Source organism: Haloferax marinisediminis, assembly GCF_009674585.1.
Classification (GTDB): Archaea; Halobacteriota; Halobacteria; order Halobacteriales; family Haloferacaceae; genus Haloferax; species Haloferax marinisediminis.
The window spans coordinates 670,046-782,236 of record NZ_WKJP01000001.1; the positions used below are offsets into that span (position 1 = coordinate 670,046).

Genomic DNA, 112,191 nt, shown 5'->3' on the forward strand with positions numbered 1-112,191 from the left:
CACGTCAGCGTTCGAACGAGGGACTCGCGCGCACCCGAAACGTCGCCAGACGCAGTCTGGCGGGCCGACGAACTCCGTTTGTCGACGCCACCGGACTGTGCCCGGCGCCCCGACGACTGTTGCTCGCCGACGTCGCGTGGCGTGTACTCGCGGGCGGCCTGCGCTTGTTCTTGGACAGCCTCTGTCTGGCCGTTGCCGGGTTGCGGTGTCGACGTGGCATCGGCGGAAGTCGTCGGTTCGGCGACGGTCTGCTGTTCGTTCGTTGCCTCAGCAGTCTCCGGTGCCGCCTCCGCTTCTGCGACCGCTTCGGCGGCGCTCTCGGCATCTTCGTCCGCGCTCGCGGCGGCCTGTCCCTGCGTCTGGCAGGTCGGACAGAACTCCTGTCCGTCGTAACGGAAGATGGGGTCGCCACACTGGTCGCAGTGCTTGTTCGTCATCGTCGCGCCCTTCAGGAGCAACTCGCTCATCCGCTGTGTCGAGCGACGTTTCTCTTCGTCTCGCTCGTACTTCTCCCGAAGTCGCTGACGTTCTGCCTCCTTGTCGAACTCGCTCATGTGGGTCTGGACGCCGCGAACCTCGAAAAACCCCACGGCGTGGGCCGAGCGTGTCGGTAAGTTCGACGACTGTCGAATTATGAATCGACAAACAGTGCCACGGTGCGCGTTCCGAAACGTTTACTCGGAATCCACAGCGTCGTTTATGTGGTATGACGAAAGTTAGCGTGATTGGCGCGGCCGGCACTGTCGGCGCTGCGGCTGGATACAACCTCGCGCTTCGTGACGTCTGCGACGAACTCGTGTTCGTAGACATCCCGAAGATGGAAGACAAGACGGTCGGACAGGCGGCCGACACGAACCACGGCATCGCGTACGACTCGAACACGGTCGTTACGCAGGGTGGCTACGAGGACACCGCCGGGTCCGACGTGGTCGTCATCACGGCGGGCATCCCACGCCAGCCAGGTCAGACTCGTATCGACCTCGCGGGCGACAACGCCCCCATCATGGACGACATCGGCTCCTCGCTCGCAGAGTACAACGACGACTTCGTCTCCATCACGACGTCGAACCCCGTCGACCTGCTCAACCGTCACCTGTACGAGACGGGCGACCGAGACCGCCACAAAGTCATCGGCTTCGGTGGCCGTCTCGACTCCGCACGCTTCCGCTACGTCCTGAGCCAGCGCTTCGACGCGCCGGTCAAGAACGTCGACGCGACCATCCTCGGCGAACACGGTGACGCGCAGGTCCCCGTCTTCTCGAAGGTCCGTGTCAACGGCAACGACCCTGCGTTCTCCGCCGACGAGAAGGACGAGATTCTCGGCGACCTCAAGGAGTCCGCCATGGACGTCATCGAGCGCAAGGGCGCGACCCAGTGGGGTCCGGCGACGGGCGTCGCTCACATGGTCGAAGCCGTTCTGCACGACACCGGCGAAGTGCTCCCCGGTTCGCTCGTCCTCGACGGCGAGTACGGCTACGAGGACACCGCCTTCGGCGTCCCCGTCAAACTCGGCTCCAACGGCATCGAAGAGGTCGTCGAGTGGGACCTCGACGACTACGAGGCCGAACTCATGGACGACGCCGCCGAGAAGCTCCGCGACCAGTACAACAAAATCGCGTAAGCCGGCCGGCTTTCGCTCCGACACGAGTTTTTTCGCGGTTGCTTCGTCTCGACGTCCGCCGACACACGTGTCTCTGTCGAGTCATTCGCGTTCCTCTCATCGAGTCACTCGTGTTCTGCTCATCGAGTACCGAGTCGCCCGTTTTTCCCACCGAGTTCCGGGCCAATCGTTTTCTCACCACCAGTCGATAATTCACGTATGGCTACCTTTGGAGACGCCCCGACGGGGTCGAACACCCGTACCGACTCGGTCGAGCATCGTCGCGTCTTCATCTTCCTCGTCGTCGCCTTCGGGCTCGCGGGGGCGACTGCGCTCGTCGTGTTCGCCACCGGCGGCTTGACCAACTCCCCGCAGCTCGCCTTTGGCTTGCCACTGTGGCTGGTCCTCGTCAGTACGTTCTACATGTTCTCGCCGGCCGTCGCCAACGTCGTCACCCGCCTCGTGACCGATGAGGGCTGGGACGACATGCGGATTCGGCCTGCGGTTCGGTCGAACGCCAGAACCTACCTCCTCGCGTGGCTTGTCCCGGGGCTGCTGACGGCGATTGGGACGGTGTTGTTCTTCGCCGCTTTCCCGGCATATTTCGACCCCAACGCGTCGGCGTTTCGTGACGTCTTGCCGGCCGGTGCACCACTCGGACTCGTCGTGGTCGTACAGCTCCTCCAGGGGCTCGTTCTCGGCGCGACGCTGAACACGGTCTTCGCCTTCGGAGAGGAGCTCGGCTGGCGGGCGTACCTCTTACAGAAACTCCTCCCACTGGGCCCTCGTCGCGCCGTCCTCGTGTTGGGCGTCATCTGGGGGGCGTGGCACTGGCCGCTCATCGCGCTCGGCTACAACTACGGATTCGACTACGTCGGTGCGCCGTGGACCGGGTTTCTGGCGATGGTCTGGATGACGACGGCGACAGGGACGTTCCTCGCGTGGGTCGCGCTCCGTGCCGACTCGGTGTGGCCTGCAGCCCTCGGTCACGGGATGATAAACGCCTTCGCGGGAATCGGCTTCATCTTCGCCACGTCCGGTGCGCCATCACTCCTTGGTCCGACCGTCGTTGGCGCTGTCGTCGCCATCCCGTGGGCAGTCGTCGCTGTGGCTCTCTTGATTCGGTCGCCAGTGTTCGCGACGTAACCGTCGGGGCGAGACGGTACGGCCGTCGTTTCAGCTCTTCGGCCTACAGCCGTCGTTTCAGCTCTTCGGCAGTCTTCTGGCCGACGCCCGGCACGTCCGTCAGGTCGTCCAGCGTCGCCTCGCGGACACCGTCGACGCTTCCGAACCGCGTCAGCAGTGCCCGCCGCGTCTTCGGCCCGACACCCGGAACGTCGTCGAGGACGGTCTTCACCTCGTCGCGGAGCGTCTGGTGGTACTGGACGGCGAACCGGTGTGCTTCGTCTCGAACTCGCTGGAGGACGTGGAGATGTGGCGCGTCGTCCGGCCAGTCGAAGGTTCGGTCAGGGGTGATGACGAGTTCGCGCTCTTTGGCGATGCCCACCGCTGGAACGCCCCACCCAGTCTCGTCGAGGGCATCGAGGGCGGCGTTCAACTGGCCTTTCCCGCCGTCGATGAGGAGTAAATCGGGGTCAGGGCGGTCATCGCGGCCTTCGAGGGCTCGAGTCGCTCGCCAATGAATCAGTTCGCGCATGTTCGCGAAGTCGTCGTTTCGCTCCGTGAGTCGCCGGCGGCGGTAGTCGGCCGTCTCGGCACTCCCATCGACGAAACACACGTCGCTCCCGACGACGGATTTGCCCTGCGCGTGGCTCACGTCGAAGCCTTCGATGCGGGAGACGCGGCGGACGTCGAGGTTCAGTTCGCGGGCGAGGGTCGCGAGGCCATCGTCGCGGCCGGCGCGCCTCCGGGCGTTCTTCAACGCGAGTTCGACGAGCTTCGCTTCGCGGCCGGCACCGGGAACGCGGACGCTCACACCCTCTGATTCGAGCCACGAGACGACGTCTTGGTCGTCCGGATGTTCGGACAAGACCACCGCGTCGGGGAGTTCGCGTTCGGCGTAGAACTGTGCGAGGAACGCCGAGAGGACGGCAGCAGTTCGGTCTTCGCCCTCCGGTGCGTCGAGGTGGTGGCGCGTTCTGTCGACTAACTGCCCGCGTTCGGCGTGGAGACGGGCGACGGTGGCCGAATCTCCGCGGAGTGAGACGCCGAGAACGTCTATCGCCCGCTCGTCGGAGTGCGACGAGACGGCCGCCTCACCAGCGCCGTGGAACGATTCGACTGCGTCGAGTCGGTCACGCAGGTTGGCGGCGCGTTCGAACTCTTCGTCCTGTGCGGCCGCCTCCATCTCGCGACGGAGTGGGTCGGCGAGCACACCCGTCTCGCCTTCGAAGAACCGGACTGCTGACTCGACGTCGTCGCGATAGGCGTCTTCGGCGATCTCGCCGGTACACGGTGCGGTACAGAGGCCCATCTCGAAGTCGAGGCACGGACGCGACCGATTCGCGTACTTGTGGTCCGAACACCCGCGAAGCCCGTACGTCTCGCGGATGGCCTTCACGACCGTCTCGACGCGCCCTTTGTCGGTGTATGGGCCGAACACGGTCGCGGAGTCTTCGGGGTCGCGCGTCACGTCGATTCGCGGGACGGGGTGGTTCGTCAGTTGGACGAGCGGGTAGGATTTGTCGTCCTTGAGGCGGACGTTGTACCGCGGCTGGTGGCGCTTGATGAGGTTCGCTTCGAGGAGGAGCGCTTGTGTTTCGGTGTCCGTGACGGCGAAGTCGATACTCTCCGACCGGGCGACCATCCGGGAGATGCGCTCGGACCGCGGGTCTGCATACGACCGGACGCGAGCGCGGATATCGACCGCTTTCCCGACGTAGAGAACCGTCTCACCGTCGACGAACTGGTACACGCCGGGGTCAGACGGTAGTTCGCTGGCCCGCTCTCTGACCGCACCTGCGTCCATCTGCCGGTGGTTACTTCGCGAACGGCTTGAGGCTGACGCGTCCCCGTTGCTGCGGTTCCGGCGACTTTCGTGTCACTGTATGCAATCTCGTGTGTGGTTCTCCACGATACTATTCGATAGACGACACTCCAGTACGCAGGTTATCTCACGTGATAATCGGCACGAAACTTACTCGTGCCGGGGTCGGAAACCTCGGTTCAAATGGTACTCGGAATCATCACTCGTCTCCGCTCGTGGGTCGGCAGTCAGACGGCGATTACTGACGGTGGAACCGCTGCAGTCGTCGACGCACCCGACCTGAACGTCGACGACGATGTTCTCCTCGACGGCGTCGGACTCCCGGCGTTCGTCCTCGACGAAGCGGGACGAGTTGCAGCGTGGAACTCGGGCGTCGAAGCGCTCACCGGAACCACCGCACATGCGGCACTCGGTCACCGAAACCTCGGCGAACTGATGTACAACGACCCGTCGTCGAAGGCGCTCGCACAGACCGTTCTCAAGCACCCGAAAGGGGCAGACGAAGTCGACGGCGTCGAGTTAGACGACCCAGACCGACTGCTGTACGCCAAAGAAGAGACGTTCGCCGACGCGCGCGGAGCAGACTGCCACGCGCGCCACACCGCGATGCCGCTCTACGAAGACGGTGAGTTAGTCGGTGTCCTCCAGACCGTCCGCAACCGAACCGAGGAAGTCGAGCGACACCGCGAAGTCACCAGCCTCGTCGACGAAGTCGAGACGACGCTGCGAGAGTTGAGTCGAGGTAATTTGGATGCTCGCGCCACCATCGACGAAAGCGGCGTCGTCGACGACCAGCTGCTCCTCGTCGTCGATTCGGTGAACGAGACGGCACGCAACCTCTCGCACCTGGCCGCGAACGTCGAAGACGAGACGGAGACGGCGACGGCTGCGGTCACTCGCGCCGCGTCTGCTGCCGACGCCATCGTCGAGAACGTCGAGCAGCAACGCACCTTGCTCGACGAAGGTGCGACCCAGATGCAGCAGTTCAGCGCCACGATGGAAGAGGTCGCTGCGACGGCCGACGAAGTCGACACTGCGGCGGGAGAGGCCCGTGAGGCGGCCGCAGAGGGCCGCGAAGCCAACACCGAAGCGCGCTCGGCAACCGAGAGCGTCGTCACCATGAGCGACGAACTCGTCGACCGAGTGACCGAACTCGGCGACCGAATGGACGACATCGAGGCCGTCGTCGAGGTCATCTCAGAAGTCGCCGAGCAGACGAACCTCCTCGCACTCAACGCGAACATCGAGGCTGCTCGCGCCGGCGAAGACGGCGACGGATTCGCCGTCGTCGCAGAGGAAGTCAAGTCGCTCGCCGACGAGACGCGACAGCACACAGAAGACATCACCGCACAAATCGAGAGCATTCAATCTCGCACCGACGAGGCCGTCAGTGCGGCGACCGAATCCAACGACCGAATCGAGCACGCAGACGAGAGCATCACCGAGATGCTCGAAGCGTTCGAAGAGATTGCGTCGTCCATCGACGTCGCCGCCGACGGCGTCGCCGAGGTGTCGCGAGCGACCGACGAACAGGCCGAAGCAGTCGAAGAACTGACGGTGACTATCGAAGACGTACACGACCGGACCATCGAGACCGAAGGTGCAGTCGATAGCATCGTCGTGGCCACGGAAGAGAGTACACAAGCGCTCTCGTCGCTTGCGATGGAAGTCGAAGAACTGACCGGCGGACAGGCCTAATTCGTCACACCTGACCCTCGCGGGCACCTATTTTTGACTCAGGCGAACCCGGCGAGGAAGCTTCCGACCGCGTAGGCTACGGCCGCCGCGGCCATGCCGACGACGAACATCTCGACACCGTTTGCGACCCACGACCGGTTGGTGACGAGACTTCGACTCGCGCCGACGAGGAAGAACGCGGCGCCCGTGACGAAGATGGAGATGGGAAACAGCGGTTCGATGCCGAAGACGTAGGGTAAAAGCGGTGTCCACCCGGCGACGATGAAGGCGGCGAACGTCATCGCGGCGGTCTGAACTGGTGTCTTCCCGTCTGTTCGGACGTGGCCGTCGCCCACTGCGTCGTGGTAATCTTCCTCCGAGCGTTCCGAGAGGTAGTTACTCATCCCCATCGAGAACCCGTCGGCGAAGAGGTTCGCGAACCCGAGGACGATGACGATGCCGGGGCTCAGTGCCGCGCCTGCGACGCCGGCGACGACAGCGAACGTCGTGACGATGCCGTCGTTCGCACCGTAGATTATCTCAGGGAGGTAGCGCCCTGACGACTGCACGTCGTCCCCGAGCAACGTCTCGAGCATATCAGAGACGTACGTTCGCCAGGGAAATAAACCGGCGGCCGGTCACGAATCGCCCGACCCCCAGCGGACACGAACCGATAGCCGGATACGCCACGTGTAAGAGTGCCCCGGTTGAATCACGGACAATGAGCGACGACACTGCGCAACTCTGGTTGGTGGAACGGTCGTACGACGACCGGGACCTCATCGTACTCATCTACGCGACGACCGACGGCGAGTACGAACTCCGTAAGGAACTCGCTGCGGCCGTGATGCACCAGCGACGGATGGCCACGACGGCCGCCATCGAAGCACCGACGGAGAACCTCGAACCCGTCACCGACGACGACCTGCGCGAGCGATACGCCGCCGAGGCGACGAAGATGTCGGAGTCGCACGAGCCCGGAGACGAAGTTTAGGCCGAGACGCACAGTTCAGCGTGGGTATTTGACGGACACTCGCCCGTGGTTCCACGTCTCGACGTTATCGGCCGTGATTCTCGCACCTAAAACCCTTTAACCCAGTGCGAGGTACGCCCGCCCATGGCCGCCATCGAACTGAACGGGGTGACGAAACGGTTCGAAGACGACGGAGGCGTACTCGATACGCTCGTCCCGTCGTCTGAGACCGACGTCGTGACCGCCGTCAACGACCTTTCGTTTTCCGTGGAATCGGGAGAGGTCTTCGGGTTTCTTGGTCCCAACGGCGCCGGAAAGTCGACAACTATCAACATGCTCTTGGACTTCGTCCGCCCGACGAGCGGGTCGGTCCGCGTGCTCGGACACGACGCACAGACCGAGAGTGTCGCTGTCCGTCGCCGAACCGGTGTCCTCCCAGAGGGATACGACGTGTACGACCGGCTCACAGGCCGTGAACACGTCGAATTCGCTATCGAATCGAAGGAAGCCGACGACGACCCTGACGAACTGCTCGCCCGCGTCGGTCTCGACCCAGAGGCCGCCGAGCGACGTGCCGGTGGATACTCGAAAGGGATGGCACAGCGCCTCGCGCTCGCGATGGCGCTCGCCGGCAGTCCAGACCTCCTCATCCTCGACGAACCGTCGTCGGGGCTCGACCCCGCCGGCGCACGCGAGATGCGCGAAATCGTCCGGGAAGAAGCCGACCGTGGGGCGACGGTGTTCTTCTCGAGTCACGTCCTCGGACAGGTCGAAGCCGTCTGTGACCGCGTCGGCATCATGCGCGAGGGCGAACTCATCGCCGAAGACAGCATCGAGAGCCTCCGAGACAGAATGGAGGCCGAAGCCATGCTCCGCCTCGACGTCGAAGGCGACGTCGACGTAGATGCCGTACTCGCCGTCGATGGCGTTTCGTCGGTCGAAACCGGTGACGGACGACTCGTCGTCGCGTGTACTGACAGTGCAAAGACGGGCGTCATCGACGCAGTCGAGTCCACCGGAGCGACGGTGGCCGACTTCGAGACCGATTCGGCGTCGCTGGAGGACATCTTCCTCGCGTACACCGAAGACGAAAAACAGGAGGTCACGGCATGACGCTCGAATCCGTCGCACGAAAGGACTTCCGCGACGCCCTCCGCTCGCGGTGGCTCTTGGGCCTCACGCTGTTCTTCAGCCTCATCATCGGCGGGTCGACGGCGCTGTTCTTCGGCGTCCTCCTGAAGGGCGCCGGTGCGAACTCGGAGTCACTGTTCGGACTCACGACTGCACCGGGTGGCCTGTTTAGCTTCTCGTACGCGGGCATGCTCGGGTTCATCCTCGCGCTCATCGCGCTCGTGACCGCGCACGGGTCGCTCATCGACGAGCGGGAGTCCGGGACGATGAAGCTCCTGCTCTCGCTGCCGAACTCCCGTCGCGACGTGGTGTTCGGGAAACTCGTCGGCCGGACGCTCGTCGTCATCATCTCGATGCTCGTCGGGTTCGTCATCGCCCTGTTCGCGATGCTCTTCACCGGTGGGCAGGTCATGTTCACGTCCTACGCCGGACAGGTTGCCCTCTCTGGACTGCTCGCGACGGCGTTCGTCTCCATCGGTATCTGGCTCTCTGCCACCGCCGAGTCACAGCGACAGGCACTCTTCAGCACGATTGGGCTGTACTTCATCTTCGCCGTCCTCTGGTCGACGGTTGCGACGGGCGTTCCGCGCCTCCTCAACTGGGCACTCGACAAGGTTCCGGGCGTCGAGCAGCTGGCTGCTGAACAGATTGTGCTCATGCGTCTGTTCATCAAGTATCTGAATCCGCTCCGGGCCTACGAGACACTCGTCGCACAGCTGTACGGGTCGGCCGTGGCGGCCCGCCTGTTCAAAGCTGGCCTCGGTGAGCAACTTCTCATCCAACCCGTGCTGAAAGAGTCGATTCCGTTCTACCTCTCCGGCCCGTTCATCCTCGCGGTACTCCTCGCGTGGATTGTCGTGCCGCCGCTCCTCGGCTACTGGACGTTCAAACGAGTCGACCTCTAAGGTCGGCTGTTGGGACGCTGTTCTTCGTTATTCTGGTGGATACGCGACGCCGTGGTCTGCGAGGAACGCCGCAAACTCCTCTTCGTCGAGCGTCGGCACTCCCTTCTCGTCGGCATCGTCGCGCTTGGACTGTCCGGGGTTCTCGCCGACGACGAGATAGTCGGTGTTGCCAGAGACCGACCCCGTGACGTTGCCGCCGTGGGCCTCGACGAGTTCTTTGACAGCGCTCCGACTCACCTGTAGCGTCCCGGTCACGACGACGGTGACGCCGGCGAGTTCGTCACCACCGGTTTCGACGGGTTCGGGTGCAACGCCGTGGTCGAGGAGTGACCGAATCACTGCGCGATTGTCCTCGTTCTCGAAGAAGTCTCGAACTCTGTGGGCCACCGTCTCGCCCACGTCGGGGACCGTCGTCAGTCGGTCTTCGAACGCGTCGAATCGGTCTTCAGGAACGTCCTCATCCAGTGGGAACTCGGCTATCGTCCCGAACTCGCGGGCGAGTGCGCGGGCGGTCGCTTCGCCGACTTCGGGAATGCTCAGTCCGACGAGGAACGAGTCGAGGGATGGCGACTTCGTCTCCTCGATGGCGTCGACGAGGTTCTGGGCGCTCGTCTCACCCCATCCTTCGAGTTCGACTAACTCCTCGACAGTGAGGTCGTAGAGGTCAGAGACGGTTTCGACGAGTCCCGCGTCCACGAGTTGGGCGACGCGCTCGCCACCCAGTCCGTCGATGTCCATTGCTCCTTTGACCGCGAAGTGTCCGATGGAGGCCTCGCGTTGGGCCGGACACGAGAGGCCGCCGGAACAGAACGCGAGCGGGCCGTCGCGGTCCACCGGACTCCCACAGACCGGGCATTCGTCGGGGAACTCGTAGGTTCCACCGCCATCCTCGACGACTTCGACCACCTGCGGGATGACGTCGCCGGCGCGTTTCACGCGAACCCGATCACCGATGGCGACGCCGAGTGACGCGATTTCGTCGGGGTTGTGGAGTGTCGCCCGCGAGACGGTCACGCCGCCAACGTCGACTGGGTCGAGGAGGGCGACGGGTGTGAGTCGTCCCGTTCGGCCGACTTGTACGACGATGTCACGAACTGTCGTCACCTCGTGGCGGGCGGGGAACTTGTAGGCGAACGCCCATCGGACCGACCGACTCTTCTCGCCTAACTGTTCGCGTGCGTCACGCGAGTCCACCTTGATGACGGTGCCATCGATTTCGTAGTCGAGGTCGTCGCGCACGTCCAGCATCCGGTCGCGGTAGTCGATTGCACCGTCGACGTCGTCGGCGAATTCGACGTAGTCGTCTGCGACGCGAAGTCCCCAGTCGTGGAAGCGGTCGAGTGCAGCACGCTGTGTCTCGGGCGTGACGCTCGAATCGAGGATGTCGTAGAAGAACACGGCGAGGGGTCGCTCGGCGACGACCGACGGGTCGAGGTTACGGAGCGTTCCAGCGGCGGCGTTTCGGGGGTTGGCGAAGGGGTCTTCGCCCGCTTCGACTCGTCGCCCATTCAAGTCGGCGAACGCCGGTTTCGGCATGTAAATCTCCCCTCTGACGGCCAGTCGTCCCGGCGGGTCGCCTCGAAGTGAGAGTGGGACCGTGGGAATCGTCTTCACTTGTGCGCTCACGTCGTCGCCGCGTTGGCCGTCACCGCGGGTCGCTGCCCGGACGAACTGGCCGTCTTCGTAGACGACTTCGACCGAGAGGCCGTCGAACTTGGGTTCACAGACGTAGGCCACGTCGCCGACTTCACGACGGACGCGCTCGTCGAACTCCCGGAGGTCGGCGGCTTCGGTGCTCTGGTCGATAGAGAGCATGGGAGCGGTGTGTCCGACCGTCTCCAGTTTTTCGAGCGGTTCGCCACCGACACGGTTCGTCGGACTGTTCGTCGTATCGAGGTCGAACGCACCTTCGAGCGCGACGAGACGAGAGAAGAGCGCGTCGTAGGCCGCATCTGAGATGAGTGGGTTGGCCTGCACGTAGTAGCGGTGGTCGTGTTCGCGGATGGCCTCGCGGAGGAGACTGGCCTGTCGCTCGGCGTCGTCACGGTCGAGCGACTCGGCGGGTTCGAACTCGGTCGGCGGGTCCCGAAGATACGGGTTCGACTCAGAATCGGCGTCGGCGTCACTCATTGGTCGATGTGTCGAACGGATTGCGGGTAAACGCTCCGGGCGCAGACTGTGTCCTCGAAGCCGCCGGCCCTGTTCAGGCGAAGAGATACGCCACACCGAGCGCGGTCATGAAGATGCCACCGAAGCGAGTGAGTGTCACGTTCCAGTCGGCGGGCTCGACCTCGTCCCACGACGTCTTGCTCCCGATAGCGTCGAGTTGTTCGAGAAAACGCGTGACTTGGTAGGGCTTGACGGCACCGGAGAGGCCGATGGCGAGAAAGCCGACACCGACCACGAACAGATGCTCGGTCATACATCGACTGTTCGACGAATCGACATGAGTGTTCGGGCCATCGGGCTCGATTCCCCTCTCTGTCGGGTGTTTTCGACGTGGCTCACAACTCGTGGGCAACGCTTGCCGTAACTGGCAGTTATTCCCTGCTACAGAATTATGCATCTCATACATGACCCGAGGTTTCCGCACTCGTGGCCTCCACGCCGGACAGGAACCGGACGCAGCCACAGGGGCCCGTGCCCCACCACTCTATCAGACCACGTCGTACGTCTTCGACGACGCTGACCACGCTGCAGACCTCTACGCACTCGAATCCGACGGTGACGTGTACTCGCGTATCTCGAACCCGACGACTCGCATCCTCGAACGCCGACTCGCCGCCCTCGAAGCAGGCGTCGACGCAGTGGTCACCTCCTCGGGAATGGCCGCTCTCGACGCTATCACCACTGTCCTCGCCTCCGCCGGCGACAACGTCGTCCTCGCCGAGGACATGTACGGCGGCACCTCGTCGTACTTCTCGAAGACCGCCACCCGACGAGGTATCGAACCACGAACCGTCGAGACGTTGGACACGGACGCCTACGCCGACGCCATCGACGAGAACACCGCGTTCGTCCACGTCGAGACGGTGGCGAACCCATCCCTGAAGACGCCCGATTTCGAGGCCATCGCCGACGTGGCTCACGACAATCGCGTCCCACTCGTCGTCGACAACACGTTCGCCACACCCGCGCTCTGTCGCCCCATCGAACACGGCGCCGACATCGTCTGGGAGTCCACGACGAAGTGGATTCACGGGTCGGGAACGACTGTCGGCGGCGTCGTCGTCGACGGCGGAACCTTCCCGTGGGACGCAGCGGACTACGACGAACTCTCGGGCGAGAACCCCGCCTTCGGCGTCGACTTCGTCGAACGGTTCGGTGAGCGAGCGTTCTCACAGGTCGTCCGTCACCGTGCCGTCAGGAGCACCGGCGGTTGCCAGTCTCCGTTCGACGCGTGGCAGACGATTCAGGGGCTCGAAACGCTGGCGCTCCGGATGCGCGCCCACTGCGAGAACGCCCGTATCGTCGCCGAGTTCCTCCGCGACCACGAGGCCGTCTCGTGGGTGTCGTACCCCGGATTCGAAGACCACGAGACCCACGACCTCGCGTCGAAATATCTCGAAGGCGGATACGCCGGCATGGTCACGTTCGGCCTCGAAGGTTCCGACGACCAGGCCTCCTACGAGGCCGCCAAGACTGTCTGCGAGTCGGTCGAACTCGTGAGTTTCCTCGCGAACATCGGCGACGCGAAGACGCTCTTGATTCACCCCGCATCGACGACGCACGCGCAACTCTCCCACGACGAACAACGCGCGGCGGGCGTCGCTCCCGACATGCTTCGCCTCTCGGTCGGCATCGAAGACGCCGCCGACATCGTCGCCGACCTCGACCAGGCAATCGAACAGGCACTGGCCGAACGAGCGGACGACGAGCGAACACCGATACTGACGGAGGAACCATGAGTCGCGGACGAGTCGCACCCGGCCGAAAAGTGGAGTCGGAGGTCGTCGACCTCGGCGAGTTCCGCTTCGAATCGGGTGAGGCGATTCCCAACCTGCAGGTGGCGTACGAAGCCTACGGGGAGTTCACCGGCGACAACGCCGTCGTCGTCTGTCACGCCCTCACCGGAAGCCAACACGTCGCTGGTCACGGGAGCGGGGCCAGTGTCTCGGGACAGGCCCGTGCGTGGTGGTCCGACATCGTCGGCCCAGGCAAGGCAATCGACACGAACGAGTACTACGTCGTCTGTGTGAACGTCCCCGGGTCTTGTTACGGGTCGAGCGGCCCCGCAAGCGACAGCCCAGACGGGGAACCGTGGGGAGTCGACTTCCCACCAGTCACCGTCACCGACTGGACACGCGCACAGCGCCTCCTCCTCGACCACCTCGGTATCGGCCGGCTCCACGCCGTCGTCGGCGGGTCCGTCGGTGGGATGAACGCCCTCGACTGGGCCGTTCAGTATCCCGACGACGTAGACCGTCTCGTCGTCGTCGCGGCGGCGGCGCGTCTCGACCCGCAGTGTCTCGGCCTCGACGCCGTCGCACGCCGGGCGATTACGACCGACCCGAACTGGAACGGCGGTGACTACTACGGCGACGACAGTCCCGACCCAGAGGGTGGACTCGGATTGGCACGCCAAATCGGCCACCTAATGTACCTCTCGAAGGACTCGATGGACCGCAAGTTCGGCCGACGGTCCGCTGGTCGTGGTGGCCGTGGGGATACGTACCCTGCGGACCCGGCGGCAGCGTTCTTCCCGTACCGCGAGGTGGAGTCGTACCTCGACTACCAAGCCGAGAAGTTCTCCGAACGGTTCGACGCGAACTCCTATCTGTACCTCACCCGCGCCATGGACGACTTCGACCTCTCGGAGGGGTACGAGTCCGATTCGGCCGCTCTCGCGGCGTTCGAGGGCGAAGCACTACTCGTCTCGTTCACCGGCGACTGGCACTTCACCACCGAGCAATCGGAGTCGCTGGCAGAGTCGTTCCGCCGAAACGACGCACCCGTCGCACACCACGTCATCGAGTCCGACCACGGCCACGACGCCTTCCTCGTCGAACCGGAGAAGGTCGGGCCACCACTCGACGACTTCCTCACTGCGGGAGTCGCTGGACGCGCTGTGACAGACACGCTCGCCGACAGCAGCGAACCCGAGTCGGAGAAGGACTTCGCACCGGTTCACTCGTCGCTGTTCAGTCGATAGCGTGTTGATTCCCTCGGGATTTTGCGGTGCTGAGCATCGCGTGCAACTTCGTCACAGACACCGGCGGGATTTGCGCTCGCCACCTTGCTTTAGCCCTGTCCTGCCGACTCTCTGTACATGAGTGACGACACGCCCGGGTTCCACACCCGGAGCCTTCACGCAGGACAGGACCCCGACCCAGAGACGGGTGCTCGCGCACCACCGCTGTATCAGACCACGTCGTACGTCTTCGACGACGCCGCCGATGCCGCGGCACAGTTCGCGCTGAAAAAGCCCGGCCACATCTACTCGCGCCTGATGAACCCGACCGTCGGCATGCTCCAAGAGCGTCTGGCATCGCTCGAAAGCGGTGTCGGTGCCGTCGCAACCTCGTCCGGGATGGCCGCGTTCGACCTCGTGAACTTCCTTCTCGCGTCGGTGGGCGACAACATCGTCTCCGCGTCGTCGCTGTACGGCGGAACCTACACGTACCTCACCCACTCGGTCGAACGCCGCGGCGTCACCACCCGCTTCGTCGACACCCTCGACGTAGACGCCTACGAGGAGGCAATCGACGAGGACACCGCGTTCGTCCACCTCGAAACCATCGGCAATCCGGCGCTCGTGACGCCCGACATCGAAGCCATCGCTGACGTCGCACACGACCACGGTGTGCCACTCGTCGTCGACAACACGTTCGCGACGCCGTACCTCTGCAACCCCATCGAACACGGTGCCGACATCGTCTGGCAGTCGACGACGAAGTGGATTCACGGCGCCGGCACGACCATCGGCGGCGTCCTCATCGACGGTGGCACCTTCCCGTGGGGCGAGTACGCCGACGACTACCCTGAGATTGCAAAGCCGAACCCGGCGTACCACGGCGTCAACTTCGACGAGACGTTCGGTCCCGCCGGATTCACCTACGCCGCCATCGCCCGCGGTCTCCGCGACCTCGGGAACTCCCAGTCGCCGTTCGACGCGTGGCAGACGCTCGAAAAACTCGAATCGCTCCCGCTTCGGATGCGTGCCCACTGTGAGAACGCACAGGCCGTCGCGGAGTTCTTAGACGACCACGAGAAGGTGTCGTGGGTGAACTACCCCGGTCTCGAATCCCACGAGACCCACGAGGAAGCCTCGAAGTACCTCTCGGGTGGCTACGGTGGCATGATTACGTTCGGACTGGCCGACGGCTACGAGGCCGCGAAAGGGACCGTCAACAACGTCGAACTCGCGTCACTCCTCGCCAACGTCGGCGACGCGAAGACGCTCGTCATCCACCCCGCGTCGACGACTCACCAGCAACTCACCGAAGACGAACAGGCCGCCGCTGGCGTCACGCCCGACATGGTCCGTCTCTCGGTCGGTATCGAAGACGTCGACGACATCATCGCCGACCTCGACCAGGCGATTCGCTCGGCGTCGAACTGAGGTCGCCGTCGGCGGTCACCGAACCGAGCGTTCGACCGCCGCCCCTTTTGCAGATGAGCGGGAATGAGAGTTCGTGGTAGAAGCACTCCTCTTCGTCGGACTCCTGGTGGCAGTGTTCGTCGGGTTCAACATCGGCGGGTCGTCGACCGGGGTCGCTTTCGGGCCGGCCGTCGGGAGCGACGTGCTCGGCAAACTCGCCGCCGCGGCGTTGATGACCGGGTTCGCGCTGCTGGGTGGCTGGACCATCGGGCGCGAAGTCGTCGCCAAGATGGGCGGGGAAATCGTCCCACAGAGCGAGTTTACCCTCGCGGCGAGCGTCGCCGTCCTCTTCTTCGTCGGGTTGGCGCTCTTGGTCTCCAACACGTTCGGCGTCCCCGCGTCCACGTCGATGACGGCAGTCGGTGCCATCGCTGGCCTCGGCCTCGCCCGTGGCTCTCTCAACTCCGACGTGATGCTCGAAATCATCTCGTGGTGGATCGTCGCGCCCGTCATCGCGTTCTGGATTTGCGCGGTCATCGGCCGCTACGTCTACCCGTATCTGGACGCGTGGCTCAAACTCGACCAGAGTCCGGGTGCGCTGGTCGTCCTCGACCGCGACGGGTCGATTCCGCGTCCACGACTCGGCCCGAACACGACCTATCGCGAGTTCGGGAGTACGATTCTCGTCGTCGTCGTCGCCTGTTACATGGCGTTCTCTGCAGGCGCCTCGAACGTCGCCAACGCCGTCGCGCCACTCGTCGGCAACGGCGCAGTCGACATGAACACGGGTATCCTCATCGCCGGTGGCGCGATTGGACTCGGTGCGTTCACGATCGCTCGTCGGACGCTCGACACCGTCGGAAACGACCTCACCGAACTCCCCATCCTCGCGGCGCTCATCGTCGAAGCGGTGAGTGCGTCGCTCATCTCGTTCCTCTCGGCAATCGGTATCCCTGCGAGTCTGGCGGTGAGCGCGACGATGTGTATCGTCGGCCTCGGGTGGGGTCGTGCGACCCGGACCGTCACGCTCGGTGATGCACTCAGTGGCGGCGAAGCACCGAAAGTGTCGGTCAACGCTCTCGCTGCGGAACGCGAAGACAAGGTCCCGAAAATCGGTGAAGAGGCACCCGACGAACTCTCTGCCCACGACTTGTTCGACCCCGGAACGACCGGGCGTGTCATCTTCTTCTGGTTGCTCACGCCCTCCCTGTCGGCAATCGCTTCCTACGCCCTGTTCTCTTCGAGCGTCTTCTGACGGGCGACTGCCCGAGGAAGTGACATTCGGATAACAGTCTACTGTGACTGAGTCGGTCACGCTGGCCAGTTTCGGCGTACGGAACAGCAAAGTCTAATGGTGTGGCCTCCGAACCGCTTGTTGATGCCCACGGTAACCTACCTCAACTACGAAACTCTCGACGACCAGGGCTGGGACCTCGACGACGAGGACCTCTTCGACAAGGCTGCTGACGCTGGCCTCGACGCAGAGGACTTCGGTGAACTCGAAGTCAACCAGGGCGAATACATCCTCGAAGCCGCGGAAGCACAGGGCTACGACTGGCCCTTCAGCTGCCGCGCAGGTGCCTGTGCGAACTGTGCTGCCATCGTCAAGGAAGGCGACATCGAGATGGACATGCAGCAGATCCTCTCCGACGAGGAAGTCAACGACAAGAACGTCCGTCTGACCTGCATCGGTTCGCCAACGGCTGACGAGGTCAAGATCGTCTACAACGCGAAGCACCTCGACTACCTGCAGAACCGCGTCATCTAAGACGCCAACTCAGAACTTTCTTTCGACGCCGACCGGTGAGCGGTAGCGCTGTCCTGAACGACAGTCTGTTCTCACAAGCCGACAGGAACTTGTCACGCTGAGTGGTCGGTCTGGACGTGTCACAGTCCCTCGAATCCCTCCCCGACGAATTCGACGTCTCCCTCCCCCACGAAGCACGCGAATTGGGGCGACTGAGCCTCTTTCTCGTCTGCATCACGCTCACCATCGGACTCGCGTACTGGCTCAACCTCAGACTCCGGGGCGTTCCGGTCGTCGGCCCGCTCTCGGCGTACGGAGTCGCCGGACTCGCCCTGCCGACGCTCACGTACGCGAAGTACCGTGGTCTCGACGTCTCGATTTCCCTGCCACGACCGACACAGGTCGGCAACGTCGCTGCCGTCGTCTTCACGCCACTGCTCGCCATTCTCGCGACGAGCGTCGCCACGATGGTGGCGTTCGACACGTCGTTTGCCGCGCTCGTCGGGTGGACGTACGCCCCACAGTCATCCCTCTTTGGCATCCTCCCGAGAGCCACCAAATTCTCGGTTCTCGGTCGCGGGTGGTACGGCCTCCTCGTCGTGGTACTCGTCGAACTCCTGCGAAGTCGAGTCGGGATGCGTTCGACGCACGCCGCCGCGTTCACGGCGGCAGCAGGACTGTACTTTCACTCGGTACTCAGAGACACTGGCCTCTCACTCGTCACCGCTGCCGCAACGTGGCGGTTCTACGCCTTCGCTGTCGTCCTCGTGGCTACCATCGCCGGCGGCATCACGCTCGGATTTATCTATCGAGGCGCAATCGAGCGTTCACTCCGCGTCGTCTACCGACCGCTCTACGTTCCGGTGTTCGCACTCGGACTCTTTCTCTTCGCTGCGTTCGTCACCATCTTGGCAGAGGTCCCGGGTGGATTCGAACACGCGCTGTGGGCACTCGCCTTCGGGTCCGCAGCACTCGGCTACGAGCGCACCGACTCGGTTTGGGTGCCGGTCGTGGTGATGTTCGTCTTCGACGTTGGGTTTCGTCTGGTCCACTTCTTCGAAGTCGCCGTGTTCTGACCCTGCTCAGTTTCAGGATTGATACCCTTCCCGAACACCTAACTCCCCTGCCCCCCGTCTGCCGGTATGTTCGGTATCGGTACGCTCCCCGACCTCTTGCGACTGGTCGTCGTCCCCGTCCTCGCGTGGACCGCGTGGCGCGACATTCGCACGCGGCGCGTCCCCAACGTCGTCTGGTACCCGCTGGCGGCGCTGGGGCTCGCCTTGCTCGCGTGGGAACTGTTCGGCCACCTCCCCGTCGAGACGGTGTTCGACCGACTCTATCTCATCCGCGTCGGCGTGAGCGTCTTCTTCGTCATCCCGCTTTCGTACCTGTTCTGGCGACTCGGTGGCTTCGGGGGTGCCGACGCCAAGGCACTCATGGTGTTCGCCATCCTGTTGCCGACGTTCCCGAGTTACACCGTCGGCGAACTGGTGTTCCCTCTCGAACGGACTGCCCTCGGCGTCTTCTCGATGACTATCCTCACGAACACTGTCATCGTCGGCCTCGCCTACCCGTTGCTCCTCGCCGCTCGCAACCTCGCGGCCGGTGAGTTCGAATTTCCGCTGTCGTTCGTCGGCCGGCGCGTCACCGTGCCGTCGCTCGCGACGACTCACGGGCGCCTGTTCGAGTCGGCCGACGGCATCACGCGAAACGGCCTCGACCTCGACGCGCTTCGGATGTATCTTCGCTGGCGTGGTCTGACGCTCTCGGACCTCTGCGAAAATCCACAGGCTCTCCGCGACCCGGAGACGATTGGTGAGACGTTCGAACCGACTGACGGTGCGGTCCACCGTGCAGTGAGTACGGATGGGGGACTCACCATCGACGACGACGGCACTGCAGACCCGGAACCCGTCGAAGAGACCGGTTCAGACACGGACTTCGACGACCCGTGGGGTGCGGCCGAATTCTTGGACAGCATCGACGGCTCTGCCTACGGAACGACCCCCGAGAAACTCCGAGGCGGTCTCGAACTCGTGACGACCCGCGACTCCGTCTGGATTTCGCCGGGCATCCCGTTCATCGTCCCGATGTTCGTCGGTCTCGTCGTCGCATTCCTCTACGGCGACATCCTCTTCGGCGTCCTCAGCGCGGTTGGAATCGCCTGACCGATGCTGTCTGCGGACAGGTCGCTGGCGTGTGACGACGCACAAGAGATAACCCCCGTCACCTCGTGGCCCGAATCATGACGGTCGATGTCGACTTCGGTGAGGACGGACTCGTCCCCGCCGTGGCACAGGATGCGGAGTCCGGGGAGGTTCTCATGCTGGCGTACGTCTCGCCGGAGGCCCTCGAACGGACGCTCGAAACGGGCCGGGCACACTACTACTCGCGGAGTCGCGACGAACTCTGGGAGAAGGGCGCATCGAGCGGCCACACACAGAACGTACAGGAAGTCCGCGTCGACTGTGACGCCGACACGCTGCTGTATCTCGTCGACCAGAACGTCGGCGCGTGCCACACTGGCCACCGGTCGTGTTTCTACCGGACCATCGACGGTGAGACCGTCGGTGAACGCGTCTTCGACCCCGACGCCGTCTACGACGGCGAGTAACCGAATGGCGCATCGACAGAAGAGATGGTAAACGCAGTCACCGTCGTGGCGTCCGTCGCCGGGCTCGGGTGCTTCGCACTCGGTGCCAGACACCTCAAGAGTGCTGCTGCCGCCCGACGCGTGACTCGGTCGGACGACCCCGAGTTCGTCCTCGACCCAACCCGTGAGGCCCCGCCGGACGACGAACTCGACGGCGACGACCTCGAACGCGGGTTCATGCTGCTCGTCTTCGGAGCGCTCGCGCTGGTCTTCGCGGCGATTAGTCTGTAGAAACGGACCAGTAAGAGAAACGCTGTTTCCCGGTTCTTACAGGTCTGCTATCGCAGCGCGGAGCGCGTCTTCGGCGTCTTCTGCCAGTTCGGTCGCCCGTTGTTCGCTCCGACCTTCGGCGTAGATTCTGACTTTGGGTTCGGTTCCCGACGGTCGCACGAGCACCCACGCGTCACCGTAGTCGAGGCGGTAGCCATCGGTCGTGTTCGGCGTCGCGTCGGCGGCCGCAGCGTACTCGTCGGCGGCGTTGAGCATCGCCGTCAGCTCCGCTTCAGTGTCGTACTCGATGTTGATGCGGACGTTGTAGTAGTCTTGATACGGTGCGACGACTTCGCTCGCCGGACGTTCGGCGACGAGTTCGAGGAACTTCGCCGCGATGTAGGCGCCGTCGCGGACGAGACGGTAGTTCGGGAAGAAGACGCCGCCGTTGCCCTCGCCGGCGACGGGGACGTTCGTCCCTGCGCGCCAGAGTTCGCGGATACGAGTGATGAGGTTCGTCGCGCCGATGGGTGTGAGTTCGAGGTCGGCACCGACCTCTTCGCAGACGTCGACGAGTCGTTGCGAGACGTTGACTGCAGAGACGGTGGCGTCGCCCGGTTCGAGGAAGGCCGCAGCGAGGGCGGCAAGCGAGGCCTCACCGGAGATTGACTCGCCGTGTTCGTCGACGAAGACGGCACGGTCGGCGTCACCGTCGTGTGCGATGCCGATATCGGCGTCCGTCGCGCGGACGAGTCGTTCGAGGTCACGGAGGTTCTCTGGGACCGGTTCGGACTCTCGGCCGGGGAAGTGACCGTCCGGTTGGGCGTTGACTGTGCGGACTTCACAGCCGAGTTCGCGGAGGAAGTCGGGCGTGACGAGCGACCCGGCGCCGTGGCCAGTGTCGAGTGCGACGGTGAGGTTCGCGTCGGCGATGGCCTCGCGGTCGACGCTGGCGAGGAGTTCCTCGCGGTAGTCGTCGTTCGCGGTGTCGACCGACCGGCAACTGCCGACTTCGTCCCACGCTGCAACGTCGAACTCTTCGGTGAGGATGTGGTCTTCGATGCGCTCTAACTCCTCGACAGAGAGTTCCACGCCGTCCTCACCGACGAGTTTGACACCGTTGAACTCGGGTGGGTTGTGTGACGCGGTGATGACGACGCCCGGAATCGACTGGTCTTCGCAGTACCGGACGGCGGCGGGCGTCGGCACCACGCCGAGGTCGTCAACGTCGACGCCGACGCTCGCGAGGCCGGCGCTGGCAGCGTTGACGAACATCTCTCCTGTGGTTCGAGTGTCGCGTGCGATGGCGACGCGGTCTGCTGTCCAGACCGTCCCGGCAGCCTTAGCGACGCGGAGGACGAATTCCGGTGTGAGGCTCTCACCCACCACACCGCGCGTCCCGCTGGAACCGAAGAGTTTCATTGAGTGTGTCTGGATTCCCCCACGACAAAGCCGTTCCGAACTGTTGCTTCACGACTTACAGAACGTTCTGTCCCCGATGTCACCGCATTCGTACAGAACGTTCTGTCCCCGATGTCACCGCATTCGGTGCGTTTAGGCACGTCGCACGCTCACGATGGCGTATGTTCCCGGAGTTCGAAGTTATCCCCGCTGTCGACATGCAAGGTGGCGAAGTCGTGCAACTCGTTCAGGGCGAACGCGGCACCGAAAAGACCTACGGCGAACCAGTCGAGGCCGCACGTCGGTGGGTCGACGCAGGTGCGAAGACGCTCCACCTCGTCGACCTCGACGGTGCCTTCGAGGGTGAACGAAAGAACGCACCGGCAGTCGACGCCATCCTCGACGCGGTGGACGTCCCCGTCCAACTCGGCGGTGGCATCCGCACCGCCGACGACGCTCGTGCGCTCTTCGAGCGAGGAGTCGACCGCGTGATTCTCGGAACCGCGGCCGTCGAAAACCCGGACATCGTCTCGGAACTCGCCGAGGACTACCCCGACGGCGTGATGGTCAGCCTCGACGCGAAAGATGGTGAAGTCCTCGTCTCCGGGTGGACCGAAGGGACCGGTCTCGACCCCGCCGAGGCCGCCGCTCGCTACGAGGAACTCGGTGCTGCAGCAATCTTGTTCACCGACGTAGACGTCGAGGGACAACTCGAAGGCGTCCACCTCGAAACGACGTCCCGCGTCGTCGACGCGGTCGACATTCCCGTCGTCGCCTCCGGCGGCGTCGCCTCTCTCGACGATATCGAAGCGCTCCGAGACGTCGACGCGGCGGCCACCGTCGTCGGCACTGCGCTCTACGAAGGCCGATTCACGCTCGAAGAAGCGATGGACGTCTAATCCGTCGGTTGCGACCGCATTACAGTTACAGGCGAATGTACTGCCCGACGAGTGCGGCAACGCTGTCGACGGCTCCGTAGACGCCGACGGCGACGAACAGCACGCCGATGAGTACAGTTTCCAATCGCGACGTGGCGAGGAAGGGGCCAGCGAGGACGAGCATACTGAGGGTCACCACGTCGCGTTTCGGGTTCAGCCCGTGTGTCGACGTCGCCTCGGGGACGGGTTCTGACGCAGTTTCACGCGCGCTTCGTGACCCACCGTCTGGTGCTTCCTCTGACGAACCTCCGTCCAACGAGTGTGACATCACGTCTCTCCTCCTCGTTAGCGGTTGTTCTGCGTGCCATCGCCGAGTACCGTCGCGCCTGCTGCCAGTGCGACGAGTACGAGGCCGAGCGCTACAACCATCTCTGATTGCGCAGTCAGCAGTAGTCCACCCACGCAGATGGTGTACCCAGCCACCAGCGCACCCTTTCGATGCATACACCAGTCTATCCGTCTGAAGATATGAACTTCAGGCAGACGGACGTCTGACGTTCGACAGGAAACTGGTGTTTCAGCGGCTCTTCGGTGGAATCAGTCGCTCGTCCACTGACTGGCCCCACCACAGCCGGGAACCTGCCGGCGATTCACGCTCGTTCGGACACCGCCGACGAGAATCCCTATATGCACGGCCTCCCTCGAACGCGACATGAGCGACGCCGACCGAACCGCGGCCGTCTCCCGTGAGACGTCCGAGACGACCATCGACGTGACACTCACCATCGATGGCGACGGCGACGCCGCCGTCGACACCGGCATCGGATTCTTCGACCACATGCTGGAAGCCTTCGCCAAACACGGGCTGTTCGACCTGACGGTCCAGTGTGACGGTGACCTCCACATCGACGATCACCACACCGTCGAGGACGTGGCGATCGTCCTCGGCGAGGCGTTCACGGAGGCACTGGGCGACAAGCGCGGTATCGTCCGCTACGCCGACCGAAAGGTCCCGCTCGACGAGGCCGTCGCATCCGTCGTCGTCGACGTGTCTGGCCGGCCGTTCTTCGAATTCTCCGGTGAGTTCTCACAACCGTACGTCGGCGAGTTCACGAGCGTCATGGCCGAACACTTCTGCATGTCGCTGGCGATGAACGCGGGACTCACACTCCACGCCGGCGTCGACGGCGAAAACGCCCACCACGAAGTCGAAGCGCTGTTCAAGTCGCTCGCGCGCTCACTCGACGATGCGACTCGCGTGGACCCGCGGCGCTCCGACACGCCGAGTACGAAAGGAAAACTCTAGGCCGCCTCAGGGTTTTCGAAGCGTTCCGTCGTCGTCGACGAGGAGCCCGCGCTCGACTGCGTAGTCGAAGATATCCGCGACTTCCTGGTCGTCGAGGTCGTATGCGTTCGACGCCAACGCTTCGACGTCTCCCCGCTCGACGGGGAACTCGCGGTTCTGGAGGATGCGGACGACTTTTCGGAACTGTGGTGGCTCTGCTGGCGTGTCGTCGTCAGCGACCGTCTCTTCAGGCTCTACGTCGTCGTCGTGAGCTTCGCCGTCGTCTGCCTGAACTGAGTCGACTTCGAGAGGGTCGGTGTCGTCTTCGGCTTCGTCTGGGGAGTCGTGGTCGGCCGGTTCGGGTGGCGTCGGTGTGGTGTCGACCGCTTCAGACTGTGCCTGATGGGCCGATGAACTCTGTTCGTCGACGCCATCGGACTGCGTCCGGTTGCCTGCCGAGGTTCCCTCGGCAACGTCGCCGGACTGTGCCCGGCGGGCCGACGAGCTTTGCTCGTCGACTTCGGTGTCGACACCCAGTCGCGTGAGAAGCGGTGCGATGACGTCGGTCAGCGTCTCTTCACAGTGTCCACAGAGGGCGACCCGTTGCTGGTCCGTTGCCGGCGTGAATTCCGGTGGCAGCACCTCGAAGACGCCGACGGCGTCAGCGCCACAGAAGTCGCACGTACGTAGTTCGCGCATGCACGAGGCGTCTTCGCCGCGACGGTTAAACCCTCTTGCCGAGGGGGTCGCTTCGGCTGTGTGAAAACGGGGTCACCGGTGTCCAGTCGTGCGTTCGACATACCACTTAATGTAGCTGGCCGTAAACCTGCGAAACGACGAATGTTCGACGAGATTATGGAGAAGTTCGAAGGCAGCCCGAGCCAACAGGCTGTCATTCGGCTCCTCTTGGAACGTGGCTTCTCCGTGAACGACCAGGGACGGGTCGTTTCGGGCGGCATCGAGATTCCGAACACCGGTATCGCCCGCGAGGCAGGCGTCGACCGACGCGTCGTCGATTCGACGACCGATGCAATTCTCGCAGACGAGGAACTCCGACGCATCTTCCAGAACATCTCGGCGATTCCGAGTCTGATGGACCTCGCGCCGGTCCTCGACCTGTCCGTACTCACCGTCGAGGTTGCGAACGCCGACGAACCGGGTATCGTCGCCACCGTCACCTCGAAACTCGCCGACGCTGGAATCTCTATCCGCCAGACGATTAGCGAAGACCCCGAATTCACCGACGACCCGAAACTCTACATTATCACGGACGAAGCCATCCCCGGCGAGCTTCTCAACGACCTGTCGAACCTCGATTTCGTCCGACGCATCACCATCGCCTGACGGGCCAACCGCCTGTTCGCCCGACACAAATTCTGTCAGTCTAGCAATAACACTCTTATAATAAATCGTGTTATCTAGCCGCATGGCTCAGGTCCGAAACTGCATGTGCTGTGGGACGCAGATATCGGAGACACGCAACCTCTGCGGCGTCTGCATCCAAAACGGGTGTACGCCGTACACGAACGCGTGTGGGCAGTGACCTGACGACTGGACGACCTCGGTCCGGTGGGAACCCTTTTCCATGCCGCGACGCCAACTCGCAGTCATGACTGACGCCTACCGTACCGTCGCGGACCGGGCCGAAGCGCGGTTCGAGGTCAGCGGTTCAGAGTTCATCGGCTACATCACACCCGCCGAGACGGTCGAAGACGCGGAGGCGTTCATCGACGAAATCGAGGAGCGACATCCAGACGCGACACACAACGTTCCTGCGTATCGCGTTCCTGCTGGCTCTGCGTCGTCGGCCGTTCCGGGCGGCGGGAACGTCATGCTCCGCGAGTACCAGAGCGACGATGGCGAACCAACCGGGTCGTCCGGCAAACCAGCACTCAACGTCCTCGTCCAGCAAGACGTGCGCAACGTCGCCGCCGTGGTGACACGGTACTACGGCGGGACGAACCTCGGCGTCGGCGGCCTCGCCCGCGCCTACTCTCGCGCCGTCAAAGAGGCGCTCGACGCCGCCGGCATCGTCGAAGAGATTCCACACGAACGGTTCACTGCGACGGTCGACTACGACGACTCCGGCGACGTTCGTGGCATCCTCGAATCGACGGGTGTCGAGTTCGAGGCCGACTACGACCAGCGCGTCTCCTTTTCGGTTCGTGTTCCTATCGACGACGCTGACGGACTACGTGACAGACTCCGGAGTGCGACGAGCGGTCGCGTCGAAATAGAATAAAAAGCGCCGACGTTAGTCGGACGGTTCGGGCGAGCCTGCTGGGGTCTCGCGCTTTCCTTGTTCTGCTTCACGGCGGTTCTTCAATGCGAGTGCACCGAAGAGGACGCCACCAGCGAAACGCATCGCCAGGTCGACGGTGACCGTGTTGGGGACGGTTCCGACGAGTCCGAGTGCGCCACCGAGGTCGAACACAGCGTTCAGGAGCAACATCGGTGCCATGAGCAGGAACGCGGCGATGGCGAACAGGCCGCGCTCGACACGACTGACGCGACTGTAGAAGTACCCGATAACCGTCGCCCCCAGCGCGATGACGCCGATGAAGACGCCAATGACGGGGATGAGAATCTCGGGGATGGAGTACGCGAAGTCGGTGAGGTCTGCAAACGTGACGGTCGTCGCTGCCTCACCACGGCCGCGGAGGAGCAAGATACCCGGTGTGAGTGCGAACGCGAACGGGACGACTGCCTTGTTGAGTGACAGCGAGAACGCTTGGACCCCGGTCTGGAACGGGTCAGACCGGGCGATACCAGACGCGGCATACGCTGCCACTGCGACCGGTGGTGTGATGTCTGCAATCACCCCGAAGTACAGGATGAACAGGTGTGCTGCGAGCAGTGGGATGTCCGACGACTGTGCAATCGCCGGGCCGAGGAGGGAGACGAGGATAATGTACGTCACCGTCGTCGGCATCCCCATTCCGAGGATGATAGAGGCGATTGCGGTGAACAGCAGAAGCAGGACGATAGAACCGCCTGCGACTGCCTTGATGAGGGCCGTCAGGTTCGGTCCGAGACCCGTCGCACTGACGACGCCGGGGATGATACCCGCGGCGGCGACAGCGACGACGACTTCGGTCGAGGTTCGCGCACCGGAGTCCATCGACTTGCCGATGAACGTCACGTAGCGGAACGCGTTGATGTCCGACAGCGACGGTCGAGAGATGGCGTTGGCGAGGTGGTCAGATGCTTCGTCGACGGCTTCGTCGAACTCGAGCAGTTCTGACTCGAGGGCCGGTCGGGCGAGCATCACCACGAGGCTGACGAAGATGGCGATGATACCGAGTTCGCCTGCGGCCGCGAGCACTGCGCCAGTGATGCTCAGCGCCGGACCGCTGCCGCCGGTGATGGCGTCGATGAGGCCGACGCCGGTGGCAGCGTACGCACCGATTTGTGCGACGAAGAGGGCCACGATGCCGCCGATGAGCGGGATACGGGTCCGCTCGTTGTACGCAGAGACGACGGCCAGCAGCGCCATGATGGCGATGAGCGTGAACCACGCGGACCGTGCGACGGTCAGACGCTCGATGAGGAGGTAGTACAGCAACAGTGCAATCGGGATGAGGTAGAACCACCCGCGAGAGAGGTGCGAACGGAGGTTGACGACCTCGGAACGGTCGAGACCACCGATGTTGGCACGGGTCGCTTCGAGGTGGACCATCACCCACACACCGAAGAAGAACACGACGGCGGGAATCGCCGCCGCGATGATAATCTCCGAGAACGGCACGCCGATGAACTCGATCATCAGGAAGGCGGCCGCACCCATGACCGGCGGGAGAATCTGCCCACCGGAGGACGCAGATGCCTCGACGGCACCGGCGAACTCAGACCGGTAGCCAGACCGCTTCATCAGCGGAATGGTGAACGCACCGGTGGTCACGGTGTTCGCAATCGAGGACCCGGAGATGGTCCCCATGAACCCGGACGCGAGGATAGACGCCTTCGCCGGGCCACCCTTGCGGGTCCCCGTCGCGGCGTACGCGAGGTCGATGAACCACTGACCGGCACCGGACATCTCCAAGAACGCCCCGAACAGGATGAAGATGTAGATGAACTGCACAGAGACGGTGACCGGGATACCGAACACACCGTTTTCAGTGTTGTACCAGAGGTTCTGGATGATGTTCGGCCACGTCCCTTCCGGGATGGAGAGGACGCCGATGAGCGGCATCGACGGCGAGATGAGGTAGCCGAATCTGGCGTAGACGATGAACGAGGCGACGATGAGCGTCAGGTAGAACCCGAGCGAGCGTCGGGTCGCTTCGAGCACCAAGAAGACGCCGACGATGCCGAGGAAGAACGGGTAGGAGACGTCGGCCAGTGGGATGCCGAGTGCGCTGATTGCCTCGGCGATAATTCCGAGCGGACCGAGGTACTCAGCGACCGACCGACCTGCTTCGAGACCGAAGATACGGAGTTGCTGAATCTCGGCCCACTCCATCACCATGTAGATGGCAGTCGCCGCCGCGAGGACGATGAAGAGAACGTCGAGAGGCGTGACACGTTCGCGTTCTGGGTCGACTGCGAGCCATCGAACGCCTCGTCGAACGGCGTCTGCGGCACGTGTCACGGGGTGGTCTTCGCCGAGACTCGATGCGAGCGATGGAACGACGCGCCCGAGTCGTGTGGCGAACGCGCCGTGGCCGGTCGTCGGCGGGAAGAGGATGAACGCCAAGATGAGCGCGAAGGCGACGTGAATCGAGTTCACCTGCAGGAGCTGCAGTGCGCCCAGCGACACTTCACCAACGAGGGGAAGGGTCACCGTGAAGTCGAAGCCACGTGCCGCCAGCCACATCTGGAACACCGAGAAGGAGATGGCGATGATTGAGGTGATGACAGCGGCCCACCCGGTTATCGTCCGTTTCCGGTCGATTCCCTCTAACATCTCCTGTGCCTGCTCTTCGGTTAGTTTGTCGCCTGTACTCTCTCCCGCACGGTCTTCCGGCGACTCGCCGCCGTCGGTTCGGACCGCTGGCGAGTCGTCGTGTACTCCCGTCTGGTCGGACCGTGGGGAATCACTGTGTTCGGTGGGGTCGTCGGTTCGACCCTCGTCGTGTGTTCTGTTCGTCATTGGTCAGTGGAGGGCGGCGTCGAGGACCGACTGGTTCGTGACACGAAGACGGACCGAGCGCGCATCGGAGAGCGCTACTAGGTCGTAGGTTTCGTCATCCACGTGGAGTTTGTGGCCGGCGATGTAGCCGGGTTTGACGTAAATCTCCTCCCAGCTTCCCTCTGGGTCGAAGACGTACGAGCCGTTTTCTTTGTGCACTTCAGCACGGGCGGGAAGGCCCCATCCGTACGACTCGAACTCCATTCTCGTCATCTCGAGTTCACCGTTTCGAACGGTGTACTCGTCGAGTACGCGCGTCTTTTCGACGCTGTGGTTGTACTCGATAGAGACGGTACTGTTCTCTTCGATGGCGACTGTCTTGAGACGCTCGCCAGTCTCTGCGTCCTCGACGACGAGTGCTTGTCCTGCTGGGACGGCGGCACTTCCCCCGACTGCGAGGGCTAACACCGCGACTGCGACGAGGATACGTGTGTAAATCGAATCAAGCATCGAAAGGATGGGGTAGTATAGTGCGGTTCGCTGGAAGACCCTGACGAATTAGCCGAAGTAGGCCTGTGCGCCGGGGTGCAGCTCGATGGACATCCCTTCTTGGGCGGTGTCCTTCGAGATGAAGTCCGTCTTGATGGTCAGGTCGTCGACGTTGTCGAAGATGGCGGCGGAGACGGCTTCGACGGTTGCGTCAGGCTGCTCGGCGTTGGTTGCAATCATCGCCTTGACGGCGATGGTCGGGACAGCGTTCTCGAGGCCGTAGGTGCCTGCCGGAATCTCGTCGTCCGCGTAGAACGGGGCGGCTTCCTCGGCGGCCGCACGGGCGTCACCATCGATGGGGACGATGCGCACGTCTTCGGTCGCAGCGAGCTCTTCGATGGCGCCAACTGGCCAGCCACCGACGACGAACGCAGCGTCGATGTCGCCGTTCTTGAGCTGGTCAGATGCCTGCGAGAAGCCAGTGTTCTGCTCGTTGTAGTCGGTGACACCGATCGCGTCGAGAATCTGGTTCGCGTTGACCTGCGTTCCGGAACCGAGGTCACCGGTGTTGATAGTCTTACCCGAGAGGTCCGACGGCGTCTCGACACCCGAGTCTGCGAGCGTGACGATATGAATCGTCTCAGGGTAGAGCGTGGCGACACCGCGGAGGTTCTCGACTGCGTTCCCCTGGAACGCTTCGATACCCGTTCCTTCACGGGCGAAGAACGCAACGTCGTTCTGAATCAGTGCGAAGTCGGCGTCGCCGCGAGCGAGACTGCCGACGTTCTCGACGGATGCACCGGTGGACTGAACCTGAACGGTGAGGTCGGTTGCGCCTTCGATGACGGACTTGAACTCGTTCGAGAGCGGGAAGTACGTCCCACCCGTTCCGCCTGCGTGCCACGAGATGCGGGACGAACCGCCGCCACCGTTGCCACCGTTGCTCTCGGTCGTGGTCTCCTCGCCACCAGTGTCTTCGGTCGTGGTCTCTTCGCCACCGTCGCCACCGTTGCCGCCGGTACAGCCGGCGAGGCCGGCGAGGCCGACTGCGCCTGTTGCAGCAATAAACTGTCTGCGGTCAAGTTTCCGAGTCATACAGTACCATTCGTATTAATCAATATATATTACTGTTCATGTCAGCACCAATAATGTGTATATTTTCACACTAACATTCATAAATTATTAGTTAAAAAATTGGGTTTAATCTGCGAGTTGTTAGCATAGTTCTATGTCAAAAATGTCACGTTAAAATGTCATCCGAACGTCTCCTATCGTGCGTGGAGGCGACTCTGTGAGAGGATGAATCTTCGTCGTCGGCCGATGTTCGACCCGAAATGAAGGGGTTCGGTGGGTTCGTGCCCGTCGTATCCTCTACTGTGACAATGTTTGTCACGGCATTCGACGGGGGTGTGGTTCGGGACGTTCGAGTCGAACGAAATTCGACTCCAGTCTGGTGGTTCTCGACCCGAAGAGAGGGGGTGTCGGCTCAGTCGACGATAATCTCCGAGTCGGACGACCCTGCGGACCCGTCCGACGCCTTCGGTGACATCTCGTCTTTGTATCGTGTTATCCAGTCGGCGAAGCAGTTCGGACAGAGTCGTTGGTCGTCGACCGTCGACCGGTCGACCTGCAGGCGCACGGCCCGAGCGAGTGCGTCTTCGACTGGTTGACCACAGCCGTCACACGGGTCACTCATCTTCGACTCCCTCCGCGAGTACGAGCGTCGTCCATGATTCGGAGTGCGCGGGTGGTAACTTAGTCGTTACCCGCGTTCGGTGCGACTGCGAACTTACGTGGTTCGGAATGCACGGTCACCGGCGTCGCCGAGGCCGGGGACGATGTACCCATCGTCGTCGAGGTAGTCGTCGATGGCGACCGTCAGGAGGTCGACTTCAGGGAACTGCTCGTGGACGCGAAGAAGTCCGTCGGGTGCCGAGACGGCCGAGAGGACGAACAGTTTCTCGGGGTCGACGCCCGCGTTTTCGAGGACGTGGTCGAGGACGGCACACATCGTCGACCCAGTCGCGAGCATCGGGTCGGCCACGATGACCGTGTCCTCTTTGGTAATCTCGGGAAGTTTCACGTAGTCGATGGTGATGGGGAAGCCCCCTTCCTCGTTCATGCCCGCATCTTCGTCGCGACCGGCGGAGATGACACCTTGCTTCGCACGTGGGAACGCTTTGAGCAGTCCCTCGACGAACGGCGTCGCAGCACGGAGAACGTTGATGATGACCACGTTGTCGAGGCCTTTCACGCGCTCGCCAGTCGTCTCCTGAAGCGGCGTCTGGATGGTCACGTACTCGGTCTCCATCGCCCCGTCGATAATCTCGTAGCCACAGATGCGGCCGAGTTTGACGAGGCCTTTGCGGAACGCGACCTGCGTCGTCTGGACGTCTCGGAGGCGCGAGAGTGTGTCCTTCGCCAGCGCGTGCGTGATGAGGTACGCGTCGTCTCGGTCTTCGATGGGCATCTTACCGAATAAGCGGATTCCCGAAGGACATAAATGCGGCTATCGGCCGCCAGCGGCCCCCTGCGAGTAGTTCACGAGTGGGCCGCGAACGTGTCTCACTGCGAGGGACCGACCTGCGTTATGCACGTACTACGTCGATGGATTGCGTCCAGTTGCGGCGGTAGCGAGCGTGAATGTATGCCGGTGATTCTCACGATGTGGGTGTGCTGTGTATACCTATGTCATCGTGTCACGTATATTGGGGTATGCACTTGCAGAATCGTCACGGGAAGAACGTCGACCCCGTCCCATTCTTGGTCGTTGCCTCGCTCGCGTTCATGTTCGTCATCTCGTTTGGACCGCTCTACGGGACGATATTTGGGCTCTCTATCGCAATGGGGGTCGTTGGCTCTCTCGTCGTCTCTGTCGGGTGTGGGATGCTCGCGTACTACCGATTCGTGTGGACGGTCGACCCAGACCACCGCGCCGAGATTCCTCCGAGCGTTCGCATGCAGAACCTCGGGTACGCGACGATTGCGTTCTTCTTGCTTCTCGTCCTGCTGTTACTCCCAGTCGTCTATCAGATTCTCAACTGAGACGACGTGGAACCTCCTCTGGTGGCAGATGGCTCTCTCGGCGTCGACGGTCGTGCATCCCCTGTGGCCAACCGACCCGGGATTTAACAACTGAGCGACTGAGCCGAGACTATGGGGTTCGTTACCACGCTCATGGAGGTCCTCATGGCCTCGAACCAGTCGGCCGACCGGTCCGGGAAGGGCCGTGAATCGAAGGGCGGATACTGGTGTCACGACTGTTCAGAGCGCATCCTCGACCTCGACGTCGAGGGCGAGGGTCCACCATCGTGCCCGACCTGTGGCGACGAGATGGAGTTCGAGCGCTCGCCCGGAAGCACCGGGTGCGCGTGTTAGCAGACTCGGGACGTCACTTCGTCACGACGTAGGTGATTGCTGTGAGTATCAGTGCCAACGACGCGACGTTGACGAACGTGAACGCCGCGAGGTCGAGGTACGAGAGTCCGTAGATGACGACGGTGGCGAACAGAGACGAGAGGATGAAGTTCATCACGATCAGCACGCGTGGGTCGCCCTCTCCCCACTCTATCTGCCCCGCGTTTTCTTCGTCGCTCACGATTCGACCTCCGGTTCGGCGAGGGCCAGTTCAGAACCAGCCTCGACCGGGTACTGACCGTCGTCGACGCTAACTCCCGGTTCGCGGATGTGTTGGTCCAGCGCTTCGACGAGCGCTGCTTCGTCCATGCCGCGGCCGATGAACACGAGTTCGGTCCGCTTGTCTCCGTACTCTTCGTGCCAGTCAATTTCGGGGTGGTTGCGGCGATACGTGTCCTGTTCGAACTCGGGGAGTGACGCAATCCACGGGCCACCGGCAGTGACGTACGCCGATGGGCCGGCCTGACTGTAGGTGTAGTGGACGTCTTCGGCGCCAGCAATCCACAGCGACCCTTTGGCGCGGACGACCGAGTCGGGAAGGTCTCCGAGCACCGCTTTCGCTCCATCGGGGTCGAGTGGAGCGCGCCGTCGGTAGACGAACGAGGTGACGCCGTAGGTCGCCTCCGCGTGCGAGACGACACTGTGGTCGTGGTCGTCGTGGTTGCCGTGGTCGTCGTGGTTGCCGTGGTCGTGACCGTGTCCATCTCCGTGGTCGTGTCCACTCCCGTCGACTTCCGCAGCGTCTCCATCGTCGCTCTCGTGTTCGAGTGCGGCCCGCCAGCCGACGGGTGCGTCGGGGTCGTGGACGTCAGAGAGCAGGTGGTCGACATCGACCGTACCGTGTGTCGTCTCGACCACGTCGACACTGGGTCGAAGGGCCTCGACTACGTCGCGAACCTCTCTGACTTCGTCGTCGGTGACGAGGTCACGCTTGTTGAGTACGACGAGGTCGGCGCTCTCGACCTGTTCGACGAGGAGGTCCGAGAGTGGTTGGACCGTTCCGTCGCTGTCCTCGGCGACGGTTCGTTCGGGGTCGCCACCGACGAACGTGTCGGCGAACAGGCGTGCGTCGACGACGGTGACGAGGCCGGCCACGTCGTATCTCGCGGCCGCCCGCGACGTGACGAAGAGTCTGGCGACGGGCCCGGGTCTCGACACCCCCGATGCTTCTACGACGAGGTGGTCGAACGACCGCTCCTGTGCGAGTCGAACGACGGCCGTCTCGAGGTCGTCCTGCAGTTCACAGCAGATACAGCCGTTGGACAACTCGGTCACACCCCCGCCGACGGTGAGTTCGGACTCGTCTGCCACCAACTCGGCGTCGACGTTCACCGACCCCATATCGTTGACGAGGACGGCGATATCGTGGTCACCGGCGTTCGTCAACAGGTGATTGAGAAGCGTCGTCTTGCCCGCCCCGAGGCTCCCGCCGAGCACCGTCACAGGGATTGCCTCACGCGGTTTCATGAGCGGGCATACCTCGTCCTGGTATATCAACCCGCGGGAATCCTGTGTAGTCGTTCGTGAGCGATACGCTTTTGCCCGGCCATCGGTGAGTGTGTAAACTGATGACGCTTGCCGCGCGCATCGAGTCCTATCGAACCCTCGTAGAGGAGTGGCTTCGCGGCCTCTACCACGGGATGATAACACACCCTGCCTACGAGAAAATCGAGAAACAGGCGGAAGACCACGAAGACGCGTTCATGCTCGCGTGTTTCCCGGACGCGTTCGGGATTCCGTCGCCCATCTCCTACTACACGGCTGAACTCCTCCCGTACCTCGAAGACGAGTTCGAGGCGTGGGAGCGACGCATGTGGGACCGAGGCTCGTTGCTCGAACGAAAAGGCCACCAATTCCACTTCTAACATGCGAAAATTCGTTTTCTTCGGCGGGAAAGGCGGCGTCGGTAAGACGACCATGTCGAGTGCATACGCAGTCAAATGCGCTCGTGCTGGCGTCTCGACACTGCTCGTCTCGACAGACCCGGCGCACAGCACCCGCGACGTGTTCGACCAATCGTTCACTGACACGCCCCAACCAGTCGAGGACGAACCGAACCTCGACGCCATGGAAATCGACCCCGAGACGGAGGTTCGGGAACATCTCATGGAGACGAAGCGAGCGCTGGGCGAACAGGTGAGTCCGGCGATGGTCAACGAAATCGACCGGCAGATAGAGATGGCGCACCAGACGCCCGGTGCGCACGAATCGGCGCTCTTCGACCGCTTCATCGACGTGATGCGGAACTCGGCGGAGTACGACCGTGTCGTCTTCGACACCTCGCCCACCGGCGGGACGCTTCGACTCCTCTCGCTGCCGGAGTACCTCGATGGGTGGATTCAGCGACTCCTCCACAAGCGAAAGCAGTCGGTGAAACTGTTCGAACGCGCGGCTATCGGCAACAACGAACCACGACGGATGATGGAGGGTGACCCGATTATCGCTCGGCTCGAACAGCGTCGTGACGACTTCAACTTCGCCAAGGAGACACTGCAGGACGAGGCTGCCTTCTTCCTCGTCGTGAACCCCGACGAACTCTCGATTCGAGAGACGAAGCGGGCGGTCGAACAGCTCGATTCGTACGGACTCGACGTCCGTGGACTCGCAGTCAACCGGTTGACTCCCGAACCCGACCCAGACGAACAGGGCAGAGGCGCGACGTTCTTGCGAGACAGAGTCAATACTGAACAGGAACGACTCCGCGAACTCCGCGACGACCTCACACCCCCGCTCGTGGCCGCAATCGAGACACGGGTCGCCGAAGTGAAGGGCGATTTCCTCGGTGAGGTCGCTGACGAGATTGAAGTTGGTGTGGAACTCTCCACAAATTGAGTAGTCATTACAATTGTCCGGCCGGATTGGTTCCCAAATCGGTACTGTTTTTCACCTACTAATCACATTCTATCCATTCCAAACTATCGTTAACGTTAAGGTAGACATTTTCGTGTCTCATGGTGGGGCAGAGTACCATGGTACAAGTTATATGGCTGGTCGTCACCGTATTGGCGCTGTTTACTGTCGGGTATTTCGGATACTCGAAGTACCTCTCACAGTTCGTCGAACTCGACGAAGGTCGTGATACGCCGGCGCACAAGTACGAAGACGGGCAAGAGTATGTACCGGCAAAGAAGCCGGTCTTACTGGGGCATCACTATTCGAGTATTGCAGGCGGGGCACCCATCGTGGGGCCAATTACGGCTGGTGTGGTGTGGGGATGGGTCCCCGCACTCGCGTGGATTGCTATCGGAAATCCGCTTCTCGGTAGTGTCCACGACTTCGTGTCGCTGTCGAGCAGTCTGCGACACGACGGAAAGTCTATCGGATACATCATCGGCGAGTACGTAGGCGAACGCGGCAAGAACATGCTGCTGTGGTTCGCGTTCCTCACCATCATTCTGGTGCTGGCGGTGTTCGCACTCGTGACGGGCATCGTGTTCGACGCGTACCCGAGCGCGGCGACGGCGAGTTTGCTGTACATCGCACTCGCGTTCGTGTTCGGTGTCTACCTGTACCAACTGAACCTCCCGTTCATCCCCGGGACGGTCCTGTTCGTCGCAGGTGTGTTCGCGAGCGTCTACGCCGGTATCCAGTTCCCACTGGTGCTGATTCCCGAAGGTGGGAGCACGTTCCTGCCGACGGTCATCAACCCGAACGTCTCCGCGTGGATTCCGATCATCATCATCTACGCTGCGCTCGCCAGTGCGCTGCCAGTGTGGATGCTGCTGCAACCGCGTGACTACCTCTCGTCGTTCCTGCTCTACGCAGGTGTTGGCGGAGCACTCCTCGCAATCATCGTTGGCACGTTCCTCGGAACCTCGTCCGAGCCGCTGGTCATCAACATCAGCGCGTACAACGGCTTCTGGGGTTCGACCGGCATCACGCCGCTGTTCCCCATGCTGTTCATCACCATCGCGTGTGGGACCATCAGCGGGTTCCACTCACTGGTGTCGTCCGGGACGACCTCGAAACAACTCAACAAAGAGACCGACGCCCGCCTCATCGGCTACGGTGGGATGATCGGTGAAGGTCTGCTCGCGACCGTCGCGCTCGCGACGCTCGCTGTCGCAGGTGTCACCGCAGGCGGCGGTATCGGTCGTGCACTCCCGAACTTCGCGGACGGTGGCGGTATCATCCTGACGTCCTTCGGCATCCCTGCGGCCTACGGTGCGCCGTTCATGGCGCTCGTGCTCGTGAGCTTCCTGCTCACCTCGACGGACACGGCCGTCCGTCTGGGACGCTACATGCTCGAAGAGATCGTCGGCACGCCTGAGACGCAGGTCGAGGAGTACGCAATCCACCGCTACGTCAACCCAATCATTCAGGGTGTTCCCGCATACCTGCTCATCGCGAGTGGTTCGTGGCTCACCCTCTGGCAACTGTTCGGTGGCGCGAACCAGCTGCTCGCGGCGCTCGCACTGACGACTGCGACGGTGTGGCTCGCGAACTGGGACGACTCGAAACAGCTCATCTCGACGGGCGCTCCGATGGTCATCATGACGGGCATCACGACGCTCGGCCTGCTCTGGGTTGCACTCCACGACAACCTGTACGTGAAGTTCATCCAGGGTGCCGAGATGACGACCGTCCAGACAATCTCTGCAGTGGTTCAGATTGTCCTCGCACTCGTGCTCATCTACATCGGTATCTCCATCGTGAAGATGGGCTACGACAACATCCAAGAGGTCCGCGACAGTCCGGGTGCCGCCGTCACCGACGGTGGGCAGACGGACGACTAACTCGCGAAACGAACCAGACGAATTCTTTCTTTTGCACCCGAGGCAGTGAGCCACCGGTGTCGGTGTCGCTCGTGACGACCCATCTCAGGGTACGGGCCTGACGACCCGTCTCTGGGTGCGAGCCGTTTCACTCGTGCGTGGTGGTCAGCATCACCGTTCGAGCGGTAACTGCTCGACTTCGGACAGTCGGACGAACGACGGCGACCAAGAAGCGACGCCGTCTCGCTGACTCACCGCGAGAGACGTCTGAGAACCCGGGTCAACAGCCCCGGCGTCGGTTCGAGAGAAGAGTCTTGCCAGAGTGTGAACGCACGCGCAACGTCTGCGTGCTCGCTCGCAACCACGTCCTCGTCGTCCGGCGCGACGACCACGAGATGGACCTCGTAGTGGCCGTGGTATCCGTACTTGAGGAGTTTCCGTCGAGAGAACCGGTTCACGAACGAGCGAACGTCGTCGGTGATGTCGGGGGCGACGAGGACGAACGTGAACTCAGTTCCCTGATGTTCTTCACTGCCGTCGATCCACTCTTCGGAGAGTGTGTCGGCGAGGTCGACGAGTCGCTCGACCTCGGCGAGCGTGGCCCGACTGGTGCGCCGAGCAAGCAGATACTCGTCCATGTAGTGGTTGGCGAAGTTGATAGACCGGTGGAGGAACTGCTTTTGGGTCTCGATGTGCATCGTCCCGAAGAGGTCGAAGGACTCGCCGTCGACCCGGTGGTCTTTCTCCAGGTCGTAGTTGTACATGAGGCGGTCCGAGACCCGGTCGAGGTACTCGTCTTCCCAGTCGGGGACGTCGGTCGCAGGCCCATCGCTGTCGGGCCGTCCCTCACCACTGCCGGGTCGGTCCACGTCGCTCATCTCTCGTCCGGGTCGTACTGTTCGGCGTCACCCGACACTGCTGGCGCGCCGATGGCGAGAATATCGACCGTCTCGGTCGCATCTTCGGGGTTGTGTGCGCGGTGCGGGCTCTCGGGGTCGGCGACGAACAGTCCACCTTCCGGCACCTCGAACGTCTCGTCGGGTGTCTCGACGAACAGCGTGCCCGAGAGGACGTAGAACGCCTCTTCCTGTTCGGTGTGATAGTGGTACTTCAGCGGCACCTGCTCGCCAGGTTCGGCCCGGAACCGATTGAGTGCGAACTTCTCTAAGCCACCTTCGACGCCGATGCGACGGAGTTCGCACGGGCGGTCTGGAATCGGTTCGACGCTGTCTGTGTCCACGACGCGGTATCCCATGAGACGGTGCAACACGTTCGTCCCTATAAGCCCGTCGCGACTCGTGGGAAACCAAGGTTTATTCATGATGATTACGAATCGGGGAAACATGGCAGAGCCGAAACGTGAGGCGTGTGGTCGATGTGCGATGACCACCGTCGTCGACGCGACCATGTCCGAGGAGCGCGACCCACTCGGGGGCGAGCGAATCGAGCTCGACGAGGCAGAACTCCGCGCAGTGTCGCCCAGCGCGTGGCTCGAAGGACTCTCGACCCGTCTCGACGCCTTCGCCGAGCGAGTCATCTACGGAAACCGGTGAGCACCGTTCGAAATCGATGACGTTCACGCGTGTGAGAGGGCTTCTCGGAGCATTTTTATCCCTTAGCACGTAGTCCAGTCAACGACATGGAAGAGAGCATCTCCGGGTTCAAACGGCGTGGTTCTTGGGGGGAAGTCGTTGAACACGGGGAACGAATCACCCGTGCCCTCCACGAGTCCGGTGTCGAAGGCCCTCCCTTCGACGACTGGGACGAGTGGCGACCGAAGTCACACGAGCGACTGGGAGAAGACGTCAACGAGAAGACGGCGAAGCAAGCCAGTGTCGGCGAGGGCGAAGGCGAGAAGAAAGGAAAAGCGCCCAACGAGGACCTCAAGACGGCCGGTGAGAAACTGTCTCGCTCCTACGAGAAAATCGAAGAAGGAGACGACGAAGGTGCCGTCGAGTCGTGGCAAGACTCCATCAACTACGTCGCACGTGCTGCCGACTCCGCCGGACGGAAGGCCCTCCGCAAGGTCGAAGACACGGTCTACCGCAAGGTGATGACGCAACTCGCACCGTACTACTTCGACAACGAACTCATCAGCGCCAACATCCAGCAGGTCGGCCGCGGAACTGGTGACGAACTGTTCGTCTTCGAGGTGAACGTCAACGACGACGCCCTGAAGTCGCAGGTCTCCGACATCCTCCGGGGCTACGAAGACGAAGTCGACCGCTGGCACATCGACACCCCAAAGGAGACGGAAGTTGCGGAGGCCGTCGAGGGTGTCGAAGTGCCGGTCACAGACGCAGAAAAGCAGTCCAAGTCGACGACGAACTGACGACGTTCGCTGCCACTTCACTTTTCGACCCCGGATTCTGGCCGACGGGTTCGGTCTGGTTTTTCTCGCACACACCTGTCTCGGTTCGATAATACTGATACCGCTCGCCCGTGTTGTGTTCGTATGGCCGAACTGCTCCGAATCGAGTCCGGGGAACTGACCGCCGACGAGATTCTCGATGCCCTTCGAGAGGGACGCCGTATCATCGTCCGCGCCGAGATGCTCGGTGGCGTCCACGAGGTGACGCTCCGACACGACGGGACGACGTTCTACTGCGACACGCCGACGACGCTCCACAAACACGAGGACGAAGAGGGGATGCGCTCGTGTGTGTTGAAGATGGGTTACGCGAAAGACGACTAACGGGTCGGCCTCGTTTTCGGACAGGTTTCCCGTAGGTGAGGGTTTAATTCGACGGACAGCGAACAGATGTGCATGGTTGATGCACCGGATATGGAAGACCTGATGGAGACGGACGACCCGAACTTCGGGCACGTCCTCGCCTGCGTCTTCGGAATCCAGAGCCACGAGAGTCGGACGTACCTCGCGCTCCTCGACAACCCGGGAAGTACCGTTGCGGAACTCGCAGACGTCCTCGAACGTGACCGGAGTAACGTCAACCGCTCGCTGACGACACTGCTCGACAAGGGGCTCGCAGACCGAAAGCGCCGACTGCTCGACCCCGGCGGGTATGTCTATCAGTACACGGCGACGCCGCTTCCGGAAGCCAAAGAGATGATGCACGGTGCCCTCGACGAGTGGGCCGACGACGTCCACGCCCGTATCGACGCCTTCGGCGACTCGTAGGCCGACGAACGTTCGACTTTCAGTTTTCGCGCTCGTTCGGTTCGCTCGTGGCCGCGCGAGACGCCACGGTCTGACCGGCAGGTGCCGCCCAAACCCACCTGCTTTTGTCCCTCTGGTTCCACCGCCCGACCAATGAGCCTCGAACTCACGGCACCCACGCCGGAAGAGCCAGCCGTCGCCGACGACGGCACCTGGCTCGAATGTATCGAGTGCGGCGCACAGTTCGCACCGTTCGACGACGTGCGATACACGTGCGACGACTGTGACGGACTCCTCGAAGTCCGCTACGCGTCCCCACCGACCTGGGACGACTTCGAAGGTCGCGGTGTCTGGCGGTACAACGCCGCGCTCCCGTTCGAAGTAGGCGTCTCGCTCCCAGAGGGTGCGACCCCGCTGCACACCGTCCCGCGCCTCGAATCCGACATCGGCGTCGAGACGCTTCGCATCAAACACGAGGGGATGAACCCCACCGGGTCGTTCAAAGACCGCGGCATGACCGTCGGCGTTCGCGTCGCCAAGGAACTGGGCGTCGGCCGACTCGCCTGCGCCTCGACGGGGAACACCTCGGCGGCGCTCGCAGCGTACGGTGCGCGTGGCGGAATGGAGACGCTCGTCTTGCTCCCGTCTGGGAAGGTCGCCGCCGGAAAGATTGCACAGGCCGCGCTTCACGACGCGCGCATCCTCGAAGTCGACGGCAACTTCGACTCCTGTCTCGACATCGTTCAGGACCTCGCTGCTCGCGGTGAAGTGTACCTCCTCAACTCGCTGAACCCCTTCCGCCTCGAAGGCCAGAAGACCATCGGCCTCGAGATTCTCGAAGAGTTCCACGAAGACTACGGCACCTACCCGGACCGTATCGTCCTCCCCGTCGGCAACGCGGGCAACACGTCGGCGCTCTACAAGGCGTTCCGCGAACTCGTCCAGTCGGGCGCGCTCGACGCAGAAGACGTGCCGAAACTGACGGGTGTGCAGGCAGAAGGTGCCGCGCCGATGGTCGAAGCCATCGAGAACGGCTGGGACGAGACTCGCCGCTGGGACGAGGTCGAAACCATCGCAACCGCCATCCGCATCGGCAACCCGGTCAACGCGCCGAAGGCACTGCCCGGCATCCGTGAGACCGGCGGAACTGCCGTCGCCGTCTCGGACGACGAAATCACCGAGGCACAACGCGACCTCGCTGCCGAAGGTGTCGGCGTCGAACCGGCGTCCGCCGCTTCGGTCGCTGGCCTCCGCAAACTGCGTGAGAACGGGACCATCGACGAGGACGAACAGGTCGTCTGTCTCACGACCGGCCATCTGTTGAAAGACCCCGATGCTGCGTTCGCGGCCGGGAACGAACCCGAGTCGGTCCCGAACGACACCGACGCGGTGCTGGAACACCTCGCCGAGTAAGCGCGGCGCTCCGCCACCGGTTCTCCCTCTCTCACCACTCGGTGCCCGGCGACCGCTGACGGATGTCAGTTGCTCGTCTGACACATCCTTTTGATTCTGTGCCACGTCGTACCACACGATGTCGCTCAGTAGTTTGCCGACCGGAACTCTCGGAGGAGGTTCCGGGTCACGAACGTACCCGCCAGACGAGGCGGTGACCGGTTACTCCACGGCCGATACCAACCGGTCCCGTCGTCCTGCCGAGTCCCCTCCCACGCAGGACACTGCGTCACTTCGACGCGAGAACGAGGCTCTTCGCCGTGCCAACCACCATCTCAAGGACCGCCTCGATTCGATGAACGAGAACCAACAGGACGTCATCGACCACTACGAACGATTGCTGGCGGAACTGTACCGTCGGCAGGCGTCGGGAGCGTCCGCTCGAACCGCTCGGTCACAGCCGTCTCACAGACGGTCGAAAAAACGTCGTCCATCGTCTCCATCGTCTACCACTCGGCGGACTCTCGGTCGACTTCGGTCGACGGTTGCTCGTGCAGTGGTGCGCGTGTCGTCGGCGTTCGGTCTCCGCTGACGCAGTCGAACTGGTCCCCACTGACGCAACCAGATTGGTCCCCGCTGGCGCGGCCGAACTGGTCTCCGCTGGCGCAATCGAATTGGTCCCGCTGACGGTGTGAACGTCTTCGCTGACCCTGCTCAGAGGGTGATTGCGTCGACGTCGATGATACGGTCGTCTGCGAGGAGTTTCTCGCGGACCTCCTCGGTGACTTCGTCGTCGAGGTTGTAGACGGTCAGTGCTTCGCCGCCGGCCTTTGCGCGACGGGCGTTGAACATCCCTGCGATGTTGACGTCGTTCTCGCCGAGGACCGTTCCGATGAAGCCGATGACGCCGGGTTTGTCGTAGTTGCGAGCGACGAGCATCTGGCCGTGCGGGATGGCGTCGAGGCGGTACCCGTTGATGCGGACGATACGCGGGTCGTCACCTGCGAACAGCGTCCCGGAGATGGTCATCTCTTCGTCGCCGTTGCGGACGGTGACCGTCACGAGACTCTGGAAGTCTTCCGACTGGCGAGACTTCGACTCGGTGACTTCGATGCCGCGTTCTTTCGCAATCTGCGGCGCGTTGACGGCGTTGACCTGCCATTCGAGCGGTGTGAAGACGCCCTTGAGCGCAGAGGCCGTGACGAGTTCGAGGTCTTCGGCGGCGATGTCACCGTGGTAACTGACTTCGACTTCGCCGAGACGCCCGTCGAGGAGTTGGGCAGCAATCTTGCCGGCGGTTTCGGCGAGTTCGATGTACGGTCGGATGCGCGGGAAGGCGCTCTCGTCGACCGAGGGCGCGTTGAGCGCGTTCATCACCGGTTCCTCGCGGAGCGCGGCGACGATTTGGTCGGCCGTCGAGACGGCGACGTTCTCCTGTGCGGCCGACGTGGACGCACCGAGGTGCGGCGTGACGACGACGTTGTCGACGCTGAGGAGCGGGTTGTCCGGCGAGACGGGCTCGTCGGCGAACACGTCCACTGCGGCACCGTCGAGGACACCGGCCTCGACTGCCTCTGCGAGGGCCGTCTCGTCGACGACGCCACCGCGAGCACAGTTGATGAGGTAGCCGCTGCCCATCGTTTCGAGTTCCTCGGTGGAGATGAGCCCCTCCGTCTCGGGCGTCAGCGGCGTGTGGACCGTCAGGAAGTCAGCACGCGAGAGACACGCGTCGAACTCGACGAGTTCGGCACCGAGCTGCTCGGCGCGTTCTTGGCCGATGTACGGGTCGTACGCGACGATGTCCATCCCGAGTGCGTGGAACTTCTTTGCGACCTCTTGGCCGACGCGGCCGAGGCCGACGACGCCGAGGGTCTTGCCGTTGACCTCGTTTCCGAGGTAGTCAGACTTGGCCCACTCGCCGTTCTTCAGGCGGGCGTGTGCCTGTGGAATCGAGCGCGCGGCGGCGAAGCCCATCGCAACCGTGTGCTCGGCGGCGGCACGAACGTTGCCCTCAGGCGCGTTGGCGACGATGACGCCGTGTTCGGTTGCGGCGTCGATGTCGATGTTGTCGACACCGATACCAGCGCGACCGACGATGACGAGGTCGGGTGCTGCCTCGAACACTTCGGCGGTGACCTGTGTCCCGGAGCGGACGATGAGCCCATTTGCGTCGGAGACGGCTTCCAGCAGTGCGTCGCCTTCGACATCGTACGCGGTCTCTACTTCGTACCCAGCCTCACGAAGTCTGTCCAGACCCGCATCGGCGATTGGGTCCGTGACGAGTACCTTCATGCGCGTAGGGACATACTCACGGGGGTTAAGAGTTGCCACAACGGCCGATATCGTGACAATGAGAGTGTCTCACACGATTATTCGTGCGTCAGGTCGGTATCACGATGTCCGTGTTTCTGCCGACGAGAAAGCTTTGAAACCCCACGGGAACGACGGGCACGTATGCGAATCATCGCCTTCGACTTCGACGGCACGCTCTCGGACTCGGAGATGACCGTTCTCCTCGGCAAGCGAAACGGGACTGCCGAGAAGATGGCCGACATCACCGAACGCGCCATGAACGACGAAATTAGCTACGCAGAGAGTCTGCGCTCCCGCGCTCGACTCCTCGAAGGACTCGAAGAGGAACTCGCCGAAGAGGCCTACGGCGAGGTCGAACTCCGCCCCGGCGCGGCCGAACTCATCCAGCGCCTGCGCGACTACGGCCACCACGTCGCCATCTTCACCGGCGGGTTCAAACGCGGCGTCGAACGCGCACTGGAAAAGGAGGGCGTCGAAGTCGACGACATCGTCTCGAACCACCTGCCCATCAAAGGCGGCCGACTCACTGGCGACGTCGAAGGGTCGCTCATCGAGGGGACGAAAGACACGGCGTTAGAGAACTACGCCGCCGAACACGACGTTCCGATGGAACGAACCGTCGCCGTCGGTGACGGTGCGAACGACCTGCCGATGCTCGAAGTCGCCGGCCTCTCGGTTGGGTTCGTCCCGAAGAACGCGGTTCGCCCCGCCTGTGACGTTGTCGTCGCCTCGATGGACCGTCTCGGCAAGGTGTTCGAGGGCTACAACATCCTCGACGCCACCGAAGAGTAAGGCACGAATCACCGTTTTTCCGGCAGCAGTCTCCCCGCGAGCATCCTTTCCGCGCCAGCAACTCTTGTGTCCTGCTAACGTTTATCACGATTCACGTCGTATCAGTATTTATGGCAATTAGCGACTTCAACACGCCCGAGCTGTGGGTGGCGGGGTTCGTCTTCGTAGCCCTCGCGCTCGCCGCCCAGTACGAGGGCGTGGTCCTCCTCGACTTCCGCACACTCGGCATCGACAAATCGCTCCCCGCTGCCGTGGCAGTGGTGGGGACGATGCTGGCGCTGTGGTGGTTGGATAGCGAATAAAAAAGACTGTTTCTGCTGGGTTACCGATTCAGCGTGTGAATCGCCTGTCCGAGCGCGTTCTCTGCGGCCTCCATGACCGCTTCGGCGAGCGTCGGGTGCGTGTGGATGGTCGACGCGACGTCTTCGAGCGTCGCGCCCATCTCGATTGCGAGGGCGACTTCGGCCACTAACTCGGACGCTTCTGGGCCGACGATTTGCGCGCCGAGGATGAAGCCAGAATCGTCGTCGGCGACGATGCGAACGAAGCCATCGGCGTGGCCCGTGGTGAGCGCGCGACCGGAGGCGGTGAAGGGCATCTGCCCGACGAGCGGCGTAAAGCCCATCTCTTCGGCCTCGTCTTCGGTCATGCCGACGGTGCCGATTTCGGGGTCGGTGAAGACGGCGGCCGGGACGGCCTGACTGTCGAAGGCGACGGGTTCGCCGGCGATGTGTTCGGCGGCGACGATGCCTTCTTTCGAGGCGACGTGCGCGAGCATCGGTGTGTCGGCCACAATGTCTCCCACTGCGTAGATGTGTTCGACGTCGGTGCGGCGGAAGTCGTCGACAGAGAGGAACCCGCGCTCGTCGGCTTCGAGGCCGGCGTTTTCGAGTTCCATCGTGTCGGTGACGGGCGAGCGCCCGACCGCAACCAGGACCTTGTCGGCGCGGTACTCGTTCTCTTCGCCGTCTTCGGTCTCGGTCGTCACCATGATGCCGTCGTCGTCTTCGCGCCAGCCGCTGGCACCCTCGCCGAAGTTCATGTCGATGCCGAGGTCCTCGGCGCGCTTGCGGACGACACGGGCGACGTCAGACTCGTAGCCGGGGAGGATGTCGTCGAGCATCTCGACGACGGTCACTTCGGAGCCGAGTTTGGCGAACGTGGTCGACAGCTCCATGCCGATGTAGCCACCGCCGACCACGACGAGGCGGTCCGGGACGGTGTCTGCGGCGAGGGCGTCACGAGACGACCAGACCTGTTCGTCCGCGAAGTCGAAGCCCGGAATCTGGATGACGCGCGACCCGGTTGCGATGATACAGTGTTCGAACTCGATGGTCTCCGAACCCTGTCCTTCGCCACCGTGGGCGATTCGCACGGCGTTCTCGTCTTTGAAGCGAGCGGTTCCCTCCACGAGGTTGACGCCGTTTGCCTTGCACAGCTTTTCGACGCCGCCGGTGAGTTGGTTCACGACGCCGTCTTTCCAGTCGCGCAGTTGCGACATGTCGACGACGGGGTCGGCGTGGATACCCATCTCTTCGGCGTTGCCCGCCTCGTGGGCGAGGTCGGCGCTCGTGATGAGCGCTTTCGACGGGATACACCCGTAGTTCAGACAGGTGCCGCCGTAGGCGTCTTTCTCGACGAGCGTCGTGTCGAGTCCTTGCTGTGCGGCGCGGATGGCGGCGACGTAGCCACCCGGTCCAGCACCGATGACCAGTACTTCGGTTCCAGTCGCGATATCTCCAACAACCATTATTCGAGCACCAGCAGTTTGGGGTCTTCGAGCAGTTCCTTGATGCGGTTCGTAAAGCGTGCACCCTGTGCGCCGTCGACGATGCGGTGGTCGAAGGATAGAGAGAGTGTAAGGATTTTTCGTGGCACTATGTCACCGTCAACGACACGGGGCTTATCCTTGATTGCGCCGAGCGCAAGGATTGCCACCTCTGGGTAGTTGATGATCGGCGTCGCGTACTCGCCACCGATGCCGCCGATGTTGGTGATGGTGAAGGTGCCACCACGCATCTCGTTGGGCGAAATCTTGCGGGTGCGGGCCTTCTCGACCAGTTCGTTCATCTCGTCAGCAATCTGGAGCATCCCCTTGCGGTCTGCGTCGTGGACGACGGGAACCATGAGACCGGCGTCCGTCGCGGTGGCGACGCCGATATTGTAGTCCTCGCGGAGGACGATTTCTTCGTTCTCCTCGTCGAGTTGCGAGTTGATGTACGGGAAGTCCTTCAGCGCCGCGATGACCGCCTTCATCACGAACGGCATGTAGGTGAGCTTCGTGTCCCGCTCTTCGGCGACGGGCTTGAGTTGCGAGCGCAGTTCGACGAGTTCCGTCACGTCGACTTCGTCGTGGTGGGTGACGTGTGGTGCCGTGTACTTCGAGCGCTGCATCTGGTCGGCGATGGCCTTGCGGACGCCTTTGAACGGGATGCGCTCGCCAGCGACGGGACCAGCCTCAGCCGTCTCGGCCGTGGCGGTTCCTGCTTCGGGTTCGGCGGCGACTGCGTCGGCGTCTGCGGCCTGTGCGGCGCGCTGGGCCTCGGCGTACTCGCTGACGGCGGCGGGCGAGACGAACGCCTCACCGTCACGCATCTCGGTCGCGGGCACGGCGTCGATGTCGACGCCTTTCTCTTTTGCCAGCGCACGGGTCGCGGGTGCAGCGAGCGTCTTGTCTCGGTCGGCGCTCTCGGCAGACGGGGCAGCGCTTTCGTCACGCTTCTCCGTCGCCGACTGGCCGTTGATTTCGATGTTCCGTGGGCCGCTGTCTTCTTCTGCTTCGTCGGCCTCGGCGGCCGCGCGAACGTCGTTTTCGGTCACGCGTCCACTCGGGCCGCTCCCGTCGATGGACCCGAGTTCGACGTCGAGTTCGCGGGCGAGGCGTCGGACACTCGGCGCAGCAAAGACGCGCCCGCCGGTTTCGTCCGACTCCGTGTCTGCTGACTCTGCTTCGGATTCTGCTTCTGCGTCAGGTGCTGCGGCAGTTTCGGTTTCGTCGGCCTCGTCGCCACCGACCTGAATGGTGATGATGACGTTGCCGACGGGAACGACTTCGCCCTCTTCGGCGAACAGTTCGTTCACCGTCCCATTGAACGGCGAGGGAACGTCGACGAGTGCTTTGTCGGTCTCGACTTCTGCGAGTACCTGGTCTTCGGTTACCTCGTCGCCCGGTGCGACGTGCCACGTTACGAGTTCGCCTTCTGCGACGCCTTCACCGACGTCTGGGAGTTTGAATTCCTTGAGTGCCATTGTCAGAAGTTCACCGCTTCACGAATTCCGTCTTCGACGCGGGCGACCGACGGGAGGTAGTAGTCCTCCAGTGCGTACAGTGGGTACGGAACGTCGTAGCCTGCGACGCGCTTTACGGGCGCTTCCTGATAGAGCAGCGCCTCTTCTTGGATGATGGACGTGATTTCGGCGCCGAGGCCACCGGTCTTGGGTGCCTCGTGGACGACGACTGCACGCCCGGTCTTCTTGAACGACTCGACGACTGTGTCACGGTCGAGTGGCGAGATGGTGCGGAGGTCGACGACTTCGGCGTCGATGCCCTCTTCTTCGAGGTTTTCGACTGCTTCGAGCGTCGGGCGGGTCATCGCGCCGTAGGTGAACACCGACACGTCGGTTCCCTCTTTGCGGACGGCGGCTTCGCCGATGGGGACGGTGTAGTCCTCTTCGGGGACCTCACCGCGGAACGCGCGGTAGATGAGTTTGGGTTCGAGGAAGATGACTGGGTCGGGGTCGCGAATCGCGGAGATGAGCAGTCCCTTCGTGTCGTACGGCGTCGAGGGGATGACGACCTTCAGGCCGGCCTCGTGCGCGTAGAACATCTCTTTCGACTCGGAGTGCGATTCGGGGGCGCGGATGCCGCCACCGTAGGGTGCGCGGAGGACCATCGGAAGCGTGTAGCGCCCGCGAGTCCGGGTCCGGAACCGCGACATGTGGCTGATGATTTGGTCGTACGCCGGGTACATGAACCCAGAGAACTGCATCTCGGGAACTGGCTTCAGCCCCATCGCGGCCATGCCAATCGCGGTTCCGACGATGCCGGACTCGGCGAGTGGCGTGTCGATGACGCGGTCGTCACCGAATTCGTCCCAGAGGCCTTCGGTCGCGCGGAAGACGCCGCCGTTCTTGCCGACGTCTTCGCCCATGACCAACACCTCGTCGTCGAGGTTCATTTCGGTGTAGAGACCGTCCCGTACCGCCTGTACGATGGTAAGATTCTGTGCGCTCATTCTCGGAGGAACCCTTCGTCGCCAACCTTCTCACGGAGTGCTTCGAACTCCTCGTACTGTGCTTGAACCTCGGGGGTCCGCTCGGCGTAGGCGTAGTCGAACATCTCGCTGGGTTCCGGACGTGGTTCGGACTCAGCGGCCTCGATGGCGTCGGCAACTCGTTGCTTGATGTCTGCCTCGATTGCCTCGACGGACTCGTCGTCGAGTCGGCCCGTCTCGCGGAGGAACGTCTCCAGTCGCGGGATGGGGTCTTTTGCCTTCCACTTCTCGACTTCGTCGTCGTCGCGGTAGACGGTTGGGTCGTCGGCGGTGGTGTGTGCACCGAAGCGGTACTGGACCGCCTCGATGAGGGTGGGACGCCCTTCGCCCTCTGCGGGGTTCTTGGCTTTCTCCAGTGCGGCCTTGGTTACAGAGTAGACAGCAAGCGGGTCCATGCCGTCGACCTGCACGCCGTCGATGCCGTAGGCGGTGGCCTTCTGTGCGATGGTCTCGGAGGCCGTCTGTCGTTCGCGGGGGACGGAAATCGCCCACTGGTTGTTGTTACAGAAGAAGACGTTGGGGGTGTCGAAGACGCCCGCGAAGTTCAGCCCTTCGTGGAAGTCGCCTTCGGACGTCGCCCCGTCGCCGAAGTAACAGATAACTGCCTTGTTCTCCTCACCGCGGAGTTTGAACGACCATCCAGCACCCGTCGCGTGGGGGATTTGCGACGCGATGGGGACGGCCGGCGGGAAGAGATTCACACCCTCCGGCATCTGGTTACCTTTCTCGTGGCCCATCCAGTACAGAAGCGTCTGTTTGAGCGGAAGCCCCCGGAGTAACGCCGCACCGTGCTCGCGGTAACTGGGGACCATCCAGTCGTCTTCGTCGAGCGCGATGGCGCTGCCAATCTGTGCGCCTTCCTGTCCCGACAGCGGTGGATAGGTTCCCATCCGACCCTGTCGCTGCAGGCTCACTGCCCGAGTGTCGAAGTGTCGGGCAAGGCGCATGTTGCGATACATGTCGACCAGTGTCTCGTCGTCGATGTCGGGGACTTCACCGACGACAGTCCCGTTCTCATCGAGCACTCGTACCTGGTCCTGTGGGTCACGCTGAAGCACGCTCACTGGAGAACCCTCCTGTTCATGGCAAAATCGACACCCGCTGGCGTTATATTGTTTTCGTATATAATTTACTTTGGTTCGGAATATTGCGCTGCTGGCCGTGCTATGTAAACTCACACAGGACAAAATTGGACATTTTGACTTCTAAACGATTCTTCCTGATGGTCATTAGTGAGAACCCACATCTCACCGAGAAATAATCAGAAATATCGACAACGTTTCAGAACGCGACGGGAGAAATCGGGGCACAATCTGACAGCGGTGTATCACCACTGTCGGTTCGGCCAGACGAGTGGCTCGCGCGTTACTGACCAGCGGCCGCGCGTGCTGCCTGCCGCGCTTCTTCGACGCTCGACCCCTCGCGGAGGAGTGCGTCGACGAAGAGTTCGCCCGCTTTGTACGACGACCGGACCATCGGACCGGAGGCGCAGTAGAGGAAGTCGAGTTCCTCTTCGGCGACCTGTCGCCACGTGTCGAACACGTCGGGGTGGACGTACTCGAACACGTCGAGGTGGGTCCGCGACGGTTGGAGGTACTGGCCGAACGTCACGATATCCACGTCGGCCTCGCGGAGGTCCGATAGTGTCTGGTAGACTTCGTGGGCGTGTTCGCCGAGGCCCAGCATGATGGACGTCTTCGTGTGGATGTCCGATTCGTCTGTGACCTGCTGGAGGACCGACAGCGACTGCTCGTAGCCTGCTCGTCGGTCACGAATCGGCCACTGGAGGCGTTCGACCGTCTCGATGTTGTGGGCGATGACGTCCGGACCGGCGTCGATTATCTTCCGGACGAGTTCGGGTTCGCCCTGGAAGTCGGGAATCAGCACTTCGACGAGGACGCCGGGGTCACGGCGTTTGATTTCTCGAATCGTCTCCGCGAAGTGCCCGGCACCTTGGTCGGGTAAGTCGTCACGGTCCACGGAGGTCAACACTACGTAGTCGAGGCCGATTTCGGCGACGGCGTCGGCGACGTTCGCAGGTTCCTCGGGGTCGAGTGGCTCCATCCCGCCGGTCATGACGTCACAGAAGTTGCACCCTCGCGAGCACCGGTCGCCCATGAGCATGAACGTGGCCGTCCCGGGCCCGTCTCGACCGCTCCAACACTCTCCGAGGTTCGGACAGTTGGCTTCCTCACAAACCGTGTTGAGGTTTCGGTCTCGGAGTGTGGCTTTGATGTCGGTGAAGCGCCGGCCCGATGGCGGTCGCATCTTCAACCAGTCTGGCTTCCGCCGCGTGCGCATGGTCAGTTCTTACGAGGCGACAGGCAAAAACATGAGGATTACCACGGTGTCGGTTATTCTATTGACACAATATCCAGTGCCAGTATGGCCAAACCCACAGACGTGAGGGCACTGTCCTGTGCTACCACACTAGCTAAAGAAGAGGACAAACATACACAACTTTCACGAAAAAGAAAACGTTCGCTTCGAATTCATCACGACTTTCCATCATTGTGGATGTAAAACCGTGCTAGATATATCATAGAACTGAAAAACTTATATCCGAGTAAAGATTTTCGTACAGTGTATGAACTGGAAACACCGCCGAAACCTGTCGAAGGCTGAATCGAAGAAGCGCGAAGCCACCGCGGGAACGAACTGGTCGTTCATCGCTGTCCTCGCCGGCGCGGCGTAAGACAGGAGACGGCCGGTATCGCGCCCTGAATGGTCCCCTGAACACGTTTTTTGTACTCTCGTTCGCCGAGCGTCCTCACCGAATGGAGAAACGCCTTTCCCCACGGACGACTCGGCTACCAGTATGACCCTCGTCTTCGTCTCGCTTCCGGCCTCTGTCTACACACGGAGGTGCGCCCTGTGAAAGTCGCCGAGGCGGTTCCCGAATTCGCCGACGCGTTCGGGTTCGAGGAGTTCAACCGAATGCAACGGGAGGCCCTTCCGGGCATCCTCGACACCGACCACAACGTGGTCGCGTCCGCGCCCACTGCCAGCGGAAAGACGGCGCTCGCGGAACTCGCGATCTGCAAGACGCTCCGCGACGACGGGACCGCACTGTTCATCGCCCCGCTTCGCGCCCTGACAACCGAAAAAGAGACCGAGTGGGAACGGTTCGAAGACCTCGGCTACTCCGTCTACGTCGTGACCGGTGAACGCGAGTTGAACCCCCGACGCGCCGCACGCGCGGACATCCTCGTGATGACGCCGGAGAAGACCGACTCCGCCACGCGTAAACACGACTCCGCGCGCTACTCGTTCATCGAGAACGTCGACTGCGTCGTCATCGACGAAGTCCACCTGCTCGACTCTGAAACCCGTGGCGGCGTCCTCGAAGTCACCGTCTCGCGGATGCGTCGCATCTGCGACCCGCGTATCGTGGCGCTCTCGGCGACGATGCCGAACATCGACGACGTGGCGGCGTGGCTGGACGCCCCCCGCGAGACGACGTTCGAGTTCGGCGACGACTACCGCCCCGTCGACTTGCACGCGGGCGTGAAGACGTACACGCACGGCGAGAACTCGTTCGCGGACAAGTACCGCCGCCTCTACCGGGCGTTCGACCTCGCAGAACCTCACATCCGCGACGGTGGGCAGTCGCTCGTCTTCGTCTCCTCGCGGCAGGACGCGGTCCGTGCCGCCGAGAAAGCGCGCGACGAACTCGCCAAACGAGACGTGCCAATCGGCGCTCGCGGCGACTACGACTTCCACAACGAGGCGAAAGAACTGAGCAACGACTCGCTTCGAAAGGGCGTCTTGGACGGCGTCGGATTCCACCACGCTGGCCTCGCCCGCGACGACCGCGAGGCGGTCGAAGAGTGGTTCAAAGAAGGGAAGATTCAGCTCCTGTTTTCGACGTCGACGCTGGCGTGGGGCGTGAACCTCCCTGCGCGCTGTGTCGTCATCCGCGACACGAAACACCACGACCCACTCGAAGGCGAAGTCGACATCTCGCCGCTCGACATCCTCCAGATGCTCGGGCGCGCCGGCCGACCCGGATACGACGACGTTGGATACGGGTGGGTCGTCTGCGACCACGCAGACCAGAACAAGTACCGCCGCCTCCTCCGCGAAGGCAAGGAAATCGAGTCACGGCTCGCCGAGGACCTCGATGCACACCTCAACGCCGAAATCGCGATGGGAACGATTCGGGACTTAGACGACGTGATGTCGTGGCTGGAGACGACGTTCTACTACCGACGGGCGCAGTCGGACCCGAGCGCGTACGACTTCGAAGACCTGCGCTCTCGCGTCCGCGACGTCCTCGACCGACTGGTCTCTCGCGGGTTCGTCGAGATGGACGACGACCTCTCTATCGACGCGACACCGCTCGGTCGTCTCACCTCCAAGTACTACCTCCGCCTCGGGACCGCGACGCGGTTCGCCACGCTCGCCAACCGCGACCGAATCACGGCCGATGGCATCCTCGAAGCGGTCGCCGGCGCGGCCGACTTCCGACAGGTCTCGTCTCGACAGTCCGAAGTCGACGCCGTCAACTCGGTGCTCGCAGGCGTCTCGACCGAACTCGAAGACGGCCCGCGAAAGGTGCTGGCGATTCTCCACGCGAGCATGGCGAACTCGACGCCGAGCGAACTCCGCAGCGACGCGTGGGTCATCCGCCAGAACGCGCTTCGTCTCCTCTCGGCGCTCCGTGAATTCTTGGATACCTTCGCGGACGCCCGCGCGGCGAACCTCGCTCGCCGGGTCGAAGCACGCGTAGACCACGGCGTCAGCGGCGATGCCGCGGCACTCACTGCGGTCGATGGTATCGGCCCCGGCCGCGCTCGCACACTCGCAACCGGAGGCCTCTCTTCGCCCGCCGACGTGGTCGACGCTGGCGTGAAAGAACTCACTCGCGCGGGACTCTCGCAGGGCGTGGCCGAACGCGTCGTCGAGAGCGCCAAGAACCATCCCGCACCCGAAATCGAGTGGGGCGCGTTCCCCGAGACGGTCGCCCGCGGCGAGAGCGACATGCACGATATCCGTGTGACCAACGCCGCCGGTGGCGGGTCAGTCGGTATCCGCGTCACCGTCAACGGCGTGGAGATGTCGGCAAAAGAGTGCTACCTCACGGACGAGGTGGTCGTCCCCGTCGGTGTCTTCGGCGCGACGGACGACGAACTGGCGTTCACCGTCGAAGTGACGTTCCCCGACTTACCGTTGCTCCCGATTCGGGAGACGCGGACGGTTCGGGTGGAGTAGTCGCGCTTCGTTTTCGTCGCGCACGCTGCAAGCGATTCTGTCTCAACCGAGCAACGCGGTCCGAAGTTCTTCGGGCCCGTCGACGATTTCGTCCGCCTGCGAGAGGTCTAACGCGGCGTTGTGGTCCGCGCGGTACGCGATTGTGTGCGCACCCGAGCGGGCGGCCGACTCGATGCCGTTGACCGAGTCTTCGACGACGACGCAGTCTTCGGGGGTGACGCCGAGTCGCTCGGCGGCCTCCTCGTAGATGTGGGGTTCGGGTTTGCCCGGGTCGTCGATGTCGTCTGCCGAGAGGACCAAGTCGAGTGGGTCGAGGTCGAACCGTTCGCGGACGACCGAAATCCAATCTTGTGGGGCCGACGAGACGATGGCGACTTTCTTGCCCGCGGCGCGGAGGTCTGCGAAGAGTTCTTCTGCGCCGTCCATCAAGACGACTTTCTCGCCGTAGACGTCCACGCTGTTCTCTTGGTACGCCGCGACGAACTCCGCTTTCGTGACGGTCGTTCCGTAGGCCTCGTCGAGGTAGTCGTATATCTCGCGGAAGTTCATTCCCGTAATCTCTTCGTGTGCGGGGTCGCCCGACTCGATGGCATCCGCGAAGACCCAGTCGTCTTCGAAGGCGTGCCAGTACTGCTCGGAATCGACTAACACTCCATCCATGTCGAACAGCACGACGTTCGCATCCATGCTTCGACCTGTGCCGCGGCGGACAAATGCCTTCGTGCCGCGGCATCGCTCGTCGCGGACGCGATGGCCCTTCAACCTTCGGACGAAGGTTCAAATCCGAATCCGGGGCCACCTCGGCGCATGGAATCAATCCGCGTCTTCGCCGGTGACTGCACTATCCGATTCGAGGGGTCTCGTGACCGCGTCCAACGTGGTCGGGTTGTCGTCGTCGCCAAACCTGACCGAACCGTCCTCGTCCACGACATCTCGGGATACCAACCCGTGGCGTGGTTGACTCGCGCCGACTCCTTGACCGTCGAGTCCGGCCCGGCATCGTTCAGCCTCGTCGCCCGCGCTGGCGACCAGGTCCTCACCGTCGACTCACACGACTCTGCTCGTCGTTCTGAGTACCCCGCGAGCGAGGCGGGCGTCCCGGTCGGAAGCCACCCCGACACCGGCGAACCGCTCGTCCGAACGAGTGGCACTGTCGTCGGTCTCGACTCGGGCGTGGAGTTCCCGCTGCCTGCAGGTGCGACGGTCCTCGATTCGACGTGTGACGACTGTGGCCTGCCACTGATGCGAGTCGAACGCGGGGCCACGTTCGAGGTCTGTATCGACCGCCAGTGCGACCCGCTGGACGACCACGTGAAAGACCGATTCGACGGCGAGTGGACCTGTCCGGACTGCGGGTCACCGCTCCGCATCATCCGTCGGGGCGGTCGCTTGCTCGCCGGATGCGACGCCTATCCCACGTGTGAGACGGCCTTTTCGGTCCCCACGGGTGTCGTCGTCGACGACTGCGACTGTGGCCTGCCGATATTCGAGACGGGTCGTGGCCGGCGGTGTCTCGACTCGACGTGTGAGTTCGCATGACTCGGAACAGCCGACATCGGCCGTGGCCTCGCCGGTGGCGACAGGGTCGACCCGCCGGGTTCGCCGTCGGCATCGCAGACCCTTTGTCGTCGCCCCACCCCGATGCGAGTATGCAAGGACGCCTCGAAGACGGTGTCGTCCATCTCCCGGGCGACGCCCGACAGCGGTTCCACGACTCACGTGGCTATGGGAGGCCGACCGGTGGGAACGACCTCGACGTCGCGCCCGTCGAGGCCGCACATCTCCTCTCGCGCGGCGATATCGACAGCGTCGACGGCATGGGCCTGCGCGAACTCCTCGCGCGGACCGGCACGACGCTCGACTTCGTCGTCTACAAAGACCTGCGCGACCGGGGATTCTACCTCTCGCCTGCGCGCGAAGCGTGGCCCGGTGTGGACGACCCAGAAGGCGCGGATTTCCTCGTCTACCCGCGTGGAAAGGGTCCGTGGGACGGTGAGGTCGAGTATCGAATCCGCGTCGTCGGTGAGCGCCAGTCGATTCCTGTCTCGTCGCTCGGTGAGACCGTTCTCGCCATCGTCGACGAAGACGGCGACCTGACGTACTTCGACACCGAGGGGTACGACCCCGAGGGGACGGCCGTCGAGGACCTTCCGTCCGGCCTCGACGCTGAACTGCTTTCGGACCGCGCGCTCCTGTGGGACGGCGTCGACCAGCTCTACCAGCAGGGCTTCTACGGCCAGCGACTCTACGGTCGCAACGCCGACAGTGGACCGCTCCAACTGTCGCTTCTCGAAGCGGCGTATCTCGCCCGACGTGACGTCCTCGACATCGCCGAATCCGACGTAGTCTCGCGCGGCCACGACGTCGAAGGCGACCGATTCGACCGCCGACTCGCGGTCTACACCGCACTTCGAGAGATGAAGACGGTCCCCAAGAGCGGGTTCAAGTTTGGGTCCGACTTCCGGGTCTACACCGACTTCGAGACGGTCTCGAACCTCTCGCACTCCGAGTTCCTCGTGCGCGTGGTCACACCCGACCACACGTTCGTCCCGCGTGACCTCTCACTGGACGTTCGCCTCGCCGGCGGTGTCCGCAAGCGAATGGTTTTTGCGCTGACCGACGCCAACGGACAGATAGACTGGCTTTCGGTCAGTCGGCTTACGCCATGACAGACGACGAACCCGCGGAGCGAATCCGCACCGATGGAGGCACAGCAGAGGGGAAAGACGAAGTCGCCCTCGACCCGTGGGGCTCGTCGACCATCGCCGACTACCGGAAGTTGTTCGAGGAGTTCGGCATCGAGGAGTTCGACGAAATCCTCGACGAGGTGCCGAACCCGCACTACCTGATGCGCCGCGGCGTCATCTTCGGCCACCGCGACTACCGTCCAGTCCTCGAAGCGATGCGTGACGGCGACGACTTCGCTGTCCTCTCGGGATTCATGCCGACGGGCGACCCGCACATCGGCCACAAACTCGTCTTCGACGAGATAATCTGGCATCAACAGCAGGGTGGCGACGCGTACGGCCTCATCGCCGACATGGAGGCACACTCTGCCCGCGGCATCTCGTGGGACGAAATCAACGAGCACAGTCGTGACTACCTGCTGTCGCTCATCGCACTCGGATTCGACACCGAGGAAGGTGAACTCTACCGACAGTCGGACAACGACCGTCTCCAGCGACTCGCGTTCGAACTTGGCGGGAAGGCCAACTACTCCGAGTTCGAGGGCATCTACGGCTTCGACGGCGAGACGAACATCTCCCACATGCAGTCGGTCGTCACGCAGATGGCCGACATCCTCTACCCGCAGTTGGACGACCCGAAACCGACGGTCATCCCCGTCGGTCCCGACCAGGACCCCCACGTCCGCTTCGCTCGTGACCTCGCCACGCGGATGCGCTTCTTCAAGGTGACAGAAGCGTTCGCGTCGTTCGAACTCGACGACACCGAGCGCCCGGTCGTGGCCGCGGCCTACGACGCCCGCGAGGAGTACGCCGATGAACCCGACATCCCGAGGTGTGGTGAAGCAGCCGAGTGGTTGGCCGACGCGAACCTCGACGCCGCCGGCATCCTCGTCGAGGAGTCCGTCCGCGACTCCGCGGTCGAGAAACTCGAAAACGCCGGGATGGAACCGCTCCGTCCCCGAATCCGCTTCTTCGCCCGACAGGCGACAGACGAGGCGTTCGAGGCACTCATCGAGGAAATCGACGGCGAGAAACGCCGATACGACCAGCACATCGACGCCTTCGACATCGACGTCGAGGAAGCAGAAGACCTCGCCCGCGAGGTCGAAGCCCACCACGGCGGCTACGGGTTCATTCCGCCGTCGTCCATCTACCACCGCTTCATGACCGGTCTCACGGGCGGCAAGATGTCGTCGTCCATCCCTGCGAGTCACATCTCGCTCCTCGACGACCCCGAAGACGGCTACAACAAGGTCAAATCCGCCACGACTGGCGGCCGCGACACCGCCGAAGAACAGCGCCGTCTCGGTGGCGAGGCCGACAAGTGTCCCGTCTACGAACTCTATGCGTACCTCCTCACTGGCGACGACGACGAACTCGCCAAAGAGGTGTACGACGAGTGTATCGGCGGCGAGCGACTCTGCGGAGGGTGCAAAGAACAGGCCGCGACGATGATGCGCGAGTTCCTCGAAGACCACCAGGAAAAGCGCGAAGAAGCCGAAGCAGTCCTCGACTCGCTCGACATCGATTTGGAGACTGAGCGACGGGGAGTGGCCGCCGAACACTAACTCGGTTCGCTACAACCCGACATCTTCGCCGATACCTCTCGCTCGCGCCTTTTCGTAGAGATATTCGGCAGTCGCCGCGTCCAGAACCGCCGAGCCAACGCTCTCGACGACGAGTATCTCGTCGTCCGCTTCCCGGCCGACGACGCCCTCGAACACCTCGGAGAGGGGGACGAGGTCGGACTCCGCGAGACCCGCTGCGCGAATGTCACCGATGTCGGCGACTTCCTCGGGTACGTCGGCGAACACCCGTGCTGCTCGGTCGAAGGTCGTCGGGTCGAGTTCCTGCATCTCCGCGGTGTAGGCCCCGACGGCGACGACGAGCGTTCCCGGTTCGAGCCACTCGCCGTCGAAGACTGGTTCCGTGCTAGTCGTCGTGGTGACGACGACGGTTGCATCGGAGACGGCCTCTTCGGGTGAATCGACTGCTTCTGCGGGGAGTCCCGCTTCGCGGAGGTCTGCTGCACACGCCTCGCGGGAGTCGCTCGGCGAGTAGATGTGAACCGATTCGACGTCTGACCCGGCAGCGATGGCACGAGTCTGCCAGCGTGCTTGTGTCCCTGCCCCGAGGACGCCGAGCCGAATTGGGTCGTACGCGAGGTACTCTACGGCCAATCCGCCGATACACCCCGTGCGAGCGCTCGTGATGGTCGTCCCATCGAGGAATGCGAGCGGCAGTCCCGTCGTCGCGTCGGTCAACACGACCTGTGCGTTCACCGTCGGAAGTCCCTGTTCGGCGTTGTGTTCGTGGACGGCAGCGAGTTTCGTCGCATACACTTCTCGGCCGTGAATGTACGCCGGCATCGTCAGTGCAGTCCCGAGTGGGGCCTGCTGCTCGGCGTCGGCTGGCTGTGGCACTGTTCCCCCGATCCCGTTTCTGGTCACGTCGACGTCGATTCCGACCGGAAAGTGTGGCCTCGGCGGTCGCTCTACTTCACCGCGGCCCTGTTTCACGAACGCTTCTTCGACGACGGGGAAGAGTTCTGAGAGTGAGAGAAGTTCGCGGACGGCGTCAGCAGAGAGGATGCGAACCATACCCCGACTACTCACGTCGGTGAGATGAACTTATTGGGTATCGTTAGTGTGTCACAGACACACTCATAACACTGGGAAAAATCAGAGACGACTATGCACGTCCTCATCGTCGGCGGCGGCGTCGTCGGACTCGCCTGCGCCCACGCGCTCGCCGACCGTGGCGCCGAAGTCACCGTCTGTGAGGCGGGGACACTCGGCGGCGGAAGTTCAGGCCGCGCGGCGGGCGGTATCCGCACACAGTTTTCGACGCGCGTGAACGTCGAACTCTCGCTTTCGAGTATTCCCGTCTGGGAGTCGTTCGACGACGAGTTCGGCGTCGATATCGACTATCGACGACCGGGCTATCTCTTCTTGGCCCGGACCGAGGAGACGGCCGCGGCCTTCCGCAAAAACGTCGAGATGCAGACCGATGCTGGCGCGCCGAGTCGGCTCCTCGACCCAGACGAGGCACGCGAGTACGTCCCCGAACTTCGCACAGAACAGTTCGTCGCCGCCACCTACTCACCCGCCGACGGAATCGCGGACCCACACTCTGCCGTTCAGGGGTACGTAGAGGCAGTCCGAAGCATGGGCGGTGACATCCGGAGCAACACGCCAGTGACCGGCCTCTCACGCGAGGGCGAGGATAGTGACAGCGACGGCGAGGGGTGGCGCGTCGAGACGCCTGACGAGACCATCGAGGTAGACGCCGTGGTGTGTGCGGCGGGTGCCTGGACGAAGCGGGTCGCTGCACTCGCGGATATCGACCTACCAATCGCACCTCGTCGGCGGCAAATCGCCGTCGTCGAACCCGACGGCGACCTCCCCGAAGATGCACCGCTGACTATCGACCTCGACACAGGGTCGTACTTCCGGCCAGAACGTGACGACACTGCCATCGTCGGCGGCCACTTCGCCGAGGAAGATCCGGACGTCGACCCCGACCGGTTCGACGAGTCGATGGACATCGAATGGGCGGTCGAAGCGACCGAACGGGCCAACGACTGTGCCGCGTACTTCGGCCCGGAGACGAAGATTCGGAACGGGTGGGCCGGGTTGTACGCCGTGACCCCCGACCACCACGCAATTTTGGACGAAGTCGCGCCGGGGTTCGTCGTCGCGGCCGGCTTCTCTGGACACGGGTTCCAGCACGCACCGGCGACGGGTGAAGCAGTTGCGGACCGCTGTCTCGGCGAGAACGAGTGCGAGGTGGACGTCTCTGCCCTCTCAGCCGCCCGGTTCGAGTCTGGCGAGACGCTCACAGAACAGAACGTGGCGTGACGGTCGTGGTGTGACAGTCGTGGTGTGAAGATTGGTGACGTGACGGCTGTGACGTGGTGGCCGTGACGTGGAGGCAGTCTCGTGAAGCGAGTCGGTAGCCGTTACGCGCTCATGTTGACCACGGCCCGAAGCTCCCCGAGTACACGAGTCGGGTCGGCAACGTCGCGCGACGCGAGTACCTGATAGCTGCCGCTCTGCTCGACGATTCGGTAGGTGACCTCGCCGTCGTCGAACTCGTACGGCGGTTTCGACTGGACGAGGATGGCGTCTACGTCGTCTCTGTCGTCCGGTCGGTTCGGTGGTTTGACGATGAGTGACGCCTCTTCACCGAGTCGAATCGCCTCCAGCATCGTGGCCAAGTCTCGCATTCGTCTTCGTCGCTCGTGTGTCGGCCGGTGATAAGAAAGTATCTCTGTTCCGACTGGTGGGGACGTTTCGAGTGGTGGTCGCGGCGAGATGGCGGCATTCAGGCGAACGTGTCACGCTCTCTCACGATTCCGGAACCGTTTTGAAGGAACGTGGCTTCCTCGAAGATATGACAACCGAACCTGTCTGTGATGGTGTCAGCGTCACTCGTGAACCAACCACCGACGGGTTCGACTTTTTTGCGCTGACCGCCTGAGGTCGGCGGACTCCGCCCCGGCGCGACCGCGCCCGGTGGACGAAACCGACCCCTTCGGTCAGACTCGCCGTTCGGCGAGGCTTCGAAACTGCTAACCGACTACCAGACGGCTAACGCCACAACGAACCAGATGCGACTTCCGGAATCACAGGTCGCGGTGTTGAACGCCGCGAGCGCTACAGACGAACGGACGATAGAACAGTTGGCGGAGGCGACAGACCTGAAACCAGAGACGGTGACGGGTGCTGCCTTCGACCTGCGCGACGACGGCCTCGTGTCGGTCACAGAGACCGTCGAGGAAGACGTCGAACTAACCGACGAAGGTGTCGAGTACGCCGAAGACGGCCTCCCCGAGGTCCGACTCTACCGCGCCGCACTCGACGTTGGCGACGGCGACTCGGTCCCGATGGGACAGGTCATCGGCGCCTCCTCGCTCGGCGGCCCACAGGTCGACATCGCGCTGTCGAACTTCGCGCGAAAGGGCTACGGGCACATCGACTCGGGCGAACTCGCGCCCGACGCGGACGCCGACCCCGACGCAGACGAAGAAGCGGCCGCACTCGCGGCCCTCGTCGCAGGCGACGACGTCGACGACGACGTCCTCGACCAACTCGAATCACGCAACCTCGTGGTTCGCCGCGAGCGAACCATTCGGACCATCACCCTCACCGACGAGGGCGTCACGGCCCTGATGGAGGGTGTCGAGGCGGCCGAGACGGTGGACCGTCTCACTCCCGAGATGCTCACCTCCGGCGAGTGGGAAGACGTCGAGTTCACCGAGTACAACGTCGAAGCCGACGCACCCGAGGTCCGCGGCGGCAAGAAACACATCCTTCGACAGACCGCAGACCGCGTAAAAGACGTGCTCGTCGGCATGGGCTTCTCCGAGATGGAAGGCCCCCACGCCGACGCGGACTTCTGGATCAACGACTGCCTGTTCATGCCGCAGGACCACCCGGCGCGCACTCACTGGGACCGATTCGCCCTCGACGTGCCGCCGATGGAAGACATCCCAGAAGACCTCATCGACCGCGTCCGCGATGCGCACCTCAACGGTGTCGGCGAAGACGGTGACGGCTACCACTCGCCGTGGAGCGAGGACTTCGCCCGCGCAATCGCGCTTCGTGGGCACACCACGTCGCTGTCGATGCGCTACCTCTCGGGCCACGAAGTCGGGGAGTTAGAGCCGCCGCAGCGGTACTTCTCCGTCGAGAAGGTCTACCGGAACGACACGCTGGACCCGACGCACCTGCTCGAATTCTACCAGATCGAAGGCTGGGTGATGGCCGAAGACCTCTCGGTGCGCGACCTGATGGGCACCTTCGAGGAGTTCTACTCACACTTCGGCATCACGGACATCCAGTTCAAACCGCACTACAACCCCTACACGGAGCCGTCGTTCGAACTGTTCGGCCGACACCCCGAGACGGGCGAACTCATCGAAATCGGCAACTCCGGGATGTTCCGCGAGGAGGTCCTTCGGCCACTCGGCGTCGAGTGCGACGTGATGGCGTGGGGGCTCGCACTGGAGCGTCTGTTGATGCTCATGTACGGCTTCGACGACATCCGCGACGTCCACGGAACGATGTGTGACCTCGACCTGCTCCGCGAAACGGAGGTGCTCCGATAATGCCCGTAGTCGACGTTCAACCAGACGAACTGCGCCGCCTGACCGGCCACGAAGAGAAGTCCGACGAAGAGTTCAAAGAAGACCTGTTCGCGCTCGGCCTCGAGTTCGAGGGCGTGACCGACGACGGAGCGTTCCAACTGGAGTTCGGCCCTGACCGTCTCGACCGTCTCTCGGTCGAAGGTGTCGCCCGGTCGCTTCGCTACCAGTACGGCGATGCTCGTGGCGTCTCCGTCCCGAAGACGAACGACCCCGACTGGACCATCGTCGTCGACGAGTCCGTTCCGGACGAGCGCCCGTACGTCACGGGGGCAGTCGTCCGCGGTGTCGACTTGGACGACGCCGCGCTGGACTCGCTCATCCAGTTGCAAGAGAAACTCCACGCGACGATGGGGCGCAAGCGCGCCAAAGGAGCCATCGGCATCCACGACCTGACGATGCTGAAAGGCGACGTGCTCTCGGAGCAATCGACGGGGAACTCCATCACGTACAAGGGAATCGCCCCCGACGGCGACACCTTCGTCGCCCTCGACTCCAACGAGGAACTTACTCCCGCGGAAGTGCTCGAACAGCACGCGACCGGCCGAAAGTACGCCGACCTCGTCTCCGAGTACGAGCGCTACCCGGCTATCTACGACGAAATCGGGCTGTTCTCGTTCCCGCCGGTCATCAACGGCCGCCGGACCGAGGTGTCGACCGACTCGCGTGACCTGTTCGTCGAACTCACCGGCACCGACCAGTGGACCATCGACCGGATGTGCAACATCATCTGCTACGCGCTGGCCGCCCGTGGGGCGACTATCGAGCAGGTCGAAGTCCAGTACGACGAGGGAACCGTCGTCAAGCCCGACTTCGAGGTCGACACGAAACACGTCAGCCACGACCGCATCGAGTCGATTCTCGGCATCGAGCTGGAGATGGACGAAGTCATCAACCTCTTCGAGCGCTCCGGCCTCGGTGTCGAAGCGGAACTCGGTGAGGAGACGATTTACGAAGTCTCCGTTCCGCCGTACCGCGTGGACGTCCTGCACCCTCTCGACCTCGTCGACGACGTGGGTCGCGCCTACGGATTCAACGAACTCGAACCGCGCTACCCCGACGTGGGAACGGTCGGCCAGCGACACGAGCGCTCTCGGGTCGCAGACGCCGCCCGGAACAGTCTCGTCGGCCTCGGGTTCGAGGACATGCTCAACTTCCACATGATTTCGGAGGAAGAGAACTACGAGCGGATGGGCATCGAACCTGGAACGGACGTTCTGGGTGGCGGCGAACCCGCCTCCATCACCGAACCGTACAGCGAGGACTACACCATGCTCCGGACGTGGGTACTCCCGTCGCTGTCGATGGTGCTGGAGAACAACACCCACCGCGCGTACCCGCAGGACCTCGCCGAAATCGGCCACGTGGCCCATCGCGACGACGACGAGAACACTCGCGTCGCCGAAGCACGACACGTCGCTGCCGTCCTCGCACGCCACGACGTGAGCTACGAGGACGCGAAGGCCCGTCTCGCGACGCTCTGCCGCGACTTCGACGTCGAACTGGAGACGCCGGCGACCGAGCACCCGTCGTTCATCCCCGGTCGAACTGCCGCCGTCGTCATCGACGGTGAAGAAGTCGGTATCGTCGGTGAACTCCACCCGAAGGTCATCGTCGAACACGACCTCGAACTGCCGGTCGCGGCGTTCGAATTCGACCTGTCTGCGCTACAGTAGCGCGTCAGGTTTCTGTTTTCTTCTCGAATGTGCCGACGGGTTCCGTGAGGTTATCTACTCCCGAGTCCTCCGGAGTCCCGATGAAAATCCTCGTAACCGGCGCAACCGGGCAACAGGGCGGCGCCGTCATCGACCACCTTCTCGCTGACGAATCGGGTCAGTACGAGGTGTACGGACTCACTCGCGACCTGTCGAGTGCCGCTGCTCGGTCGCTCGTCGAACGCGGCGTCCACGTCGTCGAAGGTGATTTGCGCGACCGAGACCGGATGGTGACGCTCCTCGAAGGCGTCGACGGCGTCTTCTGCGTGACGACGTTCTTCGAAGACGGCCCAGAGATTGAGACCGAACAAGGCGTGACCGTTGCTGACGCCGCGGCCGAGGTTGGCGTCTCTCACTTCGTCTACGCGTCTGTCTCCGCTGCGGACCGCGCCCCACTCGCGCACTTCCAGTCGAAGTTCGCTGTCGAAGAACACATCCGCGGGCTCGACCTTCCAGCGACGATTATCCGCCCGCCGTACTTCATGCAGAACTTCGAGTGGCTTCGAGGTGACATCGAGGCCGGAACGCTCCAGTTACCGCTGTCACCAGACAGCGTCCTCCACATGGTCTCGCCGACGATATCGGCCAGACGGTCGCGGCCGCATTCGCCGACCCCGACCGATTCGTCGGCGAGACCATCGACCTCGTGGGCGACGCACTGACACCCACCGAAATCGCTGCCACGTTCGCCGACGTGCTGGATATCGCGGTCGAGTTCGTCTCGGTCCCACTCGACGAGTACCGCGAGCAGCGCGGCGACGAAATCGCCGACATGTACGCGTGGTTCGACGACGGCGCGTACGACGCGACCCGTCCGGACCTCTCTCGATTTGGCATCTCGCTCCGAACGCTCGCACAGCACCTCGCCGACAACGACACGTGGCGGCCCGCACCTGCCCCGGTTAGATAACTACGGGTAATTTAAGATTCCTCGTCATTCCTTTTGTGCATTTGGTTTGAGAACGATAGAAACCTTTAGGATGTAACTCATCGCCAGTTCTTGTATGAACGATTATGAACTAACCCGCGAGACGCTGGCAGTCACCCACGGCGAGCGCGGACAGGCCCCCGCACCCGGTATCGAAGACGTCGTCATCCCGCTTCACCTGTCGTCGACGTATTCGGTTCCCGACGTGGACCCCGATGCGGACCTCGAACTGCTGGACCCGGACGCGGGTGAGTTTCTCTATTCGCGCTTGTCGAACCCCACGCGTAACGCGTTAGAGCATCGGTTAGCAGCGCTCGAAGGGGCCGAACACGCCCTCGCGTTCGTCTCCGGGACGGCGGCGATTGCGGCGACGATGACGGCGGTGATTCGCCCCGGCGACCACATCGTCGCGTTCGAAGACCTCTACGGCGGGACCAAGACGATGCTCAACCGCCTCTTCGGCGAACGACTCGGCGTCGACGTGACGTTCGTGGACGCGACGGACCCCGAAAACGTCGAATCCGCGATGCGTGACGAGACGCGCCTCATCTGGATGGAGACGCCGACGAATCCGCTCATGCACCTGTGTGACATCGAGGCCATCGCGGCAATCGCCGACGAGTGGGACGCCGTCTTCGGCGTGGACAACACGTTCCTCAGTCCGTACTTCCAGAACCCGCTGTCACTCGGCGCCGACGTGGTCGTCCACAGCACCACGAAGTACCTCAACGGCCACTCCGACTCGATTGGGGGCGCCGTCGTCACCAACCGTGACGATATCATGGACGAACTCGCGTTCCTCCAGCGCGTCGGCATGGGGTCGATGCTCTCGCCGTTCGACTCGTACATGACCCTTCGCGGTATCAAGACCCTCCCGCTTCGGATGCGCCAACACGAAGAGAACGCGATGGAGATTGCGCGGTTCCTCGAATCTCACGAGGCCGTCACGCGCGTCCTGTATCCGGGCCTCGAATCTCACCCACAACACGAACTCGCCGCACGCCAACAGTCTGGATTCGGTGGGGTGCTCTCGTTCGAGCTCGACACCGACCTCGACGGCACGGCCGAGTTCCTCGGTCGCCTCCGTGAGTTCCCACTCGCAGTCAGTCTCGGTGGCGTCGAGAGTCTCATCGAGCATCCGGCGACGATGACGCACTCGCCGCTCGCACAGACCGAACGCGACGCACTCGGTATCTCGGACTCGTTGCTCCGGATGTCTGTCGGTGTCGAGCACGTCGACGACCTCCTCGCAGACCTCGACGCGGCGCTGGCCTCGGTCTGAAGTCGCGTCGGTATTCCTTCCACGGCCCCAACCCGTTTGTCTGGGCCGCTAACCGAGTTGTTTAACAGTCTACCCAGTGGTAGATACGCCAAACCAATGCCGAGCGGAGAATACGACCCGGAAACCGTCGAGGCGAACTGGCAAGAGAGGTGGGTCGACGAAGACCTGTACGCGTACCCAGCGGGTGCTGTAGACCCCGACACCGTCTTCTCCATCGACTCGCCGCCGCCGACTGTCTCCGGGAGTCTTCACTGGGGCCACGTCTACGGCTTTACTCTCCAAGACTTCGTCGCCCGGTTCAACCGGATGCGTGGCGAGGAGGTTTACTTCCCGTTCGGATACGACGACAACGGAATCGCGTCCGAACTGCTGACCGAAGAGGAACTCGGCATCAAGCACCAGGACTACGAGCGACGCGAGTTCCAGAAACTCTGCCGCGAGGTCACCTCGAAGTACGAAGCGGAGTTCACCGAGAAGATGCAGAACCTCGGTATCTCTATCGACTGGGACCAGACGTACCAGACGATTTCGCCCGAGGTCCAGCGCATCTCGCAGCTCTCGTTCGTCGACCTCTACGAGAAGGACCGCCAGTACCGCCAGCGCGCGCCAGCCATCTGGTGTCCCGAGTGTGAGACCGCGATTTCGCAAGTCGAAACTGAAGACGACGAACAGCATTCGCACTTCCACGACATCGAGTTCGGCGTCGCCGATTCGGACGATTCGTTCGTCATCTCGACGACGCGTCCCGAACTCCTCCCTGCGTGTGTCGCCGTCTTCGTCCACCCCGACGACGACGACAACCAGCACCTCGTCGGTCAAGAGGCGGAGGTTCCGCTGTTCGGTCAGCGCGTGCCCATCCTCGAAGACGAGCGTGTCGACTTAGAGACCGGAACGGGCCTCGTCATGTGCTGTACCTTCGGTGACCAGACGGACATCGAGTGGTACCAGGCACACGACCTGCCCCTCCGCGTCGCCATCGACGAGTCCGGCACGATGACCGAGGTTGCCGACGAGTACGCCGGTCTGTCCTCTGACGAGGCCCGCGAGGCAATCGTCTCGGACCTCGACGACGTCGATGCACTCCTCGACAAGCGCGCCATCACGCACACGGTCAACGTCCACGAACGCTGTGGCACGAGCGTCGAGTTCCTCGTCAAAGACCAGTGGTACATCAAACTGCTCGACAAGCGCGAGGAGTACCTCGAAGCAGGTGAACAGATGGACTGGTTCCCGGACAAGATGTTTACGCGGTACAAGAACTGGATCGAAGGACTCCAGTGGGACTGGGCCATCTCGCGCCAGCGCTCGTCCGGAATTCCGTTCCCGGTCTGGTACTGCGGCGACTGTGAACACGTCGTCGTCGCCGAGCGCGAAGACCTGCCGGTCGACCCGCTTTCGGACGACCCGCCGGTCGATTCGTGTCCCGAGTGTGGTCACGACGAGTTCGTCGCCGAAGACGACGTCTTCGACACCTGGGCGACGTCGTCGCTCACGCCACTCATCAACGCTGGATGGGACTGGGACCCCGAGACCGAGTCGTTCGAGATGGACAAGCCCGAACTCTACCCGTTCGACATGCGCCCGCAGGGCCACGACATCATCTCGTTCTGGCTGTTCCACACGGTCGTCAAGTGCTACGAGCACACCGGCGAGGTTCCGTTCGACAGCGTGATGATCAACGGGATGGTCCTCGACGAGAACCGCGAGAAGATGTCGAAGTCCGTCGGCAACGTCGTCTCCCCCGACCAGGTTCTGGAGAAGTTCCCCGTCGACGCCGCCCGCTACTGGGCCGCCGGAAGCGCCGTCGGCGACGACCTCCCATATCAGGAGAAGGGCCTCGTCGCGGGCGAGAAACTGATGCGCAAACTCTGGAACGCGTCGAAACTCGTCGAGAGCCTCACCGAAGACGCCCCCGAGGAGTTCGACCACGACGACCTCAAGACGCTCGACCGCTGGCTGCTGGCCTCGCTCGACCGCGAAATCGAGTACGTCACGGAGAAGTTCGAGAACCGCGAGTTCTCGAAGGCCCGCGATAGCCTCCGGAGTTTCTTCTGGCACACGTTCTGTGACGACTACCTCGAAATCGCCAAACAGCGACTCCGCGAGGGCGACGACCCGTCGGCGGCGTACACGCTTCAGACTGCCCACCAGCAGTTCCTCATCATGTTCGCGCCCATCCTCGCTCACGTCACCGAGGAGCTCTGGCGCGACATGTACTCCGAAGAGAGCGTCCACGAACAGTCGTGGCCCGAACCGCTCGGCCTCGACGCCGACTTCGAGGCAGGCGAGACTGCCATGGCCGTCGTCGGTGCCCTCCGGAAGTACAAGAGCGACGCCCAACTCTCGATGAACGCGTCTGTCGAGGATGTCGAAGTCTACGGCAACATCGACGGCTTCGAGGAGGACATCAGCGGCGTGATGCACGTCGAGTCGCTCTCGTCGACCGACGACGAACCGCCAATCGAGTCGGTCATCTCGGGTATCGACCTCGACTACTCCATCGTCGGCCCCGAGTTCGGCAGCAAGGTTCCTGACATCGAGGCGGCACTCGCACAGGACGACTACGAACTCGTCGGCGACGAACTCCACGTCGCGGGCGTCGAACTCGGCCCCGACGCGTTCGAGGTCAACGAAGAGCGCACCTACTCCGGCGAGGGCGAATTCGTCGAGACCGAGGGCGCGCTCATCATCATCAAGAACTGAGCGAGAGACGGCGACCGCTCGGTCGCAGAAAACTCTCTTTTACCGGTCTACACCGACGGCGTCTTCGATACTGTCGAAGCCGTCGCGTTCGAGGCGGTCGAGGAGGCCGCGGTTGATGTCGCGAGCGATGGACGGGCCTTCGTATATCATGCCCGTGTAGAGTTGGACCATCGACGCGCCCGCGCGAATCTTCTGGTAGGCTCCTTCGGCGTCGGAGACGCCACCCACGCCGATGATGGGCACGTCGCTTCGGTCGGCGATGAAACGAATCATCTCGGTGGCCGAGTTCTCGATGGGCTTTCCGGAGAGGCCGCCGCGTTCGGCCTGATTGGCGTTCTGGAGCGAGTCGGGTCGGGAGGTGGTCGTGTTGCTCGCGATGATGCCGTCGAGGGAGAGGTCGTCGACGACTTCGAGTGCGTCTTCGACGGCGGGGTCCGGAAGGTCGGGGGAGAGTTTCACGAGGAGCGGGTCGGCACCTGCGTCCACGAGCGTTCCGAGAATCGCTTCGAGGGAGTCGCGGTTCTGGAGGTCGCGGAAGCCCTCGCTGTTGGGACACGAGACGTTGACGACGAAGTAGTCCGCACCGTCGGCGACGCGTTCGTAGGTGTACAGGTAGTCTTCGGGGGCGTCCTCGGTGTCTGTCACCTCGGAGAGGGCGAGATTGACGCCGAGCGGAACGTCCGGACGTGGACCAGTCGAGAGTCGTTCGCCGACTGCGTCCGCACCCTCGTTGTTGAGGCCCATCCGGTTGATGAGCGCCTCGTCTTCGGGGAGGCGGAACATGCGTGGCCGGGAGTTCCCAGACTGTGGTTTCGCAGTGACGCCGCCGACTTCGATGTGCCCGAATCCGAGCGCTGCGAGGACGGTCGGAATCTCGGCGTTCTTGTCGAATCCGGCGGCGACGCCGACGGGATTGGGGAAGTCGAGTCCGAAGGCAGTCGTCGAAAGCCGTGGGTCGTCCACGCGGTACTGGTGTTCGAGGAACGATTCGACTGGCGTATCGCGGACCGACTGGAGCAGTCCGTGAATCGTCCGATGTGCAGTCTCTGGTGGGAGCGAAAAGAGGACTGGTTTGGCGAGTTGATAGGGGTTCATTGCTGAATTGTGTGCGGTCCGCTGGAGGCGGTTCTGTTTCGAGACGTCACGGCACACCCGTGTTCAGAAGTCGTGTTCGACCTGGTCTGGGTCTGCTTTCTGGATGATGATTTTCCCGTCTCGAACGCGGACGAATACCTCGTCGCCGATCTCCATGCCGGCAACTGCGAGTTCGTCTTCGTGGAGGTTGACGTGGACGTTGTGATACTCGCCATTCTCGTCTTTGGCGCCACTCGGGCTGAGCTTCTTTTTCCGGACCATCTGGGGGTCTATCCGTTGGTTCGCCGCAGGGAATACATAAGTGTTGTCTCCGTCATTCCTCGCCACGCCGATTTTCCTCCCATTTCGAGTGTTTTTGCGACAAATTCGTCTGCGTGTTGACGACTCTCCAGCGTCACCATCCGCCGAGAGTATATAAGTAGATGCCCGTCGTCGGTCGAAAATGGGCGATATATTTATGATGTGCCATGTGGTTCATTGGCATAGAGGTGGAAAATCATGGTACGCGAGGACGGTAAACGGAATTTCGTGCTCCGAGAGGAGGACGGTACAGAGACGAGTGTTTTCTCCGGGAGCATGCCACGGCAGGCAGCGCTCAAGGCAGCACGACGACTCGACCCAGCAGGGTCCGAAGAGGAAGCACAAGACGGCGCAGTCGAGATTCGACTCCGTGAGAAGGGAACCGACAAGGTTCACATCTTCGACGCGTGGGCGTGGGAGAGTAGCGCTCCTGAGGACAAGCCCGGCTGGATGGAAGGGAGCATCACCAAAGGAAACGTCTCTAAGAAGGGCATCGAGCACCTCGAAGAGTAGTCCGACAACGGTCACTTTCTTATCGCACGCGGGTACGCACGCACGAGCGATGCGTCTGTAGTTCGAGTAGCGAGTAGGCGAACGTCGAGCCGGTTTCTGATGCTCGGAACCACACAGACCCCCAGCGAGTCGATACGCCTTTGACTACGGCACCGTCAGTTTCGCTTGCGCGACCAACACCCGGTCAGACCGTACGTACAACGCGGGGGATGAACGGCCGGCCTCCAGTCGCGCGACATCAACACTCACGAGAGACATTCATGTTTCTCTGAATTCATCACGATTTTATGAGGCTTCTCGACATGAAACCGCATGACGAAGCGCCTTTGGTTCGACGGCCTTTTATGTAACCGTGCCATTCGAAGTAATGTGAAGAAGCGCACGGGGGCACTCCCCCCGAAGGCTTCGTCCGAACGCCCACCGACCCAAGGTCGTTTGGCGCTCCACGGGATGACACACCTTCCCGGGGTGCCGACGATACGACGGCCTTAAGTGGTCCAAGGCATTTCGGAAGAATGCGAACGACACAACGCGATTTCGGGGCGTTTCAACGCGTCCCGATTCACGGGTTGGGTCGAGCGAGGTTCGACGGGTTTATACCCTCGAACCACCTCGATTCAAATCCGAAGGAAATGAGGATTCCGCCCCTGCGGTACGCCGCAAGACGGTATCTGATGTTAGCCCTAGTAGTTCGGTGATATCCGAACGGATATCAGCGAACTCGGACCTTTGAACGGTGATTTGACAGCATTACGCTGCCATTCACCCGCCAACACCCCGCGACCAGGTTTAAATGGTCGCGACCCATTCCGGTTGATCCTGCCGGAGGTCATTGCTATTGGGGTCCGATTTAGCCATGCTAGTTGTACGAGCTTATACTCGTTGCGAAAAGCTCAGTAACACGTGGACAAACTACCCTACGGAGAACGATAACCTCGGGAAACTGAGGCTAATAGTTCATAGGGGAGTCGCGCTGGAAATGCCGACTCTCCCAAACGCTCCGGCGCCGTAGGATGTGTCTGCGGCCGATTAGGTAGACGGTGGGGTAACGGCCCACCGTGCCGATAATCGGTACGGGTTGTGAGAGCAAGAGCCCGGAGACGGAATCTGAGACAAGATTCCGGGCCCTACGGGGCGCAGCAGGCGCGAAACCTTTACACTGTACGCAAGTGCGATAAGGGGACCCCAAGTGCGAGGGCATATAGTCCTCGCTTTTCCCGACTGTAAGGCGGTCGGGGAATAAGGGCTGGGCAAGACCGGTGCCAGCCGCCGCGGTAATACCGGCAGCCCAAGTGATGACCGATATTATTGGGCCTAAAGCGTCCGTAGCCGGCCACGAAGGTCCATCGGGAAATCCGCCAGCTTAACTGGCGGGCGTCCGGTGGAAACCACGTGGCTTGGGACCGGAAGGCTCGAGGGGTACGTCCGGGGTAGGAGTGAAATCCCGTAATCCTGGACGGACCACCGATGGCGAAAGCACCTCGAGAAGACGGATCCGACGGTGAGGGACGAAAGCTAGGGTCTCGAACCGGATTAGATACCCGGGTAGTCCTAGCTGTAAACGATGCTCGCTAGGTGTGGCACAGGCTACGAGCCTGTGCTGTGCCGTAGGGAAGCCGAGAAGCGAGCCGCCTGGGAAGTACGTCCGCAAGGATGAAACTTAAAGGAATTGGCGGGGGAGCACTACAACCGGAGGAGCCTGCGGTTTAATTGGACTCAACGCCGGACATCTCACCAGCTCCGACTATAGTAATGACGGTCAGGTTGATGACCTTGCCACGATGCTATAGAGAGGAGGTGCATGGCCGCCGTCAGCTCGTACCGTGAGGCGTCCTGTTAAGTCAGGCAACGAGCGAGACCCGCACTTCTAATTGCCAGCAGCAGTTTCGACTGGCTGGGTACATTAGAAGGACTGCCGCTGCTAAAGCGGAGGAAGGAACGGGCAACGGTAGGTCAGTATGCCCCGAATGAGCTGGGCTACACGCGGGCTACAATGGTCGAGACAATGGGTTGCTATCTCGAAAGAGAACGCTAATCTCCTAAACTCGATCGTAGTTCGGATTGAGGGCTGAAACTCGCCCTCATGAAGCTGGATTCGGTAGTAATCGCATTTCATAAGAGTGCGGTGAATACGTCCCTGCTCCTTGCACACACCGCCCGTCAAAGCACCCGAGTGAGGTCCGGATGAGGCTGTCACACGACAGTCGAATCTGGGCTTCGCAAGGGGGCTTAAGTCGTAACAAGGTAGCCGTAGGGGAATCTGCGGCTGGATCACCTCCTAACGAACGAGACCACCCCGACGGGGTGGCTCACTTTCGATCTCCCGAGTTCGCCGACGTCCGTTCGGACACCTTAGAACTACTAGGGCTGACACGGGCCCATAGCTCAGTGGTAGAGTGCCTCCTTTGCAAGGAGGATGCCCAGGGTTCGAATCCCTGTGGGTCCATGGTAAGCAATGTTCAACCCTCGTTGAATCGTGCCCCTTAAGTGTGGGACGACGATACGAAGGAATGAGCATTGACGACTGATGCACCAACCCGCGCAAGCGTGGTTGGGAAGGGTCGAATACGCGCCAGAAGACTACTGGGCGTATGATGAAACCGTGTGTACGTGCAATCCAGGCGTCCACTGGACCCGTTCTCCGGGTCACAGTGACTATATCAACTGGCTACTGTGCCAGCTGGTGGATAGCTCGGCTCGAGAGCCGATGACGGACGTGCCAAGCTGCGAAAAGCTTCAGGGACCCGCATGGAGGGTAAGAACTGAAGATCTCCGAATGGGAATCCCCACGCAATTGCCTTGCGCAATGGGGAACGCTCCGAATTGAAACATCTTAGTAGGAGCAGGAAAAGAAAGCAATCCGCGATATCGTGAGTAACGGCGAGTGAAAGCGACACAGTCCAAACCGAAGCCTTCGGGCAATGTGGTGTACGGACTACCCGTAACGGACCTGGATCTTATGTGAAGTCTCCTGGAACGGAGCGTGATACAGGGTGAAAACCCCGTAACATAAGAGAAAGGTCCCGGGGTTGTTCCAGAATAGCGGGGGTTGGATATCCCTCGTGAATTACGCAGGCATCAACTGCGAAGACTAAACACTCCTCGAGACCGATAGCGAACAAGTAGCGTGAGCGAACGCTGAAAAGCACCCCGAAAAGGGCGGTGCAATAGGGCTTGAAATCAGTTGGCGATAGAGCGATGTAGCATACAAGGTCGTCTGACGAATGAACCGAGAGCGATCTCATAGTAAGACTCAGACGAAGCCGATGTTACGTCGTACGTTTTGAAAAACGAACCATGGAGTGCATCTGACTGGCGAGTCTAAGGGGTGAACCCCCGGAGGCATAGGGAAACCGATACGGCCGCAGTCTTTGACCAGGGCCACCGTCTTCAAGGGCGGGGAGCCAACCGGATGCGACCCGAAACCAAGTGATCTACGCCGGAGCAGGGTGAAGCGTGGCGAAAGCTGCGTGGAGGCCCGTTAGAGTTGGTGTCCTACAATACCCTCTCGTGACTCTGGTGTAGGGGTGAAAGGCCCATCGAACTTGGCAACAGCTGGTTCCAACCGAAACATGTCGAAGCATGACCTCTGATGAGATAGTCTGTGAGGTAGAGCGACCGATTGGGAATCCGGACTCCGAGAGGAGTTCGCTTCCCTGTCAAACTCCGAACTTACAGACGTCGTAGACTCAGGGAGTCCGGTGTGCGGGGTAAGCTTGTGCACCGTGAGGGAGACAACCCAGAGCTAGGTTAAGGACCCAAAGTGTGGATTAAGTGCGATTGAAGATTGTCTCGAGCCCTAAACAGCCGGGAGGTGAGCTTAGAAGCAGCTACCCTCTAAGAATAGCGTAACAGCTTACCGGCCGAGGTTCGAGGCGTCGAAAATGATCGGGGCTCAAATCCACCTCCGAGACCTGGCGGCGTACTCATAGTACGATTCCGTAGGTTGGCATACTGTTTGGGTGGAAGCACGGGGGAGACTTCGTGTGGACCGAGCAGCAAAGAAAATCATGGTCTCAGTAGCAGCGAGAGTCGGGTGTGAACCCCGACGGCCTTACGCGCAAGGGTTCCTCGGCACTGCTAATCAGCCGAGGGTTAGTCGATCCTAAGTCTAACCGTAACTCGAATTAGATGAAAGGGAAACTGGTTAATATTCCAGTACTATCTTGCACTAAAAGTCGACGCTTTAGGAAACACCGAGCGGGGCCTTCGCCCCGTCGAATCACCGAACTTCGTGGAAGCCGTAATGGCACGAAGCGAAAGAATGGTGAGATAGGGAAACTCGGCGGTACCTAGAGCCCGTGAAAAGACGAGCAAGATAATCGTACCGAGATCCGACACAGGTGCGCTGGCAGAGCAAGCCAAGGCCTGTCGGGATCAACCGACGTTAGGGAATTCGGCAAGTTAGTCCCGTAAGTTCGCGATAAGGGATACCTGCTCTTGATCGAGCAGGTCGCAGTGACTCGGACGCTCCGACTGTCTAGTAACAACATAGGTGACCGCAAATCCGCAAGGACTCGTACGGTCACTGAATCCTGCCCAGTGCGGGTATCTGAACACCCATTACAATGGGACGAAGGACCCGTCAACGGCGGGGGTAACTATGACCCTCTTAAGGTAGCGTAGTACCTTGCCGCTTCAGTAGCGGCTTGCATGAATGGATCAACGAGAGCGTCACTGTCCCAACGTTGGGCCCGGTGAACAGCACGTTCCAGTGCGGAGTCTGGAGACCCCCAAGGGGAAGCGAAGACCCTATAGAGCTTTACTGCAGGCTGTCGCTGAGACGTGGTCGCTAATGTGCAGCATAGGTAGGAGCCGTTACACAGGTACCCGCGCCAGCGGGCCACCGAGGCATCATTGAAATACTACCCGTTAGTGACTGCGACTCTCACTCCTGGCGGAGGACACCGGTAGCCGGGCAGTTTGACTGGGGCGGTACGCGCTCGAAAAGATATCGAGCGCGCCCAAAGATTTCCTCACGCGAGTCGGAAACTCGTGGAAGAGCGCAAGAGCAAACGGAAGTCTGACAGTGACATTCCCAACGAGTGTCGCTGACGCGAAAGCGTGGTCTAGCGAACCTACGAGGTTCATTCATGGGACCCGTAGATGACAGAAAAGCTACCTTAGGGATAACAGAGTCGTCACCGGCAAGAGCACATATCGACCCGGTGGCTTGCTACCTCGATGTCGGTTCCCTCCATCCTGCCCGTGCAGAAGCGGGCAAGGGTGAGGTTGTTCGCCTATTAAAGGAGGTCGTGAGCTGGGTTTAGACCGTCGTGAGACAGGTCGGCTGCTATCTATTGGGGGTGTTTAGGAACATGACGTGAACGTTCGTATAGTACGAGAGGAACTACGAATGGGTGCCACTGGTGTACCGGTTGTCCGAGAGGGCAGTTGCCGGGCAGCTACGCACCGCAGGGTAAGAGCTGAAAGCATCTAAGCTCGAAACCTACACGGAAAAGAAGTTCCACTGAGGTCACTCGTAGAAGACGAGTTCGATAGACTCGGGGTGTACGCAACGAGGCAACGAGTTGTTCAGCCCGCGAGCACTAACAGACCAAGCCACATTCATACGCACTGAGACCCGAGAACGGGTCCAGGCGCAAACTGGATTGCACGTACAAAAATCAGCATCGACGCCACCGATATTGGTATGGCGATGGTTCGATTCCATCGATCGGAATTAAGGCGGCCAGAGCGGTGAGGTTCCACCCGTACCCATCCCGAACACGGAAGTTAAGCTCACCTGCGTTCTGGTCAGTACTGGAGTGAGCGATCCTCTGGGAAATCCAGTTCGCCGCCCCTACTCATACTCAGAAAGCCCACCGGAGATTCCTCCGGTGGGCTTTCTTCATTTATGGCGAGCGGGATTCGTACCCGCTCGCAGATTTCATCCGAGAGCGGCAGCGCTGTCGAGTCGCGGGAGCATCGGGCTCGGAGTCACGAGAGCATCCAGCTCATTGAATCGCGAGTGTACCCGGCTCGCTGGAGAGCGTCGCTTCGCGTCTCCCCACGCAAAACTACTGATGATGTTCGAGACTGTACGCTCTGGACGATTCGCGAGCACACCCCGAAACGGGGGTCCAACACACCCTAACAGCCCTCACACCGTCAGGCTTAAGCACAAGACGGCGATACGATAAACTGCGCCAAGGTGGCAGAGTTCGGCCCAACGCATCCGCCTGCAGAGCGGAACCCCCGCCGGTTCAAATCCGGCCCTTGGCTTTCTCCTTCACTTCAACACCTCACCAGCGGTGCGTCTCGCTTGCAACCACAGTGACGACGTTCTACTCGCAGGTGAATCTCCCGAGATAATCAGTCCGGACACACCGTGCGAGTCCAAGAGACAGACCCGCCGAAAACACGTGTTCAGTCGAGTTGTACTTCGATATCGACATTCGCTGCTCCGTCACCCAACTCCTTGGCGAGTTCGAGGGCGTCGAGTGCGGTTTCCCGTGCTCGAACCCCGGCTTCGACAGACGAAAAGCACTCTACAGCACGCTCGAATGCGGCCAGAGCATCGGCGGGTCGTCCCACGGTGCGTAGCACGTCGCCGAGGTGGCGGAGCCACCGCCCTTCGAGGATTTTCGTCGGTGCGAGTTCGACGGCCGTTTCGAGGTAATCGAGTCCGTCGTCTACTGCTCCGTCTGCGACTAGCACGAGTCCGTACGCACCGTTCGCGTGGGCTTGTGACTCCGAGTCGAGTGTCTCGGCCTCGTTGAGTACGTCTTCAGCAATCGACCGGGCATCGTCGAGGTTTCCGCGATCGAGATGTGCACGCGCACTAAGCGCTCGGGCTTCGACACGTTTCGACTCCATTTGGTCGAAGACGTCTACTGCGGTGGCAGCGTAGTCGGCCGCGTCTGCTGAGGCACCTAGTTCGAGGAGCACTGCACTGAGGCCGAGATTGGCACCTCCGTAAATCTCCGTGAGCTTTTCGTCGTCGAGGGAGTTGAGGAGGTCCTCGTAGCGCTCGCGGGCATCGTCGAGTGCACCCCGTTCGTATTCGATTCGAGCGAGGTTGTTCGACGAGAGTGCGGTCCCCATCTCGTCGCCGATGTCGAGACGAATCTCGAGTGCCAATCGGAGATACCGCTCTGCGTCTTCGAGCGATCCGTCTTCGAGCTCGATATGGCTGAGAAGATCGAGGCTCAACGCTTCTCCCCACCGATACTGAATTCCTCGGCGAATTCGGAGACTCGTTTGGCCGTACTCTCTCGCCACGTCGTACTCTCCAAGCGTCCGTTCGACGTGCCCGAGGTTTGCGAGGGTGCTCGCAACTTTCGTCGCATCGCCGACTTCTCGTCGGAGTTCGAGTGCCTGCTCGTAATACTCCTTTGCAGGCTCGGGGTTGTCCGTATGGGCCTCGATAGCACCGAGTGCGTTCAACACGTCACTCCGCCCGACGTCGTCGTCTATCTGTTCGAAGCGGTCGAGTGCTGCTTCTGCATTCTCACGTGCGCGCTCGAACTCGCCGTGGTAGCGAGCAACTTCGGAGACGCCCGCAAAGCCATCCGCACGCGCCCGCGTGAGTGCTTCGTCGCCGAAGTCGTCACCGGCGATGTCGGTGAGTGCTTCGAACTCACGTTTTGCCCGGTCGAGTTCGCCACCGTTGACGAACATCCGAGCGCGCCACCGACGGACGTCGAGTCGGAGGTCCGAATTACACATATCAGGGACGTCGACCGCAGAGTACTCCGTCTCGGCGAACAGTGCCGAGAGCGTCGGGTTGTTGATGCCGAGTTGGAAGACGTTCTTGACGAGGCGGTCACCCCACGAGGCGGGGTCGTCGTCTATCGTTCGGACGATATCTGCTGCCCCACCGAACACCGACTGGACTTGTCGGCGGGCCTCCTCGTCGTCAGCGAGCGAGAAGAGTGCGCCCAGACAGCGTTCGAACCGGCGTCTCGCTCGGCGTTCGGATTCGACATCGAGGAGTCGCTGGAGGAATCTCGTCGACCACGTCTCGTGGACGGTCCGAACACGGTCGGCGTCGGCGTCGCCGAGTGTGGAGTAGAGGACCGAGCGTTCGAGTTCGTCGAGTGCTGCTTCGACGACCGACTCGTCTCGTCTGTTCGACGACAACGCGTACGCGAGTGGGACGTCAACGTCGATACCGGAGGCGTTCAGGAGATTGACGAGGACACCGACGTCGACGCCGAGGTCCTCGTCGACGGCCCGAAGGTCCTCGTAGACGCCGTCGATGTCGTCGAGCAGCGTCGTCGGTGCCGAATTGTTGTACGCTGTCGGTTCGACGTATCGCGCGAGTCGGTGGAAGAAGAGGTACATCTCCCCGGGGGCGAGTTCGTCACCGTCACCCGGATGCAGTTCGTCGACGTCGATATCGATTTCGCGGTCGACCGCCCTCTCGAAGTGATCGACGATTCGTTCGCGCTCGCGAGCATCGACCGGCGGGACCGATACGACGTCGATTGCCTGCGTTCGGTGCGATTCGAGGCGTGCGGAACCGCGGAGATGGCCGTCTCGCCACTCGTTTTCTCGGCTGTCGAGGAGGAACGTCACTTGGTCGTCGTCGGTGAACTCGCGGACGAGTTCGAAGATGGCGTTCGCTTCGTTCCGTGTCGCATCCTCCACGACGACGAGTGTGTGCCCCGGCGCCTCGGCGAGGTACGCCCCGAGGTGTGCACTCGAGGTAAACGGTTCTCGTTGCCCGCTCTTCCGGTAGACGACTGGTCCCCGTTTTTGTTCGTACCACCGTGTCGCGACTGACATACACACCGTACTCTTTCCGGCACCAGGCGGCCCGACGACCACCTGGTCGCCGGCGTCACAGAGGCGTTCGAACAGGTCGTCGGTGACGTTCTCGCGGCCATCTGGTGTCGGGCGCTCACGGTCGAGCGCGTAGCCCTTGCGAACCTCAGCGAGGTCGAACCCTGCGCGCCAGCACGCCAGCGGTGCAGAGACACCGACTCGGTCGAAGTAGTCCGGTGAAAGTCTGACGAGCCCTTGTGACTGGAGCGCCGTCGGGAGGTCGTCCCCACGGACCGACGTCTCTCCTGTCGTCTCAGTGGCTGGTGCGCTGGTGGACGACTCGGTCGATGCGGCGGTGGTCGTCTGCTCCGTTTCGCTCGCGTCGGTTGCTTCGCTCGCGAGAGCGGGTTCACCCGAAGAATTGGGTTCGTCTGCAGAGCCCGTTTCCTTCAGTTCCTCTTCGTCGATGGTGGTGTGCCCACCGAGGTCGAATTCCGTCGCGTCCTTCCAGAGTGACTGTGTATGCTGACGCGCCCACGCAATACCCGACTCAGACGTGTTCTGGACGACACACTGGATGTGTCCGCTGTCGTCGTAATTGACGATCGTCAGGTTGGGGCCGTCATCTCCGACGGTGTACGAGAACGAAAACGGCGAGACGTCGCCGATACGAACCGTACAGTCGGGAGAGTCGTGGATGGTTTCGAGAAAGACAGGAAACTCTCTCCAGATGGCCGTGACGACCGATTCGGAGGTGATGAGTCGACACGAGTGGCCATTGGCTATCCACTGCGTCAGTCGTTCGACGAGTGTGCGACTTGGGACTCGTGCGAAGACGAACGTTCCGTGACTCGTCGTCGCGAGTCGTTCGCCGAGGAGGTCGACGGGGCGGTGCGGAGAGGTTCCCGTCGTGAACTGGACGTCGGCGCCGACGAGTGCGTCGACGGGAAGCGGGTAGTCACCCGGCTCTTCGACCAGAACCGGGTCGAGTTCGAGAACGTCGCCGAAGTCTTCACGGAGCGAGTCGAAGAGGGTGAGAAGATATCGGCCCTTCAGCGAGAGGGTAAACCCACCGTCGCGCCCGACGACGAGTCCGGACGTCTTGAGATCTCGGACTGCCCGGTCGACGGTCGACCGAGAGTAGGTGAGCTGATCGGCCAGTTCGCGCTTGTCGAGTGTGTTCCCGTCTAGAGTCCGGAGGAAGTCGGACCGGTCGAGGACGAGCTCGAGGTGGTCAGTCACGTGGTCGCTGTTGGGTTCCATCGTTCGTCTCTACTCGGTCGTGCACTGCAGTGCCGACCGATGTGTGTTCGTGTAGGATATTGCACGCAGGTATCAAAACCCTTGGTTGTCCGCCAACTCCCCTCAGTATTCGGGGTGACGTACCCGGTCACCCACTTGCGAGGTGCGGGGACACACTCCGAAGAAAAGTAATCGTTATACGCCGTGTGGCCCATGCCGAAACCATGCAACGACGCGCCGCGATCATCTCCGTCGTGTTCTTCCTGGTCATCGGTGCCGGTGCATACTCGCTCATCGCGACTGCATCGACGCCGTCGATCAGTTTCGAGAACCCCGAGTACTCGCTGGCACAGGGAGACGAGTTCTCCGTCCCCGACAGTGACCAGACGTTTACAGTGTCGTCGATCACCGAGGAAGAGGAATCCGGCGGGCACGGTGGCGGCACCACCCTCGTCCGTTCCGGTGAACTCACCTACGTGAACGAATCAGCCCGCTTCACCGAGACGTGGGACAACGCGAGCACCGTCACGCTCGACGGCATGGACTACCGTGTCGAAATCGCCAACGTCTCCGACCCGTCCGAAGTGACGCTCGTCGAACTTCGCAACGATACGGCCATCCTGCAAGCCGACCCGAGCGCAGACAACGAGACGGTCACCCGCGATGGTGAGCGCTACGTCGTCGTCGACGGCGAGACGCTCGTTCCCGCCGAGGAGTACTTCCCGGCCAACGAGACGCGCACCTTCGCTGAGGGCGACTCCATCACGTACAACAACGAATCCGCCACCGTCGCCGCAGTCGAGACGTCGGGCGCGACCCTCGAATGGTTCGCCGCCGAAGAGCGGACGATCGGTGTCGACAACGAGGCCAACGTCACCGTCGGCGGCCAGCAGTACCTCGCGTACTTCCCGGACGGCAGCACGATGGTCCTGACGCAGAACTACGAGAGCTACGACCAACAAGTCCACAGCATCGAAGAGTTCCACCTGCTCGAAAACGGCCTGTGGGGTATCACGATCGTCTCCTTCACGACGATTGTACTCCTCATCGGCATGGCGTTCATGCCGTCGCGGTACTGAACTCCACCACTCACCGTTTTTTACGCGCACCTGCCACGCCGAGCGACGCGACTCCCGCGCCGATACCAATCGTGAGGACCGACCCGAGAATCTGAAGCGGAGCACCAGCGGTCCCGATGGCGGTGTAGCGCCAGGGCATTATCACGAGTGTTCCTGCGCCGTAGAGGGCGACGAACACACCGACTGCGACGACAATCCACGACGTCCATCGGGCGGCCGTTTCTCGTCTCATCATATCTGATACGTCTCTCTGTGAGAACAAAAACTGGGTGGCGATCTGACCCGTCGAACAGACGGTTCGGACCTCGCCGCGCTGGCGACAAACAGTCGTCAACGGAGTTGTTGTTCGAGATGAAATGAAGGGGTTCTGTCCTCGATGAGGCGAGTTAATTCAGAGGAGGTCAGGGCGATTCAGGAGGGCTCCGACCAACCGACGCCGGCGGTCTGGAGACCCGTTGACCCGACTTACCGCCGGAGGAAGTCGAACAGCGAGTAGTCGTGGTCGGGTTTGTAGGTGCGGAAGACGAGACTGTTCGCGAGCACCGAGACGGAGGAGAACGCCATGGCGCCGGCAGCGAAGACCGGTTGGAGGAGGCCCAGCGACGCCAGCGGAATCATCGCGGTGTTGTAGCCGAGTGCCCAGAAGAGGTTCTGCTTAATCTTCGAGAGCGTCCCCTCGGAGATGCGGATGGCCTTCACCACGTCCTGTGGGTCGTCGCGCATGAGCGTCACGTCGGCGGCCTCGATGGCGACGTCGGTTCCCGACCCGAGGGCGGTTCCGACGAACGCCGCGGCGAGGGCGGGGGCGTCGTTGACGCCGTCACCGACCATCATCACCTTCGTCCCGTCGGACTGGAGGGATTCGACAGCGTCGGCTTTGTCCTCGGGGAGGACGCCAGCGCTGACGTTGCTGGGGTCGATTCCGACCTGTGCGGCGACGGCGCGGGCGGTTCGCTCGTTGTCGCCGGTAATCATGTGGACCTCGGTGCCGCGTTCGCGGAGGGCGCTGACTGCCGCTCGTGCGGTGTCTTTCACTTCGTCCGCGTCGGCGACGATACCCGCGAGTTCGCCATCGACGGCGACGAGCATGGCAGTCTTGCCGTCGTCTTCGAGGGCACGGAGTGCGTCTTCGGCCGGTGACGGGTCGATGCCGTCGTCCGAGAGGAGTTTTCGGTTGCCGACGAGGACGGTCTGGCCGTCGACAGTCGCACGGATGCCGTGGCCGGGGACGTTCTCGAAGGCTTCGGGGTCCGAGAGGTCGATGCCGCGTTCTTCAGCACCGGTGACGATGGCGCGCGCGAGAGGGTGTTCGCTGTTGCGTTCGGCGGAGGCGGCGTACCGGAGGACGGCCGTCTCGTCGAGTGCTTCGTCGTCGGCAGTGACGACACCCGACCCGTCGGCCGCAGGACCGAGTGCGACCACGTCGGTCAGCGTCATCTCACCTTTCGTGAGCGTCCCGGTCTTGTCGAAGACGACTGTCTCGACGTCTTTGACGCGTTCGAGGATGTCACCACCCTTGAACAGGACGCCGTTCTGTGCGCCGATCGTCGTTCCGACCATCGTTGCGGCCGGCGTCGCGAGGCCGAGTGCACACGGACAGGCGATGAGGACCGCCGACGCGAAGACGACGACGGCGAACTCGAACGTGGAGACGCTTCCGCCTGCGATGGCGGGGCCACCAGCGACGAGTCCCCAGAGTGGGAGCGACTGGATGAATCCGGCCAACGCCTCGGGGAAGAGGAACCAGACGGACCCCCAAACGAGGGCGTTGACGATGACTGCCGGGACGAAGTACGCCGAGATGCGGTCGGCGAGGTTCTGAATCTCGGGTTGACGGCCCTGTGCTTCCTTGACGAGCGAAACGATTTGCTGAATCGCAGTCTCGGAGCCGACTTTGGTCGCTTCGACCACGAGGACGCCGTTTTGGTTCACCGTCGACCCGACGACTTCGTCGCCGGGTTCCTTCGAGACGGGGACCGACTCGCCGGTGACCATCGACTCGTCGACGGCGGAGTCTCCGTCGACGACGACACCGTCTGTGGGTATCTTCTCACCCGGTCGGACCTTCATTCGGTCGCCGACCTCTACCTCATCGAGCGGCACTTCGCGTTCGCTCCCGTCGTCCGAGAGGAGCGTCGCGGTGTCTGCTTCGAGTTCGAGGAGTGACCGAAGTGCCTCGGAGGCCTGTCCCTTCGAGCGTGCTTCGAGGTAGTTACCGAGCGTGATGAACACCAAGATGAGCGCGGCAGTGTCGAAGTAGAGGCTCCCCGCGAGGAGGCCGAGAAGGACGGCGACGGAGTAGAGATACGCCGTCGACGACCCCATGGCGATGAGCACGTCCATGTTGGCCGTGCGGTTCCGGACGATTGCCTTGTAGGAGTTCGCGTAGAACTCGCGGCCGAGGACGACCTGAACCGGCGTCGCGAGCGCGAACGCAAGCCACCCCATCGGGATTTCGGTCCCCGGAATCGTCGCAGGCAGGCCGCCAGCAGTGAACAGTTCGACTGCGAGCATCACCAAGAGGGGGACCGAGAGTGCCGCACCAAAGAGGGTCAGTCGTTTCTGTCGGCGAATCTCTTCGTTTCGGGCGACGTCACGGGCGTCTTCGCGCTCGCTTCCGGCGTCGCCGTCGCTGCCGTCGTCACCGTCATTCTCGCGGATGGGGGTGTACCCGGCGTCTTCGACGGCCTGATACAGGTCGTCGAGCGTCACGTCCGCCGGATTGTACGTCACGACTGCTTCGTCGGTGGCGAAGTTGACCTCCGCGTCGACGACGCCCGGGAGTGACTCCAACGACCGCCGGTTCGCGTCCGCGCAGTTCGCACAACTCATTCCGGAGATACCAATCGAGCGCGTCTCCGAGATGGCGTCGTACCCGGCCTGTGAGATGGCGTCGTACACCTCCGCGAGCGATACCTCCTCGGGGTCGTACTCGACGGTCCCCTCGTCGGTGGCGAAGTTAACCGTCGCCTCCGATACCCCGTCGAGGGCTTCGAGTGCATCCCCTACGGTACGCGAGCAGTTCGCGCAACTCATGCCGCGGATGTCCAGATGTGCCGTTCGGCTACTCATTGTGCATACGTACGTACCCCATTCTTACCTGAGTTGTGCCTTACAGACTGGGAGAAACCAGGGATGCTAACTTTCGATTCGAAACCGCTCTACGACGAGTCCCTCGTTCTCAGTCGTCACCCGACCTTGCACCTGCTTCGAGGCGGTCGTACCGCGACTCGAAGCGTCCCAGACAGGACGAACAGCAGAAGTGGTAGAGAGACCCACCGATACGGGCGCTCTCGCCCTCGCTCGTGACGGTGTTCCCACACTCGGCACACTCCAGTGCGAACCCGGTTCCGTTGACTGTTGGCGTCCACTCGGCGGATTCGACGAGGCTGACCTCGTAGTCTCTGACCTGCGAGAGGTCGACGAGTTCGTTCAACGCTGTGCGCGTCGCGTCGCCGTCGAGTCTGGCGTGAAACGTAACCTCGCCGTCGACCGAGACGAACAGGTGTTCGACCGGGTCCGCAACACGGAGCGTGTCGCGCACCTCGTCGACGAACTCCGGACGAACCGAGAGACGGACGAGGACGGGCGTCCCCCCCGAGAGCGTCGATTGGTCGAGGTCGACCGTAAACCGGCGGATGATTCCTTCTTCGCGGAGGCGGTCAATTCGGTCGGAGACGGCCGGTGCGGAGAGTCCCACGTCGTCGGAGATATCGCTAAATGGACGACGGGCATCTTCGGCGAGGAGTTCGAGGATTTGAAGGTCGGTTTTGTCGAGGTCGCGCATGAGACTCGCTTAGCACTCGGACTGCATAGGTATTTCTGGACAATTGCTTTGGATTCGAAAGCTCAGAAGCCGATTGGGCCGAACGAACGAAAGAGAAACCGACAAAGTGTGGAAGACCGTACCGTCACACGATGAGTACGACTATCACCGTCACTGGGATGACGTGCGAGCACTGTGAAGGCCGCGTCGAGGATGCCCTCGCCGGCGTTTCCGGCGTGACCGACGCCACAGCAGACCGTGAGTCCGACAGCGCCACCGTCGAAGGCGATGCTGACGTCGACACGCTCGTGGCCGCCGTCGAGGACGTCGGCTACGACGCGAGCGCCTGAGTCGGCACCTCTCACCGTTCTTCTCACATTTTCACACCGCTAGTCGCCCTGTTCGACCAGCGGGAGCGACAACACGACTGCGTCGCCAGTGAGAACCGTCTCGGTCGTCTCGGCGACCGTCTCCACACGAACCCTGTCGTCGCCGAGGTCCTCGACGACTGTCGCGGTTACGGTGACCGTCTCGCCCGGACGGACTGGCTTCACGAACTGCAGGTCTTGAGAGAGATAGACGATTTCGCCGGGGAGGTCGGCGAGGGCAGCGCTGACAGCGCCGGCAGTGAGCATCCCGTGTGCGATACGACCGCCGAACATCGATGCTGCGGCGTGGTCTTCGTCGAGGTGGAGCGGACTCGTGTCCCCACTCACCTCGGCGAAGGCGTCGATTCTGTCTGTGGTCACGTCGAGTGTCGCCTGCGTCGTGTCACCGACGGTTGCGAGTGCCATACAAGCGAGTCGGAACGACTGCTCTTCTACACTCGGGTAGCTGCGTCACTGAATCGGAATCCGATACTGCTCTGCTTCGTTCTTGATGTGCGCGAGCGCTTGTTGCATCAAGACCCCGGCGAACGGGCCGATGAGAGACCAGTACAGCCGGAAGCGGCGTCGTGCCTCCGGGTCGGTCGTCGCGGTCCGCGCCTCGTACGAGAGGAGCGTCCGGTCGGTTCCGTAGGGCCGAACCGAGAAGCCGATAGCGAGTTTCGCGTATCCCGGTCGGTCGAACGAGACGAACTCGTCTGGGTCGATGTCGACCCACTCGATGTTCGGCTTCCAGAACTTCCCGACGGCCCCGATGACGAACTCCTCGGCCCCGCGGTCACCGAGGACGACGTACCCAGTCGAATCGACGAGGTCGTCGAGCGAGACTGATGTCGGCATCCCGCTCCATCGTTCACCCTGCATGCGGGCGCGGAGGCGGTCGGGAAGTGCGCGAAGTTCGTTGAGAACGCGGACTGCAGTTCCCATCTGCATGAAGTCGATGTCCAGGACGGCACGGTACGTCTCCGCCGGTGACGCGTCGACGACGACGTGACGAATCTGCGTGACGTCGAACGTCGGGAGGACGTCGTCGATGCGCATCGACTGTTCGAATTCGGTCGCTTCACTGCGATTTGTTCTCTCACTCACGGTATCCCACCTGTGAGAACTACGTGCGCACGTGAGATATACGAGACTGAACGTCTCTCGATTCCTGACGGTCGCGTTCGTCTGGTCGTTGTGTTCTACTCGTCTGGTCGTCGATTTTTGCTCGCTTCCTCGCTCACCTTCTCTCCTCCCGTCTTTTGCTCCACCCGGTCTTCAGGTACAAGAGGCTCGGCGCCTAAGGCCGACTGTGTCCACTCCGAGCGACGACGATTTCCAGACGCCACCACCGACCGAACCGATAGACGACACCCCGACAGTCTCCTGTTCTCGCTGCGGGAACGAGTGGGACCTCGCGTACGAACTCGACGAGTTACAACTCGGAAACCAGTCGGTCGAACAGTTCGCTCTCGACCACCACCGCCACACCGGCCACTTCCCAGACGGCGTCACGCCGTGGGTCGTGAGTTGTCGCCAGTGTCCCGACGGAGAACAGTTCTTATCGGACGGGCCTGCTCGTCGGTGGGCGCGAACGCATGCCAGACACACCCGACACGACGTGGCTATCGAACACGTCGACGAGCAACATATCGTTAGCCACGAGTAACCCACGGAAACTTGCCTCGTCACGCCGAGTGTGACCTCCAGCGTTCGGCGTTGCCGCGCAGCTATTTGCCCGCTGACAGCATAGTAGCTAGTTGATGACGACTGTCGTTCCACAGGCGAGACGATGGTGGTGGGGGTTCGGCCTCGTTCTCGGTGTCGTCGTCCTGTACGTCGGGTGGCCGTTCATCGGAACGCTCTCGTTTGCACTCTTTCTGTACTACTTCGCGCGACCCATCTCGACGTGGGCAGAACGGTACGTCCGGCGGAGCGTCGCGACGGCGATAACTATCGTCCTCGTGTTACTCCCCTTCGTCGTCGTGCTTCTCGTGTTTGCGCTCACGGTGTTGCGACAGCTATCGAGACTCACCGGCGAGGACGTCGCCTTCTTGACGCAATTTATCGAACCGTACATCGACCTCGCAGCAGTCCCACTCACGCCACAGGATGTCGTCGAATCGCTCTCGAACGGCGACTTCTCGGCTACTGTCACGGGGTACTGGTCGCTCGCCTCTGACGTGTTCTCGCTGACGGCGACGGTGTTCATCCACTTGACCGTCGTCCTCGTCGTCGTCTCCCTGTTGCTCAAGTACGACCAGTCGATTGCTGCGTGGGTTCGCTCGAACGTCGCCGACCCGGACTCGACGCGCTACGTCTTCGTCACCGCAGTCGACCGAGAACTCCAGCACGTCTACTTCGGACAGATGCTCACGATTTTCGTGGTGATGCTCCTCTCGTGGCTTCTCTACTCGGTTTTGAACCTCGTGAGCCCAGCAGGGGTATCCATTCCATTTCCGTTGTTGCTCGGCCTCGTGACCGGGGTGGCAACGTTCATCCCCGTTATCGGCCGTGCGTTGGTGTACGTGCCGCTCTCGGTGTATCTCGCCGTCCAAGCGCTCCTCGTCAACCCTGTCTCACTGTGGTTCTCGGTGGCCGTCCTCGCCGCTGGACTGTTCGGACTCGACCCTGTCGTCAGGTACGTCGTCCGGCCCAATCTGACTGGCAGAATGTTCGGTGCGGGCGTGATGCTGCTCGCGTATCTGATGGGTGCGGTCGTGTTCGGGTGGTACGGGGTGTTTCTCGCGCCGTTCCTCCTCGTCGTCGTACTCACGTTCGTGACCACGGTGTTCCCGTCGCTCATCGGACGTGACCCGACGCTGTCTCCACGAGTAGAAGTTACCGACCCCGGACCCGAACCCGAACCCGGACCCGACCCAAGTGAGCGATGAGTTAGGTTCCGATGCCTCTCACACCGGGGCGTTCGCCTGGGTCGGGTGTCGTACGAGTGTTCACGAGAACCGACTGGTCGAGCGGCAACCGCATCTTGGTATCCGTACTCTCCGAGTCCACGACCTCGAACCCGAGGCCGAGATAGACGTGAATCGCTCGGCGATTCTCTTGGGCGACGTGAAGCAGCAACGCATCGTGCCCTGCGGCCGCGGCGTCGGCGATGACGTGTCGACAGAGCTCGGAGCCAATTCCTCGATTGTGACTGTCTTGGTGGACGAAGACGGCCAGTTCGGGTTCGGGACCCTCCCGCGGGACGTACGTGATGTGGCCGACGATACGGTCTCCGTCGACGGCGACGAAGTTGCGTCCGTGGTCGACGAGGCCTGTGAGCCAGTCGGCGATGTAGACGTCACCAACCGGCGGGAGTCCCATCGAGCGGTGTTCACGCGCGTAGTCGCGGTACATCTCGTTGAGGGCGTCCCAGTCGTCCGATTCGTACGGGCGGATGATGAGGCCCTCACCGAATTTGTCGACGAAGCGTGGACAACGTGGCGGACAGTACGGGGTCCCAGTGCAGTTGCTCGGGTCCCAGAAGGTTCCGTCCCCGTCACCTGCAGTGACGTCCATGGAGAGAGATACGCGTGCTGTCCTCTTGACACTGTGCGACCATTCTCGAAAGTTGGTGTGTCCGTCTGTCGTCGGCCATTCGCGGAACTTATGTTCGCGCTCGCTCGCGGTGTGTTCGTGCCTCCCGATTCGGCCGACTCACCGCCCGACCCCGAGGCGGTGGACCGGCGACTCGAAGACGCGTTAGAACGCGTCGCTCACGGGGCCGTCGTCTCGGTCCCCTCCATCGTCTTCGAACGTGGCTTACGACTCGTGTTCACGGCGGTCTTGACCAACAGTTTCGCCGCGAGCACGTACGGTCTGTTCGCCTTAGCGCGGCGACTGCAACGCTATCTCGCACGCGTCACGCTCGGATTCCGAAACGGACTGAGTCGATTCCTCCCAACGACCGACCTCGACGCCGACCGCGACGTCATCGCCACGTTCGCCAGTCTCCTGCTCCTCGCCGTCGCGACGCTCTTCGGCGGTGCGCTGTACCTCGCGACACCTGCCATAGCCGCAGTGGCAGACGAAGGCCCGCTGTTCGAACAACTGCTCCGGGTGTTCGCCCTCGGCCTCCCGGCGAGTGTCTGGTTGTTCACCGTCACCGAGATGCTTCGCGCGTTCGAAGAGGTCGGCCCGCTGAATCTGACGCTTCGACTCGGGTTTCCACTCGCACAACTCGCCGTCGGTCTCGCCGGTGCGTTCGTGTTTCGAGACATGGTGCTCGTCGCCGCCGGCGTGTGGGTCGCGATGGGACTCGTCGGCGTCGTCGCTATCTGGTGGTTAGGGCGGTCACGGGGGCTTCGTCCGCGACTCCGGACGCCGAACACCGCACGACTCTGTCGTCGCTACGTCGACTTCTCGACGCCGTTGTTCTTCGGTGGTATCGCTATCACGACCCAACGCCTCGGGTTCTACCCACTCATCGCGGTCTACCTCTCGGGGACTGCCAGTGGCGTGTTCGCCGTCGGCGTCCTCGTCGGCGAGTTGGTCCGACTCCCCCTCTTGGGTATCAATCAGTTCATCCCGCCGGTCGCCGCGGCACTCTACGAAGAGGGCCACCACACTGCGCTCCGTCGACTGTACCACGTGACGAGTCGCCTCGTCCTCGTCGGTGCCACCGGACTCGCAGTTCCGGTCATCGTCTACCGGCAGTCGATCATGGCTATCTTCGGACCGACGTTCGTGACCTACGCTCCGTTGCTCCCGGGTTTCATCCTCGCACAGTACGTCGCGTCTGCTGCCGGGAGCGTCGGTATCTTGCTGACGATGACGGACAACCAGCGTGCACTGCTCGTGGTCAATACGGCGATTACGGTCGTCCTCGCACTCGTCGCGATTCCGCTCACTGCCACGTTCGGACTTCCGGGACTCGTCGCCAGTTACCTCCTCATGTTGACGCTGAACAACGGATTCGAAGTGCTGGTGCTGTACTACCTCGAAGGATTACAACCGGTGACGCGGGCGCACGCGAAACCGCTCGTCGCGGCGATTCCACTGGCAGTCGTCGCGCTCGGCGTCAAACTGGTGCTCACAGGATACGTGGCTGTCGTCGTCGGAACCGTCACTGGCCTCGTCGCATACGCGGCCGTGATTCGGCTACTGGGGACGACGCCCGTCGAGCGACGGTTGGTCGGCTCTCTCGTCAGTCGCTATCGGACCGCTGTCGGGCGATAACGTTCTTTTCGAGGTTCAGAGGCCCTCATTTTGACTACCGCCGATTCCCAGTTCCATGGATTCGAAAATCGGTCTGGATTTATAACCCTCTCCGGTGCCACGTCTCACATGTGAGGTGAAGGACGATGGCTGCAACCGGACAAGTCGAGATGCTGGGGAACCGCTTGGACTTCGACTACGCCGAAGGAGCAACCGGCTACGTGATGGTGCTCACCCGGCTCATCACGGGCTACTGGTTCCTCCACGCGGGGGTCGGAAAATACCTCGCTGCTGAGCCGTTCAACGCGGCTGGATGGCTCGTGAACGCCACTGGAGGTGCGCCGGCGCCGGTGCACGCCTTCCTGGTCTGGGCGGGCCAGACGCCGTGGATGCTGGAGTTCACGAACTTCATGATTCCGCTGGCCGAGACGCTCATCGGCTTCGGCCTCCTCGTCGGGGCCGCCGTCCGCCTCGCCGCCTTCGGAGGAGCGTTCCTCATGACGTTCTTCTACCTCGGCAACGCGGCGTGGGGCCACGGACTGGTCAACGGTGACCTGTTCGGTCTCATGATGTTCGTCATCGTCGGGACGCTCGCCACGGGCCGTATCCTCGGCCTCGACGCGTACCTCGAACAGACCGAACTCGTCAAGCAACATCCCAAACTGAAATACCTCCTCGGCTGAGGAGGCCACGCTTTCCGCAACCGTTGGTCGCTCGCTAACTCGTCTTTTTCGACACCCTTCGTGGTCGTGGCTCCACTTCAGCAACACGTTTTAGGGTTGCCTAAATTTCGAAAGTGGTTTATTGGATTAGGCATGCCTAAAACTCATGAGCAAAGACGGACGCAGTTCGGACAAGTCGACGCGGCGGTCGGTTCTCAAGGGTGCTGGTGCAATCGCTGCCGGTGGATTACTCGCCGGGTGTACCGGGCAGAGTGGCGCTGAGTCGACGGAGGCGGCGACCACCACCCAGACCGAATCGGAGACGACGACCGCATCCAACACTGCGACCGAGTCTGCCGAAGACGATGGCTCGTACAGCGTCTCGATAGAGCCTGTCGGTGCTGTCGAGTTCGATTCTGCTCCCGAGTCGTGGGTCGCCAACAATGGCAGTTGGGCGGACATGGGCGTCGCGCTCGGGCTCGAACCGCCGAAGGGCGTCTGGCTCACCAGTCGGTACCACACCCAGTATTACGACGATATCCCCGGACTATCGGTCGACAAGAGCGACATGGTCTCGCTCTACCAAGACGGCGTCAGCAAGGAGTTGTTCTACGAACTCGACGCCGACGTGCACGTCATGGACCCGAACTTCCTGATGAACCGCTTCAAGGGATGGGAACAGGCCGACGTCGACGAAGTCGACGAGAACATCGGACCGATATTCGGGAACTGCATCTACGCCCAGCACTACCCGTGGCACGAGGACTACCGCTACTACACGCTCTACGAGGGATTCGAGAAACTCGCGCAGGTCTTCCAGCGCACCGAGCGCTACGAGGCGTTCGTCGGTCTCCACGAGGAGTTCCAATCGAACCTCCAGTCGGTCGTTCCTGCGGAAGGTGACCGCCCCGAGGCGGCCGTCCTCTGGGGCGTCGGCGACGAACCTGAGAAGTTCTACCCCTACATCATCGGTGGCGGAACCGGGTTCAAGCACTTCCGTGACCTCGGCGTGAAAGACGCGCTCGCCGACTCCGACGTGAAGGACTTCCACGGCAGTCGTGCGGCTATCGACATGGAGACGCTCCTCGAAGTCGACCCCGAAGTCCTCATGCTCCGTGGCTACGAGGCGAAGTCCCGCGAGGAGTTCGAGAGCACCGTCGTCGACTTTCTCCAGAACGACGACACTGCGAGCGCACTCACTGCGGTCCAGAACGGCGACGTGTACCGTGCTGGCGGCCTCTATCAGGGACCAATCACGAACTTCGTGCTCACCCAACGGACTGCCGAGGAACTCTACGGCGTCGAGGAGCAACTCTACGACCCAGAACGTGTTGCCGACATCGTCGCTGGTGACATCTGAGCGATGAGCGACACAGGGGAGGTGTCGACAGTCGACGTGGTCGTCGTTGGGGGTGGTCCGTCGGGGTGTGCCGCGGCCGTCTTCACCGCCCGCTACGGTCTGGACACGATCGTCTTCAACCGCGGCAACGCGGCGTTCCGTCGGTGTGCCTATCTGGAGAACTATCTCGGGTTCCCCGCCGGTATCGGTGTCGAGACGTTCACGTCGCTGATGCACGACCACGTCACGGAGGCCGGTGCGGACTACGTCGCCGACATGGTCGAATCGGTCGAACGTGTCGACGACGCCGACGCTGACGTCGATGCCGAGGCTGGCGAATTCGTCGTCCACACGCAGGACGGTCACCGTGTCGTCACCGAGTACGTCGTCGCCGCGGCGTGGTACGACGGCGACTATCTCCGTGGACTGGACGATGACGATGCGATGTTCGAACACCACGACCACCACGGCGAGTCTCACGAACAGTTCGACTCGTCGTATCCGGACGACGACGGCCGAACGCCGGTCGACGGGTTGTACGTCGCCGCCCCGACGGGTGACCGAAACGCGCAGGTCGGAATCGCGGCCGGACAGGGTGCCCACGTCGCTCGCTGTCTCCTCTTCGACCATCGCCGTGAGCAGGGATTCTCCGGTGATATCCTCGCGGCTCACTACGACTGGCTTCGCCCGGACAGCGAATTTCAGGGTGAGTGGGGTGACCGCGACCGCTGGCGTGAGTGGTTCGAGAGGCAGGTCCCCGACGACGCCGACGTCGACGAAGACCACCTCGCCGACCTCCGCGAGACCTACATCGACCGAGCGTTCGAGACGCGACGCAGTGACGACGAGATTGCGGCCGCCGAAAGGCGGGGAGTTCGACGCCTCGTCGAAGTGATTGGAACCGAACGCGTTCTCGACGCCGTTCCAGACGAGACCCTTCGCACCTACCTCGGCGGGCGTGAACGAGAGGAGTCGACAGATGCGAACAGGGAGGCTTCGAGCGATGAGTGAGGCGACCGGCACCTCACGAGAGCGTGCGTCGGTCGTCCGGCGCGTCGTCGACTGGGTCGATAGTTCGCTGGTCGCGCTCTGTCTCGGGAGTACGCTCGTCGTCCTCTTCGGTGGGCTCCTACAGGTGAGCTTCGGGGCGTTCTCCATGAGTATCGCCGAGGCATGGCGAGCCGTGTTCGACCCAGCCGTGGTTTTGAACCCACAGGCGTGGAACGCGTTCTTGCTCGGCGGCGAGATTCCAGAACTGCACAAACAGACCCTCATCGTCTGGAACATCCGACTCCCGCGCGTGTTCGTCGCCATCTTCGTGGGGATGAACCTCGCCGTCTCCGGGGCAATCTTTCAGGCGGTCACGCGGAACGAACTCGCGAGTCCGTTCATCCTCGGCGTCTCGTCGGGGGCTGGTCTCGCGATTCTCCTCACGCTCGTGGTCTTCTCCGGCCTCTCGACGTTCTTGCCGCTCGTCGCCTCGCTCGGTGGGGCAGTCGCGTTCCTCACCGTCTACGCCATCGCGTGGAAGAACGGGACCTCACCGGTTCGACTCGTCCTCGCAGGCGTCATCGTCGGGACGGTGTTCGGGAGTCTTCAGACGGCGTTGTTCTTCTTCGCCGACGACATCGGCGTCGTCCAGAGTGCAATCGCGTGGACGACTGGCTCGCTCACCGGAACCGACTGGGAACAGGTTCGGATGGCGCTCCCGTGGACTGTCGTGGCAATGTTGTTGGCACTCGTCAGTTCGCGCCAGTTGAACCTCCTCCTCTTGGGTGAGAACACGGCGAGTTCGCTCGGCATGAACGTCGAGAAGGTTCGATTCGGCCTCTCCGGTGTCGCAGTCCTCGCTGCGGCAGCGAGCATCGCCGTCGCCGGCATCGTCGGGTTCGTCGGCCTCATCGTCCCGCACATGGTCAGAACCGTCGTCGGCAGTGAGTACAAGAAACTCGTCGTCGGGTGTCTCTTCGCCGGCCCGGCGCTGATGGTCGCCGCCGACGTTGGCGCACGTCTCGCATTGAGTCCGGTCCAGATTCCGGTCGGTATCGTCACCGGGCTACTCGGCGGACCGTACTTCCTCTACTTGATGCGCAAGCAGGACACGATGGGTGATATCTGATGGTCGACGAGCGAACTTCCCCAGCGACCGACCGAGCGAACGCGAGTGAACTCGTCGGTGAGCATCTCGCAATCGGCTACCCGACGACGGACGAACCTGTCGTCGAGTGTGAGAACGTCGTCATCCCTGCTGGAGAGGTGACGGCGCTCGTCGGTCCGAACGGAAGTGGGAAGAGTACGCTGCTGAAGGCGATGGCGAGGCAACACGCTCCCGAGCGAGGGTCCGTCTTACTCGATGGTTCGCAGATTCAATTGTTCGACTCGAAAGAACTCGCGAGACGGGTCGGTCTCCTCTCACAAGAGAACGAGTCGCCTGCCAGTCTCACCGTCGAAGACCTCGTCTCCCACGGTCGGTATCCCCACCGTGGGTTCTTCGACTCCATCACCGACGAGGACCGCGAAGCCATCGACCGTGCCATCGAGTTAGCCGGTGTCGACGACATCCGAACGCAGGACGTTGGCAATCTGAGTGGTGGACAGAAACAACTCGCGTGGATTGCGATGGTTCTCGCACAGGAGACGGACGTGCTGCTCCTCGACGAACCCACTACGTACCTCGATTTACACCATCAACTCCGCGTGATGGAGGTCGTCCGAACCCTCAATCGCGAGGAGGAGATAACCATCGGCATCGTACTCCACGACATCGGGCAGGCGGCACGGTTTGCAGACAACCTCATCGCGATGAAAGACGGGACGCCGTACGACTGGGGCCCACCGCGAGAGGTCGTCACCGAGGAACTGTTGGCCGACGTCTTCCGCGTCGACGCCGACGTGGATAGCGAGAGCCCCACGGGGCCGCACATCGCACCACACCGCGCACTCGACGAGTAGCACGCGACCAGCGACTCGCCACAGTCGGTCTCACTCGACAGCGACGATTTCGATGTCGAAGACGAGCGTCTTGCCAGCGAGTTCGTGATTGAAGTCCACCTCGACAGCGTCCTCACGCACGCTAATCACGTCGCCGTGGAGGCCGTTTTCGGCGTGGACGTGCAGGCCCACTTCGGGTTCTTCTCCGACCATTCCCTCGAACGTCTCGGGGTCGTAGGTCCGGACCCGACGCTCGTCGAACTCGCCGTAGCCCTTCTCCGGGGGCACCGTCACAGTCGCCTCGTCACCGGCGGACATCCCCACGACTGCTTCGTCGAGCCCCGGGATTATCTCGTCGGCGCCGACGACGAACGACTGGGGCACGTAGTCTTCGCGGGCGCGTTCCTGTGCATCGAACAGGCCGTGTTCGACCGCAACCTCGTACCGAGACGTGTTGAAGACGGTTCCGTCCTCGAACCGCCCGATGTACGCGAGCGCGACACGGTCTCCCGACTCGATAGCCATAGCGAAACCTCAGGAGAGGACTCGGATAAATATCGCCATCGACGCGGCGTCTCGGGTCGAACTCACGCCACACTCGATGTGAGTGAGGGTGCGTTCTCGTCGGCCGTCTCGTTCGTCTCGTTCGTCTCGTTCGTCTCGTTCACAGTGTCCCACGACGGTCGACTCACCATCGTCGAATCGAGGTTGCCGTAGGTCCACTCGAACTGCACGGCGTAGGACCCTCCGTCTCCGACGAGCTCGTACGTCACGGTCGCGTCGGTGACGAACCCCTGGTCGTCGACAAATGCGACGAAGTGGTAGTTTTGGACAGGTTCGACGCCGCCAATCGACGGCCGTTGACTCCCCTCGATTCGGTAGTACGTGACCTCGTTCACGCGAACTTTCCCGGTCACGTTCGTCGTGCGCGTATCGAGAAACTGGCGAACGAGCGTTGGGTTCAGGTGCCGCGGTTCGAACTGGACTGGTGGGTCGGCCGTCTTGTCGTCGATTCGGCGTGTCCGGTTGCTCTCATTCTGGTGGTCGATGACGTACCAGTCGCCCCCATTCTGGTGGTCGATGACGTACCAGTCGCTCCCGTCGTAGTTCACCGTCCGTACGTGTGTCCGTTCTCGACCTGCTTCGACGCTCTCGACGATGAGGTAGGTGTCCCCAGACACAGCGACGTCGGTGTCGTACTGGACGCGAGTTGCGTTCGGGTCGGCGTCTCGTGGCCGGTACGTATCCAACCAGAGCGTGTACGAGCGGTTCGAGAGGGTGGCCTCGTGTGCCTCGCTGAGTGCAGTGAGGTTCGTGATTCCGTCACGGGTGACGCCCGGAACCGAGTCGAGGTCACCCTCTGCGAGTGGTTCGAGTTCTCCTCGCCCGACGTTCCCGACGAACGGCGGTGCTGTCGACGCAGACACAGTAGCCGAATCGGTCGACGGTGTCGCGGGTGTCGGTTGTTCGTACGGTTCGACTGTGGGCTGTGCCCCATCTGTCGGCGCCGTCCCACCCACCGGTCCTGCGCGCTGCTGCGTCGGCTGGTCGACTGACGAATCGACGAGGCCGAGCGACACCACCCCACCGCTTACGGCGAGGAGGACGACTGCGAACATGACGACGCGACGGACAGTGGTGGGTCGGACAACGCGGGAAACGCGGCGACTGGTGTGCGCGATGCGCTGGGATACACGTCTCCGAAGCGGTGGGAGTAGTTCGTCTATCGGCGCGTCGAGGTGATAGTCACAGAGGCGGTTCGCCTCCTCGCGGTCGAGGGCGTACAGGAGCATCTCGGCCAGTGCAGTGGAATCGACGTGGCGGGAACCGTGGGTTTCGGCGAGTGCTCGCCCACGACGGTCGTTCCCGAGCGAGACGACGACGTCGACACCGTCGCCACCATCGGTCCGGTACTTCGGTGTGGATACTGCGTGGGTCCACCGCCCACAAACGGGTGCGAGAACAGTCGTGTGACCGTGTCGCGTCGCGACGACGACGCCTTCACCGATTGTGGTTTCGTACCCACGAGCGCGCCACACCGCTGCAACGAATGCGAGACTGCGCTGTGAATCGAGTCGTTCGAGGTGGGAGACGAGGAGTGCCCGCCGTCGACTCGCCGGACCACCGGATATCATAGCTCTTGGTGTGACCAGAATCCCCAACCGTCATAGGTGCTTTTGCGGTCGAACTGACGAGTTCCGGGTGAGTGTCGCACGTTCACGCGAGCGGTCAGACGACCACACTGTAGACGGCTTCGAGTTGGTTCGCGACACCGAGGACGTCGAAGACGATGAGGAGATAGTACAGGCTGACGACGAGCATGACCGCACCCGTCACCCGATTGATGCTGGTGCTGTGGCGAGCGAACCATCGGGTGACCTGCCTACTGTACCGTTCTGAGACTAGCGAGAACGCGAGTAACGGCGCTCCGATACCCAGCCCGAACGCGAAGAACCCGAGGATGCTCTCTGCTGCCGTGTCGAACAGGACTGGAACGCGGGCGAAGAACAGCGCGATGAACCCCGGGTTGCACGGCAGGACGATGGCACCGAAGAAGAACCCGTAAGAGAACGCGGAGAGCGCCGGATGTCGTGTCTCTGGAGGGTCGATAGTCGGGATGCGAGCGAATAGCTTCGCGTCCGCGAGGAGCGCGAGGCTCACGACGAACAGGATGCCGAACGCGACTGGCGAGACGATTTCGACGACTGCAGTGAGCGAGATCTCGAGGAAGAGCGAGAAGACGACTCCCACGACGAGCATGAACGAGACGGCGCCGAGCGTGACCAGCAGACCGAGGGCGGCAATCGGGAGGCCACCGTCACCGTCGCCGTGTGAACTCTGTCGGGCGAGATACGCGAGAAAACCGGGATACAAAGGCAATGCACACGCCGCGGTCAGTGGTGTGCCGACGCCGAGGAGGAAGAGTTCGAACAGTTGTAGCCCGAAGTTCATCGACACTCGTCGACTTGTGCACGGAGATACTCCGTCGACTTGAACCCGTTTTTGATTCGGGTTGCGGTGCCGTCGGGGCAGACTCGGAGCATCGGAACGGTGGGTGCGCTGGCCATCGACGACCCGAACTCGTCGGTGAGGCTCTTGGTCACCGGTTCCGGGGAGACTGCGTATCGCCAGTCGAAGCCGTGACGCTCGGCGTGTTCGCGGACCTTCTGTGCGTCTTCGTTCGGGTCGATGTCGAGGGCGACGGTCAGAACGTCGTCACCGACGGCCTCGTGGAAATTTATCATCTCCTTTTGCTGACTCAGGCAGTTCGAACACCACACTGCGAACGTCTCAACAAGGACGGGCCGGTCGACGAGTTCTTCGATGGTGAACGTCTCTCCCGTCAGTACGTCGGCGAGTTCGGTGGTGTACCACACGCGGTCGCCACCCGACCCGCCGGTGTCGCCTGAACTGTCGCCGCCGGAGGCCGCGCCGCCAGTCGCCCCGCCTCCACCACCGAGGCATCCAGCGAGGCCGACACTGCCGACGCCAGCGAGACGGAGGAAATTCCGCCGGGTCCATTCGCTTCGCTCACTTCCCCGACGACTTCCCACTCGCTCGTGGGAATCCCGTCGGGTCCGTCCGGCCGTCGGTCCCACTCCTCCGACGACTCCCCGCTCGTTTCCTTCACGGGACCCCCCGCGGGGCGGTGTATTAGTCATTACATTGTAAGAAGCCCATCGAAGCTTAACTCGGCCGCGGTTGGACGGAGTAAACGCACAACCGATGCTGGCCGGGTGATTCTCACGAACATCGGCGGACGCGTCCTCGCTTCAATCACTCGGTCGGACGTGTCTCGCCTGCTGTGAAGGTAACCGAAGTTCGTCCAGTCCAGGAAGGTGTTCGATGTTGTAGACGACTTTGACCTCGTCCGTCGTCGGGACACTGATACAGGAGAGTCTGATGCCGTAGTCCATCATCTCCGACGAGAGGATGTGGTTCGCGGGCATCTCCATGTCGCCTTCGACGACGGCGACGGCGCAGTTCGCACACGCACCCCCACGGCACGCGTACGGCCAGTTGTGCCCGTCTTCTTCGGCCGCTTTGAGGAGACACGTTCGAGGTTCGACGACGACTGTTCCGTACGAGGCGGTGTCGAGTCCGGCGTCCGCTGCCTTCTCGAACAAATCCTCGTCGGTCAGTTGCCAAGAGTTGTCGTCGAGAACGTCGTAATCGAGATACTCGACACGAGTCCCCTCCTGTCGGGGCTTCGGTTCGGGGTCGGTGTCACCACCGGAGTAACCCGGCCGTTCCACGTCGCGCGCACGGTCTCCGTCTCGGTCTCCGAGTGAGTAGCCTGTTCGAATCTCTTCGTACGCCTCACGAACCAGTTGGAACTCGTCTGCAGACCCGCCGTGGTCGGGATGTGCTTCTTTCACCCGTTGGCGGTACGCTTGGATGACGTCCGCTTCGTCTGCATCCGGGTCGATTTGGAGGATATCGAACGGGGTGTCCACACCCGGGCTAGTAGGAAGTAGAGAGCATAAATCCACGGCTACTGGAGGTCTTCGAGTGAACTACTGCCGGAGGGTTCGTGAGCCGCCGCGGGATGGCAAGAAGAGACAGACACAGGCCGCAAGCACGTTCGCTGTGGTCTGGTGGAGTAGCGGAGACGCGGCGGTTCGGCCACTCGTTGCTATTCTTCGTCGTTTTCTCTACTCCTCGTCGTCTTCTGTGTCCGAGTGTTCCGCTTCGGTTTCGTCCCTCGTCTCCAGAATATCGTCTTCCGAATCGAACTCTTCGCGGTCTTCCCCGAATTCGACGGCAAAGACCGTCCGGAGAACGACCACGAGGTTGTTCTTCGTCCCACGACCCCAGATTGCAACCTCGACGGTTTCGGTATCACTGATTGGTCGGTCGACGCTGACGAGCGTGACCTCGTCGTCGACGAGTAAGAGCCGAGAGATGTGTGACCCAGACCACGACCAGAGTGTTTCGACGACGTTGGAGTCGACGGTATCGGTGTCCCTGACCTCGTCTGTGACGCCGGCGAGGTGGATGTCTACACCTCGTTCTTCTGCGCTGGTCAGCGCATCGGTGATGTCCTCGGTCAGCAACGTCTCGTCGCTCATCAACACGACCTCTGCGTTCGCGTCGTCGACGAACTCGGTGATTCGTCGGTCGATGTTCTCTCTCCCGGTGACTGTCCAGACGCCAATCTGTTCGGTCATCGACTCGGTGGGATTCAGTCGCTCCAGCGACACCGAGAGTTCCTCCGTGAGGTCTTCGTACTTCACGGCGAACTTCCGAATCGTCGTCTCGCGAGAGACGGGAATGAACTCCTTCGGTGTACCGTACCGAATATCGACGAGCCCCATCTCGTGGAGGGATTCGACCGCGTCGTACACCCGTGAGCGGGGGACTTCGACGACGTCGCTCACCTCCCGTGCGCTTCCCCTTCCCAACCGGAGAAGCCCGACGAACGTCCGTGCCTCGTAATCGGTCAACGAGAGGCTCGTCAAGAGCTCTATCGCTCTATCTTCTGTCCGCTCACGGTCGAACGACACCATGCGAAACCTACGCAGTGTCGAATATTCAATGTGTTCTCACCGACGGGTTGACACCCGTCGTCAACATCGGGTCCACGTCTCGACAATCTACTCGTTGTTATCGAATACATGCTGTTGTTTCAATCGAACTCTTACTACCCGCTTATTTGCTCGAAGTTCGTTGACTGTTCTATGAGCACGAAAGGGTCTCCCAAGAGTTTCCACGTCTCTACCGACGAGGTATTCGAACTCCTCGGTGAGAAGCGTCGACGGGACCTCCTCACTGTGCTCTGTTCTCAAACTAGCCCGGTCACGCTTTTCGCCCTCGCAAGTGAACTCTCACGGTGCGACGAGGATAACGATGGTCTCGTCGACGAAGAGATCGTGGTGATGCTGCACCACGTCGACCTTCCGAAACTCGACGATGCAGATTTGCTCACGTACGACAACTCGCTTCAACTCGTGATGTTCGACTCCTTGGCAGCAGGCGTTGGTTCAGCGGTCGAGGAAATCGAATCGGCGCTTCGGCCAGTGCGTGACGCCATCTAGTTCAGTTACGTTGTCGGTGGTCGACCGCATTTGACGCGCCTCTGTTCGTCGGTGGGGTCTGTGTGTCCCAACAACAATCTTGATGATTAATTAGCACGAACTAGTGGGCGGTGTATTCGAATGAAGACGACACAAGAGGTGCTCGACCGGCACCTCGCTTTGTTTGGTGAAGGGGATATGGATGGGATACTGGCCGATTACGACGATTCGTCGATTATCATCACACCCGAACGGACGTATCGTGGCCTCGACGAGATACCATGGTTCTTCGAGGGATTGTTCGCTGATTTCGGGCAAGAAGGTGCCGTCGCGAACATCGACCTCCAGAAAGTCGAAGGCGACATCGCCTACATCACCTGGTCCGGTGAGACGCCAGACAAGGTCTACGAGTTCTGTACAGACACGTTCGTCGTCCAAGACGGCGTCATCACGACCCAGACGTACGGAGGAAAAATCGAATCCAAGTAGGTCGAACCCACAGAACCGTGGACACGACTGGCCGACGTAGTTGCGACCAGTCTCTTCGCTTCGACAGAGCCGAGTCAACTAGATAGACCGATATTTCGAGACGCTGAGCAGCGTCGATTCTCCGGATACAGAGCGTCCGGCACCAATCTATATCTCCCTCGAAGGTGTCTAGAATGATATCAATTGGAGACCTGAAACGAAATGAGAGAGCTCCTGACGATGTGGCGGGACGTTCGCATGGTCGTGCTCACGGTGGTCATCGCAGCGGTGTATATGGCCGCGCTCATCCCGTTCAAGGGATTCGTCATCGTCCCCGGGTTCACCGAAGTTCGACCGGCGAACGTCCTCCCGGTCGCACTGGGCTTGCTGTTCGGACCGGCGACTGCGTGGGGGGCGGCGTTCGGAAATCTATTCAGCGACGCGTTTGGAGGGACGCTCACTGTCGGTAGCGTGTTCGGGTTCGTCGGAAACTTCTTCAGTGGCTTCGTGGCGTACAAACTCTGGGGGCACCTGGGTCGACTCTCGTCCCACGAGAAACCCAACATGCGGTCGCTCCCGCAACTCGTCGAGTTCGTCGTTATCTCGTTCGTGTCGGCAGCGGGCACTGCAGCAATCATCGCGTGGGGGGTCGACCTCCTGGGACTGTTTCCGTTCTCTGTGTTCGCGCTCATCATCTCGGTCAACAATTTCCTCGCCGCTGCAGTCATCGGTCCACCAATCCTGTATCTGCTGTACCCCCGAATCGAGGAAGCTGGGCTTCTCTACACAGAGATTATGGACGAGACGCTCATGCCGGACGTTCCTGCGCAGCGCCGGGATGTCGCGGCCATGGGGCTCGCGGGAGTCTGTACCGTCTGGCTGGTCGGCGGTATCGTCATCGGTGTCGCTGTCGTGGGCGTTCCCTTCGGCATCCCGGACGCTGGCATCCAGCTGGGGACTGGTGGCTCGATGCTCCAAGCGGTGTTCGGTGCGGTCGCGTTTATCCTCCTCCTCGGGTTCAGTGCCTTCGCAGGAGGATGGCAACCGGGGAACTCAGCCACAGGCGACCCACCGCCTACGGGTCGAAGCGACTGACCGATGCCGAACACCTGAACTCCGAACTACAACGACCGTCGTTCGCCTCTCCGAAGGCCTGCGCACTACCCTTAATCTCACCGATAGCCTAGCTGAAGCATGAGTATCCTCCACTGTGACCGCTGTGGCGCCCTCTTCGAGACCGACGAGCGATTCATGACCGCAAACGTTCACGTCATCACCAACGACGATCGCGAGACACTCCATCAGGTGTTACTCTGTCACTCGTGTATCCGGGACGTCGAAGACTCGCTCACACTCGAGACGACTATTTTCGAGCACACGTGACGTTGCCTCCGAAGGCTGACAACCTCTGTCAGTTGTGTGTGCAATAAACACATACCGTGAAATGGTGAAATATAGTTAATATTTAACCGAGCGAAGTATCTACCGCGTTTCGGGTCTACGCGACTGCACAGGGGGCGAAAAGGCGTGTCACAGTACAGGAGTCCGTTTCGGGGGGTGTTGAAGCGACCGCCGGCAATTGGAGGCGGCAGTGAAGGCGAGGGTGTTCGCCACGCGACGTGGTTAGAACTGTTCTTCGACCTCGTCTTCGTCGTCGCAATCGCCGAACTTGGTGGATACCTTCACCACCATCTGACGCTATCAGATGTGCTGGGGTTTGCAGGGCTCTTTCTCTTGGTCTGGTGGGTCTGGCTTGGCTACAGTTACTACGCCGACCTCTTCGACACGGAAGACCTGCTCTCTCGGTTGATGATGATTGCCGCCATGTTCCTCGTCATCTTCCTCGCACAGACTGCCGACGACGCGCTCAATGGCGAGTCGTTCGCGTTCGGGGTTGCGATTCTCCTCCTCCGGGCGATTGTCACCCTGTTCTACTATCGTGCACAACATATCGAGGGCCCCGAAAAGCGGTTCGTTCAGTACTTTACCATCTCGAACGTGTTCACGACAGGTATCCTCGCACTCGCGTTGTTCGTCCCCGAACCCGGTCGGTTCGGGCTTTGGGGTGCTGCCGTCATCATCAGCCTCGGTGGGGCTGCCGTCATCTACACCGCCACCGGTGACGTCGTCGAACAGGCGTCTCACCTGCCCGAGCGGCTCGGGCTCTTCACCATCATCGTTCTCGGCGAGACCATCCTCGCCGTCTCGTTCGGGACGTCGATTACGGACCCCGGACCAGAGACGCTCACTATCGGGGCACTCGGCTTCCTCGTCGCCGTCTCGATGTGGTGGCTCTACTTCCGGTACTTCGACGAAGCGCTCATCGACCGGATTCTCCATCCGACGTCTGAACACTGGCTCAATGCGAGACAACGGGGACTCGTCTACACGTTCAGCCACTACCTCACTCACATGGGTATCGTCGCCGGTGGCATCGGCATCATCATCCTGTTGGAGTCGTCGCTGACTGGCGTCGCACCCGAACCCGGCGGAGTGGGTGTGGTTGGCGGCGGAGTCGCGCTGTACCTCATCGGCACGAGTCTCTGTCATCGGGCGATTCCAGACAGCATCGACGGCAACGTGTTCCGGATACGTCTGCTCGTTGCCGCGGGTCTGTTCCTCTACCCGGGGCTGGGTATCCAACTGTCTCCCATCGTCTCACTGGTGCTCGTCTCGGGGCTGTTGCTCGCGGTCATTGCCCTGGATTTCCTATCTCCGGGAGTGGCCGCGCCGCAACTCGAAACAGAGGTCAGGCACTGACCCTTCGACTCCCATTCAGTGTTCTTCCGGATTTTCGGACCACTGTCTCTCGTCACGTCCTCCACGAAACCCAGCAATGACGACGGTTTCCGTGACTGTTCGCGCCCGTCGAAATTCATCGTTCGGTTCACCTGCAGACACGCTTTTGCTCGGAAGTAGCGTCTAGACTGCATGAATCTGAGTCGGACAGGGCGGGAGATTCCGTCCGAAGTAGAGGACCTCCTGACGGGCGAACCGGTGGTCGCTCACCTGGCGACGTGTGCCGACGGGCGACCCCACTCGGCCCCACTCTGGTACCGGTACGACGACGGCGTCGTCGAGATACTCACGACTGGCGTCAAACTCGCGAACATCCGAAAGAACCCACACGTGTCGATTTCGATGGAACGAGACCACGAAGGGATTCCCGAGTGGATGGTCACGATTCGTGGAACGGCGACCATCGTGGAGGACGAAGACGAAATTCAAGAGGCGAACACACGCATCAACCGGAAGTACGGTGTCGAAGACGACGCGTGGTCAGAGAACGTCCTGGTCCGTATCGACGTCGGGTCCGTCGCCTACCGGACGTACTGACGCGCGCTGGACGGTTGGGCTGTCGTCGAGACTCGAAGCGTATTTTTCACGATGGTCGTGTCGCTACGGCGCTTTGATGTACCCGTAGCCTTCGTCTTGGAGTCGTGCGAGTGCGCCGGACCCTGACTGAACACGCTCGACACCGGGGAGTAAGTCGTCGTCGGTGACGCCCATCCCACGGAGTGCGTTCCCACAGACGAGCAGGGTAACGCTCAGTTCTCGAAGCTCTTCGACCATCTCCGGATTCGACGCGGTTGCTTCGATGAACATCCGGACACCGGCCCCGTTTGCCACCACTGCAACGTCGTCGCCTGGTGTGTAGACGCTCTCGTCGTAAATCATGTTCAGCGTGTTCACCATCGCGTGCTCTTGGTCTCCGGGATTCGGGGACGACACGTGAATCACGGTCTTCATGACAGAGAGACGACTCCCACCGATATATCGATAGAGTGTACGGGTCCGAGGTGTGACGAGGTCACTCCGACGAGAGGCGAGGCGTGGTCTGTAGACTCTCGACCATCCCGTTGAGGTGAACGAGTTCACCGACGTCTCTGGCGACGGTGGTCGTCAGTGCACGAATCTGTTCCCACGGCGTCGACGACGCTTCGAACTGGTAGAACTCGAACGTCGGCCCTGCGTTGAGTTCCGCGCCCTCAGACACGGGGTGACTCGTCAGGTACCGGGCTAACGGCGAGAGGATGCCGGACATGACCGTGTAGAGGTCACGGACCAGCGCGTCTTTCGTGTCTCTGTCGGTCGTGGCGTACAGTTCGTCCATGAGGACGAACGAATAGCTATACGCCGCGTTGAACAGGTCAGAGACGGGGCGTAACGCCGGGTCGAAGTCGGCAGTCGTCGGATTCTCCGCGACGGGGCGAACCGCTCCAAGTCGATAGGTGCCGTCCGCAATCGACTTGAACTTGTAGTAGTGGGTCATCTCGTGGTGGGATGGGTCTGCCCAATGTTCGTCTCGGAGCCCCTCTCCCTGATGGATGACCGTCTCGATCGCCCGACACGCACTCTCGATTCCGTCTATCGGGTGCAGGCCGCCGCTGTCTTCTTCGTCGAACTCGACTGGCGCATAGTACCCCGGATGCAGTAGTTGTCGTTCGACCTGTGGGTCGTCGAACAGTCCACCTTCGTCGTCGTCGAGTTGCTCGATGGCCGCTTCGACTGCGAGGTAGAACTGCCCGATGGTCTCGTAGTTGTCGTCTTCTGGCACCGCATCGACTGCCCGTGGGTGTTCGATTGGCATACAGACCCGCTCGATGAAGTCGGGACTACATCGTTCGAGGTTCATCCGAATCGGCGGGTCGTGGTGAGGAAGGTCCATCGGGTACGACGGTATCACGTCCTCGGCGTAGAACCGTGGCTTGCCACCGACGGCGACCATGAGGTTGGCCGCCAGCGCCATGTGGAGCATCTCCTCGACGACGACGCTCCGGATGAGTCTGTACGGTTCTGCGCCTCTGTCGTCGATGGAGTACATCGCGTACAGGTAGGTCGGAATGGTCGACAGTTCGACCTGGACTGCCCACTGAAGGTGTTCTTTGAGGTCTGCTCTCGTCTCGATACCCATAGTCAGTAATTCGACAACAACGACTATCAATATACAGGTCGGGCCGGCCACTCATTCAGGAGTTTGAGACTCTCTCAACCGCGAATTCGAGCGTTCGCCCGACGCGCGCGAAGCGAGGTATAAATCGCGAGACGTTCAATAGTTGGCATGAAGATTCCCAGGGTCAGCCACCACCGGGGGTCGATGGTCGATGCCTCCTTGTCGGTGGGTCATCACCTGCGCGTGGGGTTCAGACGAGGTGACGCGACGCTCCCGTGGAATTCACCGACGCTTCGGGTGGTTTTTGCGAGTACGCTCTTGGCTCCACTGGGAATCGCACTGATTAGTCCGGGACTCCCGGTTATTCAAGCACAGTTCTCCCTGACCGACGCGGAGACGAGTCTCATCCTCTCGTCGTACTTCCTGACTGGAATCGTGCTCTCACCGTTCATCGGCCTCCTCGAAGACCGAATCGGGAGGCGGGCCGTTCTCATTCCATCGCTGCTCGTGTTTAGTCTGACGGGTGCTGCAATCGCGTACGCACCCAGTTACTCGGTCGCGCTCGGACTTCGTATCGTGCAAGGAACCGCCGCTGCAGGGATATTCATCTCGACCGTCACGCTGATTGGCGATACGTTCGAGGGCGTCGAGCGAACTTCCGTCCTCGGGGCGAATACGGCCGTTCTCTCGACTGGGGCGGCTATCTTCCCGATTCTCGGTGGCGTTCTCGCAGCAACGTCGTGGAATGCACCGTTCTTCGTGTACCTTCTGGGTATCCCTGTGGCGCTCCTCGCCTACATCGCGCTCGACGAACCGTCGGTCGAACACGGAACCCACAGTTTCGGGTCGTTTCGGCAGGTCTTCGATGCACTGACGCCCAGTGAAGCCCTCCTGCTATACGGGTCGGCGTTCATGATCGAACTACTCCTCTTCGGTGCGGTGTTCACTGCGATTCCGTTCCAGTTGTCCACCGGGTTCGGCGTTCGCCCCGTCGAAATCGGACTCGTCGTCACGGCAGCGCTCATCGCATCGGCGGTGGCTGCCTCACAGGCTGGCAGGTTGGCAAAGCACCTGTCGGACGAGATGCTCATCATCTCCGGCTTCGCCTTCGCTGGTGTCGGCCTACTCTTCGCTTGGCGCGCAGGCTCTCCAACCATGCTCGGCCTCGCCAGCGTCGTATTCGGGGCGGGGTGGGGACTCGTCCTCCCGTCGATCGACGACGAGGTCAGCGAGTTCGTTCCGGTCGAGTTCCGAGCGGAAGCGTTGAGCCTTCGTAACAGCACGACGTTCCTCGGACGGACGATTGCGCCGATTCTGTTCACGGCGCTTGCCCCCTTCTGGGGGTATCGACTCCTCCTCCTCGTGGCAGGTGCTGTCGGATTCGCCAGCGGACTCGTTGGGTGGATTCTGTCGCGGTGACACACTCCGACTGAGCTAGATACTCGACTGGGAGTGGCTGGCTGGATTCGACCGGGCCACAGGCCACCCCGCTTCAGTCGTCTTCTGTGGTGAATCCAATCTTCTTGTGTGTGTTGTCGCAGAACGGTTTGTTCTGTGACCCGCCACAGCGACACAGCCACTCGTCGGTCGCTCGGTACGACGAACCGTCGTCTTGACCGACGATTTCGAACGCGCCTTCGACGTGGAGTGGGCCGTTCCGCGTCGGTGTCACCGACAGGTCGCCCCCTGCTGCATCAGGAAACTCGTGGTCTTCGCTGACTGTCCCCGGTGCCTCGAAGTCCACGTCGAGGTGGCTGTTGTCGCAGAGGGGCTTGTTCGCTGATGCACCGCACCGACAGAACGCGACACGAGTGTCCGAGAGTAACGGTGTCCCGTCCTCGTCGGTTATCTCGACTGCTCCGTGGGCGTACAGCGGACCGTCGTGAGCGACGTGGATGGTGTTGTCCTCTGGAACCGTCTCTTCCCACCCACCGTCGTTTCGCTCGAAGTGGAGCGCACCCGTCGGGCATCTGGTGATGACTTCTGCGAGGTCGTCGCCGGCGGCGTTATCCGGAACGATCCAAGGACGCTCGTTGGGGTCGAACACGTCCGGGAGTCCCTTGACGCACTCACGAGCGTGAATACAGCGTTTCACGTCGTACCGCACCGTGACGTCCACACCCTCGTACTCGTGGAGTTCCTGTTCCATACATGTTAACGGACTGCAAGCACGATAATACCATAACTAGCGTCGTCGAGGGAACTGCCGAACACTCGTCGTCGAGCAACTGACGTCGCCGCCGTGTTCACACTTTGGAACCCGATATACCGCTAGCATATTCCAAAAATATTTCAAGTCCCTATCTAGTCGGTAAAGCTATATGTCAAACACAGCCAGCGAGAAACCGCTCGACGAAGACGTTGCCGAACTGGCTATGTCTCTTCGAGGAGATATCGTGTCCCCAGACGACGAATCGTACGACGAGACCCGTTCAGTGTGGAACGGCCTCGTCGACACCCACCCATCTCTCATCGTTCAGTGCGATGGTGCCGCTGACGTTGCGAAAGGAATGACGTTCGCCACCGAACACGGAATCCCGTATTCGGTTCGCGGTGGAGCACACAACCAGAGTGGGAGTTCGATGGTCGAAGACGGTATCGTTCTCGACGTATCCCGAATCGACCACGTTCGAGTGTCTCCCGACGAGCAGGTTGCGCAAGTTGGTGCTGGATGCCGTGCCCGCGACGCGCTCATCGAAGCCCAACACTACGGCCTCGCGATGCCGACCGGGAGCGCAGGCGACGTCGGCATCCCCGGGTCCACACTCGGCGGCGCAATTGGCTGGATGCGCCGAAAGCACGGTCTCGGTATCGATGCACTTCGGTCGGTCGACGTCGTCACTCCCGACGGTGACCTCGTCACGGCAAGCGAGAGCGAGAACGAAGACCTGTTCTGGGCGGTCCGTGGCGGCGGTGGTAACTTCGGTGTCGTCACCAACTTCGAGTTCGAACTGTACGAGGTTCCGCCAATCGTCGCCGGTCTCGGTATCTTCTACCCCGGCGACGACGCTGAGGCAGTCTTCGAGAACTACCGTGAAGCAGCGGCCGACGCCCCGGACGAGGTGACGACCATCGCACTCAACAGTCACGTTCCGGGACTGCCTCCGATGCCGGAGGAACTCGTCGGAGAGGACGCTGTTGCAGTCTTAGGCTGTTACATCGGTGACGACCCGGAAGAAGGAATGGCGGCGCTGCAACCCTTCCGTGAACTCGCGGACGACCCGCTTCTCGACATGAGCGAACCGATGCCGTACCTGATGCTCCACCAACTCGGGACGATGATGTTCCCTGAGGGACGCAACTACTGCCATCGGTCGTGTTTCGTCGACGACCTCTCCGAGGACGTTATCGACGCAATCATCGAGCACACCGACGAGGCCGTGTCACACCTGTCCGGTATCGGTGTGTGGCACATGGGCGGTGCAGTGAGTGACGTGGA

At 62.0% G+C, this 112,191-nt stretch carries 107 protein-coding genes, 2 tRNA genes and 3 rRNA genes (2 of these 112 only partly in view); 67 read left to right on the top strand and 45 right to left on the bottom strand.

Annotated elements, in window-relative coordinates; translation table 11 throughout:
* Positions 1–554 carry the 5' portion of an Sjogren's syndrome/scleroderma autoantigen 1 family protein gene (locus GJR98_RS03485; RefSeq protein WP_151135508.1) on the bottom strand. Its footprint begins 103 nt before the window's first position, so only the first 554 of its 657 coding nucleotides appear in the window; it begins with the start codon at positions 552–554; its stop codon lies off the left edge, out of view.
* 152 nt (positions 555–706) lie between these two features.
* On the opposite strand from GJR98_RS03485, the gene mdh reads away from it, so the two are divergent.
* Positions 707–1,621: a malate dehydrogenase gene (gene mdh, locus GJR98_RS03490; RefSeq protein WP_151135510.1), complete on the top strand. Its 915-nt coding sequence runs from the start codon at positions 707–709 to the stop codon at positions 1,619–1,621.
* A 198-nt stretch (positions 1,622–1,819) separates the two neighbouring features.
* Complete coding sequence (locus tag GJR98_RS03495; RefSeq protein ID WP_151135512.1) at positions 1,820–2,746, top strand: CPBP family intramembrane glutamic endopeptidase; 927 nt, start codon at positions 1,820–1,822, stop codon at positions 2,744–2,746.
* Between the two features lie 43 nt (positions 2,747–2,789).
* Here the strand turns inward: GJR98_RS03495 and GJR98_RS03500 are convergent, their stop codons facing one another.
* On the bottom strand, positions 2,790–4,529 hold the full coding sequence (locus GJR98_RS03500; protein ID WP_151135514.1) for an excinuclease ABC subunit C: 1,740 nt from the start codon (positions 4,527–4,529) through the stop codon (positions 2,790–2,792).
* A 201-nt stretch (positions 4,530–4,730) separates the two neighbouring features.
* Between GJR98_RS03500 and GJR98_RS03505 the strand changes: the two genes are divergently transcribed.
* Complete coding sequence (locus GJR98_RS03505) at positions 4,731–6,245, top strand: methyl-accepting chemotaxis protein (protein WP_151135516.1); 1,515 nt, start codon at positions 4,731–4,733, stop codon at positions 6,243–6,245.
* Between the two features lie 38 nt (positions 6,246–6,283).
* Here GJR98_RS03505 and GJR98_RS03510 read toward each other — a convergent pair whose 3' ends face one another.
* Positions 6,284–6,820, bottom strand: a complete 537-nt coding sequence (locus GJR98_RS03510; protein WP_151135518.1) for a VIT1/CCC1 transporter family protein — start codon at positions 6,818–6,820, stop codon at positions 6,284–6,286.
* Between the two features lie 125 nt (positions 6,821–6,945).
* Here GJR98_RS03510 and GJR98_RS03515 point away from each other — a divergent pair, with 125 nt between their 5' ends.
* The 3 genes from GJR98_RS03515 (at position 6,946) to GJR98_RS03525 (ending at position 9,233) form a co-directional block, all read left to right on the top strand.
* Positions 6,946–7,218: a hypothetical protein gene (locus GJR98_RS03515; protein ID WP_151135520.1), complete on the top strand. Its 273-nt coding sequence runs from the start codon at positions 6,946–6,948 to the stop codon at positions 7,216–7,218.
* A 123-nt stretch (positions 7,219–7,341) separates the two neighbouring features.
* The gene (locus GJR98_RS03520) at positions 7,342–8,310 is read left to right on the top strand and encodes an ABC transporter ATP-binding protein (protein ID WP_151135522.1); all 969 of its coding nucleotides are present in this window, start codon (positions 7,342–7,344) and stop codon (positions 8,308–8,310) included.
* Positions 8,307–9,233: an ABC transporter permease gene (locus GJR98_RS03525; RefSeq protein WP_151135524.1), complete on the top strand. Its 927-nt coding sequence runs from the start codon at positions 8,307–8,309 to the stop codon at positions 9,231–9,233. Before GJR98_RS03520 ends, GJR98_RS03525 begins: the two co-directional genes overlap by 4 nt.
* A gap of 27 nt (positions 9,234–9,260) precedes the next feature.
* Here GJR98_RS03525 and ligA read toward each other — a convergent pair whose 3' ends face one another.
* Together ligA and GJR98_RS03535 are read right to left on the bottom strand one after the other, a co-directional pair.
* Positions 9,261–11,363 carry an NAD-dependent DNA ligase LigA gene (gene ligA / locus GJR98_RS03530; RefSeq protein ID WP_151135526.1) on the bottom strand — a complete coding sequence of 701 codons (2,103 nt, stop codon included), beginning with the start codon at positions 11,361–11,363 and terminating at the stop codon, positions 9,261–9,263.
* Positions 11,364–11,436: 73 nt separating this feature from the next.
* Positions 11,437–11,655: a hypothetical protein gene (locus GJR98_RS03535; protein WP_151135528.1), complete on the bottom strand. Its 219-nt coding sequence runs from the start codon at positions 11,653–11,655 to the stop codon at positions 11,437–11,439.
* Between the two features lie 151 nt (positions 11,656–11,806).
* Between GJR98_RS03535 and GJR98_RS03540 the strand changes: the two genes are divergently transcribed.
* From GJR98_RS03540 to GJR98_RS03580, 9 genes are all read left to right on the top strand, one after another.
* Entirely contained in the window at positions 11,807–13,141 is a 1,335-nt protein-coding gene (locus GJR98_RS03540; protein WP_151135530.1) for an O-acetylhomoserine aminocarboxypropyltransferase/cysteine synthase family protein, read from the top strand.
* Positions 13,138–14,385, top strand: coding sequence for a homoserine O-acetyltransferase MetX (gene metX, locus GJR98_RS03545; RefSeq protein ID WP_151135532.1), 1,248 nt, complete (start codon positions 13,138–13,140; stop codon positions 14,383–14,385). The genes GJR98_RS03540 and metX overlap by 4 nt, the downstream gene beginning before the upstream one ends.
* 117 nt (positions 14,386–14,502) lie before the next feature.
* Positions 14,503–15,795, top strand: a complete 1,293-nt coding sequence (locus tag GJR98_RS03550) for an O-acetylhomoserine aminocarboxypropyltransferase/cysteine synthase family protein (protein ID WP_151135534.1) — start codon at positions 14,503–14,505, stop codon at positions 15,793–15,795.
* Between the two features lie 112 nt (positions 15,796–15,907).
* Positions 15,908–17,029, top strand: coding sequence for an inorganic phosphate transporter (locus GJR98_RS03555; protein ID WP_191965478.1), 1,122 nt, complete (start codon positions 15,908–15,910; stop codon positions 17,027–17,029).
* A 123-nt stretch (positions 17,030–17,152) separates the two neighbouring features.
* Positions 17,153–17,542 carry a ferredoxin Fer gene (fer, locus tag GJR98_RS03560; protein ID WP_151135538.1) on the top strand — a complete coding sequence of 130 codons (390 nt, stop codon included), beginning with the start codon at positions 17,153–17,155 and terminating at the stop codon, positions 17,540–17,542.
* 116 nt (positions 17,543–17,658) lie between these two features.
* Entirely contained in the window at positions 17,659–18,597 is a 939-nt protein-coding gene (locus GJR98_RS03565) for a hypothetical protein (RefSeq protein WP_151135540.1), read from the top strand.
* A 66-nt stretch (positions 18,598–18,663) separates the two neighbouring features.
* Positions 18,664–19,689, top strand: a complete 1,026-nt coding sequence (locus GJR98_RS03570; protein WP_151135542.1) for an A24 family peptidase — start codon at positions 18,664–18,666, stop codon at positions 19,687–19,689.
* 77 nt (positions 19,690–19,766) lie between these two features.
* Positions 19,767–20,135 carry a phosphoribosyl-AMP cyclohydrolase gene (gene hisI / locus GJR98_RS03575; protein ID WP_151135544.1) on the top strand — a complete coding sequence of 123 codons (369 nt, stop codon included), beginning with the start codon at positions 19,767–19,769 and terminating at the stop codon, positions 20,133–20,135.
* A gap of 24 nt (positions 20,136–20,159) precedes the next feature.
* Positions 20,160–20,405 (top strand): hypothetical protein, encoded by a 246-nt coding sequence (locus GJR98_RS03580; protein WP_151135546.1) that lies wholly within the window; start codon positions 20,160–20,162, stop codon positions 20,403–20,405.
* A 36-nt stretch (positions 20,406–20,441) separates the two neighbouring features.
* On the opposite strand, the gene glmM is transcribed toward GJR98_RS03580, so the two are convergent.
* On the bottom strand, positions 20,442–21,806 hold the full coding sequence (gene glmM / locus GJR98_RS03585) for a phosphoglucosamine mutase (RefSeq protein ID WP_151135548.1): 1,365 nt from the start codon (positions 21,804–21,806) through the stop codon (positions 20,442–20,444).
* A gap of 161 nt (positions 21,807–21,967) precedes the next feature.
* On the opposite strand from glmM, the gene hisA reads away from it, so the two are divergent.
* Positions 21,968–22,684, top strand: coding sequence for a 1-(5-phosphoribosyl)-5-[(5-phosphoribosylamino)methylideneamino]imidazole-4-carboxamide isomerase (gene hisA, locus GJR98_RS03590; RefSeq protein ID WP_151135550.1), 717 nt, complete (start codon positions 21,968–21,970; stop codon positions 22,682–22,684).
* A gap of 25 nt (positions 22,685–22,709) precedes the next feature.
* Here the strand turns inward: hisA and GJR98_RS03595 are convergent, their stop codons facing one another.
* On the bottom strand, positions 22,710–22,991 hold the full coding sequence (locus tag GJR98_RS03595) for a hypothetical protein (protein ID WP_151135552.1): 282 nt from the start codon (positions 22,989–22,991) through the stop codon (positions 22,710–22,712).
* A gap of 17 nt (positions 22,992–23,008) precedes the next feature.
* Positions 23,009–23,167: a hypothetical protein gene (locus GJR98_RS03600; protein WP_154269692.1), complete on the bottom strand. Its 159-nt coding sequence runs from the start codon at positions 23,165–23,167 to the stop codon at positions 23,009–23,011.
* A 208-nt stretch (positions 23,168–23,375) separates the two neighbouring features.
* Between GJR98_RS03600 and hisB the strand changes: the two genes are divergently transcribed.
* Complete coding sequence (gene hisB / locus GJR98_RS03605; protein ID WP_151135554.1) at positions 23,376–23,969, top strand: imidazoleglycerol-phosphate dehydratase HisB; 594 nt, start codon at positions 23,376–23,378, stop codon at positions 23,967–23,969.
* Between the two features lie 6 nt (positions 23,970–23,975).
* Here hisB and GJR98_RS03610 read toward each other — a convergent pair whose 3' ends face one another.
* Positions 23,976–24,647, bottom strand: coding sequence for a hypothetical protein (locus GJR98_RS03610; RefSeq protein ID WP_151135556.1), 672 nt, complete (start codon positions 24,645–24,647; stop codon positions 23,976–23,978).
* 141 nt (positions 24,648–24,788) lie between these two features.
* On the opposite strand from GJR98_RS03610, the gene GJR98_RS03615 reads away from it, so the two are divergent.
* Both GJR98_RS03615 and GJR98_RS03620 read left to right on the top strand, forming a co-directional pair.
* Positions 24,789–25,292 carry an ACT domain-containing protein gene (locus GJR98_RS03615; RefSeq protein WP_151135558.1) on the top strand — a complete coding sequence of 168 codons (504 nt, stop codon included), beginning with the start codon at positions 24,789–24,791 and terminating at the stop codon, positions 25,290–25,292.
* Between the two features lie 265 nt (positions 25,293–25,557).
* Entirely contained in the window at positions 25,558–26,190 is a 633-nt protein-coding gene (locus GJR98_RS03620; RefSeq protein ID WP_151135560.1) for an IMPACT family protein, read from the top strand.
* 12 nt (positions 26,191–26,202) lie between these two features.
* On the opposite strand, the gene GJR98_RS03625 is transcribed toward GJR98_RS03620, so the two are convergent.
* The 5 genes from GJR98_RS03625 to upp form a co-directional block, all read right to left on the bottom strand.
* The gene (locus GJR98_RS03625) at positions 26,203–29,040 is read right to left on the bottom strand and encodes a TRAP transporter permease (RefSeq protein ID WP_151135562.1); all 2,838 of its coding nucleotides are present in this window, start codon (positions 29,038–29,040) and stop codon (positions 26,203–26,205) included.
* A 3-nt stretch (positions 29,041–29,043) separates the two neighbouring features.
* A complete protein-coding gene (locus GJR98_RS03630; RefSeq protein ID WP_151135564.1) occupies positions 29,044–29,529 on the bottom strand; it encodes a DUF1850 domain-containing protein in 486 nt (161 codons plus the stop codon).
* 48 nt (positions 29,530–29,577) lie between these two features.
* Positions 29,578–30,603: a TAXI family TRAP transporter solute-binding subunit gene (locus GJR98_RS03635; RefSeq protein WP_151135566.1), complete on the bottom strand. Its 1,026-nt coding sequence runs from the start codon at positions 30,601–30,603 to the stop codon at positions 29,578–29,580.
* A 391-nt stretch (positions 30,604–30,994) separates the two neighbouring features.
* The gene (locus GJR98_RS03640; RefSeq protein WP_151135568.1) at positions 30,995–31,204 is read right to left on the bottom strand and encodes a DUF7569 family protein; all 210 of its coding nucleotides are present in this window, start codon (positions 31,202–31,204) and stop codon (positions 30,995–30,997) included.
* A 93-nt stretch (positions 31,205–31,297) separates the two neighbouring features.
* Positions 31,298–31,978 (bottom strand): uracil phosphoribosyltransferase, encoded by a 681-nt coding sequence (gene upp / locus GJR98_RS03645; RefSeq protein WP_151135570.1) that lies wholly within the window; start codon positions 31,976–31,978, stop codon positions 31,298–31,300.
* Positions 31,979–32,223: 245 nt separating this feature from the next.
* Here upp and GJR98_RS03650 point away from each other — a divergent pair, with 245 nt between their 5' ends.
* Positions 32,224–32,553 (top strand): hypothetical protein, encoded by a 330-nt coding sequence (locus tag GJR98_RS03650; RefSeq protein ID WP_151135572.1) that lies wholly within the window; start codon positions 32,224–32,226, stop codon positions 32,551–32,553.
* Positions 32,554–32,664: 111 nt separating this feature from the next.
* Entirely contained in the window at positions 32,665–32,886 is a 222-nt protein-coding gene (locus GJR98_RS03655) for a hypothetical protein (RefSeq protein ID WP_151135574.1), read from the top strand.
* A 13-nt stretch (positions 32,887–32,899) separates the two neighbouring features.
* Here the strand turns inward: GJR98_RS03655 and GJR98_RS03660 are convergent, their stop codons facing one another.
* On the bottom strand, positions 32,900–33,106 hold the full coding sequence (locus GJR98_RS03660; RefSeq protein ID WP_151135576.1) for a hypothetical protein: 207 nt from the start codon (positions 33,104–33,106) through the stop codon (positions 32,900–32,902).
* Entirely contained in the window at positions 33,103–34,392 is a 1,290-nt protein-coding gene (locus tag GJR98_RS03665) for a CobW family GTP-binding protein (protein WP_151135578.1), read from the bottom strand. Before GJR98_RS03665 ends, GJR98_RS03660 begins: the two co-directional genes overlap by 4 nt.
* A gap of 101 nt (positions 34,393–34,493) precedes the next feature.
* On the opposite strand from GJR98_RS03665, the gene GJR98_RS03670 reads away from it, so the two are divergent.
* The 3 genes from GJR98_RS03670 (at position 34,494) to GJR98_RS03680 (ending at position 37,661) form a co-directional block, all read left to right on the top strand.
* Positions 34,494–34,790, top strand: coding sequence for a hypothetical protein (locus tag GJR98_RS03670; RefSeq protein ID WP_151135580.1), 297 nt, complete (start codon positions 34,494–34,496; stop codon positions 34,788–34,790).
* A 1-nt stretch (position 34,791) separates the two neighbouring features.
* A complete protein-coding gene (locus tag GJR98_RS03675; RefSeq protein ID WP_151135582.1) occupies positions 34,792–35,757 on the top strand; it encodes an ArsA family ATPase in 966 nt (321 codons plus the stop codon).
* Positions 35,758–35,894: 137 nt separating this feature from the next.
* On the top strand, positions 35,895–37,661 hold the full coding sequence (locus tag GJR98_RS03680) for a carbon starvation CstA family protein (protein WP_151135584.1): 1,767 nt from the start codon (positions 35,895–35,897) through the stop codon (positions 37,659–37,661).
* A 230-nt stretch (positions 37,662–37,891) separates the two neighbouring features.
* Here GJR98_RS03680 and GJR98_RS03685 read toward each other — a convergent pair whose 3' ends face one another.
* Both GJR98_RS03685 and GJR98_RS03690 read right to left on the bottom strand, forming a co-directional pair.
* The gene (locus tag GJR98_RS03685; protein WP_154269693.1) at positions 37,892–38,518 is read right to left on the bottom strand and encodes a hypothetical protein; all 627 of its coding nucleotides are present in this window, start codon (positions 38,516–38,518) and stop codon (positions 37,892–37,894) included.
* A complete protein-coding gene (locus tag GJR98_RS03690; protein ID WP_151135586.1) occupies positions 38,515–38,895 on the bottom strand; it encodes a cupin domain-containing protein in 381 nt (126 codons plus the stop codon). Before GJR98_RS03690 ends, GJR98_RS03685 begins: the two co-directional genes overlap by 4 nt.
* An 88-nt stretch (positions 38,896–38,983) precedes the next feature.
* Between GJR98_RS03690 and GJR98_RS03695 the strand changes: the two genes are divergently transcribed.
* From GJR98_RS03695 to GJR98_RS03720, 6 genes are all read left to right on the top strand, one after another.
* Positions 38,984–39,193 carry a hypothetical protein gene (locus GJR98_RS03695; protein ID WP_151135588.1) on the top strand — a complete coding sequence of 70 codons (210 nt, stop codon included), beginning with the start codon at positions 38,984–38,986 and terminating at the stop codon, positions 39,191–39,193.
* 86 nt (positions 39,194–39,279) lie between these two features.
* Positions 39,280–39,972, top strand: coding sequence for a DUF5828 family protein (locus GJR98_RS03700; RefSeq protein WP_151135590.1), 693 nt, complete (start codon positions 39,280–39,282; stop codon positions 39,970–39,972).
* A gap of 123 nt (positions 39,973–40,095) precedes the next feature.
* The gene (locus tag GJR98_RS03705; RefSeq protein ID WP_151135592.1) at positions 40,096–40,335 is read left to right on the top strand and encodes a hypothetical protein; all 240 of its coding nucleotides are present in this window, start codon (positions 40,096–40,098) and stop codon (positions 40,333–40,335) included.
* A gap of 72 nt (positions 40,336–40,407) precedes the next feature.
* On the top strand, positions 40,408–40,779 hold the full coding sequence (locus tag GJR98_RS03710; protein WP_151135594.1) for a helix-turn-helix domain-containing protein: 372 nt from the start codon (positions 40,408–40,410) through the stop codon (positions 40,777–40,779).
* Between the two features lie 132 nt (positions 40,780–40,911).
* Entirely contained in the window at positions 40,912–42,171 is a 1,260-nt protein-coding gene (thrC, locus tag GJR98_RS03715) for a threonine synthase (protein ID WP_151135595.1), read from the top strand.
* Between the two features lie 118 nt (positions 42,172–42,289).
* Complete coding sequence (locus GJR98_RS03720) at positions 42,290–42,742, top strand: hypothetical protein (protein WP_191965411.1); 453 nt, start codon at positions 42,290–42,292, stop codon at positions 42,740–42,742.
* Between the two features lie 122 nt (positions 42,743–42,864).
* Here the strand turns inward: GJR98_RS03720 and serA are convergent, their stop codons facing one another.
* Positions 42,865–44,442, bottom strand: coding sequence for a phosphoglycerate dehydrogenase (gene serA / locus GJR98_RS03725; protein WP_151135597.1), 1,578 nt, complete (start codon positions 44,440–44,442; stop codon positions 42,865–42,867).
* A 162-nt stretch (positions 44,443–44,604) separates the two neighbouring features.
* Here serA and serB point away from each other — a divergent pair, with 162 nt between their 5' ends.
* Positions 44,605–45,255: a phosphoserine phosphatase SerB gene (serB, locus tag GJR98_RS03730; RefSeq protein WP_151135599.1), complete on the top strand. Its 651-nt coding sequence runs from the start codon at positions 44,605–44,607 to the stop codon at positions 45,253–45,255.
* A 110-nt stretch (positions 45,256–45,365) separates the two neighbouring features.
* Positions 45,366–45,557, top strand: a complete 192-nt coding sequence (locus tag GJR98_RS03735) for a hypothetical protein (protein WP_151135601.1) — start codon at positions 45,366–45,368, stop codon at positions 45,555–45,557.
* 20 nt (positions 45,558–45,577) lie between these two features.
* Here GJR98_RS03735 and lpdA read toward each other — a convergent pair whose 3' ends face one another.
* From lpdA to lipA, 5 genes are all read right to left on the bottom strand, one after another.
* Positions 45,578–47,005: a dihydrolipoyl dehydrogenase gene (gene lpdA, locus GJR98_RS03740; RefSeq protein ID WP_151135603.1), complete on the bottom strand. Its 1,428-nt coding sequence runs from the start codon at positions 47,003–47,005 to the stop codon at positions 45,578–45,580.
* Positions 47,005–48,504: a 2-oxo acid dehydrogenase subunit E2 gene (locus tag GJR98_RS03745; protein WP_151135605.1), complete on the bottom strand. Its 1,500-nt coding sequence runs from the start codon at positions 48,502–48,504 to the stop codon at positions 47,005–47,007. The genes lpdA and GJR98_RS03745 overlap by 1 nt, the downstream gene beginning before the upstream one ends.
* Positions 48,505–48,506: 2 nt before the next feature.
* A complete protein-coding gene (locus GJR98_RS03750) occupies positions 48,507–49,490 on the bottom strand; it encodes an alpha-ketoacid dehydrogenase subunit beta (protein WP_151135607.1) in 984 nt (327 codons plus the stop codon).
* The gene (gene pdhA / locus GJR98_RS03755) at positions 49,487–50,593 is read right to left on the bottom strand and encodes a pyruvate dehydrogenase (acetyl-transferring) E1 component subunit alpha (protein WP_151135609.1); all 1,107 of its coding nucleotides are present in this window, start codon (positions 50,591–50,593) and stop codon (positions 49,487–49,489) included. Before pdhA ends, GJR98_RS03750 begins: the two co-directional genes overlap by 4 nt.
* Positions 50,594–50,894: 301 nt before the next feature.
* Positions 50,895–51,830, bottom strand: a complete 936-nt coding sequence (gene lipA, locus GJR98_RS03760; RefSeq protein ID WP_151135611.1) for a lipoyl synthase — start codon at positions 51,828–51,830, stop codon at positions 50,895–50,897.
* A gap of 573 nt (positions 51,831–52,403) precedes the next feature.
* On the opposite strand from lipA, the gene GJR98_RS03765 reads away from it, so the two are divergent.
* Entirely contained in the window at positions 52,404–54,743 is a 2,340-nt protein-coding gene (locus tag GJR98_RS03765) for a DEAD/DEAH box helicase (RefSeq protein ID WP_151135613.1), read from the top strand.
* A gap of 42 nt (positions 54,744–54,785) precedes the next feature.
* Here the strand turns inward: GJR98_RS03765 and GJR98_RS03770 are convergent, their stop codons facing one another.
* Positions 54,786–55,430 carry an HAD family hydrolase gene (locus GJR98_RS03770; protein WP_151135615.1) on the bottom strand — a complete coding sequence of 215 codons (645 nt, stop codon included), beginning with the start codon at positions 55,428–55,430 and terminating at the stop codon, positions 54,786–54,788.
* A gap of 120 nt (positions 55,431–55,550) precedes the next feature.
* On the opposite strand from GJR98_RS03770, the gene GJR98_RS03775 reads away from it, so the two are divergent.
* The 3 genes from GJR98_RS03775 (at position 55,551) to GJR98_RS03785 (ending at position 58,998) form a co-directional block, all read left to right on the top strand.
* The gene (locus GJR98_RS03775) at positions 55,551–56,282 is read left to right on the top strand and encodes an Sjogren's syndrome/scleroderma autoantigen 1 family protein (RefSeq protein ID WP_151135617.1); all 732 of its coding nucleotides are present in this window, start codon (positions 55,551–55,553) and stop codon (positions 56,280–56,282) included.
* A 110-nt stretch (positions 56,283–56,392) separates the two neighbouring features.
* Complete coding sequence (endA, locus tag GJR98_RS03780; RefSeq protein WP_151135619.1) at positions 56,393–57,412, top strand: tRNA-intron lyase; 1,020 nt, start codon at positions 56,393–56,395, stop codon at positions 57,410–57,412.
* On the top strand, positions 57,409–58,998 hold the full coding sequence (locus GJR98_RS03785) for a tryptophan--tRNA ligase (RefSeq protein WP_151135621.1): 1,590 nt from the start codon (positions 57,409–57,411) through the stop codon (positions 58,996–58,998). Before endA ends, GJR98_RS03785 begins: the two co-directional genes overlap by 4 nt.
* A gap of 9 nt (positions 58,999–59,007) precedes the next feature.
* On the opposite strand, the gene GJR98_RS03790 is transcribed toward GJR98_RS03785, so the two are convergent.
* On the bottom strand, positions 59,008–60,030 hold the full coding sequence (locus tag GJR98_RS03790) for an ornithine cyclodeaminase family protein (RefSeq protein ID WP_151135623.1): 1,023 nt from the start codon (positions 60,028–60,030) through the stop codon (positions 59,008–59,010).
* 93 nt (positions 60,031–60,123) lie between these two features.
* On the opposite strand from GJR98_RS03790, the gene GJR98_RS03795 reads away from it, so the two are divergent.
* The gene (locus tag GJR98_RS03795; protein ID WP_151135625.1) at positions 60,124–61,290 is read left to right on the top strand and encodes an NAD(P)/FAD-dependent oxidoreductase; all 1,167 of its coding nucleotides are present in this window, start codon (positions 60,124–60,126) and stop codon (positions 61,288–61,290) included.
* 101 nt (positions 61,291–61,391) lie between these two features.
* Here GJR98_RS03795 and GJR98_RS03800 read toward each other — a convergent pair whose 3' ends face one another.
* The gene (locus tag GJR98_RS03800) at positions 61,392–61,658 is read right to left on the bottom strand and encodes a hypothetical protein (RefSeq protein WP_151135627.1); all 267 of its coding nucleotides are present in this window, start codon (positions 61,656–61,658) and stop codon (positions 61,392–61,394) included.
* A 384-nt stretch (positions 61,659–62,042) separates the two neighbouring features.
* Between GJR98_RS03800 and pheS the strand changes: the two genes are divergently transcribed.
* The 6 genes from pheS (at position 62,043) to GJR98_RS03825 (ending at position 70,206) form a co-directional block, all read left to right on the top strand.
* Positions 62,043–63,542 carry a phenylalanine--tRNA ligase subunit alpha gene (gene pheS / locus GJR98_RS03805; protein WP_151135629.1) on the top strand — a complete coding sequence of 500 codons (1,500 nt, stop codon included), beginning with the start codon at positions 62,043–62,045 and terminating at the stop codon, positions 63,540–63,542.
* On the top strand, positions 63,542–65,254 hold the full coding sequence (gene pheT, locus GJR98_RS03810) for a phenylalanine--tRNA ligase subunit beta (RefSeq protein ID WP_151135631.1): 1,713 nt from the start codon (positions 63,542–63,544) through the stop codon (positions 65,252–65,254). Before pheS ends, pheT begins: the two co-directional genes overlap by 1 nt.
* Before the next feature lie 80 nt (positions 65,255–65,334).
* Positions 65,335–65,955 carry an NmrA/HSCARG family protein gene (locus GJR98_RS03815; protein ID WP_225316358.1) on the top strand — a complete coding sequence of 207 codons (621 nt, stop codon included), beginning with the start codon at positions 65,335–65,337 and terminating at the stop codon, positions 65,953–65,955.
* Positions 65,874–66,203, top strand: coding sequence for an NmrA family NAD(P)-binding protein (locus GJR98_RS17610; protein ID WP_225316411.1), 330 nt, complete (start codon positions 65,874–65,876; stop codon positions 66,201–66,203). Before GJR98_RS03815 ends, GJR98_RS17610 begins: the two co-directional genes overlap by 82 nt.
* Before the next feature lie 94 nt (positions 66,204–66,297).
* Entirely contained in the window at positions 66,298–67,503 is a 1,206-nt protein-coding gene (locus GJR98_RS03820) for a trans-sulfuration enzyme family protein (protein WP_151135633.1), read from the top strand.
* Between the two features lie 96 nt (positions 67,504–67,599).
* Positions 67,600–70,206: a valine--tRNA ligase gene (locus GJR98_RS03825; RefSeq protein WP_151135635.1), complete on the top strand. Its 2,607-nt coding sequence runs from the start codon at positions 67,600–67,602 to the stop codon at positions 70,204–70,206.
* A 39-nt stretch (positions 70,207–70,245) separates the two neighbouring features.
* Here GJR98_RS03825 and GJR98_RS03830 read toward each other — a convergent pair whose 3' ends face one another.
* Both GJR98_RS03830 and GJR98_RS03835 read right to left on the bottom strand, forming a co-directional pair.
* Complete coding sequence (locus tag GJR98_RS03830) at positions 70,246–71,301, bottom strand: quinone-dependent dihydroorotate dehydrogenase (protein WP_151135637.1); 1,056 nt, start codon at positions 71,299–71,301, stop codon at positions 70,246–70,248.
* 63 nt (positions 71,302–71,364) lie between these two features.
* Positions 71,365–71,562 (bottom strand): hypothetical protein, encoded by a 198-nt coding sequence (locus tag GJR98_RS03835; RefSeq protein ID WP_004044784.1) that lies wholly within the window; start codon positions 71,560–71,562, stop codon positions 71,365–71,367.
* Between the two features lie 237 nt (positions 71,563–71,799).
* Here GJR98_RS03835 and GJR98_RS03840 point away from each other — a divergent pair, with 237 nt between their 5' ends.
* The 6 genes from GJR98_RS03840 to GJR98_RS03865 all read left to right on the top strand — a co-directional run bounded on the left by GJR98_RS03840 (position 71,800) and on the right by GJR98_RS03865 (position 78,339).
* Entirely contained in the window at positions 71,800–72,114 is a 315-nt protein-coding gene (locus GJR98_RS03840) for a non-histone chromosomal MC1 family protein (protein ID WP_151135639.1), read from the top strand.
* An 806-nt stretch (positions 72,115–72,920) separates the two neighbouring features.
* Positions 72,921–74,394, top strand: a 16S ribosomal RNA gene (locus tag GJR98_RS03845).
* A 94-nt stretch (positions 74,395–74,488) separates the two neighbouring features.
* Positions 74,489–74,560: transfer RNA gene (locus GJR98_RS03850), tRNA-Ala, on the top strand.
* Between the two features lie 213 nt (positions 74,561–74,773).
* Positions 74,774–77,685 (top strand): 23S ribosomal RNA (locus GJR98_RS03855).
* A gap of 113 nt (positions 77,686–77,798) precedes the next feature.
* Positions 77,799–77,920, top strand: a 5S ribosomal RNA gene (gene rrf, locus GJR98_RS03860).
* Together the 16S, 23S and 5S rRNA genes with 2 tRNA genes alongside form the textbook arrangement of a ribosomal RNA operon.
* A 342-nt stretch (positions 77,921–78,262) precedes the next feature.
* A tRNA-Cys gene (locus tag GJR98_RS03865) sits at positions 78,263–78,339 on the top strand.
* Positions 78,340–78,483: 144 nt separating this feature from the next.
* Here the strand turns inward: GJR98_RS03865 and GJR98_RS03870 are convergent.
* On the bottom strand, positions 78,484–82,089 hold the full coding sequence (locus GJR98_RS03870; RefSeq protein ID WP_151135641.1) for a tetratricopeptide repeat protein: 3,606 nt from the start codon (positions 82,087–82,089) through the stop codon (positions 78,484–78,486).
* A 203-nt stretch (positions 82,090–82,292) separates the two neighbouring features.
* On the opposite strand from GJR98_RS03870, the gene GJR98_RS03875 reads away from it, so the two are divergent.
* Positions 82,293–83,147 (top strand): hypothetical protein, encoded by an 855-nt coding sequence (locus GJR98_RS03875; protein WP_151135643.1) that lies wholly within the window; start codon positions 82,293–82,295, stop codon positions 83,145–83,147.
* A 10-nt stretch (positions 83,148–83,157) separates the two neighbouring features.
* Here GJR98_RS03875 and GJR98_RS03880 read toward each other — a convergent pair whose 3' ends face one another.
* The 3 genes from GJR98_RS03880 to GJR98_RS03890 form a co-directional block, all read right to left on the bottom strand.
* Entirely contained in the window at positions 83,158–83,382 is a 225-nt protein-coding gene (locus tag GJR98_RS03880) for a hypothetical protein (protein ID WP_151135645.1), read from the bottom strand.
* Positions 83,383–83,612: 230 nt separating this feature from the next.
* The gene (locus tag GJR98_RS03885; RefSeq protein WP_151135647.1) at positions 83,613–86,219 is read right to left on the bottom strand and encodes a heavy metal translocating P-type ATPase; all 2,607 of its coding nucleotides are present in this window, start codon (positions 86,217–86,219) and stop codon (positions 83,613–83,615) included.
* 109 nt (positions 86,220–86,328) lie between these two features.
* Positions 86,329–86,934 (bottom strand): AsnC family transcriptional regulator, encoded by a 606-nt coding sequence (locus tag GJR98_RS03890; RefSeq protein ID WP_151135649.1) that lies wholly within the window; start codon positions 86,932–86,934, stop codon positions 86,329–86,331.
* A 131-nt stretch (positions 86,935–87,065) separates the two neighbouring features.
* On the opposite strand from GJR98_RS03890, the gene GJR98_RS03895 reads away from it, so the two are divergent.
* Positions 87,066–87,263 carry a heavy-metal-associated domain-containing protein gene (locus GJR98_RS03895; RefSeq protein WP_151135651.1) on the top strand — a complete coding sequence of 66 codons (198 nt, stop codon included), beginning with the start codon at positions 87,066–87,068 and terminating at the stop codon, positions 87,261–87,263.
* Positions 87,264–87,302: 39 nt separating this feature from the next.
* Here the strand turns inward: GJR98_RS03895 and GJR98_RS03900 are convergent, their stop codons facing one another.
* Together GJR98_RS03900 and GJR98_RS03905 are read right to left on the bottom strand one after the other, a co-directional pair.
* The gene (locus GJR98_RS03900; RefSeq protein WP_151135653.1) at positions 87,303–87,707 is read right to left on the bottom strand and encodes a MaoC/PaaZ C-terminal domain-containing protein; all 405 of its coding nucleotides are present in this window, start codon (positions 87,705–87,707) and stop codon (positions 87,303–87,305) included.
* 45 nt (positions 87,708–87,752) lie between these two features.
* Positions 87,753–88,388: a hypothetical protein gene (locus tag GJR98_RS03905; protein WP_225316359.1), complete on the bottom strand. Its 636-nt coding sequence runs from the start codon at positions 88,386–88,388 to the stop codon at positions 87,753–87,755.
* A 205-nt stretch (positions 88,389–88,593) separates the two neighbouring features.
* Here GJR98_RS03905 and GJR98_RS03910 point away from each other — a divergent pair, with 205 nt between their 5' ends.
* Together GJR98_RS03910 and GJR98_RS03915 are read left to right on the top strand one after the other, a co-directional pair.
* On the top strand, positions 88,594–88,950 hold the full coding sequence (locus GJR98_RS03910; RefSeq protein ID WP_151135655.1) for a hypothetical protein: 357 nt from the start codon (positions 88,594–88,596) through the stop codon (positions 88,948–88,950).
* Between the two features lie 94 nt (positions 88,951–89,044).
* Positions 89,045–90,175 carry an AI-2E family transporter gene (locus tag GJR98_RS03915; protein WP_151135657.1) on the top strand — a complete coding sequence of 377 codons (1,131 nt, stop codon included), beginning with the start codon at positions 89,045–89,047 and terminating at the stop codon, positions 90,173–90,175.
* A gap of 1 nt (position 90,176) precedes the next feature.
* Here GJR98_RS03915 and GJR98_RS03920 read toward each other — a convergent pair whose 3' ends face one another.
* Positions 90,177–90,803, bottom strand: a complete 627-nt coding sequence (locus GJR98_RS03920; protein WP_151135659.1) for a GNAT family N-acetyltransferase — start codon at positions 90,801–90,803, stop codon at positions 90,177–90,179.
* A gap of 117 nt (positions 90,804–90,920) precedes the next feature.
* Here GJR98_RS03920 and GJR98_RS03925 point away from each other — a divergent pair, with 117 nt between their 5' ends.
* The 6 genes from GJR98_RS03925 (at position 90,921) to GJR98_RS03950 (ending at position 97,394) form a co-directional block, all read left to right on the top strand.
* Entirely contained in the window at positions 90,921–92,462 is a 1,542-nt protein-coding gene (locus GJR98_RS03925; protein WP_151135661.1) for a lipopolysaccharide biosynthesis protein, read from the top strand.
* A 125-nt stretch (positions 92,463–92,587) separates the two neighbouring features.
* Positions 92,588–93,124, top strand: coding sequence for a quinol oxidase (locus GJR98_RS03930; RefSeq protein WP_151135663.1), 537 nt, complete (start codon positions 92,588–92,590; stop codon positions 93,122–93,124).
* Positions 93,125–93,269: 145 nt separating this feature from the next.
* Complete coding sequence (locus GJR98_RS03935; RefSeq protein ID WP_151135665.1) at positions 93,270–94,463, top strand: ABC transporter substrate-binding protein; 1,194 nt, start codon at positions 93,270–93,272, stop codon at positions 94,461–94,463.
* Between the two features lie 3 nt (positions 94,464–94,466).
* Positions 94,467–95,453, top strand: a complete 987-nt coding sequence (locus tag GJR98_RS03940) for an FAD-dependent oxidoreductase (protein WP_151135667.1) — start codon at positions 94,467–94,469, stop codon at positions 95,451–95,453.
* The gene (locus GJR98_RS03945; RefSeq protein WP_151135669.1) at positions 95,446–96,561 is read left to right on the top strand and encodes a FecCD family ABC transporter permease; all 1,116 of its coding nucleotides are present in this window, start codon (positions 95,446–95,448) and stop codon (positions 96,559–96,561) included. Before GJR98_RS03940 ends, GJR98_RS03945 begins: the two co-directional genes overlap by 8 nt.
* Complete coding sequence (locus GJR98_RS03950; RefSeq protein ID WP_151135671.1) at positions 96,561–97,394, top strand: ABC transporter ATP-binding protein; 834 nt, start codon at positions 96,561–96,563, stop codon at positions 97,392–97,394. The genes GJR98_RS03945 and GJR98_RS03950 overlap by 1 nt, the downstream gene beginning before the upstream one ends.
* A 30-nt stretch (positions 97,395–97,424) precedes the next feature.
* Here GJR98_RS03950 and GJR98_RS03955 read toward each other — a convergent pair whose 3' ends face one another.
* The 6 genes from GJR98_RS03955 to GJR98_RS03980 form a co-directional block, all read right to left on the bottom strand.
* Positions 97,425–97,898, bottom strand: coding sequence for an FKBP-type peptidyl-prolyl cis-trans isomerase (locus GJR98_RS03955; protein ID WP_151135673.1), 474 nt, complete (start codon positions 97,896–97,898; stop codon positions 97,425–97,427).
* 62 nt (positions 97,899–97,960) lie between these two features.
* Positions 97,961–99,508, bottom strand: coding sequence for a hypothetical protein (locus GJR98_RS03960; RefSeq protein WP_151135675.1), 1,548 nt, complete (start codon positions 99,506–99,508; stop codon positions 97,961–97,963).
* Between the two features lie 94 nt (positions 99,509–99,602).
* Positions 99,603–100,325 carry a cytochrome c biogenesis protein CcdA gene (locus GJR98_RS03965; protein WP_151135677.1) on the bottom strand — a complete coding sequence of 241 codons (723 nt, stop codon included), beginning with the start codon at positions 100,323–100,325 and terminating at the stop codon, positions 99,603–99,605.
* Positions 100,322–101,035 (bottom strand): TlpA family protein disulfide reductase, encoded by a 714-nt coding sequence (locus tag GJR98_RS03970; RefSeq protein ID WP_225316360.1) that lies wholly within the window; start codon positions 101,033–101,035, stop codon positions 100,322–100,324. The genes GJR98_RS03965 and GJR98_RS03970 overlap by 4 nt, the downstream gene beginning before the upstream one ends.
* Positions 101,036–101,146: 111 nt before the next feature.
* Positions 101,147–101,830 carry a ferredoxin Fer gene (fer, locus tag GJR98_RS17910; RefSeq protein ID WP_151135679.1) on the bottom strand — a complete coding sequence of 228 codons (684 nt, stop codon included), beginning with the start codon at positions 101,828–101,830 and terminating at the stop codon, positions 101,147–101,149.
* Positions 101,831–102,028: 198 nt separating this feature from the next.
* Positions 102,029–102,883 (bottom strand): TrmB family transcriptional regulator, encoded by an 855-nt coding sequence (locus tag GJR98_RS03980; RefSeq protein WP_151135681.1) that lies wholly within the window; start codon positions 102,881–102,883, stop codon positions 102,029–102,031.
* Positions 102,884–103,054: 171 nt separating this feature from the next.
* On the opposite strand from GJR98_RS03980, the gene GJR98_RS03985 reads away from it, so the two are divergent.
* From GJR98_RS03985 to GJR98_RS04010, 6 genes are all read left to right on the top strand, one after another.
* The gene (locus tag GJR98_RS03985) at positions 103,055–103,411 is read left to right on the top strand and encodes a DUF7344 domain-containing protein (protein WP_151135683.1); all 357 of its coding nucleotides are present in this window, start codon (positions 103,055–103,057) and stop codon (positions 103,409–103,411) included.
* A gap of 120 nt (positions 103,412–103,531) precedes the next feature.
* The gene (locus GJR98_RS03990) at positions 103,532–103,879 is read left to right on the top strand and encodes a nuclear transport factor 2 family protein (RefSeq protein ID WP_151135685.1); all 348 of its coding nucleotides are present in this window, start codon (positions 103,532–103,534) and stop codon (positions 103,877–103,879) included.
* 237 nt (positions 103,880–104,116) lie between these two features.
* Positions 104,117–104,953 (top strand): QueT transporter family protein, encoded by an 837-nt coding sequence (locus GJR98_RS03995; protein ID WP_154269694.1) that lies wholly within the window; start codon positions 104,117–104,119, stop codon positions 104,951–104,953.
* Between the two features lie 99 nt (positions 104,954–105,052).
* Positions 105,053–105,241, top strand: coding sequence for a hypothetical protein (locus tag GJR98_RS04000; protein ID WP_151135687.1), 189 nt, complete (start codon positions 105,053–105,055; stop codon positions 105,239–105,241).
* A 177-nt stretch (positions 105,242–105,418) separates the two neighbouring features.
* Complete coding sequence (locus GJR98_RS04005; protein ID WP_195759373.1) at positions 105,419–106,618, top strand: low temperature requirement protein A; 1,200 nt, start codon at positions 105,419–105,421, stop codon at positions 106,616–106,618.
* Between the two features lie 171 nt (positions 106,619–106,789).
* Positions 106,790–107,194 (top strand): pyridoxamine 5'-phosphate oxidase family protein, encoded by a 405-nt coding sequence (locus GJR98_RS04010; protein ID WP_151135691.1) that lies wholly within the window; start codon positions 106,790–106,792, stop codon positions 107,192–107,194.
* A gap of 63 nt (positions 107,195–107,257) precedes the next feature.
* Here the strand turns inward: GJR98_RS04010 and GJR98_RS04015 are convergent, their stop codons facing one another.
* Together GJR98_RS04015 and GJR98_RS04020 are read right to left on the bottom strand one after the other, a co-directional pair.
* Entirely contained in the window at positions 107,258–107,608 is a 351-nt protein-coding gene (locus GJR98_RS04015) for a DsrE family protein (protein ID WP_151135693.1), read from the bottom strand.
* A 61-nt stretch (positions 107,609–107,669) separates the two neighbouring features.
* Complete coding sequence (locus GJR98_RS04020) at positions 107,670–108,773, bottom strand: ferritin-like domain-containing protein (RefSeq protein ID WP_151135695.1); 1,104 nt, start codon at positions 108,771–108,773, stop codon at positions 107,670–107,672.
* 147 nt (positions 108,774–108,920) lie between these two features.
* Here GJR98_RS04020 and GJR98_RS04025 point away from each other — a divergent pair, with 147 nt between their 5' ends.
* Positions 108,921–110,171, top strand: coding sequence for an MFS transporter (locus tag GJR98_RS04025; protein ID WP_225316361.1), 1,251 nt, complete (start codon positions 108,921–108,923; stop codon positions 110,169–110,171).
* Positions 110,172–110,244: 73 nt separating this feature from the next.
* On the opposite strand, the gene GJR98_RS04030 is transcribed toward GJR98_RS04025, so the two are convergent.
* A complete protein-coding gene (locus GJR98_RS04030; protein WP_151135697.1) occupies positions 110,245–110,901 on the bottom strand; it encodes a CDGSH iron-sulfur domain-containing protein in 657 nt (218 codons plus the stop codon).
* Positions 110,902–111,073: 172 nt separating this feature from the next.
* Between GJR98_RS04030 and GJR98_RS04035 the strand changes: the two genes are divergently transcribed.
* Positions 111,074–112,191: the 5' portion of an FAD-binding oxidoreductase gene (locus GJR98_RS04035; protein ID WP_151135699.1), read on the top strand. The gene runs 301 nt beyond the window's last position; the window shows 1,118 of its 1,419 coding nt (coding positions 1–1,118); it begins with the start codon at positions 111,074–111,076; its stop codon lies beyond the right edge, outside the window.

Excerpts from the sequence above, each read along its gene's own strand:
- GJR98_RS03870 (WP_151135641.1), bottom strand. The coding sequence starts at position 82,089 with ATGGAACCCAACAGCGACCACGTGACTGACCACCTCGAGCTCGTCCTC.
- pheT (WP_151135631.1), top strand. The coding sequence starts at position 63,542 with ATGCCCGTAGTCGACGTTCAACCAGACGAACTGCGCCGCCTGACCGGC.
- GJR98_RS03540 (WP_151135530.1), top strand. The coding sequence starts at position 11,807 with ATGACCCGAGGTTTCCGCACTCGTGGCCTCCACGCCGGACAGGAACCG.
- endA (WP_151135619.1), top strand. The coding sequence starts at position 56,393 with ATGCAAGGACGCCTCGAAGACGGTGTCGTCCATCTCCCGGGCGACGCC.
- GJR98_RS03710 (WP_151135594.1), top strand. The coding sequence starts at position 40,408 with ATGGTTGATGCACCGGATATGGAAGACCTGATGGAGACGGACGACCCG.
- GJR98_RS03720 (WP_191965411.1), top strand. The coding sequence starts at position 42,290 with ATGTCGCTCAGTAGTTTGCCGACCGGAACTCTCGGAGGAGGTTCCGGG.
- GJR98_RS03625 (WP_151135562.1), bottom strand. The coding sequence starts at position 29,040 with ATGACGAACAGAACACACGACGAGGGTCGAACCGACGACCCCACCGAA.
- serA (WP_151135597.1), bottom strand. The coding sequence starts at position 44,442 with ATGAAGGTACTCGTCACGGACCCAATCGCCGATGCGGGTCTGGACAGA.
- GJR98_RS03995 (WP_154269694.1), top strand. The coding sequence starts at position 104,117 with ATGGTCGTGCTCACGGTGGTCATCGCAGCGGTGTATATGGCCGCGCTC.
- hisB (WP_151135554.1), top strand. The coding sequence starts at position 23,376 with ATGAGCGACGCCGACCGAACCGCGGCCGTCTCCCGTGAGACGTCCGAG.
- GJR98_RS03640 (WP_151135568.1), bottom strand. The coding sequence starts at position 31,204 with ATGAGTGACCCGTGTGACGGCTGTGGTCAACCAGTCGAAGACGCACTC.
- GJR98_RS03775 (WP_151135617.1), top strand. The coding sequence starts at position 55,551 with ATGGAATCAATCCGCGTCTTCGCCGGTGACTGCACTATCCGATTCGAG.
- GJR98_RS03735 (WP_151135601.1), top strand. The coding sequence starts at position 45,366 with ATGGCAATTAGCGACTTCAACACGCCCGAGCTGTGGGTGGCGGGGTTC.
- thrC (WP_151135595.1), top strand. The coding sequence starts at position 40,912 with ATGAGCCTCGAACTCACGGCACCCACGCCGGAAGAGCCAGCCGTCGCC.
- GJR98_RS03510 (WP_151135518.1), bottom strand. The coding sequence starts at position 6,820 with ATGCTCGAGACGTTGCTCGGGGACGACGTGCAGTCGTCAGGGCGCTAC.
- GJR98_RS03535 (WP_151135528.1), bottom strand. The coding sequence starts at position 11,655 with ATGACCGAGCATCTGTTCGTGGTCGGTGTCGGCTTTCTCGCCATCGGC.
- GJR98_RS04025 (WP_225316361.1), top strand. The coding sequence starts at position 108,921 with ATGAAGATTCCCAGGGTCAGCCACCACCGGGGGTCGATGGTCGATGCC.
- GJR98_RS03690 (WP_151135586.1), bottom strand. The coding sequence starts at position 38,895 with ATGGGATACCGCGTCGTGGACACAGACAGCGTCGAACCGATTCCAGAC.
- GJR98_RS03580 (WP_151135546.1), top strand. The coding sequence starts at position 20,160 with ATGGTAAACGCAGTCACCGTCGTGGCGTCCGTCGCCGGGCTCGGGTGC.
- GJR98_RS03830 (WP_151135637.1), bottom strand. The coding sequence starts at position 71,301 with ATGAACCCCTATCAACTCGCCAAACCAGTCCTCTTTTCGCTCCCACCA.
- GJR98_RS03790 (WP_151135623.1), bottom strand. The coding sequence starts at position 60,030 with ATGGTTCGCATCCTCTCTGCTGACGCCGTCCGCGAACTTCTCTCACTC.
- GJR98_RS03940 (WP_151135667.1), top strand. The coding sequence starts at position 94,467 with ATGAGCGACACAGGGGAGGTGTCGACAGTCGACGTGGTCGTCGTTGGG.
- GJR98_RS03695 (WP_151135588.1), top strand. The coding sequence starts at position 38,984 with ATGGCAGAGCCGAAACGTGAGGCGTGTGGTCGATGTGCGATGACCACC.
- GJR98_RS03610 (WP_151135556.1), bottom strand. The coding sequence starts at position 24,647 with ATGCGCGAACTACGTACGTGCGACTTCTGTGGCGCTGACGCCGTCGGC.
- GJR98_RS03990 (WP_151135685.1), top strand. The coding sequence starts at position 103,532 with ATGAAGACGACACAAGAGGTGCTCGACCGGCACCTCGCTTTGTTTGGT.
- GJR98_RS03915 (WP_151135657.1), top strand. The coding sequence starts at position 89,045 with ATGACGACTGTCGTTCCACAGGCGAGACGATGGTGGTGGGGGTTCGGC.
- GJR98_RS03885 (WP_151135647.1), bottom strand. The coding sequence starts at position 86,219 with ATGAGTAGCCGAACGGCACATCTGGACATCCGCGGCATGAGTTGCGCG.
- GJR98_RS03630 (WP_151135564.1), bottom strand. The coding sequence starts at position 29,529 with ATGCTTGATTCGATTTACACACGTATCCTCGTCGCAGTCGCGGTGTTA.
- GJR98_RS03785 (WP_151135621.1), top strand. The coding sequence starts at position 57,409 with ATGACAGACGACGAACCCGCGGAGCGAATCCGCACCGATGGAGGCACA.
- GJR98_RS03820 (WP_151135633.1), top strand. The coding sequence starts at position 66,298 with ATGAACGATTATGAACTAACCCGCGAGACGCTGGCAGTCACCCACGGC.
- ligA (WP_151135526.1), bottom strand. The coding sequence starts at position 11,363 with ATGAGTGACGCCGACGCCGATTCTGAGTCGAACCCGTATCTTCGGGAC.
- GJR98_RS03675 (WP_151135582.1), top strand. The coding sequence starts at position 34,792 with ATGCGAAAATTCGTTTTCTTCGGCGGGAAAGGCGGCGTCGGTAAGACG.
- GJR98_RS03500 (WP_151135514.1), bottom strand. The coding sequence starts at position 4,529 with ATGGACGCAGGTGCGGTCAGAGAGCGGGCCAGCGAACTACCGTCTGAC.
- GJR98_RS03620 (WP_151135560.1), top strand. The coding sequence starts at position 25,558 with ATGACTGACGCCTACCGTACCGTCGCGGACCGGGCCGAAGCGCGGTTC.
- hisA (WP_151135550.1), top strand. The coding sequence starts at position 21,968 with ATGTTCCCGGAGTTCGAAGTTATCCCCGCTGTCGACATGCAAGGTGGC.
- glmM (WP_151135548.1), bottom strand. The coding sequence starts at position 21,806 with ATGAAACTCTTCGGTTCCAGCGGGACGCGCGGTGTGGTGGGTGAGAGC.
- GJR98_RS03770 (WP_151135615.1), bottom strand. The coding sequence starts at position 55,430 with ATGGATGCGAACGTCGTGCTGTTCGACATGGATGGAGTGTTAGTCGAT.
- lipA (WP_151135611.1), bottom strand. The coding sequence starts at position 51,830 with ATGCGCACGCGGCGGAAGCCAGACTGGTTGAAGATGCGACCGCCATCG.
- GJR98_RS03520 (WP_151135522.1), top strand. The coding sequence starts at position 7,342 with ATGGCCGCCATCGAACTGAACGGGGTGACGAAACGGTTCGAAGACGAC.
- GJR98_RS03795 (WP_151135625.1), top strand. The coding sequence starts at position 60,124 with ATGCACGTCCTCATCGTCGGCGGCGGCGTCGTCGGACTCGCCTGCGCC.
- GJR98_RS03685 (WP_154269693.1), bottom strand. The coding sequence starts at position 38,518 with ATGAGCGACGTGGACCGACCCGGCAGTGGTGAGGGACGGCCCGACAGC.
- GJR98_RS03495 (WP_151135512.1), top strand. The coding sequence starts at position 1,820 with ATGGCTACCTTTGGAGACGCCCCGACGGGGTCGAACACCCGTACCGAC.
- GJR98_RS03665 (WP_151135578.1), bottom strand. The coding sequence starts at position 34,392 with ATGAAACCGCGTGAGGCAATCCCTGTGACGGTGCTCGGCGGGAGCCTC.
- GJR98_RS03935 (WP_151135665.1), top strand. The coding sequence starts at position 93,270 with ATGAGCAAAGACGGACGCAGTTCGGACAAGTCGACGCGGCGGTCGGTT.
- GJR98_RS03745 (WP_151135605.1), bottom strand. The coding sequence starts at position 48,504 with ATGGCACTCAAGGAATTCAAACTCCCAGACGTCGGTGAAGGCGTCGCA.
- GJR98_RS03835 (WP_004044784.1), bottom strand. The coding sequence starts at position 71,562 with ATGGTCCGGAAAAAGAAGCTCAGCCCGAGTGGCGCCAAAGACGAGAAT.
- GJR98_RS03950 (WP_151135671.1), top strand. The coding sequence starts at position 96,561 with ATGGTCGACGAGCGAACTTCCCCAGCGACCGACCGAGCGAACGCGAGT.
- GJR98_RS03980 (WP_151135681.1), bottom strand. The coding sequence starts at position 102,883 with ATGGTGTCGTTCGACCGTGAGCGGACAGAAGATAGAGCGATAGAGCTC.
- GJR98_RS03970 (WP_225316360.1), bottom strand. The coding sequence starts at position 101,035 with ATGACTAATACACCGCCCCGCGGGGGGTCCCGTGAAGGAAACGAGCGG.
- GJR98_RS03880 (WP_151135645.1), bottom strand. The coding sequence starts at position 83,382 with ATGATGAGACGAGAAACGGCCGCCCGATGGACGTCGTGGATTGTCGTC.
- GJR98_RS03965 (WP_151135677.1), bottom strand. The coding sequence starts at position 100,325 with ATGAACTTCGGGCTACAACTGTTCGAACTCTTCCTCCTCGGCGTCGGC.
- GJR98_RS03700 (WP_151135590.1), top strand. The coding sequence starts at position 39,280 with ATGGAAGAGAGCATCTCCGGGTTCAAACGGCGTGGTTCTTGGGGGGAA.
- GJR98_RS03705 (WP_151135592.1), top strand. The coding sequence starts at position 40,096 with ATGGCCGAACTGCTCCGAATCGAGTCCGGGGAACTGACCGCCGACGAG.
- GJR98_RS03670 (WP_151135580.1), top strand. The coding sequence starts at position 34,494 with ATGACGCTTGCCGCGCGCATCGAGTCCTATCGAACCCTCGTAGAGGAG.
- GJR98_RS03875 (WP_151135643.1), top strand. The coding sequence starts at position 82,293 with ATGCAACGACGCGCCGCGATCATCTCCGTCGTGTTCTTCCTGGTCATC.
- lpdA (WP_151135603.1), bottom strand. The coding sequence starts at position 47,005 with ATGGTTGTTGGAGATATCGCGACTGGAACCGAAGTACTGGTCATCGGT.
- GJR98_RS04020 (WP_151135695.1), bottom strand. The coding sequence starts at position 108,773 with ATGGGTATCGAGACGAGAGCAGACCTCAAAGAACACCTTCAGTGGGCA.
- GJR98_RS03525 (WP_151135524.1), top strand. The coding sequence starts at position 8,307 with ATGACGCTCGAATCCGTCGCACGAAAGGACTTCCGCGACGCCCTCCGC.
- GJR98_RS04015 (WP_151135693.1), bottom strand. The coding sequence starts at position 107,608 with ATGAAGACCGTGATTCACGTGTCGTCCCCGAATCCCGGAGACCAAGAG.
- GJR98_RS03570 (WP_151135542.1), top strand. The coding sequence starts at position 18,664 with ATGTTCGGTATCGGTACGCTCCCCGACCTCTTGCGACTGGTCGTCGTC.
- GJR98_RS04010 (WP_151135691.1), top strand. The coding sequence starts at position 106,790 with ATGAATCTGAGTCGGACAGGGCGGGAGATTCCGTCCGAAGTAGAGGAC.
- GJR98_RS03635 (WP_151135566.1), bottom strand. The coding sequence starts at position 30,603 with ATGACTCGGAAACTTGACCGCAGACAGTTTATTGCTGCAACAGGCGCA.
- GJR98_RS03515 (WP_151135520.1), top strand. The coding sequence starts at position 6,946 with ATGAGCGACGACACTGCGCAACTCTGGTTGGTGGAACGGTCGTACGAC.
- GJR98_RS03840 (WP_151135639.1), top strand. The coding sequence starts at position 71,800 with ATGGTACGCGAGGACGGTAAACGGAATTTCGTGCTCCGAGAGGAGGAC.
- GJR98_RS03900 (WP_151135653.1), bottom strand. The coding sequence starts at position 87,707 with ATGGCACTCGCAACCGTCGGTGACACGACGCAGGCGACACTCGACGTG.
- GJR98_RS03920 (WP_151135659.1), bottom strand. The coding sequence starts at position 90,803 with ATGGACGTCACTGCAGGTGACGGGGACGGAACCTTCTGGGACCCGAGC.
- fer (WP_151135538.1), top strand. The coding sequence starts at position 17,153 with ATGCCCACGGTAACCTACCTCAACTACGAAACTCTCGACGACCAGGGC.
- GJR98_RS03890 (WP_151135649.1), bottom strand. The coding sequence starts at position 86,934 with ATGCGCGACCTCGACAAAACCGACCTTCAAATCCTCGAACTCCTCGCC.
- GJR98_RS03960 (WP_151135675.1), bottom strand. The coding sequence starts at position 99,508 with ATGATATCCGGTGGTCCGGCGAGTCGACGGCGGGCACTCCTCGTCTCC.
- GJR98_RS03945 (WP_151135669.1), top strand. The coding sequence starts at position 95,446 with ATGAGTGAGGCGACCGGCACCTCACGAGAGCGTGCGTCGGTCGTCCGG.
- GJR98_RS03615 (WP_151135558.1), top strand. The coding sequence starts at position 24,789 with ATGTTCGACGAGATTATGGAGAAGTTCGAAGGCAGCCCGAGCCAACAG.
- GJR98_RS03655 (WP_151135574.1), top strand. The coding sequence starts at position 32,665 with ATGGGGTTCGTTACCACGCTCATGGAGGTCCTCATGGCCTCGAACCAG.
- upp (WP_151135570.1), bottom strand. The coding sequence starts at position 31,978 with ATGCCCATCGAAGACCGAGACGACGCGTACCTCATCACGCACGCGCTG.
- GJR98_RS03650 (WP_151135572.1), top strand. The coding sequence starts at position 32,224 with ATGCACTTGCAGAATCGTCACGGGAAGAACGTCGACCCCGTCCCATTC.
- GJR98_RS04030 (WP_151135697.1), bottom strand. The coding sequence starts at position 110,901 with ATGGAACAGGAACTCCACGAGTACGAGGGTGTGGACGTCACGGTGCGG.
- GJR98_RS03895 (WP_151135651.1), top strand. The coding sequence starts at position 87,066 with ATGAGTACGACTATCACCGTCACTGGGATGACGTGCGAGCACTGTGAA.
- GJR98_RS03680 (WP_151135584.1), top strand. The coding sequence starts at position 35,895 with ATGGTACAAGTTATATGGCTGGTCGTCACCGTATTGGCGCTGTTTACT.
- hisI (WP_151135544.1), top strand. The coding sequence starts at position 19,767 with ATGACGGTCGATGTCGACTTCGGTGAGGACGGACTCGTCCCCGCCGTG.
- GJR98_RS03930 (WP_151135663.1), top strand. The coding sequence starts at position 92,588 with ATGGCTGCAACCGGACAAGTCGAGATGCTGGGGAACCGCTTGGACTTC.
- GJR98_RS03800 (WP_151135627.1), bottom strand. The coding sequence starts at position 61,658 with ATGCGAGACTTGGCCACGATGCTGGAGGCGATTCGACTCGGTGAAGAG.
- pheS (WP_151135629.1), top strand. The coding sequence starts at position 62,043 with ATGCGACTTCCGGAATCACAGGTCGCGGTGTTGAACGCCGCGAGCGCT.
- metX (WP_151135532.1), top strand. The coding sequence starts at position 13,138 with ATGAGTCGCGGACGAGTCGCACCCGGCCGAAAAGTGGAGTCGGAGGTC.
- GJR98_RS03505 (WP_151135516.1), top strand. The coding sequence starts at position 4,731 with ATGGTACTCGGAATCATCACTCGTCTCCGCTCGTGGGTCGGCAGTCAG.
- GJR98_RS04000 (WP_151135687.1), top strand. The coding sequence starts at position 105,053 with ATGAGTATCCTCCACTGTGACCGCTGTGGCGCCCTCTTCGAGACCGAC.
- GJR98_RS03600 (WP_154269692.1), bottom strand. The coding sequence starts at position 23,167 with ATGCATCGAAAGGGTGCGCTGGTGGCTGGGTACACCATCTGCGTGGGT.
- mdh (WP_151135510.1), top strand. The coding sequence starts at position 707 with ATGACGAAAGTTAGCGTGATTGGCGCGGCCGGCACTGTCGGCGCTGCG.
- GJR98_RS03595 (WP_151135552.1), bottom strand. The coding sequence starts at position 22,991 with ATGTCACACTCGTTGGACGGAGGTTCGTCAGAGGAAGCACCAGACGGT.
- GJR98_RS03825 (WP_151135635.1), top strand. The coding sequence starts at position 67,600 with ATGCCGAGCGGAGAATACGACCCGGAAACCGTCGAGGCGAACTGGCAA.
- GJR98_RS03985 (WP_151135683.1), top strand. The coding sequence starts at position 103,055 with ATGAGCACGAAAGGGTCTCCCAAGAGTTTCCACGTCTCTACCGACGAG.
- GJR98_RS03550 (WP_151135534.1), top strand. The coding sequence starts at position 14,503 with ATGAGTGACGACACGCCCGGGTTCCACACCCGGAGCCTTCACGCAGGA.
- GJR98_RS03815 (WP_225316358.1), top strand. The coding sequence starts at position 65,335 with ATGAAAATCCTCGTAACCGGCGCAACCGGGCAACAGGGCGGCGCCGTC.
- GJR98_RS03750 (WP_151135607.1), bottom strand. The coding sequence starts at position 49,490 with ATGAGCGCACAGAATCTTACCATCGTACAGGCGGTACGGGACGGTCTC.
- serB (WP_151135599.1), top strand. The coding sequence starts at position 44,605 with ATGCGAATCATCGCCTTCGACTTCGACGGCACGCTCTCGGACTCGGAG.
- GJR98_RS03955 (WP_151135673.1), bottom strand. The coding sequence starts at position 97,898 with ATGGCTATCGAGTCGGGAGACCGTGTCGCGCTCGCGTACATCGGGCGG.